The organism is uncultured Marinobacter sp. (assembly GCF_947259545.1).
Classification (GTDB): Bacteria; Pseudomonadota; Gammaproteobacteria; order Pseudomonadales; family Oleiphilaceae; genus Marinobacter.
In genome coordinates this window covers 1-115,343 of the sequence record NZ_CAMYMK010000006.1, presented here as the reverse complement: position 1 = coordinate 115,343, position 115,343 = coordinate 1, and the positions used below count along the sequence as shown (strand labels likewise).

Sequence of the window (115,343 nt, the reverse complement as noted above, 5' to 3'; positions counted from 1 at the left end):
CCAGTTCTTCCTGATACTGGAACAACAGATAACCCAGCATATGGAACAGGATCAGCGTAAAGGTGCTGTTCAGGAAGCCGGCCAGGGGCTGGGAGAACCACAGGGGGAAGTGGTTGACCGCAAAGTCCTGGGCGGCGCCGGAAGCCAGGGTCAGCAGTATCAGGTAGCCGTAGAGCAGGAAGTAGGGGGTGCCGATACGGGAGATCAGTACCGCCAGGTTCATCGGATTCACGGCCGCGCCGACGGAATGCTCCATGGCGAGTACCATGATGCTGGCGGGCAGGGCGAGGACAACAAACGCCAGCACCAACAGCATCAGTAGCGGCCCGCCGATCATCGCGGCCGCGCCCACCAGCCCGCCCATCAGGGCAAAAACCAGCAATTGCAGGATGACAATGTCAAAGCCGCTGCCGGTAAAGGCGACCGCCAGAGGCGGAGGCTTCATATGGCCTTCGGCGGTGTGGTTGATGACGGCATAGGTGTATTTCAGCAGAGCCACGGCCAGTAGCAGGGTGACGATGATCCCCACAATGTTGGGCGTGGTCAGCAGTGGTACCAGGGTGCAGATGGCGATGACCAGCAAGGGATCGGTATGGAACGGGTAACGGAAAAACGCCCCGAGCCGATTCCAGAACGGCACCGCCTCCGTTGCCGCACCAAGGTAGCGCATGACTCGGCTACAGTGTGGGCAAAGGGCCTGGCGTTTGCGGCTATCGGCATCTGGCATACAGCGGCTACAGTAATGAATCTGGCACTCGCCGCAGTGCCATTTGGCAGGGTCGCCCGGGTGGTAATGACAATCGTGTTTCACAATCAACCTGGTTCTGGTCCATCAGAGGATCGGGGCCTAATAATGACAGAAGCCTGGCCGTCGCCACAATGGACCGGGTCGACAATTGTTCGCTTTTGAGCCCGTGGCATTCATCGGAGTGATCACGAGCATTCATGCAACAGTGGTTGAAGTCTCGCCAATCGCTGCAATAGTTATAGGTGACTTCTCATACAGGCGCATTTACCCCAATCTATTCAAAACCAGTTGGAGTACATTGGGGTAAAGGCGCCTGTATAGCCTTCCGAAATGTTCGGATAACGACGAAAAAGGAGGCATCTCATGTCGACTGACAGTCCTGGTAAAGACAGCCTGAAAACCTTTTCCAGCCTCAAGGCTGGCGGTAAAACCTTCCATTATTACAGCCTGCCCAAGGCAGCGGACACGCTCGGGGATCTCAACCGTTTACCTTTTTCCCTGAAAGTATTGCTGGAGAACCTGCTGCGCAACGAAGACGACACCACGGTGGATCGAAGTCACATCGATGCCATGGTGCAGTGGATGAAGGATCGCAAATCCGACACCGAGATCCAGTTCCGCCCGGCGCGGGTACTGATGCAGGACTTCACCGGTGTGCCGGGGGTGGTGGATCTCGCCGCCATGCGTGAGGCGGTGAAAGTGGCGGGTAAGGATCCGGCGATGATCAACCCGTTGTCGCCGGTGGATCTGGTCATCGACCACTCGGTCATGGTGGACAACTTCGGTGATGCGTCTTCCTTCAAGGACAACGTCACCATTGAGATGGAGCGCAATCAGGAGCGGTACGAGTTCCTGCGCTGGGGCCAGCAGGCCTTCGACAATTTCCGTGTGGTACCGCCGGGAACCGGCATTTGTCACCAGGTTAACCTGGAGTATCTCGGCAAGACCGTGTGGCAAAAGGATCAGGATGGCAAGACCATCGCCTACCCGGACACCCTGGTGGGCACCGACTCCCACACCACCATGATCAACGGCCTGGGGATTCTCGGCTGGGGTGTCGGGGGTATCGAAGCCGAAGCCGCGATGCTGGGGCAGCCAGTGTCCATGCTGATTCCGGAAGTGGTGGGCTTCAAGGTCACCGGTAAATTGCGGGAAGGCATCACCGCCACGGACCTGGTGCTGACGGTCACCGAGATGCTGCGTAAGAAAGGCGTTGTCGGCAAGTTCGTCGAGTTTTACGGGGATGGCCTGAAGGACATGCCCGTGGCCGACCGGGCGACCATTGCCAACATGGCGCCGGAGTACGGTGCCACCTGTGGTTTCTTCCCGGTGGACGAGCAGACCATCAAATACATGCGTCTGACCGGTCGGGAGGAAGAGCAGCTCGAACTGGTGGAAGCCTACGCCAAGGCGCAGGGGCTGTGGCGCGAACCAGGGCACGAGCCGGTGTATACCGATACTCTGGAGCTGGATATGGGCGAAGTCGAGGCTAGCCTTGCAGGCCCCAAACGGCCTCAGGATCGGGTCGCCCTGAAGAACATGAAGGCGTCCTTTGAGCTGTTGATGGAAACCGCAGAGGGGACCGGCAGTCGCGAGGCCAATCTCGAATCCGAGGGCGGGCAGACCGCCGTGGGTATCGAGGACAGCTACGAGCACCACGCCAGTCAGCCGATGGAAATGAACGGCGAGAAAACCCGTCTGGACCCGGGCGCCGTGGTGATTGCGGCCATCACATCCTGCACTAACACCTCCAATCCCAGCGTGATGATGGCCGCCGGCCTGATTGCCCAGAAGGCGGTAGCGCGGGGTCTGAAAACCAAACCCTGGGTGAAGACCTCTCTGGCGCCGGGCTCCAAGGTAGTAACCGATTACCTGAGAGTCGGTGGCTTCCAGGACGATCTGGACAAGCTGGGCTTCAATCTGGTGGGTTATGGCTGCACCACCTGTATCGGCAACTCCGGTCCGCTGCCGGAGGCGGTTGAGAAAGCGATTGACGATGGCGACCTGACGGTGGCCTCGGTTCTGTCCGGTAACCGCAACTTCGAGGGGCGTGTGCATCCGCTGGTAAAAACCAACTGGCTGGCTTCACCGCCGTTGGTGGTGGCCTATGCCCTTGCGGGAAATGTCCGGCTGGACCTCTTCAATGACCCCCTGGGTACCGACAAGGATGGCAAACCGGTGTACCTGAAAGATCTCTGGCCCAGCCAGCAGGAAATTGCTGAAGCGGTTGAGAAGGTGAAAACCGACATGTTCCACAAGGAATACGGGGAAGTCTTTGAAGGCGACGACACCTGGAAGGCCATCAAATTCCCGGAGAGCAAGGTGTATGAATGGTCCGACAAGTCCACGTACATTCAGCATCCGCCGTTCTTTGAGGGCATGGGACCGGAGCCGGACCCCATCGAGGACATAAAGGACGCCAACATCCTGGCCTTGCTGGGGGATTCCGTGACCACGGACCATATCTCCCCGGCCGGTTCCTTCAAGCCGGATACGCCAGCCGGCAAGTACCTGCAGGAGCACGGGGTTGACCCCCATGATTTCAACTCCTACGGCTCCCGCCGGGGTAACCACCAGGTCATGATGCGCGGCACCTTTGCCAATGTCCGCATCAAGAATGAGATGCTCGATGGGGTGGAAGGTGGTTACACCAAATTCGTTCCCACTGGCGAACAAATGGCCATCTACGACGCCGCCATGAAGTATCAGGAGCAGGGGACGCCGCTGGTGGTCATCGCCGGCAAGGAATACGGCACCGGCTCCAGTCGCGACTGGGCCGCCAAAGGCACCCGCCTGCTGGGTGTGAAAGCCGTGGTGGCGGAATCCTATGAACGGATTCACCGCTCCAACCTGATTGGTATGGGCGTTATGCCTCTGCAGTTCCCGGAAGGCGTGGATCGCAAGAGCCTGAAGCTCACCGGTGAGGAAACCATCAGCATTGATGGCTTGTCCGGTGACATCAAACCGGGCCAAAGCCTGAAAATGACGGTGAAATACAAGGATGGTTCAACAGAAAGTTGTGAGCTGAAATCCCGGATCGACACAGCGAACGAAGCGGTCTACTTCAAGCACGGGGGCATCCTGCACTATGTGGTGCGGGAGATGCTAAAGTCAGCTTAAAGACGTCGGCTTGACGGTGATGGTCCGGCAGCATTGTCTGCCGGGCTTCGCTCCTTTTCCGACTCACTCCGCATGTCTGCCTGCAACCTGGACCTCCAGCCAGAACGTGGCACCCTTGCCGGGTGTTGATTCGAAGGCGACCTGCCCCCCCATTCGTGTCATCAGCTCCCGTGTAATGGCCAGACCCAGTCCGGTTCCGCCTTTCGAGCGCCGGTCGGATGCATCAACCTGAGAGAATTTCTGGAATATCAGCTCCTGAAACTCTGGCGCAATGCCGTTGCCATGATCCTGAACGCAGATCCGCACTGTACGGTCAGTCTGCTTCGTGAACACCGTCACCTCGGAGTCTCTGTGAGAGAACTTGATGGCATTGGACAGCAGGTTGTCCAGTGCCTGGGCCAGTCGTCTTCGATCAACGTGAACCGGCACATCGGCCAGTTCATCCACTCGTAGGCTGACTGATTGCTCTTCGGCGAAACTTCCGATGTTTTCCACGCACTCCTGAACGATGTCAGGAATCCGGTGATCTTCCAGCTGGAAGATCATTTTGCCTGCAACCAGCTTCTCGATGTCGAGCAGGTCGTTGATCAGAAACGTGAGTTGCTGACTGTTACGGTACGCAATGCTGGCCAGGTTGGACGCTTTCTCCGGTAGTTTGCCTGCGGCGTTGTGCACCAGTAATCCCAGCGATCCGGAAATGGATGTCAGGGGTGTGCGCAATTCATGGCTGACCGTGGAGATGAACTCGTTTTTCATACGGTCGGCTTTTTTCTGCTCTGAAATGTCTTCGGCAATCAGCCAGATGACGGGGCGACGGTCGTATGTATCGAGAAGTTTCAGGCCATGCAGGACCACCGGTCTGAGCTCCCCTTCAGGTCCCGGCAGGTAGCCTTCCTGTCCGCTGAACTGAACCTTCCTGCTCAGTTTCTCCATGATCCCGAGGCCATTCGGAAGTCTGTTTCCGTTTTGGTCGTAAGCGATCTCGAAATAGTCGAGAGAGTCCGCATCGGTCCCGATAATTCGTTCGAAGCTTTTGTTGGCCCTCAGCAGCGTCCTGCGTCGGGCGTTGTACAGGCCGATACCGATAGGTGCGAGTTCAAACAGCCCCCAGAAGCGCTGCTGCATCTGTCGGTCCTTTAGCAGCAATTGGGTCAGCCAGAAGGTGACGCCAGTCACCAGGAGAATGAAGAAAATCAGCGTGCCGCGGATCAGCCAGGGAGATTCAGGATGATTCGGCCAGCCGGACCCGGGCTGGGCGAACAGTGTCCAGCTCGCGCCCGGCATATTCAGCGACGTTCGGACGGGATTCTCCCAGTTCGCCTCGGTCGTTCCGAAGAAGATGCCGGCGGTGTCTTCCGGATCTGCGGACACAGACAATGCCGCTGCGGCGCTTCTGGTGGCGGAAGCAAGGTTCACCGATTCGTAAAGGCTGGGAAGGTCGAGTATTACAGAGATCACGCCCCAGAACTCTCCGGATGCGGTCTCGAAAATCGGAATACGCGCCGCCAGTCCCTGTCCGCCCTGAACGAGGTTGATCGGTCCGCTGAATATTGCCCGTTCTGATTCCAGTAGCCTGTTGATCTGTTCCTCGGACAGGCTCTGCGAGGTCAAATCAAGACCGATTGCAGCCTGATTGCCTTCCAGAGGGTAGATGTGACGAATGACGAAATCCGGGGCCAGACCGATATTTCTCAGTTCGGGTGCGAGCCTGAAGATAACCGAAGCAAGCTCTCTGAAACGCGTTTCCCCGATTTGCGGGTTGACCGACACATTTGCCGCGAGCCCCCACACTGTCTGGACATTCTGTAAAATTCTGCTCTGGAGCTGAAGGCTCAAGTCGTCGATGCGGGCCTGCCATTGTTGTCGCACGTCCGAGCGGAACTTCTCGGTGCTGGCGGTATCGACAATGATGGCAACGGATACCATCAGCAGGATCACCCCCAGTCGGGCGATCCAGATCAGCGAATGAAAAAACCGGCGGTCGTGGGTTGTTGTCGTCATTTTTTTTCTGGTTGTTGGTCCAGGGGTAGTTCGAGCCAGAAGGTTGCGCCCTGTCCCTCGCTGGATTCAAAATCCACGCGGCCGCCCATCTGGACCATGATTTCTTTGGTAATCGCGAGCCCCAGTCCGGTGCCCCGTTTGCCCCGGGTGTCTGAACTGTCGGCCTGGGCGAACTTCTGGAATATACGGGGCCGGAAACTCTCTGGAACACCGGAACCCTGATCAATAACCCGGATGTGAAGGTGATCATGCCTGACCAGGGTTGTGACCCGCACCTGTGATTTTTCCGGAGAGAACTTGATGGCGTTCGAGAGCAGGTTGCCCAGAGCCTGGCCAAGCCGCTGGCGGTCGAAACTGGCGGCAAGGTCCGGGAGGTTGTTCTCAAAAGTCACCGTGACAGCGCGATCAACGGCGTATGTCTCAAGGCTCTCGATGCTCTCTTCAATCGCGGGGGAAACCGGCTGCCTCTCCAGGTCCATGGTCATCTGTCCGGAGACGAGCTTCTCCATGTCGAGCAGGTCGTCGATCAGGTGTTTCAGCTGATTGCTGTTCCTGAATGCGATCGAGATCATCCGGTGGAGTTGCTCGGGGAGCTCACCCAGGGAGCCACTGACCACCAGACCGAGTGACCCGGCGAGAGACGTTAAGGGTGTGCGAAGTTCATGGCTGACGGTGGAGATGAATTCGTTCTTCATCCGGTCCACTTTCTTGCGCTCGGAAATGTCCTCAACCAGGGACCAGAGCAGCGACTGACCGGACTTGCTCTCCACAAGGACGCCCTGCATCCTGACCGGGTAACGAGTGCCATCTCTCCGTATCACTTCCTGTTCAAAGGGACCAAAACGCCCCAATGTCTGAAGCTCACGAATGGCCTGATCCCGCAAGGGTGCGAATTCGCGGGGGGTATAATCCCAGTAATCGAGGTTGATGAATTCATCGCGTGTATAATCGGTATTTTCCACCAGTGCCTGATTGGCATCAATGGGACGACCGGTAACATAGTCACTCAGTGCAATGCCGATGGGTGACAGCTCGAACAGGGCCCTCAGCTGTTGTTCGCTTTCCTCCAGCGCCAGGGTGACCCGTTTCTTGTCGTCAATGTCGGCAATAAACCCGTGCCAGATGGTGCTGCCATCCGGCAGGCGCTCGGGGGTGGCGCGTCCTTCCACCCATTTCCATACCTGAGCCGAGTTTTTGACCCGATACTGATGGTTCCAGATCTGGAGCGTGCTTTCTGAGTGCCTGATGGATTCCGCCACCCGTGACCGGTCCTCGGGGTGGATGGCATCGAACACTGCGCTGGCATCCGATCTTGCGGATTCCGGGCTGACGTTGTACACGTGCCGGATGCCCTCGCTGGCGTAGGGAAACGAGGATCGGCCATCGGGAAACGCACGGTATTGATAAATCATGCCGGGAACGTTTTCGAGCAACTTCCTCAGGGTGTTCTCGTGGGAATGTTGCTGGAGGAGGCTGGCAATCCATCGGGCCATCAATACGACAAACATTCGGTCGGCCTCGGTGAAAGCGACCTCCCTCGGGCTGCCGGAGGAGAAGTTGAGCGTGCCGAACAGTCGGTTGTCCACCTCAATCGGGGCAGCGATGTAGCTTTCGAGTCCGAATTCTTTGTAGCAGAGGTGGTGCTGAAACTCCGATTGGCCCATATGGTTAATGGCAAGGTTCTCTCCCTGCCCAAGCAACAGCGCGCAGTAGGTCTTTTCTACCGGAAAGGCGGTGCCGGATTGCAGGCCGGATTCGGCGGGGGCGTGAAACCATCGGACGGTATAGACGTGGCTGGTTATTTCGCTGACGATACCGACGTCGAGTGACAGGTGCTGTTTGCCGAGTTCCAGGGCCCTGTTAATTCTCTGATCCAGGGTCCCCGGAGTTTCAACCGCCAGTTCGTTGAGAATGGCGAGCGCCGTGTTCTGCCTTTCCAGGCTTTGCATGACCTCCGAGGCAGGCGCCTGCGGAGAACCCTCTGGCACTCCCTTCGCGGATCTACTCATCCTTGGGCCTCCGTCTGTGTTGACTCTGTGACCGGTGTCTCGGGCGTCGGTAATTCGATCCAGAAATGAGCGCCATTGTCGTTGTAATAGCCCACGCTGCCGTTCATTAACTTCGCCAGCTCATAACAGATCGCCAGCCCGAGACCGGTCCCTTTAATGGACCGTGTGGTGCCGGTTTCTGCCTGGGCGAAGCGCTTGAACACTTCCCCTGAAAAGGTCTCCGGAACCCCCGGGCCCTGATCACTGACGGTGATTCTGACCCGTGAGGAAGCGGTTTTCCCGGCGCTGACTGACACGCTCCCGTCTACCGGCGAGAACTTGATGGCATTGCTGATGTAGTTATCCAGAACCTGGCGCAGGCGATGGCTGTCCGCTAGGCAGGTCAGGTCCTCCGCCACCTTGCAGGTGAGCGTGACCCCGTTGTCTGCGGCCATGGTGGCATTGTCCCCAATCGCTTCCGACACGACAGGCGCGAGTCGGGTAGCACAGATCTCGGTTTTCATGCTGCCTTCGGACAACTTGTTGAGGTCCAGCAGGTCGGAAATCAGTAACTGCAGGCGCTCCCCGTTTCTGAGCGCAAGGTTGGCCATCTTCTGCGTGTTTTCATCGAGCCTGCCGGTGGCACCGGAGGCGATGAGGCGCAGAGCGCCGTTCATCGAGGTCAGAGGCGTCCGTAGCTCATGACTGACAGAAGACATGAAATGATCTTTCATGTTGGCCAGTGCTTCCCGTTCTGCCAGTAACTGATTGAAAGCCCTGGCTAGGTTCCTGACCTCCGCGGTTCCGACCTCCCGGAGTCGGAATGCGGAATCCGGTTGTGCTGACATTCGCTGAACGCGGGCGGTCATCCGGTCCAGTGGCGACATGGTTCCCCGCGCCAGGATATAGCTGATGATCGCCAGAATCAGTGCGACCAACAGGGCGATGATGGCGAAGCGTGAGAAGGATTCACGGGCCGGAACCGTTGCCCGGCCATAGGGGACCGCCCGCACAAACATCCAGCCCAGTCTCTGCAGATGATGAGCGGCATAGATGAGAAGTTCACCCTGATCGTCGATCACCTGGCCAAAAGTGATGCCGGACAGGGCTGCGTCGATGAGGTTATCTTCGCCGGGGTTTGGCAGCGGCAGAATGTCCTGGGAGCCGCTGCCGGAATCCACCTGGAGGAAGTTCTCGGTATCAATGATGCGTTGCGTCACGCCTGCGGAAACGCCGTTGCGGGAGTTCAGTTCCGGCAGCAGGGATGTTTCGGTCAGATCCAGGGTCCCGCCGGCAAAGCCGAGCAGGTCTCCCTTATCGGATAATATGGGCGCAAGAAATGATAACAGTGGCTTACCGGTGACCCTGCCGACAATCGGCTTGCTGACAAGCGGCTGACGTGTTTCAAGTGCTCTCCTGAAATGGGCGCGATCCAGATAGCTGGTGCCAATTCTGCCTTCAACCGGGATGTTCTCGGCAATGGCTCGGGCCTGGTCATCGAAAACCAGAAGGCTGGCAGGAAACAGTTCCCGCAGCTTTGACTGGCGCTTGAGTGCCGCCTGCAGCTTCGGGGCCGGTGGTAGGCTATCGCCATCGGGCAATTGGGAAGCAAAGGCGGTCAGCGCATTGAGCCGGAGTTCGATCTTCTGGTCGACGCGTTCGGCCATACGGGTAGTTTCCAGGGCCTGGCGCTGGGTGAGAAGATCTTCAAAGTCATCCACCAGAGCCTGATAGGCTATGCTGACAATCACAAGCACCGTAACCAGGCTGCTACCCAGAATTATCAGGGCAACACGGCTGCCAAGAGAGAGGGAACCTGTGAGTTTCAATAGGGACATCGCTGAGTAGGCCATGATCTTGTTATATGTCGTCAAGACTAGCTGAAATTGCCGTAGAATATCAGGCATAGTTCAGTGCTTATTGTCGGGGTTTGGAATGGCGAAGGATTCATCGGCGGAGATTGCAGTAAAGCTTGATAGCTTGCGCCAGAGTTTTCGGCAGAAAGCCGTCAGGGATATGAACCAGCTTGAAGAATTCCTCTCACGTATAGCCGACAAGGAGGCCAGCAAAGAGGAGCGCAGAGCCGTCGTAAAGACAACGTACCACCTGTTGCATCGGCTGGCCGGCTCAGCCGGCACCTTCGGCCTGGGGGCGTTGGGCTCGGAGGCGCGACAACTGGAGCAATCCCTGAAGCCACTGATTGAACCTGGTCCAGGCGTCGCAGCGGGAACCGGCCGGACACTTGCTCTGGAAGAAGTCCTGACGCCAGAGTTTTTCAGCCGCGCCCGTCAATTGCGAACATTTCTGGAACAGGCGGACAACAAGTCTCGTGAGAGTGTCGATGTCGCGCCCGCGGAACCCGTTTTGGCGCCTTCGGAAGCCGCCATCACGGTTTTTCTTTGCGACCTGCCGAATCCTGTCAGTGTGTTTCTGGAACATTCCCTGACAAACCATGGCTTCACGGTCGACAGGGTGGATGTGTCGGAGCTGTTGAACCTGAGCGGTGAGGTGTGTGCCGGGTCACTGGCCGTGATTACCAGTGAAGAGGCGGTTGCCAGTATCGCCAGCGCACTCCAACTTCTCAAAAGGCAGTATGGCATTAACTCCCCGCCGCTGATCTGCACTGGTAACCATAACGACTTTGATAGCCGGTATACCCTGGCGGAAATGGGCGCTGATGCGCTGTTTTCGGAGCCTTTGGATGTGCCCTTACTGGCGGAGCGGATCGAGCGTCTGATTGACGAGCGAAGCAAGGCTGTTCCCGGCAAGGTGTTGATTCTGGATGACGACGAAGACCTGGCGAAACACTATCAGTTGGTACTTCAGGGAGCCGGGTTTGATGTGCACGTCATCAGCGATCCCGAGAAGGTCATTATGGCGCTTGCTGAATGTCGTCCGGATATCATGCTCCTGGACGTTCGGATGGGACGCTACTCCGGAGTCACCGTTGCGAAGCTGATTCGCTTCGAGCCGGAATGGCTAGGTCTGCCGATTATCTACCTGTCCTCGGAAAAAGACTGGACGGTTCAGCTTGATGCGCTGGCCCAGGGCGGGGATGAGTTCATGACCAAGCCTGTTTCCGATGATTACCTTGTCCGTGCGGTTCAGGTGCGGTGTTATCGGGCCAGACAGCTCAATCAGCTGGTTATTCGTGACAGCCTGACCGGCTTGTTGAAGCATTCTGTCATCAAGCAGGAAATTGAGAGGGAGCATGCCCGCTGTCTGCGTATGGGGCATGTCTCGACCGTGGCTATGATCGACCTGGATCATTTTAAACGGGTCAATGACCGTTATGGTCATGGTACCGGTGATCATGTCATAAAGGCGCTTGCGAATCTTCTCAGACACCGTTTGCGTTCAACTGACTTAATCGGACGATATGGGGGAGAGGAGTTTGTCGTGGTATTGCCCAATTGCACCGCCAATACGGCAATTGATGTCCTGGGCAAGATTGGTGACGGCTTCTCGGAGATCCAGTTTGCAACCAATGAGGGGGACATTTCGGTGACATTGAGTGGCGGGGTTGCAGAGCTCAGTGCGTTCAAGACAGCGAGTGACGCGTTGAATGCTGCCGATGAGGCATTGTATTGGCGGAAAAAGGCAGGCCGTGACGGAATCACCGCCTGGCATCCGCACCCATGACACATGGTCGATACCCATGAAGATACTGATTCTCGAAGATGACAGGCCGTTGGCAGACCTGCTGGAGACGATCGTTGCCGGTCTTTTCCCGTCCGCCAGCATTTCCGTTCTGGATAATGTCAGTGTGGCCACGGAACAGTGGTTGAAACAGGGAGCGGATCTGATCCTTCTGGACTGGAATCTGCCGGATGGTTCCGGACTTGATCTGGTCAAAACGGTCCGCAAAGAGGATGACAGTACGCCCCTGATCATGATTTCGGGCCGTTCTGACCGGGATTCCGTCGTGGCAGCGGCTCATTACGGTATCAACGGCTACATCACCAAACCTTTCAGTGTCGAGTTGGTCCGCCAGAGGTTGGCGGTACTGATCAGCCCGGAAGCGATTGCCCGGGACGCCGAACCTGACCTCGACCGGCTACTGGAAGCCTCCGTCGATGCTGTAATCCAGCTTCCTACTTCGATTGATACTGCGTCCGTGCTGGAGTTGATGGAACGAAAACAGGCACTTTCACCAGTAGAACTCGTTGAGCTTTGGTCGAGTGAAGTGGCACTGGTGACCCGCATCCTGGATGTGGCCAACAGTGCCTCTTTTCAGAAAAGCGGTCAGCCTGTTGGCAATATCCGCAGCGCGATTGGCACCATTGGCGTGGACATGGCTTTGCAACATGCGCTGGCCCTGTCGCTGGATGTGTCCAGCCACTTACAGGAACAACGGCTGGCCACCAGGGCAAAAAGTTTCATTGAGATGGTTGAAAAAGTGGCCAGTGAAGCTCGTCAGCTAGCCGGTCATCTGCGCTTGGACCCGTCCGAGTTTCACAGCGCAGGGTTGCTCAGTCGGATTGGTGAACTGGCAGTTTTAAAGGTCATGCAGCAATACGTTGACGGTGGTGGAACGCTCACGGATGAACAGATTGAAAGCGGGCTGAAGACGTGGGCGCAGGCATACGGCAATCGGCTGAAAGTGCAGTGGCGTCTGCCGATTCAGTTGCGCAACCTGGTAGGTGCTGTCCACATGCTGACCAGGGACACAACCAGCGAATCGGCGCTGGTTATGCGTACCGCCGCTCTGCGGGCGCGAGGCGAGCAGAACTCCCCTGAGTGTCAAAGATTGGAAAGGCGGCTGGGGTTGGATCACGATGAGTAAGCGCGAGGCTGTACTACAGAAAATTCTGTATGTCGAAGACGAAGAGGATATTCGTGCAGTGGCGGAACTGGCCCTGGAGTCCGTGGGTGGTTTTACCCTCAAGAGCTGCGCTTCGGGGCAGCAGGCCCTTCGCGAAGGGCCGGACTTTAGTCCCGACCTCATCCTGCTGGATGTCATGATGCCGGGAATGGACGGTCCGTCAACGTTTGAGGCCCTGATGTCGATCCCTGCCCTGGCGGATACCCCCGTCATTTTCATGACGGCAAAAGTTCAGAGTGACGAGGTGGCCTACTACAAAAAGCTGGGAGCGGTTGATGTCATTCCCAAGCCGTTTGACCCCATGGGGCTTGCGGACCAGATACGTGGTATTTGGGCAAATATTGGGGATTGAATCACATGCAGATCCTGACGTGAGGGTGCTGCCTGAAGAGCCAATTTCCGGTAAGCTGGTAGACTCTTCTGTCAATCTGGCACTTTCTGGAGATGCACCATGCCTGCCGATCTTTCCCGGGACGAACTGCTTACCAAACTGAACCTGGAAACCTCCCTGATAAACTGGCATGACCTGCAAACCTACTACGCTCGAGGGCATGTGGTCCGCGTTGGTCCCGATCTGGACTTGCTGGATGTTGCCGCGGAACTCGCCGCCGACAACAAGGAGCGCTTTGAGCGGTGGATGAAAGAGGACCGGATAGGGGACGTGCCGCCTAATATGGCGCAGGCCTGGTATGATCGTAACGCCGAACTCTGGGCCGTTGTTGTAGCGCCCTGGGTGTTGGTTCAGGACCGGTCCGGCAATGATCTCCACTGACGGGCCTGGGTGGGTAGCGTGAAGCTCCACTATTTTCATGGTCGCGGCCCCTTGAGGGCACTGGTGATGGTTCGTGACGGGCGGCGGGTAGAACTGTTTCTGAAGCCCGTGGGGGAAGAGATCTGGGCACTGGTGGCTCTGAGCGGCTCGCAATCCGGTCAGCCGGAAAAACACCGTTGTCAGGGACCATATCGCAGTATTGGCCAGGCCGAAGCGGTGCTTCGCGCCGTAGCCGGTGCGCTGCTGGAAAACGATTATATACCACGGCCAGAGGATCATGTGGTCTGGTCGGTTCCGGCTCAGCGTCTCGCCCGCACCATTCGCACCGACAGGGCGGCCAGAGACGGCAGCTGCCTCTTTGATCCCGATCAGTACGAACCTATCGGCTGAACCTCTCCATTTCTTCTATTTTGAGGACGTCATGTTAACCGGTGCATTGCTGATTCTTGCCCCGTTGTTTCTGGGGTTTGCCCTGGCCCTGGGAAACCGCCGGTTAATGACCGCGATTCACTACACCGTGGAAGGCCTGGTGTACTTCATCCTTGCGCTGCTGGGCCTTGGTCTTGGGCAGATGGAGGGTCTTGCCCAGCAACTGGGCAATATGGCCATTCAGGTGGCGGCACTGGTGGTCGTGCTGTTGCTGGCGAACCTGGCAGGATTGTGGTTCTTTCACCGCTGGCAACCGATGGACGTGGTTACCAACGGAAATTCATCCCGACCAGGCTATCGGCGCCTCTTCCTGGCAGGCCTTAAGCCGCTGGCTGCCGTTGCCGCTGGCATGCTAGCGGGGTATTTTGTCTTGCCCGACCTGCCAATGGCGGAAGACCTGGCGACCTGGTCACTGATGTTGCTGTTGTTCCTGATCGGGCTTCAGTTGCGCAATGCTGGACTATCGCTGCGTAAGTTGCTGTTGAATCGCCAGGGACTGGGTATCTCCCTTGCCATGGCCGGCAGTTCACTGATTGCGGGTCTGGCCCTAGTGCCCTGGATAGATCTGGCCTGGCATGACGCCCTGGCGTTGGCCTCCGGCTTCGGTTGGTATTCGCTGTCGGGCATTGTTATCGGCGAGGCTCTGGGGCCGGCCTGGGGCGGGGTGGCTTTCCTCAACGACGTGATCCGGGAAATCATCGCGCTGGCCATTATTCCGTTGCTGATTGTCCGTCGTCCCGCCATGGCGATTGGCTACGGTGGCGCCACCGCCATGGATTTCACCCTTCCGGTCATACGCAGTAGTGGTGGGCTGACCTGTGTGCCGGTGGCAATTGCCTCCGGTTTCGTATTGTCATTCCTGTCGCCGGTGCTGATGGGCGTGTTTCTCTCACTGGGGTAATGGGGGCGTGGATTTTACCCATTGGCCGGTGAGGCGCCTGACGGCACTCAGTATATCCAGTATTTGCCCCGAGTTTTCTATGGACAGACCCTGTCGTACCGCCATCGTCAGTATGTCGGATTTCAGCGCCTGGTAGCGGGTTTCGAGAGGAACAAGAATGTCAACTTGGCTGCTGTCATCCGCTATCAGCTGTCGAATGTGCTCAATATAGCTATCGAGATCTTCCGTGAGCCGGGCGTTCTGTAACTGCATCGTTGCAATCTTCAGTTCGACAATATTGGGCGCCAGTCGGGTGGCCTCATCCAAATAGCGGCACCGCCGCACGCATCGCGTCAGTTCCTCCACCAGGGGCGGTGACATGGATTCACCGCGCAAGCGCATTATATAGTCGTAGATTGCCAGATTAAGCCGGTTGATGGCCTCGGTTTTTGGTTCAAGTTGGGCTGCCTGCAAGCCTTCACGATCCAGCGCTGCGCGGACGACGCCGTAAACCAGTTCCCGCAGACGATGGATTTCGGCGTTTACCGCCGCTACCGCCAGATCTGGCGTGGATGTCAGGGTATCGTCCAGATGCCGGGGGTGAGCACTGTCTTCCTCAGCGCTGCGGAAAAATCGTCCCAGCAGACGAGTCATTTGTGGCACAAAGGGCAGAACAATGACCGCGCCCAGCACATTGAACAGGGTGTGGAACAGAGCCAGAGACACGGCGGCGTTAGCTTCAAGGTTCAGGAGGTCTGCCAGGACGGCCACAAACCACAGCATGATGGGCAGGATCATCATGGCAATCAGCGCGGTCACGCCATTGAACAGGATGTGCCCGACTGCCAGCCGCCTGGCATTGGCGGTAGCCTTGATAACGGATAGGGCGGCGGTTGAGGTGGTGCCCAGGTTGGCGCCGATGACTGCGGCCGCGGCGTCATCCAGTGACAATAACTGGCTTGCAGCGGCGGTCAGGACGACCGCCAGTGCCGCACTGGAGGATTGGGTCAGTACGGTGGCAATGAACCCGATGCCCACAAAAATCAGCCAATGATAGTCATTGGCCAGTAATGCGCCGTTCCCCAGGCTATCGGTAAAGCCACCCAGTGCGTCCTTCAGTAAAGATAAGCCCAGGAAAAACAGCGCAAACCCCGTCAGTGCCTGGCCCAGGGAGCGTATTTTGTGTTGTGACGACGTGAGCTTGATCGCCACGCCGACGGCAAGGACCGGTAAGGCAAACGCCTCAATCCTGAAGCCAAAACCCACCAGGCTGACCAGCCAGCCGGTCATGGTTGTGCCAACATTGGCACCAAAGATCACGCCCAGTGCCTGACCAAGGTTGAGCAGGCCAGCGTTGACGAACCCGATAGTGGCCACCGTCACCGCGCTGGATGACTGAACAATGCCGGTGATGAGCAGCCCCGCACCCAGGCCACGTAACGGTGTGCGTGTCCAATGGCCCAGCAAATGCCGGAGCTGCTGACCGGCAAACCCCTTCAGACCATCGGTCATCATCTGCATGGCCAGCAGAAAGAGTGCCAGCCCACCAAGCGCAGTGAACATCAGTTCCATGGCCACTCAGCTCCTTTGGGTGGGCGTAGCCGCAGTGTCAGGCAGCCCGCGTCAGCTCGGGAAAGAATGTCCTCAGGCTGTTCTGATAAGTGTGGGCAAGTACTTCCGACAGGGGTAATTCCTTCACCTCGGCGATTTTTTCGGCCACAAACGGAATGTAACACGGCGCATTCTCACGTCCGCGGTAGGGCACGGGGGTCAGGAACGGCGCATCGGTCTCCAGTAGGATCTGCTCAATGGGCGCCATACGCACGATGTCCCGTACATTTTCCGCTTTGTTGAAGGTGGTGATGCCATTGAATCCCAGGCACCAGCCCTGATCCAGAGCATAGCGGGCAAGTCCCGGGCCGGAGGTGAAGCTGTGAATCACACCGCGACGGGTCAGGGTGTCCTCGAATTCACCAAGTATGGCAATGGTGTCATCGTCTGCTTCGCGGCTGTGAATAACCACGGGGCGGTCAGTATCACAGGCGATCTGGAGCTGACGCCGGAACACCTGTCGCTGAACCTCCCGGTCGGCGTTGTCATAGAAGTAATCCAGCCCGATTTCCCCTATGGCAACGATCTTGTCGTCGCCGGCGTGGGTCCGGATTTCAGCTTCCGCCGCATCGGTGTAGCTTTCTGCTTCATGGGGATGAATGCCCTGTGTGCCATACACCCAGGGTGCAATCTGACTGAGCTCCCGGACTCGGGCGAGGTTGTCCGGTGACACGGCAATGGTGATCACTTTCTCGATATTGACCCGCCGTGCCTGCTCCAGAATCTCCTCCAGCGGGTGATCCTTCAGGTAATCCAGGTGGCAGTGTGTTTCGATGATCGGATGATCAAATACGGGAATCTCGCGACGTTTTTTACTCATTGCCAGGTACTACACTCCATCGCAACCAGAAATTTGGCTGCTATTCTGAAAGTTTGATCAGGTAAGTTTACCAGCTTGTGCGATTGTTGACCTGTATAGCATTGATAGGCTGTTACCCGGAGTATCTTGATGACACGATCGGCGTTTGCCCGTTCCTTCCTGTTTGACCCGGCGACCCCCCGTTTTCGGGATTACCCGACTCTACAGGAGGATGACGCTTCACTGCCCGGGCTGGAAGCCAGTCTGGAGAAAATCGGCGAGTACCAGCGCCGCTTGTGGGCGAACCAGGCCAGGGCCCTACTGTTGGTTGTGCATGGGCCGGATACCAGTGGCAAGGATAGCCTGATTCGCACCCTGGCCACCTACGCGGACCCTGCCGGATTTCATGCCTGGTCGTTCAGCCGGCCCCGGGGTGCTGACGCACGTCACGATTTTCTCTGGCGGGTCACGCCGCTACTGCCTGCGTTCGGTGAAATGGTGGCGTTTAATCGCAGTCACCACGAGGCGGTGATTGCCGAGCGGGTTTGGCCGGTTCATCAGCCTGCAAGCTATAACTGGACCAACCGGTACCGATCCATCCGCAATTTCGAGAGCCATCTGGTGGACGAGGGCACCACACTGATCAAGATCTGGCTGAACCTGTCTGAGGATGAACATCGTGAGCGTCTGCTCAAGCGGCTCGACAAGCCCCGCAAGCGCTGGAAGTTCGATCGGTCCGATATTGAGGGTTGGGAGAAGCGTCACCAGTATGAGGCGTATGCTGAAGAGGCCCTGGCGGCGACCCACACGGAGGACGCACCCTGGTTTATCGTGCCCGGGGATCGAAAACCCCAGGCCCGCGCAATAGTGGCAGCACTACTGGCGGAGCTGTTACAGAAGCTCGCACCGGAGTATCCGCAGGAAGACAAGGGCGTGCTTGAAGAGTACCGACGCCTGTTGGCGAGGAATGGCGTGGAATAAACAAAACGGAGAGGCCGCATGCATATTGTTGTTGTCGGTGGCGGTGTAGTGGGTATGACCACCGCCCATGAACTGAATCGCAGGGGCCATCAGGTCACCGTGTTGGAGCGCCACGGAATTGCCGGAAATGAAACCAGCAAGGGCAACGCTGCCCAGCGCTCCTACGGTGTGGTCTATCCCTGGGCGGATCCCGCTATGGTGTTCAAGGCGCTGCCCTGGCTGTTCAAACAGGACGGCCCCCTGAAATTGCGGGTGCCACCCTCTGTGGAGGCACTCAAGTTCATGTTCGCCACCCTGCGCTATGCCTGGTCTCCGGGACTGTTCGGTCTGAACCGGCGTGCGATGTTACGGTTGGGCATGCATAGCCGGGAACGTTTTCTCACCCTTGAGAAAGAGCTGGATCTGGCATTCGACGGTGGCCACCAGGGTTTGCTCCACTTGGCCAGCACACCGGACGCCATGGAAGGTTATCGGGCCACGCACGACCTGCTGAGTGAGCTGGGGATTCCCTCCCGTCTGCTGACCCCGGATCAGGTCCGGGATGCGGAGCCGGGGATGATTGGGGACGGCCCGCTGTATGGCGCCCTGAGCTACGACTCTGACGGCACAGGTGATAGCCATCTGTTCTCCCGGGAACTGGCGAAAGCGTGTGAGGCAAACGGTGTGACGATCCGCTACAACGTGGAGGCGGAAGATCTGATTGCCGGCGATCACAGGGTCAGGGCCATTACCCTGCGCAGAGAGGGCGGGCTACTGGAAACCCTTGAGGCTGACGCTTTCGTGATCTGTGCCGGCTGTTGGTCCAATCATCTGGTGAAACCTCTGGGACTCGACCTGCCGATATACCCGGTCAAGGGCTACAGCCTCACTGTGCCCTTGAAAGACCCGGATCGCGCGCCAGCTTCCACGATCCATGATGATAACTTCAAAGTCGTCTCCACCCGCCTGGGTGATCGTTTGCGGGCTACCGGATTCCTGGAATTGACGGATTTCAACCGAGATATCCCCGAGGCCAGACTGGCGACGATTCGCAAATCCGTGGAATCCCGTTTTCCGGGATGTGCCGACCTGAATGCCGCCGAAAGCTGGACCGGCTTCCGCCCCATGACTCCGGATGGCCCAGCCATCATCGGTCGGGGTCCCAGAAAGAACCTGTACCTGAATACTGGTCATGGCACCTTCGGCTGGACTCTGTCAGCCGGCAGTGCCGATGTGATTGCTCAGGTCATTGAGGGAGAGGAGCCGGCAGTTTGTCTTGATGCATTCCGGCCTGGACGATTCGCGGAGTGATCAGTCAGTGCGGCTCTTCTTCGCAGCGACTGCGCGCTCTATGTTGCCGCACAAGGTATGAACGAATCCGATATCCCGGTCAGTAAGCAATGGCAACCGCTGGAAAACCCAATGGGACAATTTCCCCTCGGCCGGCGTGTCCAGGGTCGGCAATAACGTCTCCAGCCGCTGCCTGAGGGCGCCAAGCCGGGCGGTGCTGGACTCCGATTCTTTTTCGGATGTGGTGGAGACGGAAAGCCCGGACATTTCCCAGGCATACAGCATCACCGACTGGGCAAGGTTCAGGGAGGGATAGGCTACCTTCATGGGGATGCCGGTCAGCAGATCACACAACGCCAGTTCCTCATTGGACAGCCCCCGATCCTCCCGGCCGAACACCAGAGCTGCCGTGGCCACCGAGGAGCCCTTGCTGGCCAGCACCGCCCGCAACCGCGAGGGCTCGTGCCAGTCCTGACGCTGGTGCCGGGGTTTGGCGGATGTACCCATCAGCAGGTCTACGGAGTTTCTTACCGCCGCCAGATCAGGGAAAATGCGCGCATTATCCAGAATATGATCGCTGCCATGGGCCAGCCAGTGGGCTTCCGGGCGGGTGTGCAGGTCGGAGTTGACCAGCCAGAGCTCGCCAAAGCCCATGGTGCACAGGGCACGGGCAGCCGCTCCGACATTTTCGGGAACCTTGGGTTCAACAAGTACAAAGGCCAGTTGCATGACAATACCTCCGGCGGCGAGTTTACACGACCCGGCAGAAAGTGTTTACAAGCACTGGCAGCAACTCAACCAGTGGCTGTCAGCGCATCAGGCACTGTGGCGAACGGCGCCGTTTACTGATCCGCGGCCTGACTGGACGGTGCAGTACCCTGAGCTTGCCCGTTATATCGAAGGGCTCAGTGACCGTGCCTGTAAGCTCTTTGACGAGCACCCGGAACGGCTGGCGGAGCGGCTGAGCGAATTCCTGCCATCGCTCGGCGAAAGACAATCGCTGGTGACGCTGCCGCCAATGACCGATCAGCAGGAAATTGTGGCGGCCAGCACCCTGCCGGAAACCCGTGCCACCGATATGCCCGGGCGCAAGCGTCTGCAGGCCGGTGCGTTCGCCGCCGCCGTCCAGCCCCTGGCTCACCCGGTGCTCGACTGGTGCTGCGGAAAGGGGCATCTTGCCCGAACACTTGCGGCACAAAGCCCCGCGCCAGTCACAGGGTTGGAGTGGAATGACGCACTGGTGATGGATGGCAACCGTCTGGTTCGCCGCTTCAATGACGATGTTACCCTGCATCGCCAGGATGTGATGGCCCCGGACCTCACCCTGTCTGAGAGCGTTCACGGTGTGGCGCTTCACGCCTGCGGGGATTTGCACCGACGGTTGATTCGCAAGGCTTCCGAACACAGCGCAGCCAGGGTGAGCTTCTCTCCGTGCTGTTATCACCTGACGGCCACGGCGGACTACCGACCGATGTCGGATCGCGCCAGGGCCTGCGGCGAGGCGCTGGCGCTGAACCGCAATGAATTGCGGCTGGCGGTTCAGGAAACGGTGACCGCGCCGGCGCGGGTGAGGGCGGAAACCGCGCGCATCAGCGGTTGGCGCCTGGGGTTTGATGGATTGCAGCGGGCTCTGCGCGGCGTGGATGATTACTTGCCAGTGCCCTCGCATCCGGCGCGGCTGGCGGGTGCGGATTTTGAGACCTTCTGTCGCTGGGCTGCGGAAAAGAGAGGGGTGGCATTGCCGGCAGGGATCGATTTTCACCATTGGCAGCGTTTTGGTGAGCGGCGATTATCGCAGGTGCGTCGCCACGACCTGGTACGCCACCTGTTTCGTCGGCCACTGGAACTCTGGATGGTGCTGGATTATGCGCTGTTTCTGGAAGAACAGGGGTATCAGGTCATGGTGGGGACTTTCTGTGACCGTGCGTTGACCCCCCGTAATATTCTGGTCGACGCCGTCAGGGCTTGCGGTACTCCACTTGCTCCACACAGCCATCCTTGAAGTACACGTAGGTCAGCTCGTACAACGCGCCATAGTATCGGGTGTGGTACACCCAGGTTTCCTGTGGTGTCGGGTAGGTTTCGGGCGGGCGTCCAAAGGCCCTCAGTACGTGGTCTTTGGTCATGCCTTTCACCACCTGGTTGCGGGTCAGGTAGGTGCGCAGATCGGTTGAATTGATGAAGCGGCAGGTGCTTTCATCCTGGGTACTGGAAGACTGTTGCCTGTCCTCCGTTTCCTCTGTGGTGTTCGGTTCTGGTGGCAGGTTGTCGGCAAAGTTGCCGCCAATGTGGTTGTCTCTGATGGTGATCGTTTCAGCATTGTCGCTGCAGGGCTGGTCGGAAAAGCTGGGGCCGGTATCGGTGTTACAGCGATAAATCTGAGCCTGAGTGGCTGTGGACAGCGCCAAGGATGCCAAGAACAGAAACCGGAAGGGGGTCATGGGACTTTCCTGAGTCAATAAAAAAGGCGCCCGAAGGCGCCTTTTTGAGGATAGCCGAGATTTCTATCAGCGGCTAACCTGGATGCGGGCTTCAACCCGACGGTTCTGGGCGCGGCCTGCCGGCGTATCGTTGCTGGCGACCGGCTCTGCTTCACCGTAACCCATGGCGCTTACGCGATCGGCATCAACACCCAGTGACTCTGTCAGACGGTTGGCGACGGCCTCCGCACGACGCTGGGACAGGTCGCGGTTGTAGCCGGCATCGCCGATGCTGTCAGAGTGACCGGCGATTTCCACGGTTGTTTCCGGGTACTCAGCCATGAAATCGGCAACCTTCTGGATTTCCGCGTCGTAGGTATCATCGATCTCGGCGCTGTTGTTAGGGAACTGAACGCGCAGATCGATGGTTTCCACGGTTTCAGTCACGCCTTCACAACCAGTGTCATCAACCTTGGCGCCGGCTGCAGTGCCCGGGCACTGGTCTTTGCTGTCGACCACGCCATCGTTGTCGCTGTCCAGTTCGCAGCCCTTCATGTTAACGCTGGCACCGGCCGGTGTGTTCGGACACTCGTCGCGGCTGTCTGCAACGCCGTCATTGTCACCGTCAAGCTCGCATCCGGCGCTGTCTACAGAGGCACCGGCCGGAGTGCCGGGGCACTGGTCACGGTTATCCGCTACGCCATCATTATCCGCATCCGCCGGTTTCGGGTCCGACGTGGTGCGGTTGAAGGCCAGGCTCAGGCCCAGGGATACCTGGGTATCGAATGTGCTTTCGTCGATGCCGTGGAATTCGCGCAGGTCACCGCGAATGGAGACCATATCGCTGATGTTGTAACGAATACCTGCGCCTACGTTAACGCGGGTTTCATCGTGGTCGGAACCTGCTGTCTGTACAGCCAGAACGTCATTACCAAAGTCTGCATGGCCCGCGCCCAGAGAAACGTATGGGTTCCACGCTTCATCCTGTCCGGCGAAGTAGTAAGTACCGTCGAGGCGAATTTCTTCAAAGTCAGACGAGCCATCCACGTACTTGCGATCGGCATCGGCACGGGAGAAAACCGCTTCAACCGCCCAGTTCGGGAGGAACCGGTACTCCAGGCCAGCGCCGAAGGTGCCGGTCTCGCTCAGATCGCGCTTGTCACCAAAATACTGATAGGCGGCAAACGGGTTAACGTAGATTGTCTGCTGATCTTCGGCCAGGGCCGGAGTGGCAATGGCTGCAGCCAGAGTGGCCACGGTAAGTGGGCGCATGATGTTCATGCAGAACCTCCTGTTCGGTTATCGTTAAAAGCGACTTTTGAGAGTTGCTTCAAGTGCCTTGACGCTAAAATTGCGTGACAGGTTTCAAAAAAACAAAAAAAACTACACGAAACGCATTGTACGCAAGACAGACCTTAAAGGACTCTGGCCAATCAGGCCACTACGGTAAAGTAAAGGTGCGCGCTTTTCTTGCTGAAGTTCAGGGTTTCGCCGGAGTCGAAGCGCACTTCGAACGAGCTGTCATCTTCCGATATGACCACACCCTCCCCGAATATTGCGTGACTCAGTCGATCGCGGGCCCACAGTGGTGCACCGCAGGCTTTGATATCCTGTTGCGAGCCTTCGAGTGTCACTGCCTCGCGGTCCGCATATCGATTGGCAACCTGGGTCAGTGGCGAGTTCGCCCGGAAGGCCTGGTCTCCGGCAGTCCTCTGGTCAAGCCAGGTGCCCAGCTCCGCAGACAGGGGAAAACACAGCTCAGGAATGAACCGGCTTGGGCCCAGGTCACCATCGAGGTGGGGCTGCGTGCTTGCTGGGCGAGTGATCAGGTGCAGCTGTTTCCGCGTCCGGGTCATGGCGACGTAAAGCAGCCTCCGTTCGCTCTCCATAAAGGCGCGGGGATCGTCCTCGGCACGGGGGCTATAGGGCAGGTATTTTTCCTGTAGCCCGGGGAGGATGACGGTTGGCCACTCCAGCCCCTTGGTGCGATGGATGGTGGATAACAGTACGCCGTGGCTGGCGGTTTCGCTGGCCTGTTTTTTCAGCGCTTTGAGGTGTTGCAGGGCTCCGGTGGCATCCACGTCGAGGCCCTTCAGGTAGTCCCGGAAGCCGTGAATGGTATCGATGCGTTCATCCGCGGCTTCGTGGGTCAGTGCGAGGCTGCGAATGCCCTCGTACAGGTCCGTGTGTTCGGCATAAACCGCAATCGCATTGGACACCGGCCCACCATAGCCTTGCAGACGGGCCAGTACCTCGCCCAACTTCCGCAGCTTTTTTGCCGCCATGGGCGCCAGTGCATCGAAGTCCAGGGCCAGCAGCCGTTCGTGCCACCCGGTGCCGAAACCGGACAGGAAGCTGGCGAGCTGCTCCAGTTCCGGTTCCTTCAGACCAACGTGGGGGAAACGCAGAAGTTGTCGCGCGACGGTCAGTCGGTCCTCTGGCGGCAGTTTTTCCAGCTTTCCGGCAATGACCGTCAGCAATGCGCCAACCGCCTGGATTTCACGGCTGAACAGGGCGCCCTTGCCAGCGTCGATGCGGTAAGGGATCTGCCTGGCCAACAGTTTCAGCTCAATGGGCACGCTCTGGCTCCAGACCCGGAACAGAATGGCGGTGTCTGCCCGCTGCTCCGCAGCTTGCTGCTGGAGGATTTCCAGCACGGTGTCGCTGTCACTGCCGGATTCGTGCAGGGCGATACCGGTGTCCGGTGTGGAGGGATGGGAGTGGCAGAGCACGTCCTTGCGACCGGTGTTGTGGCAGATCAGGTGGTTGGCCAGAAGCGCGACCTGATGGCCGTAACGGAAACTGTAGCTCAGGGTCTGTTCCAGCGGGCTTTCGAACTCATCACTGAAGCGTTTGAGGATGAACTCCGGCTTGGCGCCACGGAATTCATAGATGGTCTGATCCGGATCCCCGACCACGGTCACGCGGGCCCGTTCGCCGGCGACGTAACGCAGCAGCAGGTGCTGGATTTCGTTGGTGTCCTGGTATTCATCCACCAGAATCAGGTCCATCTTGTTGCCGACCAGGCGCTGCAACGGCGGGTTCTGGTGAATTGCCATCACTGGTTCATACAGCATGTCGGCGTAGCTTATCCGGCTCTGGCCTTTGCGCCACTGCTCGAAGCTGTGGAACAGGTCGATCAGGTAGCGATGCTTGTCGGAATAGCCCAGTTCCTCAAAGACCACGTCCACCGGTGACAGGGTGGTTTTCACCAGATCAATGAAGCTGGTGGCAGTTTCCACAAAGTCTTTCTTGTTGCGGCGAATGTCATCGGCCAGGTCTTCCGGTGCCAGTCGCCGGGTCAGTTGCCAGGCCTGATAACTGATTTCCTGCTCGCTCAGAATCTTGTCGGAAAACCCCGGCAGATAGCCTTCCCGCACAAACCGTTTGTAAAGTCGCAGCCCCATGGCGTGGTAGGTACGGATTTCCGGGGTTGCCAGACCCCGATTCCGGGTTACTTCCTGCAGCTTGCGTTCAAAGTCCGCCCGCGCGCTGCGGTTGAACATCAGCACCAGCATGCGATCGGGGTCGTGGCCCTGTTCCAACAGGTAGCGAATGCGCCAGGCCAGGGTAGAGGTCTTGCCACTGCCGGCCACGGCGGTAATCACCGAATGCTCGTAGCCTGCGGTGATGATGGCGCGCTGCTCGTCGGTGAGAAAATCCGGCAGTTCCATGGCATGGGGATTTTGGGGTTGGTTTGGCATGGGCGCTATTGTAGCGGGCGGCTAGTAGTACGGATACCAGTCCCGCATAATTGCAGGGATCGTTACGGGGCACAGTGAACGCCGCGATTGTTAACTTCCACAGCAAAAGACAAGCGTTATGCAGAACTACGAATCAATAAACGTGTTGGGCGAAAAGCTCGAAACCTGCAGCACCGATCCTGAAACCGGTTTTTACCGCGATGGCTGTTGTAACACCGGTCCGGATGATTTCGGATCCCACACGGTCTGTACCGTTGTCACTCAAGACTTTCTGGCATTCTCCAGATCCCGTGGTAACGATCTCAGCACGCCGGTACCCGCTTTCGGATTTCCCGGCCTGAAACCCGGTGATAACTGGTGCCTGTGTGCCGCCAGGTGGCAAGAGGCTTTCGAGGCGGGCGTTGCCCCGAGAGTCCGACTGCGAGCCACTCATCAGGCAGCGCTGGAGAACTGCAATCTGGCCGATCTCAAGTCCTGCGGGATTGATCTCAGTTAATGGGGCACAGGCAAGACACCCTGAAACCCGATGTCGCCTGCTGGCAGACTTTGCAGGCCCAGCTTGCGGTCAGGGGTGAGCGCCGCCTTGTGCTGGTGGAAGGGGAGCAGGCCAGCGCCATAAGCTGGCTACGACAATTGCTGCCAGTGTTGGCGATGCAATCGGGCGTCTGGACCGGTACGCGTGATGCCTCGCCGGATGAACGACTGGTTCCCGTGCCGCCGCAGCAGGCCCGGCAGTGGTTGGGGCGTGAGCTGGACGTGGTGGTCTGGGACGGCTGGCACGGTAACCCTCCGGACTGTCTGGCGGCTCTCGCCGGCACCTTGAAAGCGGGCGGGTTGTTGTTCTGGCTAATGCCGCCACTGGAGCAATGGGCCGGTTTTGACGATCCGGATTACCGGCGTACCGGCCTCGATGACGTCCAGCATCACCCGTTTGCCGCCAGAATGTCTGCGATCCTGGCCGCCTCACCGGAAGTCATCCGCGTAAACCCGGAGCTGGGGCACGGCCCCCGGTTACCTGGGCTTGATGATCCGGTGGCGCCTTTTGAGATCACCCGGACGCCGGATCAGCAACAGACCGTCGATGCGATTGTGCGCACCGGTCAGGGCCATCGCCGGCGTCCACTGGTGATAACGGCAGACCGTGGTCGGGGCAAATCTGCAGCACTGGGGATTGCTGCCATCAGGCTGCTGAAAGAGGGTAGAAAGCATGTGGTGGTCACCGCTCCCAGCGCTCAGGCGGTGGATACCCTGTTCCACCATGCACGCCTGGCGGCGGGAGACAGTCTCAGTGCCGATAGCTCCGATACGGCTCTGGTGCTGACGGATGGTCAACGTTTGAGCTTTCTGCCACCCGATCAGTTGCTGGCCCAGGCGCCTGAGGCCGAACTGGTGATGGTGGATGAAGCCGCAGCCCTGCCGGCACACCGTCTGACGCAGATCCTGACCGGCTGGCCCCGGGTGGTGTTCGCTACTACCGTTCATGGTTATGAGGGATCGGGTCGCGGGTTCGCCATCCGTTTTCGTCAGGTACTCAATGCCAGGACACCGCAATGGCGTGAGATAACGCTGAAAGCGCCTATCCGCTGGTCAACAACGGATCCGCTTGAGCCACTGATTGCCCGGCTGTTTCTACTGAACGCGGATGCCCCTCAACAGGTGCCCGCTGATGGAAAGGTGGTTATTGAGCCCTGGACCCCGGCCCAGGCCAGTGAGCAGGAGCTGTCGGAATCCTTTGGCCTGCTGGTGAATGCGCATTACCGGACGACACCTGCGGATCTTCGGCAGTGGCTGGATGATCCCGGTGTCATCAGCTGGCGGCTGATGATCAATGGCCAAATGTCTGGCGTGCTCTGGGCTGCCCGAGAGGGCAACCTGGCACCGGAATTGGCGGAACAGGTGATGCGGGGTGAACGACGTGTGCGCGGTCACCTGTTGCCACAGTCCCTGGCCAATCACAGCGGGTTTGCCGAGGCGGCGTCCCGATCCTGGCTGCGAGTGGTGCGTATCGCCGTCGGTGAGCAGTGCCGTCGTCAGGGGCTTGGCAAGCGCCTGGTAGACAGTGCCGTCGACTATGCCCGGGCAAACGGGTACGACGGACTGGGCACCAGTTTCGGCGGTAGTGAGGATCTGCTGCGATTCTGGCAGCGAGCGGGACTGAAGATGGTCCGTGTCGGTATGAAACGGGAAGCTGGCAGTGGGGAATACGCCATTCAGATGCTCCTTGGCAGTTCGCGCGGCGCCCGGGAACTCATCGAAAAGCTCAGACAGCGGTTGCTGGAACACTGGCCGACCCTGGTCCCTCTGTACTGGCGCGACCTGGAACCGGGGGTGTTGAGGTTGATGACGGCCGATCTTGCAAGGGATCTGCCACTGACGGTGGATGACCGACGGGATCTGCACAGCTTTGCCGCCGGGTACCGGGGGTATGACCTGATGGTGCCGGTACTGCGAAAAGTGAGCCTGGGGCAGAGCCTGTCCCGAACCCTGGCGGCCAGTGACGATGCGGATCTGTGGTGCCGGCGGGTGATTCAGGGGTGGTCCTGGCCCGAGCTTCAGCAGGCGGGTTTGTGTCGTGGACAGAAGGATGGTGAGGCCCGGTTACGCCAATTGACGGGCAAACTCCTGCAGCAGTCACGGAACTTGTGACCGGCTCGATTTAATTGCCCGCCAGAGCTGCCCAGAATACGGTCAATAATAACCAACAGAGACCACACCATGGCCAAGGAAGCCGGCACCGTTCATTCCGTATTCGTTCTGTTCTTAGTCTTCAGTCTGTTTGTTGCCGGCTGTGCCTCCGATCCCGAGGCGGGCATCAGTCCGGAATTGAGGGCGGCACTGGCGACGGATGACGGTGGTGAGACACCGTTGATGGTTGCCGCCGAGAACGGCAACCGTCGGCTGGTAGAGTTTTTCCTGTCCAACGGCGCACAAGTGAATGCCAGTGATGAGGACGGCTCTACGGCTGTGATCCGGGCTGCCAGGAATGGTCATCTGTCGGTGGTGAGGGTGTTGCTGGCGGCCGGTGCCAACGTCAACGTCAGTCAGGGCGGCCGTTCCTTGCTGATGCACGTTGTTGACAGTGGTGACATGCTCACGGCGGAAATGCTGCTGGCCGCAGGAGCTGATGTGAACTACCGGTCCGCTGACGGCGCGACCGCCCTGGATGTGGCCAGAGGCAACGGAAACCCTGACCTGGAGATGTTGCTGATCCAGGCGGGCGCCCGGCACTGATCCTGGCTCAGTCCAGTTGCATTGGATCGGTGGCATTATCCCTCGTCGGATGGAAGTGGGCGTCGATGACCTCTTCCGGTACGTCCTGCAAACTGTTGAATGACCACTTGGGCGAGTGGTCCTTATCCACCATCCGGGCCCTTATACCCTCCGGCAGGTCCGGACGACGGGTGCACTCGGTTGCCATCGCCAGTTCCATCCGGAACACGGCCTTGAGTGACATCTGTTGTGCGCGTTTGAGCTGGTTCCACACCAGCCACATGGACACCGGGCATCCGGTTTTCAGGTTATGGACAGCGCTTTCCCACCAGTCGCTGTTGATGTCGGCCGAGATCAGGCGGTCGACAATGGCGGGCAGATCATCGCCGGCGCCCAGCCTGGCGATTGCCTGTTCGTGATTCGCCAGTTCGCTGGGGCCCAGAGCTCTGTAATCCACTGCATTCAGCTGGTTGAGCAACCGGAACAGCCGGTTGTCGTCGACCGCGGCTTCGCCGGCCCAGCGCTCATTCTGCAGGCGTTCAACCAGAGATGTGCGTTCCTCGGGCAGGATGGCCATGTCCGCCAGCCCTACACGGATCGCATCGGAGGCATTCAACCGGCATCCTGTCAGCCCCATGAACAAGCCCAGGCGTCCGGGCAGGCGATTGAGGAACCAGCTGGCACCCACGTCGGGAAACAGGCCAATGGCCACTTCTGGCATGGCCAGAGTGACATCCGGTGTGATGAGTCGGTAACGGCAGGCGGCCAGCAGCCCAAGGCCGCCACCCATGACCACGCCGTGACCAATCCCCACCACCGGTTTCGGAAAACGGTGGATCGTGTAATCGAGACGGTATTCGTGTTGGAAGAATTCTGTTGCAAGGGCGGGATCACCGTTTCCGGTGATGGCGCCATGGAGGTTGCGGATATTGCCGCCGGCACAGAACGCCCGATCCCCCGCGCCCTGGAGAATCACCAGGGCGATCTGATCGTCACTTGCCCAACGATCAAGGGTCGCCTGCATATCGTCGATCATCTCGATGGAGAGAGCATTCAGGGTAGCGGGGGAATCCAGGGTGATCTGGCCGATACGGCCTTCGAGGCAGTCCAGTTCTTGCACCTGAATGGGCATGTTCGAGTCTCCGCCTGTAGGAACAGGTTGTTGCGTTATTGATGTACTTTGTCGGTTCTTGTCGCCCGGTTAAAGAGGACAAACGTCGAACCGGCAGGCTCCCCGCCTGTTCTCATTCACGCCTTGATATTACACATTTGAGGATGAATGTCGCTGTGCTATAAGTAAGGGCGAGTCTATGTCCGGCCACTGGTTGATGCCGGTTATCAAAACGATGAGAGGGTAGAGCCAATGCGTTTGAAACACTATACCATTGCCGGTCTGTTTGCACTCGGCACCGTCGTCCCTGCCGGGGTTATGGCTGCGGATGCAGAGGCCGGTAAGGCGAAAGCTGCGGTTTGCGCGGCCTGTCACGGCAAGGACGGCATCGCGTCTATTCCCGGTTATCCGAATCTGGCGGGGCAGAATGAGGCATATCTGAAGAGTGCCCTGAAGGCGTACAAGAACAAACAGCGGTCCGGGGGGCAGGCAGCAATTATGCAGGGCCAGGCAGCGGCTCTGAGCGACGAGGATATTGCTAATCTCGCGGCCTACTACTCCAGCCTGCCTGCGGGTGGTGGCAAGTAATTCCGGGTCTGGTCCGAACTGTGACGGGCGGGCGGCTCAGGCCGCCCGACTGACAATCCGATAACTGGGCTTGTAGGCGCTGGAACCGGGCAGCTTCATCCGGTCCTGGGCCACGAACTGTTCCAGCATGGCTTCCAGAGGCTGGATCAGGCTGGGGTCTCCGGCAATTTCAAATGGCCCCTTTTCCTGCACCTGCCTGATACCACTTTCTTTTACGTTCCCCGCGACAATGCCGCTGAAGGCCTTGCGCAAGTTGGCGGCGATCATGTGAACCGGCTGGTCCCGGTGAAGTTCCAGTGCCAGCATGTTGTCGTGGTTGGGCTCGAAAGGCAGCTGAAATACCGGGTCGATTTTCAGCATCCAGTTGAAATAATAAGCGTCCTGCATGGCCCGGCGGAAGGTTTCCACTTCCTTCATGCCCTTTTTCATGGTCTGTGCCACCCGGCTTGGGTCATCGATAATGATTTCGTACTTGCTGGCTGCCTCGTCCCCGAGAGCATTGCGGATGAACTTGTCGATCATCTCGAAATATTCGGCGTTCTCCTGTTGCCCGGTAAACACCACCGGGAAAGGCAGGTCGGCATTGTCCGGGTGCAGCAGGATCCCCAGCAGGTACAGAATTTCCTCGGCGGTGCCCACACCACCGGGGAAGACTATGACACCGTGGCCGGTGCGGACAAAGGCTTCCAGGCGTTTTTCAATATCCGGCATGATCACCAGTTCATTGACGATCGGGTTAGGCGCCTCGGCCCCGATAATGCCCGGTTCGGTCAGACCGATATAACGACCGTTTTTTACCCGCTGCTTGGCATGACCAATGGTGGCGCCTTTCATCGGACCTTTCATGGCGCCCGGACCACACCCGGTGCAGATACTCAACGCACGCAATCCCAGCTGATGTCCCACTTCCTTGCTGTACTGGTATTCCTGTTGATTAATGGAGTGGCCACCCCAGCACACCACCAGGTCAGGTTGACGACCGGCCTGAAGAACCCGCGCATTGCGCAGGATGTGAAAGATCAGGTTGGTGATGTCTTCCGGGTCATCCCTGCGAAAGCCGGAAGCCGACTGCGGAATCGAATAGGAATAGATAATGTCCCGCAACACCGAGAACAGGTGCTCGCGGATGGCTCGTAACATGGCGCCGTCCACGAACGCGTGGGCCGGTGCATTCACCAGTTCAAGCTTCAGCCCCCGGGGCTGGGGAACCAGCCGGACGTCGAAATCAGCGTGTGCTTCCATCAGTGACTTACAGTCATCGGTTTCAACGCCGGTGTTGAGCACCGCCAGGGCACACTGACGGAACAGTCGGTAGAGACCACCCTCACTCTTGTCTTTCAGTCGATTGACTTCATGGTTGGAAAGAATTTCAAGGCTGCCCTCGGGTGACACCAGGGCATTGATGGTCGGTTCTGTCATGAACAGTGTGGCTCCTGAACATTGTGCGGCGTGGGCATCATGATAGGCCCCGCAGTTCGCTGATTATGGTGTAACGGCAATGCCTGATTTTGAGGCGTCCGTCAAAACCGTTAGACTAGGCCCATTCTTTCCAATACGCCACCCGACAAAATTCCGATTTATGAAACTCCTGATTCGTCCTGCGGCGGAAGTCGCCATTAAAAGCAAGCCTGTACGTCGCCAGCAAATGCGGCACCTTCGCCAGAACATCCGCAAGGTACTGTCCCGCCAGGACAGTGACATCCAGGTGGACGGCAGTTGGGATCGTGTGACCGTGGACGTCCCTGATGGTCGGGGACTGTCGAGCGTGGTGATTGACGAATTGATGCGCATTCCGGGTATCTCCACGATTCAGGAAATTGCCGTGTTTCCATTTGTCAGTATGGACGATGTGGCAGAAAAAGCGGTAGAAGCGTTTTCCGAGCGAATCAAAGGCAAGACGTTTGCGGTCCGGGTGCGGCGTCATGGCGAGCATGGCTTCCGCTCAATTGATCTTGAGCGCCATGTGGGCGGCGCCCTGATGCAGGCCTCCAGTCCGTTGGGTGTGAATCTGAAAGCTCCCCAGGTAGAGGTTCGCATCGAGATTCAGGACAATTATTACCATATTGCCCATCGCAAGCATCGGGGCCTGGGTGGTTATCCGCTGGGCAGCGTGGAGACCGTGATGACGTTGGTTTCCGGTGGATTCGACTCGTCCGTGGCGGCGTACCTGATGATGCGTCGGGGGCTTCGCAGCCACTTCCTGTTCTTTAACCTGGGTGGCACGGCCCATGAGGTGGGCGTTCGGCAGGTCACGCATTACATCTGGGAGCGGTACGGTTCGTCCCACGGTGCCAAGTTCATTTCCGTGCCCTTCGATGGGGTTATCGGGGAGATCATGCGGTCGGTTAATCACCGGCATTGGGGGGTGGTGTTGAAGCGCCAGATGCTGAAGGCGGCCTCCGCTATCGCCCGGGAGAGTAATGCCGTGGGGCTGGTGACCGGTGACGCGGTTGCCCAGGTATCCAGCCAGACCCTGACTAACCTGAATGTGGTGGATCGTGCCAGTGACGAAGTGGTGTTGAGACCGCTGATCTCGATGGATAAGGAAACCATTATCCAGATTGCCAAGGACATCGGCACGGAGCCCTACGCCCGGACCATGCCGGAATACTGCGGCGTGATCTCCCAGAAGCCGGCCACCCGCGCCAAGTTGCATCGGGTTGAGGAAGACGAAGCTGAAATGGATGCGACGGTTCTGCAGCAGGCGATCGACAGCCGTGAAGAAACGCCGGTTGCCCGATTGCTGGAAACCACAACCACGCCGGAAGAGGTGGAACTGGTGCATACCCCGGACGTCAACGATGTCATCATCGATGTTCGCCATCCGTCCGAGGGCGAGCAGTCACCTCTGAAGATGACCAACAACGAAGTGCTACAGATTCCTTTCTATGAGCTGAATCAGCAGATCGAGTCGCTGCCCCAGGGCAAACAGTACCTGCTGTACTGTGACCGTGGCACCATGAGTCGCATGCATGCCGGCCACCTGCGGGCTGAGGGGCATACCAACATCAAGGTGTACGCCCCCGCGTCATGATTTATCCTTCAATGCCATGGAAGAACTGCTGAACGTTAGCGCTCAGGGTATCCAGATCATAACCACCTTCCTGCACCACCAGGGTGGGGAGGCCGGTCTGACGGATGTGAGTCCCGATCCGCGAAAAACCTTCGGATGAGACGGACACCTTGGCCTGCGGGTCGTCCTTGTAGATATCAAAGCCCAGCGTCAGTATCAGTGCGTCCGGCTGGAACAGGCGGATGGCGGTCAGCGCCTCGTCCAGTTTCTTGAAGAAATCCTCTTCCGAGGAGCCATGAGGCATCGGCATGTTAATATTGTAGCCGTAGCCTTCACCTTCCCCCCGCTCGTTCTCGAACCCGCTGACCACTGGGTAGAAGTTGGTCGGGTCACCGTGTATCGAGATGTAGAGCACATCGCTGCGGTGGTAGAAAATTTCCTGGATCCCCTGGCCATGGTGCATGTCGGTATCAAGTATCACCAGGCGCGGATAACGTTTTTTCATGTGCTCAGCGGCGATGGCGGCGTTGTTGAGATAACAGAAACCACCGGCGGCATCCCTACGGGCATGATGGCCCGGTGGACGGCATACCGCATAAGAGACATGCTCTCCCGCGATCAGGGCGTCGGCCGCGCCCAGCGCGGTTTGAGCCGACCAATAGGCGGCATCCCAGGTATTGGCGCCGATCGGACAGCTGCCATCCGCCAGATAGCAGGCCGCCTCGGCAAGAATGCCCTTCATGGCGTTGGGTGAACGCACAAAGATATTGGACATCACCTCCTCGCCCCAGTCCTCGGGAATCTCCATCCAACGGCGGTGAGCGGACTCCAGGAACCTCAGGTAGCCGAGATCGTGAACCCGGGAAATCGGGCCAGCACCCTGATCCGCCGGCTGCAGCACCGGAACACCCATTGCCTTCAGCCCTTCCAGCATCCGGCCGGTGCGGTCGGGCACTTCCTGAGGCTGGCGCATCTGACCGCGGGTAAAGTATGTCTTGGGTATATGATGGTCCTGAGCAGGGTGGAAAAATGCTTTCATTTGCCGGCCTCCTGAATGGGTCACTCTCCGAGTATAGGCGCAGAAATGACGGGGTCAAAACACCTTCGTCTTACTTTACAGCCCGTGTTTCTGCATCCACTATGAGAGTCATGCTGCCGTGATGCAAACACCAACGGAACCCTGCTTTTCGACCGTTAATCATTGAATGAGAGGAGCCGAGATGATCGAGTCACCCCTGCTTGAAAAGTTGACTGGCTATATCGGCGGTCGCTGGTCTGATTCTGCCGAAGGTCACACGTTTGACGTCTACAATCCCGCGACAGGCAAAGTCATTGCCAGCCTTCCTTCCATGCCGGAGTCAGACGTGGTGGCAGCGGTGGATGCGGGTAAGTCGGCGCTTCGGCTGACCAGCCCCTATACCCTGGAAACCCGCCGCCGGTGGCTGGAGGGCATCCGCGACGCGCTGAGAGAAAACAAGGAAGAAGTGGGTCGCATTCTGTGCATGGAACACGGCAAGCCCCTGAAAGAAGCGCAGGGCGAAGTGGACTATGCAGCCGGATTCTTTGATTACTGCTCCAAGCACATCCAGGCCCTGGACGCCCACACCCTGACGGAAAAGCCCAAGGACTGTACCTGGACCGTCCATTACCGTCCCATCGGTGTGGCCGGCCTGATCACACCCTGGAACTTCCCCATCGGCATGATTGCCAAGAAACTCTCTGCCGCGCTGGCTGCCGGCTGCCCGTCAGTCATCAAACCGGCCAGTGAAACCCCGCTGACGATGATTGCCCTGTTCAGCCTGATGGACAAGCACGTCGACTTGCCGGATGGCATGGTCAACCTGGTGATGGGCAAAGCCAGCGTGATCGGCAAAGTCCTGTGCGAAAGCCCGGACGTACCCATGCTCAGCTTCACCGGTTCCACCGAAGTGGGCCGCAAACTGGTGGTGGATACCGCGGATCAGGTCAAGAAACTGGCCCTGGAGCTGGGCGGCAACGCACCGTTCATCGTATTCGACGATGCAGACCTGGATGCCGCCGCCGACAACCTGATCGCCAACAAATTCCGCGGTGGCGGCCAGACCTGTGTGTGCGCCAACCGCATCTTCATTCACGAGAAAGTCGCTGAAGCCTTCGGGGAAAAACTGGCGGACCGGGTCAACAAAATGACCGTGGGCGACGGCCTGACCGAAGACGTGGACCTCGGCCCGCTGATCAACAAGGCCGGCTTCGACAAGGTCAAACGCCACCTTGAGGACGCCCTCGAGAAAGGCGCCGGTCTCGTGGCCGGCAAGAAACCGGCGGACCTCGGCGAAGGCCACCTGTTCTTCCCGCCGACCGTGATAACCGACGTGAACCGGGACATGTGCTGCTACCGGGAAGAAACCTTCGGCCCACTGGTACCCATGGCACTGTTCCGCACCGAAGAGGAAGTCATCGAAGCGGGTAACGACACCGAGTTCGGCCTGGCTTCTTATGTATTCACCAACGACGCCGAACGCGCCCAGCGGGTAGCCGCCGGCCTGCGCTTCGGTCATGTGGGTTGGAACACTGGCACGGGCCCGACCCCCGAAGCGCCGTTCGGCGGTATGAAAGCGTCCGGAATCGGACGCGAAGGTGGTCTGGAAGGTCTGTTCGAATTTGTAGAAGCCCAGACAGTCCCAAGAGGCTTCTGAAGGAAAAGCCTTCTCCCAAACACGAGAAGCGCGAGGGCGGGCCCCTGTCCGGGACTATGTGTGGCCAAGGATGGCCACACCTAAGCGCACATGGATGTGCTCGTAGCGTGTCCCGGACAGGGGCCCGCCCTCGTGCGACCCACCAAAAGAAAGAGGGCTATCCCAAGGCCCCCGGCAAACGCGTTATTCTCCTGTTATAATCCGATACCTGTTCATTTAACCAGTAGCGACCGAATCTCTATGGATGTCTCCCACATTATCGACGCCCTCAATGACGCCCAACGCGAGGCCGTGACCGCCCAGAACGACCACCTGCTGGTGCTGGCCGGTGCCGGTAGTGGTAAAACCCGGGTGCTGGTACACCGGATTGCGTGGCTGATGCAGGTGGACCGGGTACCGCCAACCGGGATTCTGGCGGTAACGTTCACCAACAAGGCCGCCAAGGAGATGCGTTACCGTATCGAGCAGATGATGGACATCCCCGCCCGTGGCCTGTGGTTCGGTACCTTCCACGGTATTGCCCACCGACTGTTGCGCTCGCACTGGCAGGATGCCGGGTTGCCGGAGAATTTCCAGGTGCTGGACAGCGACGACCAACTGCGGCTGGTCAAGCGGGTGATGCGGGAGCTGCAGATTGATGAGAGCCGCTGGCCACCGAAACAGGCCCAGTGGTTTATCAACAGTCACAAGGATGAGGGCCTGCGGGCGGATCATATTCAGGAGAATCCGGGGGATCATTTCACCTCCACCATGCTGACCGTGTACCGCCAGTACGAAAAACTGTGCCAGCAAAGTGGCCTGGTGGATTTCGGCGAATTGCTGCTGCGCTCCCACGAACTTTGGCTGCATCGTCCGGAGCTGCTGGCCCACTACCAGAACCGGTTCCAGCACATTCTGGTGGACGAGTTCCAGGACACCAACACGATCCAGTATGCCTGGTTGCAGGTGTTGGCCAGTAACCGCGTGCCGTTGACCATTGTCGGGGACGACGATCAGTCCATCTACGGCTGGCGGGGTGCAAAAATCGAGAACATCCAGCAGTATCAGCGGGATTTTCCCAATGCCCGACTGGTGCGGCTGGAGCAGAACTACCGGTCCACGCAACTGATCCTCAAGGCCGCCAACGCGGTGATTGCCAACAACCAGGGGCGCCTGGGCAAGGAGTTGTGGACCGACGGGCCGGATGGTGAACCGATCAGCCTGTACGCGGCGTTCAACGAACAGGACGAAGCCAACTACATCGCCGACACCATTTCCGGCTGGGTACAGGACGGCAACCTGCGCAGCGAATCGGCCATTCTCTATCGCTCCAACGCCCAGTCCCGGGTGCTGGAAGAAGCGCTGATGCGTCAGGGCATTCCCTACCGGGTCTACGGCGGTTTGCGATTCTATGACCGTCAGGAAATCCGTAACGCCCTGGCGTACTTGCGTCTGGTGCACTACCGCCGCGATGACGCCGCCTTCGAGCGTGTGGTGAACGTGCCAGCGCGGGGTATTGGGGCGAAAAGTCTGGCGGAACTGCGGGAAGTGGCCACGGGCCAGAGCATATCCCTGTGGGAGGCTGCCGAACGCCTGTTAGAGGCGGGATTGATGAAGGGGCGCGCCAAAACAGGTCTGCAATCGTTTATGACCATCATCAACGACCTGTCGGAGATGGTGGATGACGCTTCTCTACATGGCTTGATGAAGCAGACCATCGAAGCCAGCGGGCTGAAAGACTACCACGCCAGTGAAAAGGGCGAGAAAGGCCAGGCCCGGGTGGAAAACCTGGAAGAACTGGTCAACGCCCTGTCGGACTTTGAAGTGGAGGATGGCGTCGATCCGCTGGCGGAGTTCATCGCCCAGGCGGCACTGGATGCCGGGGAATCCCAGGCGGAGTCCCACGAAGACAGTGTCCAGCTGATGACGCTCCACTCCGCCAAGGGGCTGGAGTTCCCGCTGGTGTTCCTGGCCGGGGTGGAAGAGGGGCTTTTCCCCCACAGTATGTCCCTGGAAGAGCCGGGACGGATGGAGGAAGAGCGTCGGCTGGCGTATGTTGGCATCACTCGCGCCATGAAAAAGCTGGTGCTTACTTACGCGGAATCCCGCCGCCTCTACGGGCAGGAGAAGTTTCACGCGTTGTCACGGTTTGTGCGGGAGATTCCGGGGGATTGCATCCAGGAAGTGCGGCTGCGTAACACCGTAACCCGCCCGGCGATGCTGGCGCGGCCCAATGAGAGCATGTTCAGTCAGGATTCCGCCGCGCAATCCGGTTTCAGCCTGGGGCAGCGGGTGCGTCATCCGAAGTTCGGTGAGGGGATCGTGATGAACAGTGAAGGCACCGGTCATCACACCCGGGTGCAGGTGAATTTTGATGAAGGGGCCAAGTGGCTGGTTTTGGCTTATGCCCCCCTGGAAGCCTGTTGAGCGAGGAACCTGCCGCGATTACCGGTTGGCGTCATTGGCAGGTGGAGTTGCCGGCCGATCATCGGGAAGGTCAAAACCGTTGTCTCTCATGATCTGACGGGCCCGGTCGCTGTCCATGAAGGCGGAAAACTGCCAGGCCAACTCATTGTCCGCAGCGCGCCGGGTGATGATGTATCCCTGTTCCAGCGGTTGGTGCTGGGAGTCCGGAATCAGCCAGTAACTGCCGGAGGATGCAAGCCTGGGGCTCAACGCAAGGGAGAGCGCCAGAATGCCGAACTGGGCGTTGCCCGTTTCCACAAATTGGGCCGCCTGGGAAACATTGCTGCCAAGAATCAGCTTGTCCTGAACCTGTGACCATACACCGGCGGCTTCCAGGGCTTCGCTGGCGCGTGCTCCGTAGGGGGCATGCCGGGGGTTGGCGATCGCAACGCGCTGAATCTCTTCTGACGCCAGCTCCTTCAGTGTCATTGCGCTGGCGTCCCCGGTGGCACTCCATAGGACGATCCGCCCGACTCCGTAGGGCATAACCTCGGAAGCGGCCAGGCCCTGGCGGGCAAGCTGGCGTGGATAGCTAATGTCGGCGGAGAAGTAGAGATCGTAGGGTGCGCCCTGGGCGATCTGGGTGCTCAGTTTCCCGGACGAGCCGTACACCACGTTGATGGTATCGTCGGGGTGCTGGTCCCTGAACTGCTTGAGAATAGCCTCCATTGCGTACTGGAGATTCGATGCTGCGGCCACCATGAGTTTGTCCGCAAACGCGTCGGGGGCCCACGATAGTACGGCAATCAGCAAAGCAGTCAGGGGCGCTTTCACAATCAACCCTTCCTTCAGGACTGTTCCGGTACTTCGCGAATCCGGCCATGCTCGTCAATGGCGACATAGACGAACCGACCCTCCGTGACCTTGCGCGGGTGCTTGGCGGTACGATCCAGGGTCCAGACTTCAACCTCGATCTTCATAGAGCTGCGACCGATGTCCACCAGCTCGCAGTAGCAACCGACCTGGGAGCCGACCCTGAGTGGAGACAGAAATTCCATTCGGTCCATTGCAACGGTGGCGTTACGGCCCTGAGAGATCCTCCCGGCGATAGTGGCGGCGGCAATGTCCATTTGTTTGACCAGCCAGCCGGCGAAGACGTCGCCGTTGGCATTGGTGTCCGACGGTAGGGGAACAATCTGGAGAATTAGCTCGCCTTTGGGTGTGGGTTTGTCATCGTCGAGTGTTGTCATGGAGCCTGCCTGTTTGTATTGCTGAGTATTGTTTTACACGCATGTTAACGGCCTGTGGGCAGTCTGCAAGAGATTTCATGTCCCGTGATCTATATTTCATACGCTGTAACAAAGTTGTCACAGTTGGTGGCTAATCTGCACTCATCGGCAAAGCAAATCCGACGATAACGTCCAAATGATAATGGAGATTCAGCGTGATTAAACTGAAAACAGCTCTTGCATCCGTTGCCCTGGCGGGCAGCATTGCCGCCGTATCCACTCCGGCTATGGCGCGTGACACTATTAACATCGTGGGCTCCTCCACTGTTTACCCATTCGCCACTGTGGTTGCCGAGCGTTTCGGTCGTAACACGGACTTCCCGACTCCAAAGCTGGAGTCCACCGGTTCCGGCGGTGGCCTGAAGTTGTTCTGTGAAGGGGTAGGCACCCAGCACCCGGACATCACCAACGCTTCACGTCGTATCAAGAAGAGCGAGTTTGAGCGTTGCCAGGCCAATGGCGTGGAAGGCATCACCGAAGTTAAAATCGGTGCTGACGGCATCGTAATCGCCAATTCCAAAGATGCGGACCAGATGGACCTGACCCTGGAGCAGGTGTTCCTGGCCCTGGCCAAGGAAGTTCCGAACCCGGACGGCAGCGAAGAGCTGGTGGCCAACCCATACCAGAAGTGGAGTGATATCGATTCCAGTCTGCCGAACAGGGAAATCAGTGTGATGGGGCCCCCTCCGACTTCCGGTACCCGTGACGCGTTCGTTGAAATCGCAATGGAAGGCGGCTGCAAGCAGTACGACTGGATTGCCGCCATCAAGAAGCAGGACAAGTCTCAGTACAAGACCATCTGTCACAGTATGCGAGAGGACGGCCCGTTCGTCGAAGCCGGTGAGAATGACAACCTGATTGTCCAGCGTCTGGCACAGGATAAGGACACTCTGGGGATCTTCGGCTACAGTTTCCTGATGGAAAATGAAGGCCAGATCCAGGCGTCCATGATCAACGGTGTTGAGCCAACGCCTGACACGATTGCGGATGAAGAGTATCCGGTTGCCCGCTCTTTGTTCTTCTACGTTAAAAATGCCCACGTGGGTGTGGTTCCGGGTATCCAGGAGTACCTTGCTGAATTCACCAGCGAAGGCGCCTGGGGTGATAACGGCTATCTGGTCGATGTAGGCCTGATTCCGAACCCGCGTGGTGTGCGTATGAAAACTGCCAAGGCAGCGAAGAATCTGAAGCCATTGACTGGCGACGAGCTGTAAGGTTCAGTCAGAAGCAGTCAGGGATGACAATAAAGGAATGCGGGCCCGTTGGTCCGCGTTCCTTTATTGCGTTCAGATGAATATTTTTTGCCAGCATGCTGGCAAAATAAATGCCCTAGCTAACTAAATGCCATCAATACAGAGACTGTTATGCAGACGGCCAATCTCTTGCCCCTGATTCTGGTACTCGCTGTGGCTGCCTATGGACTCGCGTTCATGCGATCCCGGGCAGTTGCAGCACCGCTTGGCGGTATCCGGAATCTCAAGGCGCTTCCGTTTTATTACGCTGCCCGTGCCGCCCTGTGGTGCGCGATCCCTGCCCTGATTGTGCTGGCCGCCTGGGCCGGTTTTGAAGGCAAGGTCATTCAGGGCATGGTTATTTCGTCATTGCCCCAGGATGTGTGGCCCGAATCCCCCGGCCAGGCCAGCCTGGTGCTTTCCCAGATCAGCAATGTCGCCGCGGGTAAGCTGAATCCTGAGTTCGTGCCAGAGCACATTGCCGGCGCCGCTGGGCTCCTGGAGAATCTTCGGGCACAGAGTGGCACGTTCAAGACCATTCTGGTATTGCTGATTGCCGCTCTGGGCGCAGCCTTCGCCTGGACTCGCGTGGCACCCCATATCAATGCCCGGGAGAGTGTCGAGCGCACGTTGCGGCGCATTTTCTTCGTGTGTGCGGCGGTTGCTGTATTGACCACTGTGGGCATCGTTTTCTCGGTGATTTTTGAAACCGTCCGATTCTTCGGCAAAGTCCCCATTACCGAGTTTCTGTTTGGCACCTCGTGGAGCCCCCAGACTGCCTTGCGGGCGGATCAGGTTGGTGCTGAAGGTGCCTTTGGCATCATTCCATTGTTCACCGGCACCTTGCTGATATCTGCGATTGCCCTGCTGGTTGCCGTCCCGATCGGATTGCTGTCGGCCATCTACCTGTCCGAGTATGCCAGCAAGCGGGTGCGTTCAACCGTCAAGCCGTTGCTGGAAATGCTGGCTGGCGTACCCACCGTGGTTTATGGTTTTTTCGCCGCATTAACCGTGGCGCCCTTTATCCGCGACATGGCGGAGCTCGTCGGACTGGAAGCGTCTTCCCAGAGTGCGCTTGCCGCGGGTCTGGTCATGGGCATCATGATTATCCCGTTTGTCTCTTCGCTGTCGGACGACGTGATCAACGCCGTTCCCCAAACGTTGCGGGATGGCTCGCTTGCCCTGGGAGCGACCCAGTCGGAAACCATGAAGAACGTGATATTTCCAGCGGCACTGCCGGGCATCATCGGCGGCATCCTGCTGGCGGCCTCGCGGGCGATCGGTGAGACCATGATCGTGGTGATGGCGGCCGGACTGGCGGCCAACCTGACTGCCAATCCTCTGGATTCGGTAACGACAGTGACGGTCCAGATTGCCACGCTGCTTGTTGGTGATCAGGAATTCGACAGTGCCAAGACGCTGTCCGCATTCGCACTGGGTATGATGCTGTTCATCGTCACCCTGCTGCTGAATGTAGTCGCACTCAAGATCGTACGTAAATATAGGGAACAGTATGACTGATCAACGTTCTCAGGCGGAGATTGTCCGCCAGTCCCTGAAGCGCCGGTACCGCAAGGAGCGTCGGTTCCGTCTGTATGGCATTGTGGCGATTTTCATCGCCCTGGCATCACTGTTCATCCTGTTTGCCGACATTATTGGCAAGGGCCATACCGGGTTTGTGAAAACCACCATCACCCTGGACGTGACGCTGGATTCGGAAACCATGTACCTGGACGATCCCACGGATCAAGACCAGATCGCCATGGCCGACTTCGTGGCACCCATTATTGCGGCCCTTCAGGACCATTTTCCGGATGCTGAGGGCAGAGCGGCCAGGCGTGAGCTGGGCCGGCTGGTGGGCAGCTACGCTGCCAGCGACATCCGTGACCTGATCGAGGCGAATCCGGACCTGCTCAACACCACGCAGACCATGGAGTTTCTGGCCCACGATACGGTGTCGGTGTATGTGAAGCACGCCGATGATCCGAGCTACAGCATCCGTCTCTCGGAGCAACAGCAGGCGTGGGTGGATGAGCTGCTGGAAAAAGACGTCATCGATACCAGCTTCAATGACGTGCTGTTCAGCCGTGGCGACTCCAGGGAACCGGGTAACGCCGGCATTCTGGGCGCCATTGTCGGTTCCCTGTTCACCATGCTGGTCACTCTGGCCATTTCCTTTCCGGTGGGCATCGCGGCAGCGATCTACCTGGAGGAGTTTGCCCCGCAGAACAAGATTACCGATTTCATTGAGGTCAATATCAACAACCTGGCGGCTGTGCCCTCAATCATCTTTGGTCTGCTAGGTCTGGCGGTGTTTATAGGGCTGTTTGGCATGCCGCGCTCGGTTCCCGTCGTGGGCGGCCTGGTGCTGGCATTGATGACGCTGCCAACCATCATCATTTCCAGCCGGGCCGCCATCAAGAGCGTACCGCCGTCGATTAGGGAAGCGGCCGAGGGGATTGGAGCGTCAAAGATGCAGGTGGTACTGCATCATGTGGTACCGCTGGCGATGCCTGGCATGCTGACCGGTTCCATCATCGGTATGGCGCAGGCACTGGGTGAAACAGCCCCGCTGCTGCTAATTGGCATGGTGGCCTTCATTGTCGATGTGCCGGACGGGTTCTTCAGTTCCGCCACGGTACTGCCGGTACAGATTTACCTTTGGGCCAGCAGTTCTGAGCAGGGCTTTGTCGAGCTGGCATCCGCCGGCATTATGGTATTACTTGCCTTTATGATCAGTATGAACGCATTGGCCATCTGGCTCCGTAAGCGTCTTGAGCGCCGGTGGTAAAGGAGAGAATTATGAGTGTAAATGAAACGATTTCCAGTGCAGCGGAGCAGCGTGAAGCTTCAGTGCCGGTCCAAGACGTGGCGGTGGAGAAAAAACGGGAAGACATGCCCGTCCAGGAGGGTAAAACCGTAGGTCTTCCCTATGCCGACGACCCCAAGTTCAAGCTGCGCAACGTTGAGGTGTTCTATGGCGACGATCGTGCCATCAAAGACATCAGCCTGGACATTGCCCGTAACGAAGTTATCTCCTTTATCGGACCGTCGGGTTGTGGCAAGTCTACGTTCCTGCGTTGCCTGAACCGGATGAACGACAGCATTGATATCTGCCGGGTCAAAGGCCAGCTGATGCTGGACGACGAGGACATCTACCACTCCAAGCGCGATGTGGTGGAGCTGCGTGCCCGGGTGGGCATGGTGTTCCAGAAGCCGAACCCGTTCCCCAAGTCCATCTACGACAACGTGGCCTACGGCCCGCGAATTCATGGTCTGGCCAATCGCAAGTCGGATCTCGACGAAATCGTCGAAAACAGCCTGCGTAAGGCGGGGCTATGGGACGAGGTCAAAGATCGTCTGGACGCCACCGCAACTGGCATGTCCGGCGGTCAGCAGCAACGCCTGTGCATCGCTCGTGCGATCGCGGTGAGCCCGGAAGTGATCCTGATGGACGAGCCCTGCTCCGCACTGGACCCGATCGCGACGGCCAAAGTGGAAGAGCTGATCTCAGAAATGTCGGAAAGCTATACCATTGTGATCGTGACCCACTCCATGCAACAGGCGGCCCGGGTGTCCCATCGCACCGCGTATTTCCATCTGGGACACCTTGTGGAAGTGAATGAGACGAGCAAGGTTTTCACGTCACCGGAACACGAGTTGACTGAATCCTACATCACCGGCCGTTTCGGTTAACCCGGTCATTGCTGAACACTGGAGAACAGAGTTATGCCAAACACAAAGGACGACGTATACGGCGATCACATATCGCACAAGTTCAACGACGAACTGATGGAGCTGAAGACCGAGTTTCTGACAATGGGCGGTATGGTGGAAGCCCAGGTGGAAAGGGCGATCCAGGCCCTGGTGGATAATGATGGGAGCCTGGCGGACGAAGTGCGCGCCGGTGACAAGAAAGTCGACCAGATGGAAATGGACATCGACGAGGAAGCGACCCTGATCATTGCCCGCCGTCAGCCAACGGCCCGGGATCTGCGTCTGGTCATTTCGGTGATCAAGATGGTGGCCGACCTGGAGCGGGTGGGTGATGAGGCAAAGAAAATTGCCAAGTTCGCCATCAAACTCAACGAAGAAGGCCAGGCCCCCCGCGGCTACGTGGAAGTTCGCCACATCGGTAACCACGTGCTGGCTATGCTGCACGATGCCCTGGACGCCTTTGCCCGCCTCGATTCCGAGCAGGCCTTGCGAATCATGAAGGAAGACAAGCGGGTTGATGAGGAATACCAGGCGGCTGCCCGGACTCTGCTGACGTTCATGATGGAAGATACCCGCAATATCTCACGCTGCATGTCGGTCATGTGGGTGCTGCGAGCTCTGGAGCGGGTGGGTGATCACGCCTGCAACATTGCCGAAAACGTGATTTTCATGGTCAAGGGCGAGGATGTTCGCCATACGCCGGTGGAAGAAGCCGAGAAGGTCGTCGGTCGCTGAATTGATAACAGGCATGCTGGTTTGGGTGGGAAGGCCGCTGTGCGGTGTGGCTTTCCCGGACACGCTCGAGCCGTCCTGGGCGCTTAGCTTTGGCCATCCATGGCCAAAGATAGTCCGGGAAAGCCACACCGCACACCGGCCAATCAGACCTGTGAGTTAGCTCGACCGACGATCACTGAACTCTCATGGACGGCATTGACGTATTGGCACCAAAGTTGGAGCAAGCGGGTCGGTCCTTCTGTCCGGGACTATCTTTCGCCATGGATGGCGAAAGCTAAGCGCGCATGGATGCCTTGAGCGTGTCCCGGACAGAAGGACCGCCCCGCTTGCCTCCACCAAAGGCCCAAAAAAATCAGGCCTGCTTCATCTTGTCAGTGTACGGAGGCCAACCAAGTGGCTTGCCGGCCAGCACATGCAGGTGAATGTGGAACACGGATTGCCCGGCTTTTTCGCCGCAGTTCATCACCACTCGATAACCGTCCTCCGCCACCCCTTTTTCCCTGGCAACCTGCGCCGCCACCAGATACAGATGCCCGACCAGCTCGCGGTCGGCTTCGGTGATGTCATTGATTGTGGCGATGGGTTTCTTCGGAATCACCAGGAAATGCACTGGCGCCTGTGGATTGATGTCACTGAACGCCAGACTGATGTCGTCCTCGTAGAGAATGTCTGCTGGGATTTCCCGGTTGATGATTTTGGTGAAAATCGTCTCTGACATGATGGCTCCTTGGTTGTTCTAGCGTACCGGTTTCAGGGCAGGTGAAGCCCAGGTAGCCGGGAAGTAATCTGTTTTACCACTGCCGGAAGCTCATCGTCGATCCCCATGGCGTAGCGGGCAACCTGATTGCGGGCAAAGGGCAGGGCGCGGGCGGCGCCGAGGCCGAGGTTGCGCAACAGGTGAACCGGCGGGATGCGGTTGCTGAACAGGTGGTAGAAGGCATCCATGGCCAGCATCATCCTGCGGTTGGCGGGGCGCCGTTGCTGCTCATAGCGTGCAAGCCATTGTGGATCGGCGAGATCGCAGCCGGCGCGCCGGGCTTCGCGGATCAGGGACTGCAGGCAGGCGGCGTCCTGGAAGCCGAGATTGACGCCCTGTCCGGCCAATGGATTGATGGTGTGTGCGGCGTCGCCGACAAGGACCACCCGTCCGTTGCTGTAATGTTTGGCGTGTTGCCGGGCGATCGGGAAGCTGGCCCGGGCATCTATGTGGGTCAGTGGTGGCAGGTCGTCAGGGAATGCTTGCTGGATCTCCAGCCTCAGTGATTCGGTACCCAGCGCTTTCAGGCGGGCCAGTTCCTCCGGGGCGTCATACCAGACCAGTGAGGCCCAGCTTTCTCCCGGGTGTTGATCGCCAGCACTGTGCAGGGGCAGGAACGCCCTCGGGCCCGAAGGATGGAATGCCTGCCAGGTGATGTCATCCACCGGCCCCAGATAACGCACCGAGACCACCATGGCCTGCTGGGCATACTGGTCTCGGGTAACGCCAATGCCTGCCATGTCCCGTATCCGTGACTGGGCGCCATCGGCGCCGATCACCAGCTCGCAGGCCAGTTCGCTGCCATCTTCCAGGGTGACGGTTGCCTGGTCGTTGCCATTATCCACGGCGGTTACGCCGTTGCCGGAGAGAACAGTCACGGAAGGTTGCTCTTCCGCACACTGCCACAATGCCTGTTGGGTGATCCGATTCTCAACAATGTGGCCCAGATGCGTGGCCGAGAGGCTGGCAGCGTCGAAGACGACCTCTCCCAGTTTGCGGGGGATCAGTTTGCTCAGGGGGTGTTGTGCCTGGTCCCAGACGGCAAGACGGCGGTATGCCGTGGTGCGCATGGCTGATATCCGTGGCCAGGCGCCGAGTTGTTGCAGATAGCGCTCACTGCCGGCGCTGAGGGCGGAAACGCGAATATCGGGCGGGGCGCTGGCGTCGAAGCACGGCGTGCCGGCCTTGTCGACCAGGGCTACGCGAAAACCACTCTGGCCCAGGCCCGTGGCCAGGGCGGCGCCCACCATGCCGGCACCGGCAACAACAATGTCAAAAGCTTGAGTCATAACGGGTTCCTGTCTGAAGCTTCCAGTTTACGCGAAGGAAGATTTCAGACAAGCGACCCGACGTCGTCCACCCCTGTTGCTCAATACCCGGCAGCCCTTGATACCCGGGTCCGTTGAACGTGTTCCGGGCGGCGACGGCTTTTGGCCAGCCAGGCCGGTTTCTGTGCGCCTGGTTTCATGAACCCCTGGTTGAGCACCATGGGTTGAACCAGTTCCAGAAAATCCGTGGTTTTCATGTGCACGGATTCTGAGTGACTGCCAGCGGCGAAGGCCAGCTCCTGCTGTTCCGTCAGGGCCTCGGCGCAATAGACCGACATTCCGAACAGGTTGCCAAACGGTGGCATGGCTCCGACTTCGCAATCGGGAAACCGGTCCTTGAATTCCTGCTCATCAGCGAGATCAACAAAGTCTGTATCGAGGATGCCCGAGAGGCGGTCCCAGCGAATGCGCCAGGTGGCAGGCATGACCAGCATGGCCATTTTGCCATCGAGTTCGATGATAACGGTTTTAACAACCCGGTCACCGGCAATTTTTACATGGTGGGCCAATTCCTGCGCAGTGAACGCGGGAGGGTGGGACAGGCACATGTATTCCACGTTTGCCTGATCAAGGAACTCCTTCAACTGCTGTACCGGCATAGTGACAACCTCCTACCAGCAATGACAGCGAACTGGGGCCGGTGCTTGTGCTATGCCTGGCCCCGGTGGCCTGGTGCCGCTCCGCCTGGGAATTCGGCACCATTACCGTCAGCTTAGTTGAGGCTGAACAGATTGCGAGTAACCGGATGTATCCGTGGGACGCCTGTCCCGTTTTTTTACTCGTGTTTGTAGAGGTGCACATCGCGCTGAGGGAAGGGGATAGAGATGCCTTCTGCGTCAAACGCTTTCTTAACCTTTTCCTGCATGTCCCAGTAATATGGCCAGAGGTCGTCGGTGGCCACCCAGGCACGGAACATGATGTTGACGGAATTGTCGCCCAGGCCGGCTACGCAGATTCTCGGCGGCGGATCCATCAGCGAGCGCTCATCTTCCTCGAACAGGCGCTTGCAGACAGCCTTGGCCTTGTCGATGTCATCGTCATAGGCAATGCCATACGTCATGTCACAGCGGCGCTTGTCGTAAATGCTGACATTCACCAGGGTCGCATTGGACAGGCTGCCGTTGGGGATGACGACCCGGCGGTTGTCGAAGGTGTTAACGATGGTGTAGAGGATGCTGATCTCGTCGACCGCCCCGAGGAAGCCCTGAGCCTCAATGGTGTCACCCACCTTGAACGGCTTGAAGATCAGGATCAGCACACCGCCGGCAAAGTTACCCAGGCTGCCTTGCAGGGCCAGGCCAATGGCCAGGCCGGCAGCACCCAGGACGGCAATGAATGAGGTGGTGGCAATGCCGACCATGGAGGCGACGGAAATCAGCAGCAGGATCTTGAGGATGGTGCCGATCAGGCCGCACAGGAACTTGTTCAGTGTCGGGTCTTTCTGGCTCAATTTGTGATCGAGGACAGCAACAAATCTCTTGATCAGCCAGAGCCCGACAATCAGGGTAACGATGGCGAGCACTAATTTTGGGGCATAGCTCATGATCAGGCTGATACCCTGGTCGACAATCTCAGAGGCTTTTCCGTCTGCACCAAACAGATCTTCCATCAGGCGACTCCTTGTTCTTCGTTAGTTCTTCAGGTGAGTGTTCAGGTTTTCCCTACGAAAACGTTTAGCGATTGGCCCAGTCAATAATGGTAGCCGGACTACCCTGGACCACTATTCGCCCCTTCTTCTGACTCAATTGATAGTCGTACATCGGGTCGTAATAGTCTTCCAATAATGCCTGTATCCAGCGGTCGTGACCACCCAGGTCGCCATTATCCTGCTGTCGGTCCAGTGCCTCCGTCATCAGCGTTCGCAGATGTTGGTGTCGCTCCCCACCCAGGCGTTTTCGGATTCGGTCCAGGGCGCTCAGCAGGTAATCATGGAAGTTCAGCCAGCCGGCTTCCCCACCGTCCCGGGCAGTATAGTCGGCGAGCATGTTTTCAACATAGTCTTCCCGAATGATTGCTATCCGCTCGGACATCGGTTGTTCCAGCACCATCAGAGGCGCCTCTGACATCCGCTGCCGGAGGCTTTCCGGAAGCGCACAGCGTCCCACAAGCCGGCTTTCATCCTCCAGGTAAATCGGGCCACCAAGATGGTGGGTGGCCTTGAGCATGGCAACCGCCAGACGGTTCTCGAAGTCGATCTGGGATGGCTGGGGCGTTACCTGGCGCCCGAAGCTGGAACCGCGATGGTTGGCCAGACCTTCCAGGTCCACGGGGTTGGGCAATTGCTGCAACACCCGGGTCTTGCCGGTTCCGGTCCGGCCGCTGAGGATTCGAAATTCGGAGGAGGTAATCAGGGACTCAAGGCTGTCGATCAGAAAGCGGCGCAGTGCTTTATAGCCGCCTTTGACCAACGGGTAGTCGATGCCCGCTTCCTTGATCCATTGCTGGGTCAGCCGCGACCGCAACCCGCCCCGGAAACAGAACAGGTAGCCCTCGGGGTGGCTGGCAATGAAGCGCTTCCAGGCTTCAATGCGCTGGGCCTTGATGTCGCCGGCTACCAGTTGATGGCCCAGCTCAATGGCCTTGTCCTGCCCCTTTTCCTTGTAGCAGATTCCGACCCGGTGGCGTTCCTCATCGTTCATCAGCGGGGCATTTTCCGCACTGGGGAAACTGCCCTTGCTGAACTCCGTCGGGGCGCGGACGTCCATCATCGGGGTGTCGTTCAGGAACAGGGAAAGGTAATCGTCGGTATCGGGTCTGGAGGCCATTTCAGCGTCTGGGTTATGGGAAAAGTGTCGCAGCAGTATAACGAAGACCGTGTTTTTTTGCTCGCTTACGGGTAGGGCTGCCGACGGACGCAGGCTACAATACCGTGCTTTCATAACCAGCGATCCCGGAGTAGTGATGAACGAGGAAGTGCTCAATCACCACCTTCAGAAGACCCTCAGTCGTGGGCGGGTTGCGGTTACCCGACCGGCCGGGTGTCCGCAAATCGCCCTCTACCTGTTCGACCCGTCGGTGCTGGATGGACCGCTGAGTCATGATGAGGCGCAAGCCGTGGTGGCGGAGCCCGCCTACTGGTCCTTTTGCTGGGCGAGTGGGCAGGTCCTGGCTGGCTGGATCCTGGAGAATCCACACCGGGTGGCGGGCAAGCGGGTACTGGATTTTGGTTCCGGCTCTGGTGTGGTGGCCATTGCCGCGGCAATGGCGGGCGCGGCAGAAGCCATTGCTTGCGATATAGACCCGGCGGCGCTGGATGCCGCTGCTGCCAATGCGCAGCTAAACAATGTCTCGGTGACTTTGTGTGGGGATTGGCACCAGCGGCCCGAGCAACTTGACCTGGTGACCGCCGCAGACGTGCTCTATGATCCCGAGAATAAACCCTTGTTGGAGGCGTTTCACAACGCGGCTCCCCAAGTATTGCTTGCGGATTCACGGGTCAAGAATCTGGGGGACGAGCGGTATCAACGTCAAACGGTCATCGAGGGGCGGACCTGGCCGGATCTTAACGAGTTTGAGGAATTCAATCAGGTCAGGATTTATCTGGTGGACGGGGTGTCGGGACTATAGAAAAAGAAAGGGCAACCCTCAGGCTGCCCTTTTTCGGAACAGGTCGTCGCGTCCTTGCGAATTTTGCAACGGCCGTGTTGCTTTATCCTTGATCCACTCCGTGGTGCCGGCATCCTAGCCAGCGATCCAGATAATTATCCTTTAAGCGAGGCGTCCGTGTATCCCTGCCTCTCCCTGCATCCAGTTGCCGGGGTGCGTCCTGTGCGTCTTCCTTTTCCCTGTCATCCCTGACGAATTCACTATAGCAATCCTGGTCTGACAAGCGTGTGACACATGCAGGCCTTTCCAGTGTCAGTTTTGTGACGCATCCAGTTAGTGCTTGTAAAACATGGGGTTAAATAAGCTGACGGTTCCCCTGGTCGAAGTGCCTACGCCACGTTGCCGCAGATGCTTACGGCTTTGTAGGAAATATCGCACACCTGCTCTGGGGGAAATCTCACATCCGGCTTCCGGAGCCATTGGGGATGTCGGTTTTGCGCTTTACTCCGGGCCAGGGTAGCAGTCCAATCGCAACACCTGCGGCGTCTGCTGCCAGATCCGCCAGGGAAAACTCGCGGTATGGCAGCTGCGACTGAATGACCTCAATCGCAAGGCCAAACAATACCAGGGCAGGAGCGACGAGCCAGATGGTTGATATGCGTGGCCACCCCAATCGCGCGAGAATCGCCAGCTCCGTGAAAGCAATGAGGTGGTTGACCTTGTCATTCGGGGACGAAGGCATGGGGTACGGGGTGCTCGTGGTCGCCAGGTAAAGGATGGCGATGACGGATATAAACAGGGCCAGTTGCCACAGAGGACGGCAATCGAGAATCTGTTCAAGGCGACCTTTCTTTATGTCCATCGTTGGAATCCGGGACCTCATCGGGCTGTGGTGAGTGTGGCAACATGGTATGCTTTGCGCCCCGTCACTGTCATTGAAGCGGAGGTAATGCCACCTATGTTGAAGGGAAACTTTTTTCGTGGCCTGGGCTACCTCGGTGAAGGTTTCAGGCTGATTCGCCAGCCTGGCCTGCGCTTGTTCGTCATTATTCCCTTGGTTATCAACATCCTGCTGTTCGGTTTGCTGTTCTATTTTCTCGCTGAACTGTTTGCCGCCATGATTGCGGCCGCCATGGGCTGGTTGCCTGATTGGGCCTGGCTGCAGAGCCTGGACTGGTTGTTCTGGATACTGTACGGCGTTGTGATCCTGCTGATGCTGGCCTATGGGTTTGTCATTCTGGCGAACCTGATCGGGTCGCCCTTCTATGGCTATCTGGCGGAACTGACGGAAAAGCATCTCACCGGCCAGGAAGTCAGCACGGACGATGGCTGGAGCCAGATCATCCGCGATATTCCCCGCGCCCTGTGGCGTGAAGTGCAGAAAATCCTCTACTACCTGCCGCGGGCCATCGGCCTGTTGATTATCGGGCTGATTCCGGTGGTGAATCTGGTGGCTGCGGTGCTGTGGTTCCTCTTTAACAGCTGGATGATGGCGCTGCAGTATGTGGATTACCCGGCGGACAATCACAAGGTCAGCTTTCCCGCGTTGCGCAAGCTGTTGGGCGATACTCGCCTGTCTGCCTTTGGTTTTGGTTTGCCGGTGGCGCTGGCTGCCATGGTGCCAGTGTTAAACCTGGTCGTGGTGCCGGCGGCAGTGTGTGGCGCGGCGGCGTACTGGGTGCGTGAGAGCGGTGCAGACTACAAACAATTGAAGTAATGACCCTGACGGAAACAACGACTTTACAGACACCCTGAATTGAAACGCGACGGAGGTTTCTTGGACGCATCGGATTTTGTCATCGGCCAGCGCTGGGTCAGCCACAGCGACACCGGTCTCGGGCTTGGAATTGTCACCGACATCTCGGGACGTCGGGTCACCCTCGGGTTCCCGGCAGCCGACGAAGAGCGCACCTACGCTATTGATAACGCCCCCCTGTCCCGCATCATTTACCAGATCGGTGAAGAGATCGAGACCTTTGATGGCGACCGCTATATCGTGCAGGCGGTGGAGGATCTGGGTGGCGTTCTGATGTACCACGCGGACGATGGTGAAACAATCCAGCAGATCTCCGAAGTCAAGCTGAGCAGCTCGGTGAACTTCTCCGCACCGCACCAGCGCCTGTTTGCCGGTCAGTTTGACCGCAACGGTGCCTTCCGGCTTCGCGTTGCAACGCTACAGCACCAGGAGCGTCTGCGGGCATCCGCCGCCCAGGGCCTGATTGGGGCACGCACCCAGCACCTGCCTCACCAGATCTACATTGCCCATGAGGTTGCCAGCCGTCATGCCCCCAGGGTGCTGCTGGCCGATGAAGTGGGCCTTGGCAAAACCATTGAAGCGGGTCTGATTCTCCACTACCAGCTGCATACTGGTCGCGCAAAGCGGGCGTTGATCGTGGTGCCGGATTCGCTGATTCACCAGTGGTTGGTGGAAATGTTGCGGCGTTTCAACCTGCGCTTCTCCATCATCGACCAGGGTCGGTACGATGCACTGGCTGACAGTGAGGACGACGTCGACGCGCTGGTAAACAAGGTGTTCGGCGACGCGTTTTCGGTCAATCCGTTTGAAAGCGATCAACTGGTGCTGTGTAGTCTCGACTTCCTGATGTCCAGCCCGCAGGCCCAGAAGGATGCCGTGGCGGCCGGCTGGGACCTGATGGTGGTGGACGAGGCTCACCATCTGGCCTGGAGTCCGGAGCAGGTGAGCCCGGAATACCAGTTGGTGGAGGATTTGTCGGCGGCCAGCCGGGGGCTGTTGCTGCTGACTGCGACACCGGAGCAGGTGGGCGTGGCCAGCCACTTTGCCCGCCTGCGGCTACTGGACCCCGCGCGTTTCCACGATCTGGAGACCTTCCGGGAGGAAGAGCAGCAGTACGAGGCCATCAATGAGGTCGTGCGTCGCTTGCAGGATAACGGTGACAGCCTGAAGCCGGAGGATCGGGCTGAGCTGAAGAACTGGTTGGGTGACGAACTGACCGTGCTGGAAAAGGCGCCCGACCCGCAACAGGCCATCATTGATGCTCTGCTGGATCGGCACGGCACCGGTCGCGTGCTGTTCCGCAACACCCGCGCCGCCATTCAGGGCTTTCCGGAGCGGCGTGCCCTGCCGGTACCCCTGCCGTGTCCCGACAGTTATCAATTCCAACGGTTTGGTCTCGAAAATCTGGCGCCGGAACGGGCGCTGGACGAAGAGCAGTGGCTTGCGGAAGACCCACGGGTGGCCTGGCTGGAGAAAACCCTGGCCAGCCTGAAACCGGCCAAAGTGGTGGTTATCTGCGCTCACGCCAGCACGGCCATGGCTCTGGAGCATTATCTACAGCTGCGCGCCGGTATCCGCAGTGCGGCTTTCCACGAACACCTGAGCCTGATCGAGCGGGACCGGGCGGCGGCCTATTTTTCCGACACCGAGCAGGGTGCCCAGGCGTTGATCTGCTCAGAAATTGGCAGCGAGGGGCGCAACTTCCAGTTTGCCCACCACCTGGTATTGTTCGACCTGCCGGCCAACCCCGACCTGCTGGAGCAGCGTATCGGCCGGCTTGACCGGATCGGCCAGTCCGACACCATCGATGTTCATATTCCCTATCTGGAAGGCACGGTTCAGGAAGCCCAGTTCCGTTGGTTCCATGAGGGGCTCGATGCGTTCAGAGAGAGTTGTTCCGTTGGTGTGGCGGTCCAGGACAAGGTGCAGAGCGATTGGCAGCGTGTGGTGGATGGTGAGTTGTCAGAGCTGGATGCCATGCTGACTGATTCCCGGGCGGAAGCCGACCGTCTGCGCACCCTGCTGCAGAATGGCCGTGACGCACTGATCGAGATGAATTCCTGTCGCCGCGATGTGGCGACCGACCTTATCGAAAAGATCGAAGAGGAAGAGGGATCCGCCGAAGTGCGGGACTACATGGTGGACGCGTTCGATATCCTCGGCGTGGATATGGAAGATCATTCCGAGCACGCCGATGTGCTCAAGCCCGGAGAGCAGTACCATGCGGGGCATGTGTCTGAATTGCCTGAGGACGGTCTGACGGTCACCTGGAGCCGCCAGCAGGCACTTGAGCGCGAAGACATGGCGTTCATGAGCTGGGAGCACCCGCTGGTGACCGGCGTGATGGATTCGGTGACCAGTTCCGGTCTCGGTAAGGCCGCGCTCGCCAGTCTCTCGGTCAAGGCTCTGCCGGCAGGTACGTTGTTGCTGGAAGCATTGTTCACGGTGCACTGTCCGGCGCCGGAGTCATTGCAGTTGTCACGCTACCTGCCGGTGTCGCCGCTGCGGATGCTGGTGGACGTCAATGGTCGCGATTTATCTGCCGCTTTGCCCCATGATCGCCTGAACGATCTCTGTTCCAATATCCGCCGCCGTACTGCGCAGGCCATCGTTCCGCAGATCCGGCCACAGGTGGAGACCATGGTTGGTCATGTCGAGGCGCTGGCGGACCCTCACCTGGAACCGATGCGTGAGAAAGCGCTGGCACAGCTGAGCCGCGTGTTTGAGCCAGAAATCCGGCGACTTGAGGCGCTGAAGAAAGTGAATCCGGCGATCCGTGACGAAGAGATCGGGTTTTTCCAGGATCAGTTCGAGGCGGCGAAATCGGCACTAACGCAGGCCAGCCTGTCCCTGGAAGGCATCCGGGTGATTGTAACTGCCTGATCATGATGTGATTACTGGCCAGAAATCATCTGATCGGTTACCTTGAACGTAACGAAATGTAGTCTTCGATATTCAATCCATGAATGACAGAGAGACCTTATGATGACTTTCATTCTGTTCGTGATCGCGGTGGCCGGTCTGTTGACCGTGATGCGCCGGGAGTCCGGTGCCAAGCCGGCCATTGGTGTAATGGTAGTAGTGGGGTTGGTATCCCTGATCTTCGCGTCGGGAACCCTCGCTTTGATTCTGTTCATCGGCGCTGGCGTTACTGCCGCAGCCGGGTTGTCAGGGTTTCGCAAGAGCTGGCTGACACCGCGCATTTTCGCCATGTTCAAGAAAGTGGCACCGAAAGTCTCCGAAACCGAGAAGGTTGCTCTCGAAGCTGGCACCGTGGGCTGGGATGGAGAACTGTTCACCGGTCAGCCGGACTGGCACAACCTGTTGATCAATCGCAACACCGGGCTGAGCGACGAAGAGCAGGCATTCGTGGATAACCAGTGCACCCAGGCGATCTCCATGTGCAACGCCTGGGATGTAGGGGTCGAGCGTGCCGATCTGCCGAAAGAGCTGTGGGACTTCCTGAAGAAAGAGAAATTCTTCGGCATGATTATTCCCAAGGAGTACGGCGGCCTGCATTTCTCGGCCAAGGCCCAGACTGCGGTGCTGCAGAAACTGGCGGCCAACGAGATGCTGATGGTATCCGTCGGTGTCCCCAATTCCCTCGGCCCGGGCGAGTTGCTGGTCAAGTATGGTACCGAGGAACAGAAGAACCATTACCTGCCGCGTCTGGCGGACGGCCGAGAGATCCCCTGTTTCGGTCTGACCGGTCCCCGTGCCGGTTCGGATGCCACGTCCCTGCCGGACACCGGCATTGTCTGCAAGCAGGAAGTTGACGGTAAGGAAGTGCTGGGCATCCGGCTCAATTTCGAGAAACGCTGGATTACCCTGGCGCCAATCGCCACCGTGGTCGGCCTGGCGTTCCGCATGTTCGACCCGGATGGATTGCTGGGCGAGCAGGAAGATTACGGCATCACCTGTGCGTTGATCCCCCGTGACACCAAAGGCATGGAAATCGGTCGCCGTCATTGCCCGATTGGCCATCCGTTCCTGAATGGCCCGATCAAGGGCAAGGATGTTTTCATTCCGCTGGATTACATTATCGGTGGTCAGGAAATGGCCGGTCAGGGCTGGCGTATGCTGGTTGAATGCCTGTCCGTCGGCCGTTGTATCACCCTGCCTTCCGGAGCGGCCGGTGCTGCGGCCTATGCCGTGGGCACGGCAGGTGGTTTCACCCGGATTCGCCGTCAGTTCAATACCCCGGTGGCGGATATGGAAGGGGTTCAGGAACCCCTGGCGCGGATTGCCTCCAAGACCTACATTGCCCAGGCGGCGGTAAATCACACCGCCAACATGATCGACAAGGGCGAGAAGCCTGCGGTTCCATCGGCAATCCTCAAATACCACCTGACCGAGTTCCAGCGCAGTGTGCTGACCGATGCCATGGACGTTCACGGCGGCAAGACGGTTACCCTTGGACCCCGCAACTACCTCGGCATTGGCTTCAGTGGCGCAGCGGTGTCCATCACCGTGGAAGGCGCCAACATCATGACCCGCAGTCTGATGATCTTCGGTCAGGGCGCTATTCGCTGCCATCCCTATGTACTCAAGGAGCTGGCTGCCAAGGACAACGACGACATCGATGCATTCGATGATGCCTTCTTCGGGCACGCCGGCCTGATCTTTGGCAACGCTGCCCGCGCTTTCACCCAGGCTCTGGGAATAGGGCGTGCGGACGTACCGTTCGACAGCGCCAGCCGCAAGTACGCGCAGGCCGTTGCCCGCTTCAGTGCAGCCTTTGGCTTGTGTGGTGATGCGGCCATGACCACCCTGGGCAGTGAGCTGAAAATGCGCGAGCTGATCTCCGCGCGACTCGGTGACATGCTTTCCAACCTGTATCTGGCGTCCATGGTGCTGAAGAACTGGCACGAGACCCAGCCGGTCGAGGGGGAGAAAGAGGTGATGGAGTACAGCCTGGCTCTGTTGCTCCACCGCACGGAAAACGCATTGGACGAATTCCTGCAGAACCTGCCAAACCGCCCGGTTGCAGCGGCCCTGCGCGCCGTCACCATGCCACTTGGTCGGCACTGGGATGCGCCCCATGACGACCTGGCCCGTAGCCTGGCCCGTGCAATGTCCACTGATACCCCGATCCGCAGCAAACTGATTGCCAGCACCTGGACCACTGATGGTGAGGGTAAGGTGGAAAATCCCCTGGCTAGCTACAATGGCCTTTTGAAGGATTACGACAAGGCCGAACAGCTGTACCGTAAGGTCACCAAAGCCTACGCCAAGGGTGAGTTGCCAATGACCGCGCTACACCCGGAAGAACGCTTCGAAGCGGCTCTGGAGGCTGGTGTTTACACCAAGGAAGAGGCGGAATTCATGCGGCAGTACGAAGCAGTGGTGCTGGAAATGCTCACTGTGGACGACTTCCCGTTCGACGAGTTTGCCCGTAACAAGGACACCGTGATTGATCATAATCCTGCATGACCGGGCAGTGATCTGATATGTGGTTGTCCTTTGTCGCTGTGAGTGTTGGCGCCGTCATCGGCGCCAACGTCCGATGGGCTCTGGGCTTGTGGCTGAATTCCAGCTATCACGCCATCCCCATAGGCACCCTGGTGGCCAACCTGGCCGGGGGCTGGCTGATTGGCCTGTTGATTGGTTTCTTCATGCACGGCAGCGCACTGGCCCCGGAATGGCGGCTGTTCGCCATCACCGGCCTGTGTGGCGCACTGACCACATTCTCCACATTTTCACTGGAAATGTTTGCCGCTATCCAGGAGGGCAAATGGAGCATGGCCATTGCCGGCGTTTTGGCCCACGTGATTGGTTCCATCCTCATGACGGCACTGGGAATTTACATGTTCGGCCTGCTGCGAGGCTGATGGGTATCTTTACCTACAGAAATTATTGAAAATACTCTTGGCAATCCGCTGATTCCGGAGTAGAGTATTTTGCGTAGGAAAGATTCAGCAAAGCATTTCATGAATAAGACGTACCTCCGCAGTTAGTAGTGACCGTCCTGTTTTTGATTCCGCGAGTTCTGTTTTTCCGTGAAACGCTGACCCCGCACCACGAAGGTGTTGGGCAGCAGATAATATGATTGATTTCAGGAAGTTTAAGTATGTCTACTACTACCGGTACTGTTAAGTTCTTCAACGAAGCAAAAGGCTTTGGCTTTATCACTCGTGAAGGCGGCCCGGACGTTTTTGTTCACTACAGCGCTATTCAGGGCAGCGGTTTCAAAACCCTGGCAGAAGGCCAGCAGGTTGAGTTTACCGTTACCCAGGGCCAGAAAGGTCCTCAGGCGGAGAACGTTGTTGCTCTTTAATCCTCCACGGATTAAGCAATAACCGCCAAAAAGGCAGCTTCGGCTGCCTTTTTTTATGTCTTTGGCCCCTCCTGATTTTTGAGATTTCAGTCTCCCTGTGTAATCTTTACGCTCCTGTTGCCCAATATTGCTTGGCATTGTCGAGATGTTCAGGAACCCCTTCTATGCTGCGATTCCTCAAAGCCACCTGGATTCTGTTCTGGGCTGCCCTGCTGACCCTGCTGTTGTTCTTCCCGATTGTCATTGCTGCCTTGCTGGGCAAGCGTGGTGATGCTGCTTTCCATGGCACCCAGGTTTTTGCCTGGATCATCCTCAAGGTAACCGGTATCCGCCTGGTGGTGACCGGTAGGGAGAACATCGTGCCGGGACAGCGCTACGTTATTCTCAGCAACCACGCGTCCTACTTGGATCCGCCGGCACTGGTGTTGGCGTTGGGACTGCAGTATCGCTGGGTCATCAAGAAAGAACTGAGGAAAGTGCCGCTGTTCGGACTGGCGCTGGAAACCTCAAGAAACCTGTTCATTGACCGTTCAAAAGGCAGCGATGCCCTGGAGAGTATCAAGCGCGGTGTTGCCCAGTTGCCGGATGGCACCGGAATACTGCTGTTCCCGGAAGGTACGCGTTCCCTGGATGGTCACTTGCTGCCGTTCAAGAAAGGTGGTTTCGTCATCGCCAGGGACGGGAAGTTGCCGATTCTACCGGTGACAATCCGGGGTTCTCACGATCGCCTGCCCAAGGGTACAGCGGCTTTCAGTCCTGGTGCTATTGAGATCATTATCCATCCGCCGGTCACTGCCAGTGACAAGTCAGTAGACGGGCTGATGGAGGAAGTGAAGGGCACCATTGCCGGTGCCCTGTAACGCGACTCTTCCCGTGTCCGCTTATTCCGCAAAAATATCGTTGTAGAATCGCAGAGTGCCGTCCCAGGAACGCTTAGCGGCGGCTTTGTCATAGCCGACCGGCATGCCGAATTCCTTGCCAATCCTGTCAGCTTCCGGGTTGGTAAAGGAATGCATGACACCCGGGAATGACACCAGGGTCAGGTCCACTTCGGCATCCTGCATTTCCCTGACCAGCCCCGCAACCTGATCAGACGGCACCATCTGGTCAGCACCGCCGGTGTAGACCTGCACGCGTGCGTTCACCTTGCCGGCCTCGGCTTTGATGGGGCTACCGAGAGCGCCGTGGTAGCTCACCACACCATCCAGGTCCACGCCCATGCGTGCCATGTTCAGTACCACGGCGCCACCGAAACAATATCCCTGGGCGGCGATCCGGTCGCCATCGACGCTGTCATGAGCCTGCAATAGCTCCATCGCCGCCATGAAGCGGGATTTGATATTGTCGATATCACTGGTGGCTTCCTGCATGAACTGCTTGGCATCGTCGGGATGGTCAGCGACTTTCCCTGAGCCATACATATCCAGTGCGAAGGCGGTGTAACCGGCTTGCGCGAGCTTTTCAGCCTGGTCGCGGGCAAATTCGTTATGGCCCCACCATTCATGGACGACGAGTACGCCGGGGCGTTGGCCTTCTACATCATCATCCCAGGCGAGATAACCGGTGAACGTGTCCCCATTGACGGTGTATTCGACGGTTTCTGTCTGCATGTCGGCGCTTACCTGTGTGCTGGTCAGTGACAATGCGAAAGTGGCGGCAGAAAGGGCGGTTGTGATCGTCTTCACGGGTGTTCCTCCTCCTTGTTGGTTTGATTACGTCTTCCGATACCTGACCTTTTTACTACACTTTGCATCAGGAAACACTGTTAGCCGCTGGCCGTAGAGGTATGACTGATGAAGATAGGCGTCCCCAGGGAAGTAAAGAACCACGAATACCGTGTGGGCATGACCCCGGCGGCTGTGCGGGAGCTGACCTCCCATAACCATGAGGTGTTCGTGGAAACCGGTGCGGGTGCCGCCATCGGGTTTTCTGACGGGCTATACCGCGATGCCGGCGCACAGATCCTCGAGGATGGGCCTGCGGTGTTTGCCGCTGCCAGCATGATCGTCAAGGTCAAGGAACCCCAGGCCGATGAGCGGGCATTGCTGACCGCAGACCACACCCTGTTCACCTACCTGCACCTGGCGCCGGACAAGGCGCAGACGGACGATCTGATGCGTTCCGGAGCCACCTGTATCGCCTATGAAACTGTCACCGACAGCCATGGCCGTCTACCATTGCTTGCACCCATGTCGGAGGTTGCCGGGCGGATGTCGATCCAGGCCGGTGCCCATTGCCTGGAGAAAAATCTGGGTGGGCGAGGCATATTGCTCGGTGGTGTGCCCGGCGTTGCGCCGGCCCGGGTCACGGTTATTGGTGGTGGTACCGTGGGCCAGAATGCCGTGGCCATGGCCATCGGGCTGGGTGCCCAGGTGACGGTCCTGGATCGAAACATGGACGTGCTGCGGGAACTGGATCACTTGTACGGGAACCGGATCAGCACCTTGTTTTCCACTGCTGAAACCCTGGAGCACTCGGTCATCGAGGCGGATCTTGTTATCGGCGGGGTGTTGATTCCCGGTGCCTCGGCACCAAAACTGGTGACCCGTGATATGGTCTCCCGCATGGCGGAGGGCAGTGTGATTGTGGATGTGGCGATTGATCAGGGTGGTTGCACCGAAACCTCGAAGCCGACCACCCATGATGCCCCCACCTATGTTGTCGATGGCGTGGTACATTACTGTGTGGCCAATATGCCCGGGGCGGTTGCGCGTACGTCAACACTGGCGTTAAACAATGTCACCCTGCCTTTCATTGCGGCGTTGGCCAACAGGGGGCCGGAACAGGCGCTGAGAGAGGACGTTCATCTGCTGCACGGCCTGAATGTATACCAGGGAAAGATCACCCACGGTGAGGTGGCACAGGCAACCGGCCATACCTTTGCGGATCCTGCCTCCCTGCTGGGGACTTAACCCGCTTGAGACTGGAGAACACATGAAACTGATTGGTTCGACGACATCCCCCTACGTTCGCCGTATTCGCATATTGCTGGATGAGGAGCCCCACGATTTCATCAATCTCAACATCTATGGTGAGGGGCGTGACGAACTTCGTCGTAACAATCCGGCCCTGAAGATTCCCATGTTGGTGGACGGCGACCAGGAGATTTACGATTCCCGTGTTATTGCCCGCTACCTGAGTGCCAAACAGTGTCTGGACCCGCTGACCTGGAATCAGGAGAATCAGCTCACCCTGATTGACGCTGCCAATGATTCCGCAGTGACATTGCTGCTGTCCGAGCGCTCGGGCCTTGATACCCATGCGGATGTCATGTTTTTCAACCTGCAGCGTGAGCGCATCATGACAACGTTGAGAACGTTGGCGGCAATGGTCAGTGATGGCCAGTTCGAACGATGGAATTACCCGGCAATCTGTCTGTACTGCCTGGTGGATTGGTTGGATTTCCGGGATCTGGTGAGCTTCGACGGCGTCGAAAGTCTGCTGTCCTTCCGGGATCGCCATATGGATGAGCATTGGGTGGCGAAAACCGATCCCCGTAATAGTTGATTGTCACTGGAGCTTTTTGCCGTTCTGATCTAGCTTTTAAGGTGAAGCGTATTTCATAGCGTCAATAAAAAGAATTGGAGGACGGCAATGCTCCTGTCTCACGCGTTTGGTCTTTTCACCCATCCTGATGACGAGTGGATTTCCATACGGAAAGAACACGCGCCACCTCGCCGTCTTTATGTCGCCTATGTGCTGGTCCTGGCGGCGATTGCGCCAATATGCGCTTACATTTCAACTGCCCACTTTGGCTGGACCGTGGGTAATGACCGCCTGATTAAACTGACGGAAATCAGTGCCCTGCAGCTCAGTATCCTGACATACTTCGCTATGCTGGTGGGTGTGTTTGCGCTGGGCTACGCCATCAACTGGATGGCCAAAACCTACGGGGCCGTGGAAGAACATGTGCCTTCCAATGGTATTGCCCTGGCATCCTACTCCTGCACACCTTTGTTCCTGGCGGGTTTTGCCCTGTTGTACCCGGTGCCCTGGTTCAACGCCATCGTATTTCTCGTTGCTGCCTGTTATGGCGCCTGGCTAATGTTTGACGGGCTGCCCATTGTGATGGGTATCGAGAAAGAGCGTGCGGTGATGTACGGCGGTGCGCTGCTTACGGTGGCACTGGTCATTCTGGTATCTACCCGTGTCGGGTCGGTCCTGCTCTGGAATTTCGGGTTTGGCCCGGTCTTCACTCATTGAGCAACTGTTAAGACGCAAGTACGGTTAAAAAGGGAGCTTTGGCTCCCTTTTTCGTCAGTATCGATTCGGGTCAGGATTCCCCGCCATCAATCTTGATCTGAAACAATCCGGGCAGTGCCCTGATCTGATTTAAATAGAGACTGGCAATCTCAAGGGAGCTGGTCCATGTCGCTGATATCCCGCCAACCACCACCTGCCGAAGCGAATTCTTTGACTCCAGATCAACATTGGCATTCGATGGATGTCAGTGGTGTCAGGTATGAGTTAAGCGCTTCCTTACCGTTGAGCGAGTCTGAAGTGAGGGAGCGCCAGGCCGAGTATGGCCTGAACCGACTACCAGAGGGTGCCCGGCGCGGTCCCCTCGCGAGGCTGGGGCGTCAGCTCAGGAATTTCCTGATATATGTCCTGCTGGTTGCGGCCATCATGACAGCCATCCTCGGACACTGGGTCGATACTGCGGTCATCCTGGCAGTGGTTGTGATCCAGGCCTTGGTTGGGTTTATTCAGGAGGGGAGGGCTGAACAGGCGCTGAGTGCAATCCGTCACATGCTGGCACCAAAGGCCCTGGTGTTGCGGGACGATGGCCAACATCGCATTGCCGCGGCTGAACTGGTTCCCGGTGACACTGTGTTGCTGGAATCCGGTGACCGGGTGCCGGCGGATTTGCGCCTGGAACAGTGTCATAGCCTGAAAATTGATGAGGCCATTCTCACCGGTGAATCTCAGCCGGTGGACAAATCTCCCGAATCAGTGCCCGAGGATGCGGTGCTCGGCGATCAATACAGCATTGCCTTCTCTGGCACCATGGTAGTAACCGGGACCGGACGCGGCGTGGTGGTCCGTACCGGGCTGGCCAGTGAAATTGGCCGAATCTCGGGATTACTGCGGACCACGGTTTCACTGAAAACGCCCTTGCTTGAACAGATTGACCGGTTTGCCCGTTACCTGTCGATGATCATTATTCTGGCCGGTATTGCGATATTCTTTGGCGGCCTGTATTTCAGTGAATTGCCTTTTGCCGAGCTGTTCATGGCCGTGGTGGGCCTCACCGTAGCCTCTATCCCGGAGGGGCTGCCGGCGATTCTGACCATTACCCTGGCCATTGGGGTGCGTCGCATGGCGGTTCGTCACGCAGTAGTGCGCCGAATGCCGGTGATCGAAACCCTGGGGGCGGTGTCGGTGATCTGCTCCGACAAGACCGGAACCCTGACCCGCAACGAGATGATGGTGACATCGGTGGTGGTGGACGGACAACATCTGGAAGTCACCGGGGAAGGGTATGACCTTGAGGGTGGGGTCGGCAGTAGCACATCCTCCCCGGCGCTGTTGGAGCTCGCCCGGGCGGCCGCACTCTGCAATGATGCCCATCTTCGTCATAGTGAAGCGGGTGTCACCGTAGCCGGTGATCCGATGGAGGGCGCACTGAAAGTCTTCGCCCACAAAGCCGAATTTGATCTGGAACAGAGCGATCAGGATTGGCCGAGGCTGGATGAGATTCCCTTCGATACACAATACCGCTTCATGGCCACACTCAATCACGACCACCATGGCCATACTCTTGCCTATGTGAAGGGAGCTCCGGAACGCATTCTGGAGATGTGCGGCTGCCGGGTGACGGCGGATGGCGGCATTGGCGAATTGAATCGTGAGGCCTGGGAAGACACCATCGCCGAGCTGGCATCCGAAGGCCTGCGGGTGCTTGCGTTGGCGCGGAAGACGGTGCCATCCGGGAAGTCCTCGCTGGCAGTGGAGGAGGTTGAGGCGGGTCTTGAGCTGTTGGGCCTGGTTGGGCTTCTCGATCCGCCCCGGCACGAAGCCGTTCAGGCCATCAGCGACTGTCATGACGCCGGTATACGGGTCAAGATGATCACCGGCGACCACGCCATGACCGCCGGCGCGATTGCGGCAAAACTGGGACTGAAAAATACCGACAGGGTAATAACCGGCAAGGAGCTGGACACTCTTGGCGATGATCAGTTGACGGCACTGGCCGGGGAAGTGGACGTGTTTGCGCGGACCAGTCCGGAGCACAAATTACGGCTGGTAACGGCGCTTCAGGCGCTTCACGGTGTGGTGGCCATGACCGGGGACGGCGTCAACGATGCCCCGGCACTGAAGCGGGCCGATGTTGGTATCGCGATGGGAGTTAAGGGCTCGGAAGCCGCCCGGGAGGCATCGGCCATGGTGCTACTGGATGACAATTTCGCCAGTATTGCTGCTGCAGTGCGGGAAGGCAGAACCGTCTACTCTAATCTGAAAAAGGGCATCGCGTTTATCTTGCCGATCAACGGTGGTGAATCCGTCAGTCTGATCACCGCACTGCTGCTGGGGCTGACATTGCCCATCACTGCCTTGCAGATTCTGTGGGTCAACATGGTCAGTTCAGTGGTTCTGGCCATGACGCTGGCGTTCGAGCCGGCCGAGCCGGATGTCATGAAGCGGGCCCCAAGGCGGCGGGATGAGTCGTTGCTCGAGGGATTCGTACTTTGGCGGGTAGGATTTGTGTCTTTGCTGTTCCTGGTCGGTATCTTCGCTGCTTGGAGCTGGGCGATGCAGCGCTTTGACGATGAGAACACCGCCCGGACACTGGCTGTCAACACGCTGGTAGCCATGGAAGTGTTCTACCTGTTTGCCGTGCGTTACCTGGATACGCCCTCCATCACCTTCCGCGGTGTGCTGGGTACGCCGATTGTGCTGCTGGCGGTAGCCGCAGTGGTCGTGCTCCAGCTGGGTTTTACCTACCTGCCATTGTTTCACGATACGTTTGGCAGCGCGCCTCTGGGCATCGACTCGCTGTTGTTTGCTGCCGGAGCCGGCGTCACCGTGCTCATTGTTCTGGAGCTGGAAACGGCTTTGCGGAAGAAGCTGAGGTACCACCGGAGGCCAGCGCCTAGCCCCGGCCACCCGTAATCACAGAGGGGTCGCCCCGGCCTTCCACGGCGGCGAGTTCGGCACTGGAGAGCCACTCGCCCGGAGGGCGCTCCATGACACTGGCGCAGGCCGCCAGGGCATGGGCCCAGGAACACCGGTTGGCAAACAGCATGCCGGCCTCGTTCAGGGTGCCGCCATGGTTGATGTAGCCCAGCGCCCTGGATTGCCGTGGTTCGGGAAACAGCGGATGCAGGTGGCCACGGAATACCTCTGGACGCATGTGGGTCAACGCCACCCGGCGGTGCAGCCGGAACGGAAACAGCCGCTCACGCTCAAACTCGGAAAGGCATGCCGCCGCCTCGTGGACGTCACGTGGCTGACGGAAGCGAGCCGGCTCCTGCAGATAGACCAGTCGGAAGGGGGTGCCGGTATCCCGCAGCCTTTCGCAGGCATGGATCAGTTCTGAAAGTTGGTAGGCACCGTTGGCAATCAGTAACACCGGTTCTCCGTTGGAGGTGTCCTCGTCCACCACCAGTGCGCCATTGCGGGCCAGCGCCTGCGCCTCCGTTTCGTTGAACACGCAGGGGCGCTCACGCTTTGGTACCACCATGCAGGTCAGGGTGCCCCGGCCCTGATAAATGCCGGGCAACACCGCCAACGCACTGTTGTAGTCGGCGGGAAAGACCACCCGCGACACGTCGTTCATTTCCGACAGCAAGGCTTCACAGAAGGTGGTGTCCTGGTGGGACTGCTCGTTCTTGCCGTTTTCCCAGGTATGGGATGTGGCAATCACCGGAAAGCCCAACCAACGGGCGGGGCGGCCCACTTCCCGCTGGTGACGGGAAAAAATCAGTTCCTGGCGAATGGCGCCCAGCATTTTCACGCAGAAGGCTTCATAGCTGGCTACCAGATTCAGCCCCGCCTTATTACCCAGACAGGCAGACACCACGGCCTCTTCGTTGAGTGCAGTAATCACCTTTCCATGCACCGATTCTTCATTGCTCTCGGGATCGTTCACCCGGTGTTTTAGTTGGGCCAGGATGCCATTGAGGCGATTGCTGGCGAGCTCATCCGGATTGCCCACCCGTGCCCGAAGGTCGGGGTTGGCGGTTACCAGGGCGATAAAGAAATCGTCGACGGCCTGCATCGGCGAGCATGTCCCACTGACCTGGGGGATCTCCGGCATGACCGGTTCCGGCGGATTGCGCATTGCCAGGGCATGATCCCGTTCCAATGGGCGTTGCTGATCGGCATGCTCGTTGAGTTGGTGTATACATCCGGCCAGCTCATCCGGCGCCACCCACAGCCGGTCGGCGTGAGTCTGGAAAAGTTTCCGCGCCTTGGTATCCATCCGCGGATTGCCGGGCAGGGGAAGGTTGTGAGCGGCGTTACTGCCGGCGCCGTAGAAACCAAAGCCCTTGAGGGTCTCGGCAATGCCGAAGGGAACCTTAACCGGATAGGGTTGCTCGCCATTGGCGGCCTGCCTGCCGTTCTCAGTCAGTGTTTTCTCCATTTCATACAGCACACAGACAAAGGCGGCGGGGTCGCGGCCATCAAAACGCACCGGTGCGAAGCCCCGGTCGGACAGGTGCTCTTCAAATCGTTCCAGGCCCGCCTGTGTGCCCAGTTCGGTTCTTTGTTCAATCCGCCGTCCATTGGCAATCATGATGGGCAACACCGTGCCGCAGTCTTCAGCCCGCCACCAGCGGGGTATCCAGTCACTGCCCCGTTGCTCCTCGGCGGCGCCGTCTGACAGGAACGCTACCAGGGATTCGCCGGGTAGTGGCATGTGAGCGTATTGCAGTTCAGCGAACCCGAGGTACCCGCCTTCAATAATACCGCCGGCGGTGTGGGCGTTTACGTGGCTGCCCAGCGGTGTTGCCATGCCGCCATCCGGCCGTTGGCGGTAACTGTAAAAATCCGATGCCAGCACGGACAGCCCCTCAGGGCCCTGGTACCGGTCCAGTTGTTCCGGATGCAGGTTGCCCGTCAGCACGTTGAGGGCATCAATGGCGGCAACGCAATGCCCCTGGCCCATGAGCCAACTGCGGGTCTCCCCGGTCAGATTGTTCAGTGCCAGGTAGGCGGCATAGGCGGGTACCATATTCAGGGCACCGCCGGTGTGGCCCTCCGGATGCTTTTTGAAATCCCGCGCCTTCAGGGGCTGGCCGGTGATATTTACCCGGTTCGCGTAGGTCATGTGGGCGACCAGCCATAACCCCGCACTGGTCAGGCGATCCAGCGCACACAGCTTGCGGAAAACGGTCGCGGTGTCAGGCTGCTGCCCGTCGGCGACCAGTTGGTCCGCCATGGCTTTGACACTGGTACAGGTGGTCGGGGAATGCTGTATGGCTCCATAACCGTGCCGCCAGAGTTCAAAGTCCGGGCAACCGGATGTGGGAGCAGCAGACCTCAGGTGGCTGAGTGTTGGCATGGCGGGCCTCCATGGCGCGAGTATATGAAGGGATTGTAAAAGATGTGCTGCGGACGGCCTTTGACGCAGGTCATCCGGGGGTGATTCCGGGGTGGGATGAGGCCTGGTCGTTTGGCATGTCAGTCTGTTCGCTATAAGATAGCCCCACGGATGACATGCTGACATGGAAGACAAGGATTCAGGGAATGAGTAAAAGTATCGTTTTGCTGGGTGATCCCGGAACAGATCATCAGGGCTTTCCACCCACTCCGGTTATTGCCGGCTCCCCCAATGTGCTGGTTGATGGCAAACCGGTTGCGCGGGTGGGTGATCCCCTCGCCATTCACTCCAAGCCCAAGCACCCACCCCATCCAAGAGCCATTGCAGCTGGCTCGGGGACTGTGCTGATCAATGGTATTCCGGCGGCCGTTACCGGCAGCGCGGTATCCTGTGGTGGTGTCACCATCGGCAGCGGTAGCGTGATCATTGGAAGCTGACGTCGTTGGTTCCGCACGATCAATGCCTGTATCCGGCTAACGCCAGGTTCATTGCGATTCAACCAGCGCCATCTCACGCTCGGTATAATGGCTGACCATATCCGCCAGTCCCCCGGCCAGTTCATCAAACGTGATGGGCGGTGCGGGATCACACAGGTGGCGCACCACGGAATAGATGCCGCCATTGATCATGATGTAGCTCATGGTCGGGATGTTGCGGATTTTCAGGGTCTCCGGGTGGTGCATCAGGTACTGGGTGACCAGTTCCGACAGGGTCTTTTGCAGCGGTTCCACATGTTGTTCGAAGTCCAGAGCCATGGCGTAGCGTGCGCACTTGAGATAGCGCTCGTTGTTGGCCTGGAGGAAATCCCGAAAGTGTCCGAGTAGATCCAGCACCGCTTCCTTAATCGGTTTCCGAACAATGGTCGGGATCAGTGGCTGGATCATGGCAATGGTATCGGCCACGAACCGCTCGCTCATCACCTGGAAGATCTCTTCCTTGTTCTCGAAGTACTCATACAGAGAGCCCACGCCAACCCCAGCAATATCAGCAATTTGCCGGGTTGTTGTGGCGGCCGGTCCGCGCTCCGCCATGGCAATAAAGCCCGCTTCGACAATGGCGTCCACGGTGGCTTTGGCGCGTTGCTGAACAGGTTTTCTGGCCATAAATTTTCCGAATTGAAACCGAACAAGCGTTCGCTTTATTGTGGGTGAATCATTCACTGACAGTCAAAGTGTAGGTATTCCATGTTTGGAAGTCGTTTGCCCAATAAACCCAGCCGTGGCGCCGCTGCGGTCGTAACCGGCGCCGGTAGTGGTATTGGCCGTGCATTCGCGCTGGAAATTGCTCGCCGGGGCGGTTCTGTCCTGTGCTCGGACATCAACCTGGCCACTGCCGAGGAAACCGTGGCACTGGTCGAAGAGCTGGGTGGTCAGGCCTGGGCGTTCAAATGCGACGTCAGCAAGCTCAATCAGGTCGAAGCACTGGCCGAGGAGGCCGAGCGGGTGCTGCCCGGGCCGGTCAGTCTGGTGATCAATAACGCCGGTGTCGGTGTCGGCGGCAAACCCGTGGGTGAGGCACCGATGGCTGACTGGAAATGGACCCTGGGGATTAACCTGTGGGGCGTCATTCACGGCTGCCATGTCTTTACGCCGAAGCTGAAGCAGCTGGGGTACGGCGGCATCATCAATGTCGCGTCCACCGCCAGCTTCTCCGCGGCTCCGCTGATGGGGGCCTACAACGTCACCAAGGCGGGCGCGCTGGCGCTGACCGAAACCATGGCGGTCGAACTGGCCGGCTCCGGCGTTTCGGTGACGGCACTGTGTCCGACCCTGGTGAAAACCAATATCAAGGCCAACGGTCGTATTGTCGGAGAGTCGTCGAAGCTGTTTGACCGTCTGATGGACCGTTTCGGTATGTCGCCGGAGCGTGTCGTGAACGATGCCCTGAATGCCCTGGACCGTGGCGATCTCTACGTTATGCCGCAATTCGATGCCCGCATGATCTGGCGTGCCAAGCGTCTGGTTCCGCGAAGCTATGCCCGGGGTATCGGACTGATTAACCGGTTTGGTGTCAGCCGGCTGCACTGAACATTCTGGCCGCAAGGAGTATGCATCATGGCGATGATTGACCTGGATAAAATGCTCGTGAAGGTAAAGAGCACCCAGTGGGCCCTGTCGGATATCGACTGGGATGCACCGGGAGCGGATCTGATCACGGAAGAACAGTGGCCAAAACTCAAGGAGTTCATGACCGACCTGATGTGGATCGAGCATGTCGGTGCCCGGGCATTTGCGGCCATGGCCAAGAAAGCCCCGACGGAGACCCTGCGTGAAATTTACACCTATTTTCACGCCGAGGAGCAGCGCCACGCCAACGTCGAAATGGCGCTGATGAAGCGTTGGGGCATGCTCGATGGTGACGAGTTGCCAGAGCCGAATATCAACCTGCGACTGGTGATCGAGTGGCTGGATCGCCACAGCGATGAGGTGCCGGTGTACGTGCTGGGCACTGTGGTGCCGATGCTGGAAATTGCCCTTGATGGTGCACTCTGCAAATTCCTGCTCGATACCGTGGACGATCCGGTCTGCCACCAGGCGTTTGAAAAGATCAACGATGACGAGTCCCGTCACCTTGGCGTTGGCTTTTCAGTGATGGAAATGCAGGGGCACGGCGCCACTTATATCAAAACGGTCGAAATGGCGGCGCAAATCGCGAACCCGCGGGTGATCCTGGGGATTGCATCCTACTTCCCGTTGCTCAACAAGATGCGTGACAACGTGGTGGCGATGGGGTTGTCGGAAGAGAAGCTGTACGCCTGCATGGAGAAGTTCGAGAAAATCGGCGGTCGTACCAAGGAAGGCCGCAGCAATCCCTGGTTCCAGATCATCAAGTTCCATAGCCGTTGGATGGTGGATCGGAATAATAAGTTCTACCACGTGCCGGTTGACGCACTGGTGAAAGCGACCAGTTACATCCCCCGCAAGCTATTGCCGGCGGTACCGACCTGGGTCAAAGAGCTGACCTACGAACAGACTGCCTGATCCGGCCCGGATGAAGACGCGTGGCGCCCGGCTGATGGAGCGCCACGTGCCCTATTTGTTTGTGAGAACATGATATGACCAATGCGACCCCTTCCCGAAAGCCCAGGACCGCAGCGAAAAAGACGCCGGCAAAAAGCGTGAAAAAGCATAAACCGGCGACCGTGCTTATTGTTGGCGCCGGATTTGCCGGTCTGGGTACTGCCATCCGATTGCAGCAGGCCGGAATCAGGGACATCGTGATTCTGGAGCGGGCCGGGGAAGTAGGCGGGACCTGGCGCGATAACAACTATCCGGGCGCAGCCTGTGATATCCCGTCCAATCTTTACTCCTATTCTTTCGATCAGAACCCGGATTGGTCCCGCAGCTTCTCCGGCAGTGAGGAAATCCTGCGCTACATCAAGGCGATGGTGAAACGCTTCGGTCTGGAGAAGTACATTCGCTTTAACCGGAATGTGAGCGATCTGGCCTTTGATGAGGATCAGGGGCTTTGGCACGCGACAACCGACAGCGGTGAGATCTTCAGCGGGCGAGCGGCGGTCATGGCCCAGGGGCCACTGTCCAACGCCAGCTTCCCGGATATTTCGGGCATCGAAAAGTATCAGGGCCACAAGGTGCACAGTGCCGCCTGGGATCATGAATACGATTTCCGCGGTAAGAAGGTCGGGGTGATTGGCACGGGTGCCAGCGCCATCCAGATCATTCCGGAACTGGTCAAAGACGCCAGCAAGCTGACCGTCTTCCAGCGTACGCCGGCGTGGGTGGTGCCGCGTCCGGATTTCGACACGCCGGACTGGCAAAAGACCCTGTTCCGCAAGGTGCCAGCGAGCCAGTCCGCCCTGCGCAAAGGTCTGTACCTGGCGCACGAATCCATGGCCCTGGCGGTGATCTGGAATTCGCCGATGACCCGATTGGCGGAGCGCCTGGGTCGCTGGCACCTGAAGCGACAGGTCAAGGATCGCTGGCTACGTCGGCAGCTGACGCCGGATTACCGTATAGGCTGCAAGCGCATCCTGGTGTCGAACGACTATTACCCGGCCCTGCAGCAGCCTAACTGTAAACTGATCACCTGGCCGATCACGCGGATGTCCGCGAACGGCATCCTGACTGCGGAAGGCATTGAGCACCAGTTTGACTGTATCGTCTTTGCCACCGGCTTTGACGTTGGCCACTCCGGTACGCCGTTCCCGGTTCGCGGTGCGGGTGGCCGTAAACTGGACGAGGACTGGAAACGTGGTGCCCAGGCTTATAAGAGCATCAGCGTGGCGGGCTATCCGAACCTGTTCCTGACCTTCGGCCCCAACTCTGGTCCGGGCCACAACTCGGCGCTGGTGTACATGGAGTCCCAGATTGACTACATCGTCAAAGGCGTGCAGACGATTCTGGACAAGAATCTGAAGGCGTTGTCCGTGCGCGGCAAGGCTCAGGACGAGTACAACGCGAGAATTCAGAAGAGGCTGGCGAAGACCAACTGGAACTCCGGCTGCAAGAGCTGGTACCTCACCGAAGATGGCGTGAATGCGACCATGTACCCGGGGTTTGCCTCCCAGTATGCGCGGCAGATGGCGTCTCTTGAGCTGAAAGATTATGAGCTGATCCCGGCGTGATAGCGTTGTTGTGAGGCGGTTTTTCTGACAATCTGAATCAACTGAGCCCTGTCGGCGGACCCTGGTGGTCGGACAGGGCGTTTTCGTTTGTTTGGATACCAGCAAGGAGACGTCGATGACCGAGGACAAGCGCCGTCGTTACTCCGCCCCGGTGGTGGATGGGCTCGGCAAGTCTGCCAGCCGTGCCATGTTGCGGGCCGTGGGCTTTACCGATGATGACTTTCGCAAACCCCAGGTGGGTATTGCGTCTACCTGGAGCAACCTGACTCCGTGCAATATGCACATCAACCGCCTGGCGGAAGAGTCGGCGGCCGGTGCTGACGATGCCGGTGGCAAGGCTTTGATCTTCAACACCATTACCGTGTCTGACGGCATTGCCAATGGCACCGAGGGCATGAAGTACTCGCTGGTATCCCGGGAAGTTATCGCCGATTCCATCGAAACCGCCGCCGGTTGTGAGGGCTTCGACGGTCTGGTGGCCATCGGTGGCTGTGACAAGAACATGCCGGGCTGCATCATGGGCCTGGCGCGGCTGAACCGCCCGTCGGTCTTTGTCTATGGCGGCACCATCATGCCCGGGGAAAACCACACTGACATTATCTCGGTGTTCGAGGCGGTGGGGGCCCATGCCCGCGGCGATCTGGATCTGATCGAGGTGAAGCAAATCGAGGAAACCGCGATCCCCGGCCCAGGCTCCTGCGGTGGCATGTACACCGCCAACACCATGGCATCGGCCATTGAAGCCATGGGCATGAGCCTGCCGGGCAGTTCCGCGCAGAACGCGGTATCCGATTCCAAGGCGGAGGACTGTCGTGCCGCTGGGGCAGCAGTGCTGAATCTGCTGGATAAGGACATCAAACCCTCGGACGTCATGACCCGGGAGGCGTTCGAGAACGCCATCACCGTGGTGATTGCCCTGGGCGGCTCCACCAACGCGGTTCTGCACCTGCTGGCCATGGCCAGTACCGTGGGAGTTGAGCTGTCGCTGGACGATTTTGTCGAGATTGGCAAGCGGGTACCGGTACTGGCGGATCTGCGCCCCAGTGGTCATTACATGATGTCCGAGCTGGTGGCCATTGGCGGAATCCAGCCATTGATGAAGATGCTGCTGGAGCGGGGGCTGCTACACGGTGACTGCCTCACGGTGACCGGTCAGACCCTGGGGGAAAACCTGGCGGACGTGGCACCGTACCCGGAAGGGCAGGACATCATTCATGCCTTCGACAATCCCATCAAGGCTGACAGTCACCTGCGGATTCTGTTCGGCAATCTGGCACCGACCGGTTCGGTAGCCAAGATTACCGGAAAGGAAGGCACCCACTTTACCGGTCGCGCGCGGGTGTTCCATTCTGAGGAAGAGGCCCAGGAGCGGATTCTCGATGGCACGGTGGTGGCCGGTGATGTGCTGGTGATCCGTTACGAGGGCCCCAAAGGTGGCCCCGGTATGCGTGAGATGCTCAGCCCCACCTCGGCGATCATGGGCAAGGGCCTGGGCAGCGATGTGGCACTGATTACCGATGGCCGCTTTTCTGGTGGCAGCCACGGCTTTGTGGTCGGCCATATTACCCCTGAGGCGGCAGAGGGCGGCCCGATTGCCCTGGTGCAAGATGGTGACACCATTACCATTGATGCGGTAACCAACCGCATTGAACTGGATATATCAGAGGCGGAGATGGAGAAGCGGCGCAAAGCCTGGAAAGCACCGGAACCCCGCTTTACCCGTGGTGTGCTGGCAAAGTATGCCCGAACCGTCAGTTCGGCCTCTCTTGGAGCCGTTACCGATCTGCCCTGAACCGTTCCGGGCGCCCCCAGTAGTATCCCTGGCCATGGAGGCCGGGGAACTGCTGAAGCCAGACTGCGATAGCTTCATCTTCCACGCCTTCCACCACCACGTCCAGATCCAGAGCCTGGCCCAGTTCCAGGGCAGCGCGAAAGATGCGTTGACGGGCGGGGTGATCCAGAATGTCTTCCAGAAAGCTGCGATCAATCTTGAGTTCGTCCAGGTCAAAACTGGCCAGCGTGCCCAGGGAAGAGTGGCCCGTGCCGAAATCATCCAGAGCGATGCGGAAGCCCCTCTGACTGAGGGTGTGAATCATTGCCCGAGCCGCATCGGGGTCGGCCATCATGGCAGTTTCGGTGATTTCCAGAATGAGATCCCCGGGCTGCATTCTGTGGCGTGCAATAATGTCCATTGCCTCCTGGTCAAACCTCGGATGAGCCAGGTCTTTGGCCGAGATATTGACGGCGACCGCGATGTTACTGCCGTACCGTGAAGTCAGTCGCCGGTAGTCACTGCAGGCCTGATGGATAACCCACAGCGTCACGGGATGAATCATCCCCACCTGCTCTGCCAGCGGAATCCAGTGGTCTGGCGGGACCTTGCCAAATTCGGGATGGTGCCAGCGGATCAGGGCCTCCACGGAACTGGTCCTCTCGTCACGAATACCCACCTTGGGCTGGTACTCCAGCCACATGGAGCCATTAGTCAGGGCGTCCTCAACATCCAGCATCAGCATTTGCTGGCGGTACTGCCACTCCGCGATGGACGGGTCGTATTCGCACAGTGGCTGATCACCGCTGAGGGAGGCGAAACCTGCCGATGACAGGATGCCTGCGGCATCGGGGCCATGTTCAGGGGCATGGGCAATTCCCACCCTCGGACTCCATGAGAAGGCAAAGCGCCCTTCGCGGAAGTGTGTTCCAAGCCATGCAGTGAGTTCGTTCATGAGGTGTTGATCGGCGTCACAATCATCATATCGATAGAAAGCGAAGGCGTGATTGATGGTGTCAATGCTGGCCAGGGCGTGGCCATTGATCCTTACCAGGCGGGATTCGAAGACGCGCTCAAGAAAGCGGCTCATGCGACGCAGGTAGGTTTTCAGCAGTTCTTCGGCAGCGCGGTAACCCAGGGTCTGTTCGATTTCATTGAATCGTTGCAGGCGCACCAGACACAAGGTGTAGGGAACCTTGTGGCCATTGAGGGTCTCCAGGGACTCTTCGAGTATCGCGCGGTTGGGTTTGCCAGTCACCCGATGGGTCTTGAGCAGGTGATCGTAATCTTTCTCTATTTTGGCCCTGAGCTGCCCCTCCTGGCGAGCGCGAACGTCAGCGCTGAGACGTTTTTTCCGCTCCTCAAGCAATAATCGTCCCACACCACTGGTCAGCACCAGAGAGGCAATGGCAGCACCGAGGAAAAAGGCGGAATCGGAAAGGCTGTTGACGGGGAGCCACCCGATGGTGCGCATGGATGATACGGTGGCGCCGCTGAGAATTGCCAGGATAGACAGTCCGTAATAGCGGGCGTAGATATGGTGTCGGAATTGACGTGCCACCACCGCAAGGATAAATACTCCGGTCAGGGTTGCCAGCACCAGCAGCGAGCCCTGTCCGGGCAGGGGCAGGCCCAGGGGCGTCACTATTGCCAGGGCGAGGGCGGCCAGGCTGATGCCGTTAAGTATGGATGTGATTGGTCGGGAGATCGACAGAAAGTGGGGCGTAAACTGACACAGGGCAATCAGACACAGTGGCAGGGACACGCTGAGCAGAGCGTTGAACTGGGGCCAGTCGGGCCACAGGAACCAGAGTCCGAAACCGTCCATGACCAGCTGACTGTGCATCACACCGATCATCAGTACACTTAACCATGCCAGCCCGGGCCGACGCAGCATGATGACGATACTGATGTTGAACAGCAGGGCAAAGGCCAACAGACCCCCAATGAACGCCTTCCAGGCCAGGGTAAAGGCCGTGTGTCCCAGGATGGTTCCCGGTTTGTGAACCGATATTGGCAGCAGGGTTGGACCGGAATTCTCAACCTCGAAAAAGAAGGTGGTTGCGCCGGGTTCCAGGGTGACGGACCAGATCCATTGTGGCAGGTCATACAGACGGTTGCTGAATGGCAGGGTATCGCCCATCTGGGGGAGGCGTTCCAACGCACCTTTCGGGCTGATCATGGCTGGCGTGATGCTGTCCAGCGATGGCGCTGCTACCACAAGAAGCTTGCGGACTGGCTGATGTTCCGGGTTATTCAGTGTGAAGCGGAAAATGGCCGGTTGGTCCAGGTAGCCAAGACCCGTGTGGTTTTCCGGTGTTGAGGTCCAGGTGATGGCGGACGATTCTGGTGTCGCCAGAATGGCGTCCAGTGATTGCAGAGTGAATTCCGTTGGGATTTGATCAGTATGATCGGCTGCCTTTAACTCCGGGATATCGTGACTTACATTAACACTGTCACCGGTGGACAGGATTGAGGTGACGGTCAGTCCGTACGCCAGACCGAAAACGAGAAGGCTGAGGGGCAACCAGCGCCGGATCAGTCTGGGTATATACTGCCATGCATGGACAGGAAAGCCGTCAGGGTCAGTGTTCGGGGTCGCCGATGGGGCCATTCAGGGGGTGATCCTGCTGGTCAGTTTAAAGTGCCACGGTAGTCGTTACACGGTGATAACAAATGTAAATAATGTGTAACGCAATGAATTAAAAGCAATTTTACTCTATTTTATGGTGTTTTGCATTTGCCGTTTAAAACGGATGAGTGAAAAATGTGACGTCGGGCACGCAAGAAGCTGATTTTGCGACTGTGGATGAGTGGTAATCCTGACAGCGGGTTCAGGGGGTCCCTGAGGGGAATTCGCTGGTATAGTAGACGGCACTGTATTCACCATTGAAGAGATTTGCCCGAGGTAGATTGATGTATCGACGCGTCCTGTCTGGCCTGATGAGCCTGATGTTCATTTTTGCCATCTCCCAAGCCCATGCCCATAAGCAAAAGGCGGAGACGCTGCAGTTGGCTTCTGTAAATGCGGCTGCGGCCTACGCCGGCAGCAATGAGCTGGTTGTTGACAAGCATGCCGACAGGATCGTACCGATCGCGTCCATCACCAAACTGATGACAGCCCTGGTGGTGATGGAGTCCGGAGAGCCCCTGAACGAATGGCTGGAATTCAGGGAGCGCCACATACCCGCTGCAGCTAACGCTTACACCCGTATTCGGGTGGGCTCCGAGATGCGTCGTGCGAATATGTTGCGTATCGCCTTGATGTCATCGGAGAACTTTGCAGCCTATACACTGGCGCGCCACCATCCCGGAGGCTATGACGCGTTTGTCCGGGCGATGAATGAGAAAGCCATGGAGCTGGGCATGACCCGCACGAGCTTTGTGGATCCAACCGGGTTGTCGGTGGATAACACGTCAACCGCAGCGGATCTGATCAAGCTGGTGAATGCTGCCGCAAAACACCCGCAGATCGGGGATTATTCCACCACTCGGTACTACACCGGGCAGTTCCGCAAGCCTCGTTACAGCCTGTCGTTTGGCAACACCAATGTCCTGGTGCATCGGGATAGCTGGGGGGTCGGTCTGAGTAAAACCGGCTATCTGTCGGAGGCCGGGCGTTGCCTGGTGATGGTGTCCAATATGAACGGGAAACAGATGGTGACGGTGTTGCTCGATTCACTGGGCACCCGCTCTCCAATGGGGGATGCGGGCCGCATTCGACGCTGGCTGGACACGGGGGCTCCCGGACAGGTAGCTACCGCGGCCAGGGCTTACGAACAGGAAAAAAACGCGGCTTATACCGCCGATCGGCAGCGTAATACAGCGTCAGGTGAGCAATCGACTGCGGGCGTGAATTGATACCGGATAACGGGGATAAGCGGGGATTCTGGCAGTGATCGAGATAGTGACAACCGGTGGTACCATCGACAAGGTGTATTTTGATGCCAACAGTGAGTTTGAGGTTGGTGACTCCCTGTTGCCGGAGTTGCTTAGTGAATCCAATATCCACGACGGCTACCAGATCACCGGGTTGATGCGGAAGGACAGCCTGGAAATAAGCGAGGATGACCGGGAACGGATCCGTCAGACGGTGGCGTCATCGGAATGCGACCAGATCCTGATCACCCATGGTACCGATACCATGGCAGAAACCGCCCAGGCGTTGACGACAATTACCGATAAAACCATTGTTCTTCTGGGGGCTATGCAGCCGGCCAGGATGCGTCGCAGCGATGCGGTATTCAATCTGGGATTTGCCTGGGCAGCGGTCCAGATCTTACCCGCCGGTGTTTACATTGCGATGAATGGTGAGGTATTTGCGGCCGGGGCGGTGCGCAAGAACCTGAAAGCTCAGCGTTTCGAGCGAATCTGAGCCTTTCAGGCGATGGAATCGATTTCTGCCTCGGTCAGTTCCCGGAACGCCCCTGGCGCAAGGGTGCTGTCCAGCTCGATGGTGCCAATGCGTGATCGGTGCAAAGCCGAAACGCGGTTACCGGTCGCGGCCAGCATCCGTTTGACCTGATGGTAACGACCTTCCGCGATGGTGAGCTCAATCTCGTAGTCATTCAGCCAACGGACCTCGGCCGGTTTTGTTGGTTTGGGGTCGTTCCTGAGTTCGATGCCATCCCGCAGTTGTTGGAGCGCGCCTTCTGTGACCGGATCGCAGAGGGTGACGCGATAGGTCTTGGGGCACTTCACCCGGGGTGATGTCACGCGGTGTGACCACTGGCCATCCGACGTCAACAACAACAGTCCGGTAGTATCCGCATCCAGGCGACCGGCGATATGCAGGCCGTGCCGCAGGCTGGTGGGCAACAGGTCCAATGCCGTGGGGTGGTCGCTGTCGGTCGTCGCGCTGACGACGCCTTCCGGCTTGTTGAGCATCAGGTAACGCTCCCCGGGCAAGGTCAGCAGGTGATCATCGAGGGCAACCCGGGCATCGGTGCTGATATGGGTGGATACCTGACGGCACGCCCGCCCGTTCACGATCACCCGCCCCCGGGTAATGGCCCGTTTGGCTTCCTTGCGCGACAGGGGGGTGGTGCTGGCAATGAACTGATCCAGTCGCATGATTACGAGCAGCCTTCCCCCGGGGGTGGCAATTTCAGGCTCGCCAGGCACAGAACCGGTGCTGCACCGGTCAGCCTGGCCCACATCGCCCCCAGCAACTCGGGCCTCAGGGCAGGACCGGTGTGACGATAACTGGCACCGGGCTCCAGGCCATTGCCATTGTCCTGCGCGAGGACAAAGGTAAACGGATGGGCACCGGGCACGCCCAGTCGCACATCGGTGGCCAGCAGCAAGTTGTCGAGTTGTTCGTAATGGAGAAACCCTTCGGTAAACCATTCCAGTCGCTGGCCTTCTTCCAGGGCCCGTGCCTGTTCAGCCAGTGTCCGGGACCGGGGAAAGGTCTCCAGGGTCAGTGGCGCGTCGCCGTCCAGGAAGCCGGTGACGATTTCTACCCGGCGGTGGTCACTGATCGCAGTGACGCGCCAGAGAAGGGTATTGAACGGCATTGGCTGGACCATGCGTGGCGCATCGTCCAGTCCTGCCTTTGCCAGCGCCGGCTCCACCCGGCTGGAAATCATCTGTTGCGCCACCAGCGTCCACCCCAGATAGAGTGTGGAAACGCCAAGGCCCACCACCAGACTGCGGGGCATCGCCGGTTTCACCAGAAAAAAACCGATAGCCACCAGCAGGGGCAGGGTATACAGCGGGTCGATAATAAAAATACTGTGCAGGGCGATCGGTGGCCCCAATGGCCAGAAAATCTGGGTGCCATAAGTGGTGAACACGTCCAGCAGGGGGTGTGTGACCAGTATCAATCCGGTCAGTAGCAGCCAGCGTCGGTAACTGATCACTGGTTTCCAGCGCCAAAGCCCCCATGCCAGCATGACGGCGAGCGGTATCAGGACAAACAGCGAGTGGCTGAACCCCCGGTGCTGGGTGAAATTGGCTACGGCGGTGCCGTAATCGATAACCACGTCCAGGTCGGGCAGGGTGCCCAGAACGGCTCCCGTTACCAGTATTGAGCGCCCCAGTGCCTTACCGGCCACCGCTCCTGCGAGGGTGGCTCCCAGGGCAGCTTGCGTTATCGAGTCCATGAGCTCACACCCGCATCATCAGACATCAAGGTCGAGTCGCGAAAAGACCGGTTCTCCCGGGTAGCCATCGGCAACCATGTCCTGGCTGGCCTGAAACTGGCGGATGGCGGAACGCGTAGCCGGCCCCAGGATGCCGTCGGGTTCGCCGCTGTCGAAACCGTTGTCATTCAGCGCCTGCTGCAGGGCCAGGATGTCCGCTCTGGACAGGTTCGGCTGGTCTTCCGGTGGCGGGTTCTGCAAGGCGCCGGCACCGGCGATCCGATCCGCAAGGTGGCCCACGGAAATGGCATAGAACTCTGAGCGGTTCCAGCCCATGATCACGCGGAAGTTTTTGTAGGCAAGAAAGGCCGGCCCCCGATGGCCGGATGGCACCACCAGCGCAGCCTTGATCGGTTCGTTGGCCAGAGGTTTGCCAAAAGCGTCGGTAACCCCGAGTTCATTCCATTCGTCCAGTGTCAGCCGACGGCCATCGGCCAGTTCATAATTAAAGCTGTCCGGCAGGATCACTTCCCGTCCCCAGCGATAGTCCCCGTCCCAGCCCAGGTCCTGAAGAAAATGGCCGGCGGACATCATGGCGTCCGGCAGGCTGTTCCACAGGTCGCGCTTGCCGTCGCCATCGGCATCCACCGCATGCTTCAGGAACACCGTTGGCATGAACTGGACGTGGCCCATGGCACCGGCCCAGGAACCTTCCATCTGTTCGGCGGGGATGGCGCCTTCATCAATAATCTGAAGGGCCGCCGTGAGCTGTTCAGTGAAAAAGCGGCTCCGCCTTGGATCGCAGGCCAGGGTCGCCAGTGAGCTGGGTACCGACATTTTTCCGAAGTAGGTACCAAAGTTGGTCTCCAGGCCCCAGAACGCCAGCAGATAGGGGGCTGGCACACCGGTTTCCCGGGTGACATCGGCCAGCAGTTCCCGGTGCTCCTGCAACAGGGTCCGCCCCTTGCTGATCCGGTCGTCGTTGACCCGGCGGTTCAGGTAATCCGCAAAGGTGGTGGTGAACTCCGGCTGCCGGCGATCCAGTTCGATCACCCGGTCCAGGTGCTCCACCTGCGCGAGTACCGTACTGGCGGTTGTTTCCGTAACACCGGCGTCAATGGCATGGGCCTTGAGGCGGCTGAGGCATGCCTGAAAATCGTCGGTGGCGTCGGTATTGGAGGATGCCGGTAGTGAAAAAACGGCAAGAATGCCGGTCACTGAAAGGCAACGGAGAATCCTTTTGCCGGGGGTAGTCCCTGATTGTTTCTTAAGCACGCAAAACCTCGGTGTGAAAAGCGGTTGGTGAGGTGTCCGATAAGTATCAGCCGGCCCATGTTAGCCTTTTTTTTACCAACAGAAATACCGGTTTGGGCCTCTAAGGGTGACAATTCTTTAACTCGCCAGTTCCTTTGCAGGTGAATTGTGGTGTTTTTGTAGCATGGAGGTTCTTCGCTGCCTGCTTTGTTCTATAGTTTGGTCGTACATTCCCTGTGGTTGGTCGCGAAGAAGGTCGGGAAACATGGCAACGCTGAAGGCGCTGGTCGTTGATGACGCCAGCTTTGTGCGGGATCTGGTGAAACGAACAGTACGCCAGCGTTTCCCCGTTATTGAAACAACCGAAGCCCAGAACGGTCGCCGGGCCCAGTCACTGATGTCCCGTACCGTGTTTGACCTGATCCTCTGCGATTGGGAAATGCCGGAAATGTCGGGTCTGGAGCTCCTGCAATGGATGCGACAGCAACCCCAGTACGAGAAAGTACCCTTTATCATGATCACCAGTCGTGGCGATAAGGATCATGTGGTTGAAGCGGTCAGAGAGGGTGTGTCGGAGTACCTTGGCAAGCCGTTCAGCCCCGATGGGCTCAGCAAGAAGATTATCAAGGTGATGGGCCGCAAGCTGAAGGACGTGATGGACCGGAGTGGCAAGTCCATGGAGGGGCCGGCCGATGCCTTCAAGGAATCCGCCGCCCTGCTGACCCAGAAGCGCGAGGCGGCACCGGCAACCGCGGTGCCGGACGTCCGACCGGCGGCCTCGCCATTGCTTAAGGCGGGGGGCGGAGGTGTCGAGAAACCATCGGCTTCACGGGGCGCTATGAGTGTGGCGTCGGTCCGGTTCGCCGACCATACCCTGAAATCGGTGGTCAAGGACATTAACCTGACCGAGGTCAGGGTCATCGCCAGGCGTGACCAGCAATTCCCGGGCATTCTTGACCAGGCGGTCGTGGATATCGAGATTGCAGAGGGTCAGATGGCCAGGCTGAATGGCTATGTCCATCAGTTGCAGGCGGTCGACAAGCGGCAGGATACGGACTTTGTCAGCGTCACCATCCGCTTCGTTGATGAGGACCCGAAAAAAATGGAAGAGCTGTCCCGCTTTATTGCCCGTTTCCGGGCCGGCAGCCGCTGATCAGGACACCTTCTCGGGCACCCGCTCCACCAGCCTCTCCCTTGGGAAATGGCAGATAAATTCGCTGCCTTCGCCCATCCGGCTGCGAATTTCCAGGTTTCCATCGTGGTTCAGCAGGACATGTTTGACGATGGCCAGGCCCAGGCCGGTACCGCCGGTTTCCTTGTGGCGGCTAGGGTCAGCGCGGTAGAAGCGTTCCGTCAGGCGGGGAATGTGTACCGGATCGATTCCAATACCGGTATCCCGGACCGACAGATGGGCACCTTCGCGGTTCGCGCTCCAGGTGATGGTGATATGACCTTTCGCCGGTGTGTACTTCACAGCATTGAACACCAGATTGGAGAAGGCGCTGCGCAGCTGGCTTTCATCGCCTTTCAGCAGCCGTTGATCGGTGATGTCGACGCTGATGTCATGCTGTTTATCCCCGCTGAGGGCACTGGCGTCGTGGCAGATCTGTCGGAGCAGGGCTTCGACATCGGTCACGGTGTCATTGAGGGTTTGCTCCCCGGTTTCAATTTTTGACAGCAGTATCAGGTCGGTAATCAGGGCTTCCATACGCGAGGACTGCTGCGCCATGGTGTTGATGGCTCGCTGCCACTTGGGAGGAAGCTCGTTGGCACTGTCCACCAGGGTTTCGAGGTACCCGCTGATCACAGTCAGGGGCGTTCGCATTTCGTGGGATACGTTGCCCACGAAATCGCGCCGCATCTGTTCCAGCTGGTAAAGCCGGGTGACGTCTTTGGCGACGATCAGGCGGTCATCATCTCCGAACAGGCTGATCTGTATCTGCAGGCGGATGTGCGGTTTGGCCGGTGAATGGATCTCCAGGGACTCCCGGTAATCCCGGGCATCAAAATAGGCCTTGAACGCCGGTGTGCGTATCAGGTTATGAATATACTGGCCCCGGTCAGTGTTGCGACGGAATCCCAGCAGGTATTCGGCAGAGCCATTCCACCATTCCATGGTGCCACTGGCGTCGGTCATGATGACACCGTCACGCATGGCATTGGTGGATTCCTGCACCCGGTTGATCCGGGCTCTCAGCTGGTCTTGCAAGCGCAGGTGGTTCTGGTGCAGTTTGTGGACACTGTCAAAAATGTCACCCCACAAGCCCACACTCTGGGGTGCCTCGCTGGTGCCTCCGGGATTGCCAAGCCACCGAAAAAGTCTTTTGGCCTGAACCAGCGTCCACCAAAGATAGCCGATCAGGCCGGCGGTTAATCCGTATATCGGGTAACCAAAGAACGCTCCGGCAGCGGTGCAGACGATCAGGAACCCAATGATCAGGCGCAGATGTCGTGACCAGTTGTGTTGCATGCGGCAGCCTTAAGGTTGAAGTGGCACCAGGTGCCCGCCGGTTATGCGGCCCGGGTGGAAAAGCGGTAGCCGGCGCCACGGACAGTTTGAATCAAATGGTCATATTGGTCGCCCAGAGCCTTGCGCAGGCGGCGAATGTGCACGTCGACCGTGCGTTCTTCCACATAGACGTTACCACCCCAGACCTGATCCAGTAATTGTGAGCGAGTATATACCCGTTCCTGGTGGGTCATGAAAAATTGCAGTAACCGGTATTCGGTGGGGCCCATGGTGAGGGCGCCCGCTTCCGTGGACACGCGGTGGCCGATGGGGTCGAGGGTCAGGCCTTCCACTTCGATCGGGTCGTCGACGCCGGGTGGTGTGGTACGGCGCAGTACGGCTTTGAGGCGGGCGACCAGTTCCCGTGGTGAGAAGGGTTTGGTGATGTAGTCGTCGGCACCGACTTCCAGACCCTGGATCTTGTTATCTTCCTCGACCTTGGCGGTCAACATGATGATGGGAATGTCGGCGGTGGCCTCTTCTTTTTTGAGGCGTCGGGCCAGTTCCACGCCGCTGGTGCCGGGGAGCATCCAGTCGAGCAGGATGAGATCGGGTTGTTTGTCGACGATCAGGGCATGCGCTTCGAGGGCGTCCGATGCCTCCAGATAGTCGTAGTCCGCCATTTCGAGGGCCACGGCGATCATTTCGCGGATCGGGGCTTCGTCATCGACGATCAGGACAGTTTTTCCAGTCATGAGCATTAACCTGTATCAGACCTAGTATTGTTGCTGCTTCATTACAACGTCCCAGTGTTACAAGTATATGACACAAACTGTTTTGGCATGGGAGTCTGTGCCGGAGTGGGCCGGGCCTCCACAAACACGCCGTGAACCCATCCATGGGGGCTCCGCATTGCCATCCATGGCAATGCAGGGTTTGTGAAGCCCCGCCCCAATCCAGCACGTAGACCGTGTGCGGGCCTTCCGAGATTTATCGTACGAGCAGGTCAATCACCAGCCCGGTAAACACCGCAAAGCCCGCCCAGTTGTTGTTCAGGAAGGCCTTGAAGCAGCCCTCCCGCTCGCGGAACCGGGCCAGGTACTGTTGATAGCCGAACAGGCCTGCCATGGCCACTACGCCCAGGTAATAGATAATGCCCAGCTCCGCCTGACCGCCGACCATCACCAGGATGATCACCACCAGCGCCTGGAGGAAGCCGATGATGGCGCGGTCGGCGTCGCCGAAGAGGATGGCGGTGGATTTGATGCCGATTTTCAGGTCGTCGTCACGGTCGACCATGGCGTAGAGGGTGTCGTAGGCCACGGTCCAGAGGACGTTGGCGGTGAACAGCAGCCAGGTCAGCTGGGTGATTTCGTTGGCCTGTGCCGCCCAGGCCATGGGGATGGCCCAGGAGAAAGCGGCGCCCAGGAATAGCTGGGGCAGATGGGTGTAGCGCTTCATGAAGGGGTAAATGAAGGCGAGTACCACGCCGCCGAAGGAGAAGTACAGGGTCAGCGGGTTAGTGAACAGCACGACCATGAGAAAAGCCACCAGGGAGAGACCGAGGAACAGGGCAACGGCTTCCCAGGCATCAATGCGACCGGAGGTCAGGGGTCGGTCTTTGGTGCGCTTGACGTGGCGGTCAACCTTGCGGTCGGCGAAATCGTTGATGGCACAGCCGGCGGCGCGCATGAGGAATACGCCCAGGGTAAAAATGATGAGGTTGCCGATATCGGGGGCTCCCTCTGCTGCCAGCCACAGGGCCCAGTAGGTGGGCCAGAGCAGGAGCAGGCTGCCGATGGGGCGGTCCAGGCGCAGCAGCTTGGCGTAATCGGCCAGACGGCTCTGGATATGGTCAGGCATGGTATTCAGCAGCATAGGGCGTGTCCGGGTTGTGATTTGCTGGCTTGGGTCTGTGCGGGGATTATAGCCAGCGGTGGCCGGGGGATTAAAGGCCGGTTTCAGCCGCAGAAGCGTGGCAGGAAGTATTCGCCCACCAGCAGGGCCTTGTCGCCGCTGTAGAACCGGGAGCGTCGTGCAACCGGCGGTTGTGCCGGATGGCGGGTGTGGCAGATGCCGGTTTCGAACGGGCCTCGTTGCCACAGGGGATTGCTGAACAGCCAGGCGCCAAGGGGTTTGCGACCAAGATGGCGGAGGCATCGGCCAGAGCCGGCGAGGGTTGCCAGGGGGATGATGGTGCGAGCCAGGACCCAGGGCTCTCCATCGCCGCACAGACAGACTTCCCGGACCCAGGCGTACTGGCGTTCCGGAATGTTCAGGGTGCAGGCCTCCTCCCGGGTTGGCAGGGCAAAACCTTCGCGGGTGACGTCCACGTGGAAGGAGTGGGCGCAGCGTACCTGCAGTTCCCGCGTCAGTGATCCTTCCACCTGCAGCCAGTAACGGGCCGGCCCATGCACTGTGGGGTTGCGCAGCCCGGCAGCGGCCAGCGACCGGTACCAGTCTGTGGGGGGGATGGTCAGGGCATCTGCCTGGTAATTAAAGCCCTTTAACGGCATAAATCCCGGGGGCGTTGCGCCAGTAACCTTTGTAGTCCATGCCATACCCGAACAGGAAACGGTCTTCCACTTCCAGCCCGGTAAAGTCGGCTTTCAGGTCCGGGCGGGCCTTGCGATCGTGTTGCTTGTCGACCAGAACGGCCGTCAGCACTTCCTTGGCGCCGTGGGCCAGGCAGTAATCAGCAATGGCGCACAGGGTGGTGCCCTCATCCAGAATGTCGTCCACGATCAGCACCGTGCGGTCCTGCATGTCCGCGTCCGGGCTCAACTTCCACTCGAGGATGCCGCCAGTCGTCTCCTGCCGATAGCGGGTGGCATGAAGGTATTCCGCCTGGACAGGAAACTTCAGCAACGGCAGCAGTTGTCCGGTCAGTATGAGGCCTCCGTTCATCACACAGAACAGCAGTGGATTGCTGTCTTTGAGACGGTCAGTGATGGTGTCTGCCAGGGCGCGGATGGCATCCTGTACCTGCTGTTCACTGACCAGGCAATCGGCTTCGCTCATTACCTGGTTCATTTCGGCGACGGTATCGGGCATAGCGGTCGGATCCTGTCGTAAAACGGGCGATTATACCGGAGGAGGAGGGCGGAAGGGAGGGGCAACGCCATTGCATCGTGATGGGTATTTGTTGCTATTGGCAGAAAAACCGCCGACTCACTGTCCTGAGTGGCATTGGTCAATTGTGGAGGGGTGGGTATGATGGTGGCCCGATATGAGTAATAGGCAGTTGCTACAAAAACTTGCGTGCATGATTGTCTGACAATTATCATTGCACCCTGACAAAAATTGCGGAGAGAGATTATGAAAAAGTGGCAGTGTGTGGTGTGTGGCCTGATCTATGACGAGGCAGAAGGCTGGCCGGAAGACGGTATCGAGCCGGGAACCAAGTGGGAAGACGTGCCGGAAGACTGGGTGTGCCCGGATTGCGGTGTTGGCAAGGAAGACTTTGAAATGATCGAGATTGGTTAACGCCAGCACTCATATTACAGGTTCAATTTAAACGGAGAACAGGAATGACTACAGAAGCCCCTATCGTTATCGTGGGTACCGGTCTGTCGGGTTACTCACTGGCCAGGGAAATCCGTAAGCAGGACAAGGAAATCCCCATTGTCATGGTGACGGCCGACGACGGCTTCAGTTATTCCAAGCCGATGCTGTCTACCGGATTTACCAAGGGCAAGGAAGCCGACGAGCTGGCCCAGGCCACGTCCGAGGCAATGATCGAGCAGCTCAACCTTGACCTGCGGACCTACACCACGGTGACCGGCATTGACACCGAGGCCCATGAGTTGGTGACTGGTGACGACCGCATCCAGTACAGCAAACTGGTGCTGGCCTGGGGGGCGGATGTGATCAGGCTCTCGATCGACGGTGACGGTCAGGAGCACGTGTTTTCCATCAACGACCTGATGGATTACCGGGCATTCCGCAAAGCGCTGGCTGGCAAGAAGCGTGTGGCCATCATGGGGGCCGGCCTGATTGGCTGCGAGTTTGCCAATGACTTGCGCAATGGTGGCTACGAGGTGGATGTCATTGCACCTTCGGACACATTGATGCCGGGTCTGCTGCCAAAACCGGCGGCCGAGGCGGTCAAATCCGCCCTGACGGATCTCGGGGCACGCTTCCATCTGGAAACCGTTGTCGATCGGATTGATCGTGAGGGTGATGGTGTGACATTGGCACTGGCCAATGGCGAAACCCTCCAGGCGGATCTGGTCATCTCTGCTGTTGGCCTGCGTCCGAGGACCGGTCTGGCAGAAGCTGCGGGTCTTGAGGTCAATCGGGGTATCATGGTGAATCGGGCCCTGGAAACATCGGCTCCGGACGTTTTCGCCCTGGGCGACTGCGCAGAAGTGGACGGCCATGTGCTGCTGTATGTCCTGCCTCTGATGGCTTGTTCGCGGGCGTTGGCAAAGACCCTGACCAGCGAGCGCACGGAAGTGGCCTATGGCACCATGCCGGTGATGATCAAGACGCCCTGCTGCCCTACCTCTGTCTGCCCGCCGCCATCCGATGCCGAGGGTGAATGGGAGCTGGAGCAGGATGGCAATAACGTGAAGGCCCTGTACAAGGCCGCGGATGGCACCGTACTGGGTTTTGCTGTCACGGGCAGTTACGCCGTGGAGAAGCAGGCTCTGTCCAAGGAAGTGCCGCCGATTCACGAATAAGCCTGTTGCGAAAATGGCTCGCTTGGGGTAGAAATCCATTCGTGAGCTAACGAATCAACAGGAGTAGGCATGCTTGAAGTAACCAGAAAGCTGGTGGATCTTCTGGATCTATCGCCAATCGGGGACGATCATTTCCAGGGTGACAGTGAAGACCTTGGTTTCCCCAATGTGTTTGGCGGCCAGGTGCTGGGGCAGGGGTTGATGGCAGCCAGTCGCACGGTTGAAGGCCGGCTCCCCCATTCCCTTCATGCCTACTTCCTGCGCCCCGGTAATCACAGCATGCCGATCGACTACGAGGTCCAACGTGTACGGGACGGTGGCAGTTTTTCGGTACGGCGGGTGATTGCCCGTCAGGGCGGCAAGGAAATCCTGACCGGTTCGGTATCCTTCCAGGTGGCGGAGGAAGGCTTTGAGCATCAGCTCGACATGCCTGAGGCGCCGGATCCGGACACCCTGAAATCGGAGCAGGAATACGGTGAAATGCTGGCCCCCCACGTCCCGGAGCGTTTTCGGGATAGCCTGACCCGTGACAGACCGATCGAGATCCGGCCAGTGGACCCGGTCAATCCGTTCAAGCCGGAACCCCGCCCGCCCCACAAGCAAAGCTGGTTCAAGACCCAGGGTCACCTGCCGGATGACCCGGTGCTGCATCGTTGTCTGTTGACCTATGCCTCGGATTTCGCTTTCCTGGGGACTTCCCTGAATCCCCATGGCGTTACCTTCATGAGCAAGAACATGCAGGTGGCGAGCCTTGACCATGCCATCTGGTTCCATCGGGACTTCCGCATGGATGAGTGGTTGCTGTACGACAAGGACAGCCCCAGCGCTTCGGCTGGTCGCGGATTCAACCGTGGCAACTTCTTTAACCAGAAGGGTGGGCTGGTGGCCTCTACCACCCAGGAGGCGTTGATTCGCAAGCGCTCCCGCTAACGCCTCGTACTAGCTTGATGAGCTAACCCGACGGGGCACCGGTGTCAGCCAAGCTTGCGGCTGGTAGCGGGCAGCGCGTGGCCAGTGGTTAGCCATTCAAGCATTTCATCGATGGGTAGCGGTGGTGTCAGCCAGTAACCCTGGATCATGTCGCAACCCATGGATTCCAGAAGTTCCGCAGTGCCTTCGTCCTCAACACCTTCCGCGACCACCTTGTAGCCCAGCGAGTGGCACATATCGATGGTGGTCTGCACAATGACGCGGTCACCGGGATGGGTGGCGATGTCGGTAATCAGGGAGCGGTCGATCTTGATCTCACTGGCCGGCAGCTGCTTGATATAGGATAACGAAGAATACCCCGAGCCAAAATCGTCAATCGACACCGGGAATCCGGCCGAGTGCAGGGAATTCAGGGCTTTCAGGGAGTTCGCCGGATCCTGCATCATGGACGTTTCGGTTACCTCGAGCGTGAGGGCGCCACGGTGGTTGTGGTAGCTGTTCATCAGCTGTTGCACAAACGTCGGGAAATCCGGCTCTCTCAGGTTGTTCGGGGAAATGTTAACCGAAATATCCAGTGGCCAGCCCAGTTCCAGCAGCTGACTCCTCAGTTCCAGGGACTGTTCCAGTACCCAACGTGTCAGGGGCTTGATCAGTCCGGTTTGTTCGGCGAGGGCCACCACTTCATCTGCACCTATCGGTAATTGCCGACATGGCCAGCGTATCAATGCTTCCAGTCCAATGACGGCATGGGTTGCCAGGCACAGCTTGGGTTGCAGGTGAAGTGTCAGTTTGTTTTTCTGCAGGGCCAGCCTCAGTTCAGATGCCAGCGTCAGCCGGTCCGCGCTGTAGGAGTCCCGGGTGGACTGGTAGTAAGCCAGGCCGCGATCGCGGGCTTCATTGGAATCCTGTGCAATGTGGGCGCGACGTATCAGGGAGTTGGTGTCCCGGGCATGTTCGGGGTAGAGGGCCGTGCCGATCTGTGGGTCCAGGGGGAGCTGCATGCCCAGGTACTCAATCGGCTCCCGCAGTTCCTCCAGGCCCTGGATAATGGCCCGTGGTGCCGTGCTGAGGAGGGTGACGTCCACGACGAATCCGAACGTGCCGGTTTCCAGTGAGGCCAGGTAGACAGAGCGCTGGGCGGTTGTTTCTATGGCCTGTACTCCGGGTACTTCCTGCACAATGCTGTGATAACGGGTCGCTGCCAGTTCAAGCAGGCGATCGGTATTGCGATGACCAAGGGTTTTGGTGATGGCCTGAAGGTTGTTCATGTGAATCACCGCGATGGCGTACTGGTGATCCGGAATGCGGGTGATGAGGTCGTTGATGGCCATCTCAAAACTGGTGCGGTTGGGCAGGCTGGTTAACGGGTCATGGAGTGCCAGGTTCATCAATCGCAGTTCCGCCGAGCGTCGTGCGGCCATCGCCCTGAGCTCTGCCTCCCGGGCGTGGAGCTTGTCTTCCCGTTCGTTGTAGAGCCGTTTTGCCAGGGCGATGGTTAACAGAATGGCCTCAAGGGCCGAGCCTACCTGCATGCCGTAAGTCGTTAGCCAATTGGTCGGCAACAGACCGTATTTGTTGGACGCGGTCAACATGGTGCCAATGATCAGCAGCCCCCAGGCAAAGGTGTAGTAGCCGGCCTGGGGGTTGCGTTTCATCCACTGTACGGGGCCGATGATAAAAAGCAGCAGGAAGCCAGACAGCGCCAGGGCCACCGATGATTTTATGGAGGTATTGAACTCCAGTATGAAGGTGCCGAGGATAGCCAGCAGGCTCAGCCCACTGATGAACTGCAGCAGCAGATCGGTTCTGGGTGCAGTATTGCGAAGACGCAGGAACGAGCGTGCAAACAACATCGCGAACAGCACTGCCATTGGCACGGCGATCAGCATGGTCTGATTGTGCAGCCAGGGATTGTCTGGCCAGAAGACCTGATACGTCACCCCTCGAAGGGTGGCCATCAGAAACAGATAGCTGAAGGTGGACAGCACGTAGAACAGGTAGGTGGCTTCCCGCAGGGTCAGGAAAATAAAAAGGTTAAAGAAAATGGTGGTGACCAGAACGCCGTAATAAAGGCTGTGCAGTCGATCCTCGGTGGTGAGGGCGTCGAATAGTGCATTCTGCTCCCAGAGCTTGACCGGTACCTGGTGTGCGCCACTGGTCCGGACGGAGAGCAGTATTTCGTAATCGACTCCGGGTTCCGTGGTATAGGGGATCAGGAAGCTCGGGTGGGAGAGTGGTCGTTCCGAGAACGGCAGGTGGTCCCCGGTTTTCACCGTTCGGACGATCTGCCCGTTAGCCAGCAGGTAAAAGTCGACGTAGTCCAGTTGAGGGTAGCTGATCTCCAGCACCTGATTGCCGGGTTCGCTGCTCAGGGACATGCGATACCAGTAATTGTCGGTCACGTAGCCGAAATTCGGCGTATCTTCCGCCAGTGATTGCCAGTCCGGACGGTCGAGGAGATCCATCAGAGCGTCGCCCTCGACCGCCGGAGCCTTCAGATAGGCAATGGATGGTTGCGGTAGCGGGGAAGATGCCGATGGGGCTGCCTGGGCAGCGGCAGCCATGATGATCGACGCGCCCACAAGGGCGAATAGCAGAACAATAGGACGCACAAAATACCAAGTTTGTTATGTTTGTTTGCTGCAGTATGGCGTCAGCCCGGCCTTCGCTCAAGACCGGAAACGGGGAAATCCGGTGAGCTTCAGGTTCAGGCCGCTGAACTACAGGGTAGTGATCCAGTCTCTTGTCCAGGGCAGGGCTTCCAGTTCCGGCTCCGTTGTTTCCAGCGCATCTATCCGCAAGGTATCACCCACTTTCCTTGCTGCGGTTTCGTACAGCGCCTCTTCCAGTAATTCTCCAGCGCCGCAGAAAGTGTCTCCGTAGGAGCTGTCACCCAGCACGATAACGCCGAAGGGACGCCCCGGTTGTTGGGGGAGTTGCTCCCGCAGAGCCAGATAAAAAGGCAGCAGGTTGGGGGGCACCTCACCCTGACCGGTGGTCGAAGTACAGACCAGCAAGGCATCGTTGTTGCCGGTGATATCGTCGAGTGCCGGGTTCTCCAGGACAGTCACCGTATGGCCCGCGGGCTCTAGTTCCTTTTTGATTGCCCTTGCGGTCATCAGGGCCCCGCCGTAGACGCTGCCGACCAGAATTCGTATTGCTGTCATGATTCAACCTGTTCATCACTTTGGCGCACGATCATAGCGACTGGCTGGCGTCGTCTCAAGGTCAGGCGGGTGAGCTGGCTTCGTTATCCGCCTGGTGAGGCCGTACCCGTGGTGCGATCTGGTTCCGGCCTGCATCTTTTGCGCTGTAAAGATGAATGTCCGCCTGTTTCAGCAGTTCATCCACAGAACCCGCCTTGGCGATCGAGCAAACCCCGGCGCTGATCGAGACAGGAAGCCGTTGTCCCCGGAACATGAATTCGGTTCTGACGACCTCGACTCGCAGGCGCTCGGCCAGGGCGAGCGCCTGCAACAGCGATGTATCAGGCAGCAGCAACAGGAATTCCTCGCCGCCCCAGCGGGCAGCAATATCGGACTGGCGGATGATCCGGCGCATGAGTGCGGAGAACGTCTTCAGTGTTTCGTCTCCGGCATGGTGGCCATAACGGTCGTTAATGCCTTTGAACAGATCCAGATCGATCAGGGCAATGGAAAAATGATGCCCCGACCGTTCGTAGCGGGAAAACTCGGCGTCCAGTCGGTGTTGCATCTCCCGGCGGTTGGCGAGGCCGGTCAGCTCATCGGTGCGTGCGGCGTGCTCATGGGCCCGGGCCAGCGCCACCAGCTCGTTTCTCGCTTTCAGGCGGCTGGCCTCAAGCACAAAACAGAGTATCGATTCGAAGGTCAGCGTGGAAAAGAAGCGGATCTTGAAATCCGTGGTGTATTCGGCGGTGACCATGGGCAGTTCGGGGAAGCGAAAAACCACGATAGCGACCAGGTAGAAAACGGACAGAATGACCGTCCCTGTTTTCAGGCTGGTCAGGTAGAACAGCAGGGGCGGAAAGACATAGAACCATAGAGGGCCGGTATTGCTCTCACCGCCTGAGGCAATGAGGTAGGAAAACAGCACGCCGACCGTGGTGATCAGCCCGGTTTTTTGTAGTGTCCGGTTGCCGGTATGGGCAAACCACAGCATGTTTGCCACTAGGGGAGCGGCAAACGCCCACAAGATTGTGGCGTGATAGTAGTGGCTGGCGAACCAGGCTTTGGTGCCGATGCCGGCGAGGAACACAATGGCCATGAGGGACAGCCAGGTCAGGATCCGGGATATTCGGAGTTCCTCGGTCTCCTCAACGCCCTGTTGGCTGGAAGTGGTCAGGTCGTTCATTTAGGCCTTGATTGCTATTTTTGTATTTTTGATACCTGTTACGGGCGATTATGGGCGAAGTTAGCGGGAATTGGCACCACTTCCCCTGACTTTTCACAATGCTTGCCATTATCGCCTTATGTTTCAATTTCATGGCAAAAAATTTATAGTTGCGGCGCAGTGTAGACTACCTACGGACGGAGTACTCTGCTGGCCGGGATGGCACGATACGTTGCAATTCATTCAGCATCCACGAGACCTGTTTTGCTATGGCCCCGAAAACCGGATTTCTTGACACACTCCTGACCAGTCCATCCACTGAGCGATATCGGGTTGGTTTCAGCTTACTATTTTTGCTCGGTATCTGGCTGGTGGTCGGGCAGCTGAGCAGCGGTATGCCCAACAGCATGCTGCTGATGGCGGCTGCTGTTATTGGTGGCTATATGGCGATCAATATCGGCGCTAACGACGTCGCCAATAACGTGGGGCCGGCGGTCGGTTCCGGTGCCCTGTCTCTGGGTGGCGCGGTGTTGATTGCTGCCATTTTTGAGGCGGGTGGCGCCATCATCGCCGGTGGTGATGTGGTGTCAACCATCAAGGGCGGAATCATTGCCGCTGATCGTCTGGACGACGTTAACGCCTTCGTCTGGCTGATGACGGCGGCGCTGCTGGCGGGGGCGCTCTGGCTGAACCTGGCCACCTGGATGGGGGCTCCGGTGTCCACCACGCACTCCATCGTCGGTGGCGTACTGGGTGCCGGGATCGCCGCTGGCGGCTGGGGTATCGCCGATTGGGCCGTCATGTCCAAGATCGTCGCCAGCTGGGTGATATCCCCGGTGATGGGCGGGGTGCTGGCTGCCCTGTTCCTCTTTGCCATCAAGAAGTCTGTTCTCTATCGCCAGAACCTGATTCCAGCCGCCCGCACTTTCGTGCCCTGGCTGGTTGCCATCATGGCCTGGGCCTTTGGCACCTACCTGATGGTCAAGGGCGTCAAAAAGATTATCAAGGTGGATTTTCTCGAGGCCTCCCTGGTCGGTCTGGCGGTGGCCATTGTCGTGTTTGTCATCATGCGGATAGCTGTTGGTCGTCGCGCAGCGACCATGGAAAACAGCTCGGCTGGCGTGAATACCCTGTTTACCTGGCCGCTGATTTTTGCCGCTGCGCTGTTGAGTTTCGCTCACGGGGCTAACGACGTGGCCAATGCCATCGGCCCTCTCGCCGCGATCAACGACGCCCTGTCAGCGGGGGCAGTGGTTACTGCAGCCTCGATACCGTTGTGGGTCATGCTGGTGGGTGCGCTGGGGCTGTCGGTCGGCCTGATGCTGTTTGGTCCGCGCCTGATCAAGACCGTAGGCAGCGAGATCACCGAGCTGGACAAGACCCGCGCCTTCTGTATCGCACTGTCCGCCGCGCTCACCGTCATTATTGCCTCCCAGCTGGGGCTGCCGGTCAGCTCCACTCACATTGCCATCGGTGGTGTGTTCGGCGTCGGCTTCCTGCGGGAGTACCTGAAATCCAATTACGCCACCCAGCTTCACAAGATCATGGAACACCATGATGAAGCCGAGCAGGAGCGCCTGCGTCCGTTCCTGGATGATTTCCGCAATGCCTCGGTGGAAGAGATGGAGAACCTGCTCAAGCAGGCCAAGAAGAAAAAGCAGGTGCCGCTATCCAAGAGCGAGCGCAAGCGCCTGAAGAAGATCTACCGCGAGGAAATGGTCAAGCGCTCCCATCTGACCCGTATCGTGGCCGCCTGGATCATCACCGTGCCCGCATCTGCACTGATGGCAGCCACGCTGTTCTTCACCCTGCGCGGCTTGTTGATGTAATACCTGCCCCTGCCCGCTTCAACAACGAAGCGGGCAGGATCATCTCCCCCGGGCTGGTTGCAGCCAGCCGAATTAGCCATACTATCTATAGGTTGAGGGGTGTCCCCTGAACGTCAAACTATCCGGGAGTAAATGATGAGTTCGTCTGCCGAAAGCCGTCAGGCCCGCATGATTGATGAGCTGCGAGTGTTCATCAAGAAGGTACTGAGCGATCCGACCATTGCGGTCAAATCTGTGGAAATTGCCCGCAAGCACCGCAATGAGCCGAAGGCCAATGAGGTGATTGCCAGGGAAATCAGCGCCAACACCACGATCCGTATCCCCGAGAACTGGAGCGAGGCGGATCACATGTTCCTGGATATCCTGCACGAAGTGCTGGATGACGAAGAGGCGCTGTATTAAAAGCTAGACGGCATACCTTGAGCGAGGGCCGGGGAGGCTGGTCCAAAACCCTGCGGAGCCATGGATGGCGGAGCGGAGCGTACAGGGACGTATTCACAGCGTGTTTTGGACAAGCCTCCCCGGCCCTCGCGGTGTCTGACCCAAAAGAACATCAGGCTTGCCGCACGCCTGGCTGATGCTGTTTGAGTACCGCATTAGCCATCTGATGCAGAATGTTGATCTCGTCCTGAATATCTTCCTCAGTAATCGCCAGTTCCCGTTGTTCCGCCAGAATATCTTCCAGGATTTCCCGGGTGGTTAAGGGGTTGGCGAGAACCACCCGGAACACGATACACGGATAGTGGAAGTAGCGGGCCGGCTCCAGCCGGGTCCGCGAGACAAACGCCTTGCCCCGTTCCCGCTGGGTTTTCTGGATGAACTTGGTGATGCGGTTCAGGCAGGCATTCAGCTTTTCCGTCTGTAATTCATCCGCCAGCGCCAGTGCCTGCTGCACGTCCTCCGGGCAGTAGCGATAAGTCAGGATGTTCAGTTCCGGTTTGGTGACCAGCTCGAAATCCGGTTGGGCGTTGATCAGGTCGGCAAAGGTCTGTGCCTTGTCGATGCCCTGGTCGATGAGGATCTCGTAGCCTTCCCGGGCGAGGATTTTCAGGCCCGAATGGATCAGCATGGACATGCCCGGGCGCGAGCCTTCCAGCGTGGTGCTGCCCAGGTCCCGTGAGCCCTTACGGATGATGTACTGGGCGTGGTGTTCAACGGCACTGGCCAGGCTCGGGTCGCGGAATACCACCAGGCCTACGCCCATGGGGACGTAGAGCTGTTTGTGCGCATCGAAGGTGACGGAATCGGCCTGTTCGATGCCGCGCAGAAGAGAACGATAGGTGCGGGAGAACAATGTAGGCCCGCCCCAGGCAGCGTCCACGTGGAAGTGGGCGCCGAATTCCCGGGCGATGTCGGCCATGGCGTCCAGCGGGTCGACGTTACCGGTTTCGGTGGTGCCTGCGATGCCGCAGATCGCCATGATCTTGATCTTCTGTTTCTGCAGCTCCAGGCACTTGTCCCGCAGGGCGTCGGTCTGGATGCGGTTATCGTCGTCGGTGTCCACCGGAATCAGGAAGTCGCGGCCCAGGCCAAGCACGTCGGCGGCTTTGCGCAGCGAATAATGGCCACGGCGGGAAACCAGGATCGCCGCACCTTCGTAGCCATAGTAGCGCAGGGCCCGGAACAGGCCTTCCTGATGGATGCCACGGAAGCTGCCCTCGGCTGGGAAGGCGCGGTTGCGGGCCACCCACAGGGCCGTCAGGTTGGCGACGGTACCGCCGGAACACATGGCGCCGAGGGCAAAGCGTGGGTTGTGCATCCACTTGCGGTAGAAGGCGCCGTCCTGTTCGTAGACCAGGCGGTGAATCATCCCCAGAACCTGGCGCTCCATGGGGGTAAACGCCTTGGAGGTTTCGGTCTTCACCAGGTTCTGGTTCAGGGCAATCATGATCTTTGACAGCGGCAGCATGAAGTAGGGCAGTGCCGAGGTCATGTGTCCGATGAAGCTGGGGGACGCGGTATGAACGGAGTTCGCCACCAGCTTGTCCAGCAGGAACTGGGCCTGCTCGGAGACAAACACGGGCTTTTCCGGGATGGCGTAGTCCGAGAAGTCTTTCTCGACCTCGGACAGGTCCCGTTCCACGGCCACAATGTGTTCCTGCAGGAAGCCTGCAAGGTTCCGGGATATGTTCTGGTCGATCCGACTCAGGGTGGATTCCGGTGCCTCTGGCACCGTGAATACACGGTACATCGCCTCGACCGAGGCCTGGGCGGATTTTTTCTTTCCGGTCATACGCGCGCCACACACTGTCAAACGGTGGTCATCCGCCGGCCGGTTCCGGATGCCTGGCGGATACAGCCGGAGTTTTCACTCCGACATTGGAAATACGTCTTGCCCGATGTCACCCGGGCGCTCTGGCTTCCCTTATGGCCGTTGAGCCTTTGACTCTGACTGACGCTTATTAAAGGGAGCGTAGTATACGGCCTGGTGAAATCTTGTGCCACACAGGGCAGGATACGTGCGTCAGAGAATCTCCCGGTGTACGTCCAGTATGGCAGCATCTATCCGCTCCTGGATGGCTTTTTCAATCTGGTCCAGGCGCTGGGTGATTTGCTGGGTTGAGCTGCCAAGGGACGCAATGGTCCAGGTAGCGCAATCGAGGGCGTCCTGGTCGGCGGTTTCGGCGACCGCCAGATCTGGCTCCCTGCCCCACACGGCTTTCAGGGCGGTAAAGACTTTGCGTTTGGCCTTGAGGTCTTCGCAGCCATAGAGCTGGAAGTGCAGGGTGAGTACGCCCACGTGAGGGGTGATCACCGGTGTCGGGCCAGATTGATTGAGCAGTTTTCTCAGAGCTTCGGACATAGTCTTTGGGTGCTGGAACCTCCGGGGGCGCGCTTTCCAAAACACGCTGTGAATACATCCCTGTACGCTCCGCTCCGCCATCCATGGCTCCGCAGGGTTTTGGAAAGCGCGCCCCCGAAGGTTCTCAAGCCTCTCGGGTGGCGTCAGGTTCGGTCAGGCTTTGGATTGCCCTGATCATTTGAACTTTAGCCTACTACAGGCGTTGCCCGTTTGATAATGGCAGCGGCGTCGGTGCCCGAGGGCAGGTTGCCGTAGTTGAGGCCGCCGCCGGATTGCAGGCGCGAGGCGCAGAAGGCATCGGCTACCGCCGGGTCGGATCCACGCAGAAGCAGGCTGGCCTGCATGGCCAGGGCCAGGCGGTCGACCAGGTTGCGGGCGCGGTACTGGAAGTCGCTGATGTCCTTGAAGTCGATCTGCAGTTGGGCGACGAAGCGATCGAAGCGGGCGTCGGTGCCTTTGGCTTCGGCGACTTCCTGGAAGAACGCGTCGAGGGTGTCCGGTTCTTTCTGCAAAGCCCGCAGGGTGTCGAGGCACTGGACGTTGCCGCTGCCTTCCCAGATGGCGTTAACCGGTGACTCCCGCAGCAGCCGGGGCATGATGCAGTCTTCCATGACGCCGCTGCCGCCGATGCATTCCATGGCTTCGTAGGCGTGGTTCGGGGTGCGTTTGCAGATCCAGTATTTGCCGACCGGTGTGGCAAGTCGTGCCAGCAGGCGCTCGTGTTCCTGATGCTGGTTGTCCAGTGAGCGGGCGATGCGCATGGTGTAGGCCATGGCGGCTTCGCTTTCCAGGGCCAGGTCAGCCAGTACGTTCTGCATCAGCGGTTGTTCGCTGAGGCGCTGGCCGAAGGCGCTGCGGTGGCGGCAGTGGTGTGTTGCCTGTGCCAGGGCCTGGCGCATGCCGGCGGAGCTGCCGATCATGCAGTCGAAGCGGGTCATGGCCACCATTTCGATGATGGTGGGCACGCCGCGGCCTTCTTCGCCAACCATCCACGCCAGGGCACCACGCAGTTCCGCTTCGCTGGAGGCATTGGCGACGTTGCCCATCTTGTTCTTGAGGCGCTGGATCTGCCAGGGGTTCTTGGTGCCATCCGGACGCCAGCGTGGCATCAGGAAGCAGGACAGTCCGCTGGTTGTCTGGGCGAGTACCAGGAAGGCATCGCACATGGGAGCGGAGACAAACCATTTGTGGCCGACCAGTTCGTAGGCCTGTCCCGGGCCTTCGGTGCCGATCGGGTAGGCGCGGGTGCTGTTGGCGCGGACATCGCTGCCGCCCTGTTTCTCGGTCATCGCCATGCCGATGGTCACTGACTGTTTCTGGCCATCGGGCAGGTTGCGGGGATCGTATTGGTTGGCGAGGATGCGGTCTTCCCAGAGGGCTGCCAGTTCCGGCTGCTTGCGGATGGAGGGAATGGCCGCAAAGGTCATGGTGATGGGGCAGCAGTGTGCCGCTTCCACCTGGGAATGCATGTAATATTTGGCCGCCCGCGCAACATGGGCGCCCTTGCCGGGGTGAGTCCAGGGGCTGCTGTGCAGGCCGTGTTCCATGGCAATGGACATCAGCTGGTGATAAGCCGGGTGGAAATCCACCTGGTCAATACGGTGGCCAAAGCGGTCATGGGTGTTAAATAGCGGCTTGTTTTCGTTGGCCCGAAAGCCCAGTTCAATGGTTTCCCGGCTGCCGGCCAGCGCGCCAAAGGCCTGTAGGTCGTCAGCGGCTGCGCTGCCACCTTCGCGATCCACCGCTTCCCTGAGCGCGGTGTCCTGGTCGAACAGGTTGTAGTCCTCCAGGGCGGGGGGCTGATTGACCACGTCATGGGTCACGGCCAGATAGCGATCTTCCGGTCCGGTTGCGTCAGTGGTGGTTGGTGCAGGCTGACGGGCGTTCATATTACCTCCTGGTACCGGTCAGCCCCTGTATGCAAAAACGTAGGATGGAGTTGACCAGTGGCTCGTAGTTGTCGTTTCTCGGTTCGGCCCGGCTATTGATCTGGGCTGGAGACAAGGGTCCGACCAGGCTTTCGGCGATAGCACCTACCAGGCATGTACTGCTCTGGCGTGCGTCCTGTTCGGGAATGCATCCCTCTTCCATGCCTTCGCTGATGGCCTGTTCGAACAGCTCGGCGTAGGCCTGCCGGTAGGCCAGCCGCTCTTCCTCCACTTTCGGGTCGACCGGTTCTGCAATCAGTGACCATGCCATCACCGGTCCTCGCAATGCGCGCTCGGCAAACTGGCGCAAGGCTGCCTCAAGCCGCACAGTGGCATCCCCGTGGGAGGCCAGTGCCTCCGCAACCTTGTCGACCTCCCTTTGGGTTGCCAGTCGGAAAATTTCCGCAAACAGGTCTTCTTTCGACTCGAAATGGCGGTAGATTGTTCCTGTTGCAACGCCTGCCATGGCGGCAATGGTTGTGACTCTGGCGCTGCGAAAGCCATTTTCCGCCACGCATTGGTAGGCGCAACTGACAATGCGCTGGCGAGCCTCCGCTTTACGTTTGCGCATTTTTTCCGTTTCCCGGTAGGCCATGCTGGCTCCTATCAAACAAGTGAATCATTATTCAGTTCTTGTGTCAACCAATCGGACGTCGGTTGTATTTTATCTTTATATTTAAAATCAATAGATTAAATAGATTTACAAAAAGTTACAAAAAAACCTTTGCCTGTAAATGGCGCCGCCTGGAAAAGAGGATTATAAAGACGCCAAGGCACACCGATTGGTCGGTTTTTGCCGAGGTGGAGCGGCCCGCCCAAGCCGGGTCAGGTGCGCTCGTAGTTTTGTTTTCGTTGATGGAGATAAAGGCAATGAGTGAATTCGACGAAAGCAACGTGGAGCAATCCGCAGGCTGGAACAGCGACACTGAGGATAACCACTCTGTTGCTGGTCGTGCCCGGGTGCGTGCACAGTTACAGGCAGATATTGAGGCCTTCCTGAGCCAGGGTGGGCAAATCCAGGAAGTGGACACATCGTTCCGCTCCGACCCTCCCCGCAAGGTGGATGTCGGATTCAATAACCGATCTTTCTGATAGTCAGGATCCACAGCCAAAGGCTGTGGGTCTGTTTTTGAACGCTGTCTCAGCGTGCTTTCTGTCATTGCTCTATTCTGGGTCCTTTCACTGGTAGCCGTGCTTGTAAATGGCTGATCCATAACTCCAATAAGAACCCGTACATTATGAAAGTTCTCTCCTGGCTGGCAACGGCTTTGCTATTGATCATAGCAGCCATGGTCATATTTGCGTTTGCATTTCCCCGGTCCGGAACTGATCCAGGAGCCGCCCAACCAATCAGTCATAAGCAGGCTGATCGCTCGCCCGGGGCTTCCGGTTCAGACAGTATCGGAAGGCCTTCACGGTGGGTTGGTCAGTCGGATGCGGCAGTGCTTCCCGATACGCTGCCGGTTTCGCTGAGTGGTACTTCCGTTCCCTCCGGCTGGGCCAGGGTCGACAGCAATGGCAATCTGATCCCAACCCCATCGTTGCGTCAATTGTTTGAATACTACCTGTCGGCCATGGGGGAGGAGTCGCTGCAGCGCTTGGTTGCGCGCATTGAGCAAGAGTTGGAGAGGCTGGGTCAGCCGGCCCGCTCGGACGCCTTGCATATCCTGGGTAATTATCTGGATTATAAGCTCGCACTGGGCGATCTCGAGGCCTCTTATGGCCGCGACCCGGTGGATAACCTGAGAGAGACTGAACGTCGTATGCAGGAGATTCAGGGGCTACGACGGACCTGGCTGGACGCCGATACCGCGCAGGCATTCTTTGCCCGGGAGGAGGCGTTGGACCGTTTCCAGTTGGAACAGCGTCGCATTGCCGACGATGACACTTTGACTGAAGAGCAACGCGCTCAGGCCCTGGCGGATGCTGAGCGGGCGTTACCTGCCCCGTTGCGCCGGGCCCGTGAGGATACACGGAGATTTGCGGAGTATGAGCAGGTGCGAAAGGACCTTGCTGATAATCCCGAGGCTCTGGAAGCGTGGCGCGAAGAAGCCTTTGGTGCCGAACTGTCGCAGCAGCTGGCAAAAGTGGAAGCGCGGCAGAAGGCCTGGGATCAGCGCTGGCAGGCATACCGTGAAGAGCGTCAGGCGCTGGAGCGTGCTGGCCTTGCGGCACCCGAGAGACAGGTTGCCATTGAAGCCTTGCGGGATCGATATTTCACCGGCCCGGACCGAATACGGGCCAGGGCCCTGGACTCCCTGCAGTAACCTTTTTGTCACACCGCGCCGGTAAGCTCCTGCAATCCATGTAAAAAGGGCCCGAACGGAGCCTGCCCCCGATCAGAGCGGGCGTGTATGATGAGATGACGGATCGACGGGATTGTCCGGTCGGTGTGTGATTTGTGTCCTACTCGCCACCCAGGAGGTGCTTCGTGCGTTCAACAAGTCGTGTATTCCCTGCTACTCGCCTACGCCGTAATCGGGCTGATGATTTTTCCCGGCGTCTGGTGCGAGAGCATCAACTCAGTGTTGATAACCTGATTTACCCGGTGTTTGTGTTGGAAGGTGAAGGAAAGAGGGAGTCGGTTCCGTCCATGCCGGGAGTTGAACGCCTGAGTATCGATTTACTGGTGGAGCAGGCGGCCGAGCTGGTTGAACTGGGTATTCCCGCCGTTGCCCTGTTCCCGGTCGTTCCTGCAGAGCAAAAGAACACCTCGGGATCAGGTGCCTGGAACTCCGATGGTCTCGCTCAGCGAGCGGTTCGGGCACTGAAAAAGGCGCATCCCGGGTTGGGAGTGATCACCGATGTGGCGCTGGACCCGTTCACCAGCCATGGGCAGGACGGTATCGTTGATAACGATGGGTACGTGCTTAACGACGTGACCATTGAAGCGCTGGTCAATCAGGCATTGTCCCATGCTGATGCGGGGGCAGACATTGTGGCGCCCTCGGATATGATGGACGGTCGCGTAGCGGCAATCCGCGATGCACTGGAGTCGGCGGGTTATGTAAAAACGCGAATTCTGGCGTATTCTGCCAAGTACGCCTCTGCTTATTACGGTCCGTTCCGGGATGCTGTCGGGTCGGCGACCAATCTTGGCAAGAGCGACAAGGCGACCTATCAGATGGATCCGGCCAACAGCGACGAGGCACTGCAGGAAGTCTCGATGGATCTGGCGGAAGGCGCAGACATGGTGATGATCAAGCCGGGTATGCCTTACCTGGATATTGTCCATCGCGTCAAACACGAACTGCAGGTGCCGACCTTTGTGTATCAGGTCAGCGGTGAGTACGCCATGCATATGGCGGCCGCCGAAAATGGCTGGCTGGATGGTGATGCGGTTATGATGGAAAGCCTGACGGCCATGCGTCGCGCAGGTGCCGACGCCATCCTGACGTATTTTGCGGTCAGGGCCGCGCGCCTGCTGAGGCATTCCGGCACAGAAGGCTAAGGGAATAATGTCAGGTTCCGGTCAATCAGGCGATTGCCGGAACCACTTAAACTGGAATCAGTGAGTCATGAGCAGTGAATCTGTCAGAGAACTGAATGCGGAGGAAGAACAGAGTGTTCCTGCGCCCGTCGAAGTACCGCATGCCGGCCAGGAAGTGGACCTGGGGGCCAGTGAGAACTTCTTTAACCGGGAGCTAAGCCAGCTGCAGTTCAATTACCGGGTGCTCAAACAGGCCCTGGACACCACTCACCCGCTGATCAATCGCCTGATTTATTGCTGCATTTTCAGCAGCAACATGGACGAATTCTTCGAAATCCGGGTTGCCGGCCTTCGCCAGCAGATGAAATACGGTCGGGAAACCATTGGTTCCGATGGCATGATGCCCGAACAGGCTCTGGCTGAAATCAGCCGTGTGGCTCATGAATATATTCGCGAACAGTACGACATCCTCAACAACGTGCTGATTCCGGAGATGGAGCAGGAGAATATCCATTTTGTCCGCCGCCGGGAGTGGACCGCGGCCCAGGCGGAATGGGTGCGCCGCTATTTTGAGGAAGAGATCCTGCCGGTGGTGAGCCCGATAGGCCTGGACCCTTCACACCCGTTCCCGCGCCTGGTCAACAAGAGCCTGAACTTCATTGTGGAACTGGACGGAAAGGATGCCTTTGGTCGCGAAACCGGCATGGCAATCGTGCCGGCACCGCGCTCCCTGCCAAGGCTGGTGCGGCTGCCTGACGATGTCTGTGAGGGCGGCGATAACCTGGTGTTCCTGTCCTCGATGATCCACGCCCATGCCGATGAGCTGTTCCCGGGCATGGAGGTCAAGGGGTGTTATCAGTTCCGCCTGACCCGCAACGCCGACCTGGAGCTGGAGGACGACCTGGAAGACCTCGCTTCGGCATTGCGTGGTGAACTGCTCAGTCGCCGCTTTGGTGATGGCGTGCGCCTGGAGGTGGCTGATAACTGCCCGGAAGAGCTCGTCCACTTCCTGTTGCAGGAGTTCAAGCTCACCGAGCGTGACCTCTATCAGGTTAATGGTCCGGTCAATCTGACTCGCCTGATGGCGGTCGGGGGGCTTGTGGACAGACAGGATCTGACCTATTCCGGATTTTCGCCGTCCATTCCGCGACAGATTCGCAGCAAGGAATCCATGTTCGACGCCATTCGCAAGCGTCCGATCCTGCTGCTGCACCCCTATCATAATTTCAGCCCGGTGATTGACCTGTTGCGGCAGGCGGCCAAGGATCCTCAGGTACTGGCCATCCGTCAGACCCTGTACCGCACCGGCGCCGACTCTGAAATCGTTGAAGCGCTGGCGGATGCTGCCCGGCGCGGCAAGGAAGTCACTGCGGTGATCGAATTGCGTGCCCGTTTCAGTGAAGCGGAAAACCTGGAGCTGGCCAGCCGTCTGCAGGAAGCCGGGGTGATCGTGGTTTACGGGGTGGTGGGCTATAAAACCCACACCAAGATGATCCTGATCGTGCGCCGGGAAGAGGGACGGCTCCGGCGCTATGTCCATTTGGGGACCGGCAACTACCACGCTGGCAATGCCCGTCTGTACACGGACTACAGCTTCATGACCTGTGATGAATCCATTGGTGATGACGTCAATAAGCTGTTCCAGCAGCTGACGGGTATGGGCAAGGCGCTGAAGATCAAGAAACTGTTCCACGCCCCGTTTACCCTCCATAGCAGCTTGCTGAGCCTGATTGACCGGGAGGCAGGATTTGGCCAGAACGGGAGGATCATCTTCAAGCTCAATGCCCTCACCGAGCCCCAAATGATCAAGGCGTTGTACCGGGCATCCCAGGCCGGTGTCAAAATCGACCTGATCATTCGGGGTATCTGTTGCCTGCGGCCGGAAGTGCCCGGGCTGTCGGAGAATATCCGGGTACGATCCATTATTGGCCGTTTCCTGGAGCACACCCGAGTCTATTACTTCGGTAATAACGGTCGTCCGGACGTTTATTGCTCCAGCGCGGATGGTATGGAGCGCAATCTGTTGAGTCGCGTGGAGACGGCGTTTCCCATCGAGGACCCCAGCCTGGTTGCCCGGGTCCGAGAAGATCTGGATACCTATCTGGCAGATAACTGTCAGGCCTGGGTCTTGCAGCCGGACGGCAGTTACCTACAGAATCAACCGGCGGAAGGGGAAGATCGACTGGCATCCCAGCTGGTGTTGCTGGAGCGTCTGACCGGACAATAATAAGCAGTTTGTTGCGGAGAAAAAATTGAAAAAGACATGGATGATTTTGGGTGGGGGTTTACTGTTGGTTGGCGCTGTAGCTCCCTGGGGCGTGGGCTGGGTGACCGAGCAGCAGTGGCAGGACGTGACCACGGAAGTCAATGCGGCACAGCCTTTTGTCCGGCTGGAGACCCGGGATTACCGTCGTGGTTATCTCAGCGCCCGTTTCGAGGGCACGTTGACACTTGAAGATCCCGCCAGTGAAGACGTTCACCAGATAGAGTATGAGGCGAGAGTTTCTCATGGGGTAACCGGCAGCTTGCTGGACTTTGCTCCGCTCTCCGGCCTGCCTGAGGAAGCCGCAGACCTGTTCCCGGATGAAAAACCGAGACTGACCCTGGAAACCCGCTTATGGGGAGCTGCCATTGCCGAGTTGACGGTGCCAGCACTATCGGTCACTCATGACGAGACCGGGGAAACCCTGAACATCTCCGGCGGGTTTGCCCGGGTCGATATCAATGGCGGCGGTTCCGCGGCCGATATTGTTATGGTGTGGCCGGGGATGGTGCTCGACACTCCGGATCTGCAGGTCCGCCTGCGGGACTTCCAGCTTGAGCAGACGCTGCAGCATCTGCGCGGCGAGGTCTGGACCGGCGAGGGGGAGGCAGGCCTTCAGTCCGTGGAGCTGATATCCGGGAGTCAGGCTCCACTGCGGATGGAAGGCTTCAGGATGACCAGCGAGACCTGGCCAACGGACAATGATCGCAGTGTCAATTCTGAAGCCGTGGCAACCCTGGAGGCGGTGACCTCAGACGGTGAGAGCTTCGGGCCCCAGCGGCTGGAGTTTGTTATGAACGGTCTGCATGTGGACAGCTGGAGTGAGCTGACCAGTGCGATGACAGACCTGCAGGTGGCCGCCCTGGATAACCAGGCCGGCTCACCGGCTGCCTTTGAGCAACAGCTGGACAGTATGAACCGACTCAGTGGCGCGCTGTTGGATCTGGCGGCGGAAGGATTCAGTTTCGGCTTTCCGGATATCAGCCTGGTGACCCCGGAAGGGGAGGTTAACGGAGAGCTCATGGTTGGGCATCCGACCCTGTCGGATCAGGAGCGCTCGCAGATGTTGATGGTGATGCAGCGGCTGACCGGGCACATGGAATTGAGCCTGCCCCTGGCCCTTGCGGAGAATCATCCGGACCTGATGATGCAACTGGCGCCCTTGATCAAGGAAGGGATGATGACCCGGAACGGTGATCGCCTGTCCATGTCTGCGCAGCTGAAGGATCTGTCGGTCAATGTGAACGGAACGGTGATACCGCTTCCGCCTCTATTCTGAGGCGGAAGCCCGTCGGCTATCCTCTGCGCCATCCATCTCAGGATTGCTTGAACTTTTCCTTCAAAGCCGCTTCAACGGCGGGATCGACGAACTCTGAGACGTCCCCGCCGAGGGATGCAATCTCACGGATCAGGGTGGAAGAGATATAGGACAGATGGTTCGCCGGAGTCAGGAACACGCTCTCCACCTCCGGTGCCAGACGGCGATTCATATCAGCCAGCTGGAATTCGTACTCAAAGTCAGACACCGCGCGCAGGCCCCTGAGGATCACCGTTGCGTTCTGTTCCCGGACAAAGTCCGCCAGCAGGTTGCTGAAGCCGGTGACACTGACGTTGGGGATGTGAGCGGTGGCTTTCCTGACCAGTTCGCAGCGCTCCTCCAGATCCAGCAGTGGCTGCTTCTTCGGGTTGTAGGCAATCGCAACAACGATTTCGTCGAACATGCGACCGGCCCGTTCAATCAGGTCGGTGTGGCCGTTGGTGATAGGGTCAAAGGTGCCCGGGTAGATAACTTTAGGCATGCACTGCTCCTTGGTTCAGAAGCCCATAGGATACCCGGGCGTTCACTGCTTTGTCAGCCTTTGAGCTTACCGGCCAGCCGGGTGCTGTTCCTGGCCGCCAGGGCATACACCGACAGTTGGGGGTTGGCGCCGATGCTGGTAGGGAAGATTGACGCATCATGGATGCTCAGGTTGCTGACGTGGTGATGTTCACCGAAACCGTTAACCACGGACTGTTGCGGGTCTTCCCCCATGCCGCAGCCACCCATCTGGTGGGCGGTGAACAGCCTCACGCGATGCAGCTCCATGGGCAGCTCGTCGATAGCGGCCCTGGCCTCTGACCAGCTGTTGAGCCAGGGGGAATCCAGGTGCATCAGGCGGACTCGTTCGGCGCCGGCGGCAAACTGGATTTCTGCCATGGTATGGAAGGCCCGGCGCAAGCCGTCCCAGAGGTAGTCTGTCACCGGATAGTCGAGCACCGGGCTGCCGTCGTCCCGCAGACTGACGGTTCCACCAGGGCTGTCCGGATGGAAGCCATCCCTCAGCAGAGCAATCACGGACTGCATCCAGGGTAATAGCTTGAGGTTGTCCCGTTGTTCTGCACCGTGGCCGGGTACCACGCCGCTGGACATCGCCGGGTGCAGCGGTGGGACTTCCAGTTTATAGCCGGCCGGGCCATCAACGCCCTCGCGGAAGTTGAATTCGTCCGAGTAAATCGACTGGGGGGCGCCGTAAAACGGATCGACTTGCTCCGGCATTTGCGCCACAGTGGCGTTGACCGGATGAATGAACGAGCGCTTGCCGATGCGATTGTGGGGGTCGGGAATGTCTGAACGCAGCAACAGTCCGGGGGATCCAATGGCGCTGGCGGCCACCACAAAATGCCGGGCTTTCAGGTGGACCTTCACACCAGAGGGCGTCACGGAATCAGCGGACATGGCCGAGGCCACCAGGTGATCGATCCGGTCCTGTTTCATGACCAGCTTGTCGGCGCGCAGACCATGGAATAACCGGGCATCGTTGTCCAGTGCGCCCGGAATGGTTGTAGTCAGGGCGCCCTGCTTGGCATTGGTGGGGCAGCCAACGCCGCAGTACCCCAGATTCCAGCAACCCTTGACGTTGCGGGGGATCACGTTCCAGGAATGCCCCAGCTTTTCACAGCCCTGGCGCAGTATGTCGTTATTAAGATTGGGGTCAGTCAGCCAGGGGGAGACGGTATGCCGCTCTTCGCGACCATCGAACCAGGGTTTCATTGCCTCCGGCCTCAGATTCTCAAGGCCGAAGTTGTCCGCCCAGTAGTTCAGGGTGGGCTCCGGGGTACGGAAGCTGGAGGTCCAGTTGACGGTGGTTGATCCACCGACACAGCGCCCCTGGAGGATGGCAATGGCCCCGTCTTTGGTGACCCGGCTCATGCCCTCCTGATACAGCGAGGCATAGGCGGTCAGTTCGTCCATCTTGAAATCTTTCTGATAGTACAGCCGCCCCTCCTCAACAAGGATAACGGACAGTCCGGCGCGGGCCAGGATTTCGGCGGTGGTGCCACCACCGGCGCCGGTGCCGATGATCACGACGTCTGCTTCGTGGGTCTGGTGGTCTGTCAGGGTGCTGGCGTCTGTGACTTTCCAGCCGGCCTCAAGGCCCTTGGCAATTCGATCGGTTAACGACATGGAAATCTCCGGTAATCAGCGAGCGACAGGGTCAGGCGTTGTTGAACTGGGGCAGGGACTTCATGGCCCATTCCGGCGGCCCGGGGTAGCCCGACAGGTGCCAGTGCTCGGGGTGGCCATAAAACGCCACATTGCTGATTTTGGTCAGGGCGATGTAGCCATTGTTGAACAGGCCAATACCGCTGGTGCGCCAGCGTTCCAGAAAGGCGTCTGCCTCTGACGTGGTGACATTGGGCCAGCTGGACCAGACGCGGGCAACCGTAATCCGCGTCAGGCCGAAGTTGAGCAGATCGAACAGTTTGCGCAGTTCCTTCTGATTGGCCGGGCCGAACTGGACGATGCCCTGATCAATCCGTTCGATGGTGCCGGCAATCGCCTGTCGCCTTTGCTTCGGCTCTTCGGTTAATGCCGGCCCGACAATGGCTGGCAGCAGGGCCCGGAACAGTTCGATGTCATCACGGGTCAGGAACTGGAATTGATAGCCATCATCGACCGGGGTATCGGCCGCATCCAGGCGACCCGCCGGTGTGGTTGCGCAGCCACTGAGGCCTGCGGTGACACTGACGGTGCCGAGAAACAGCGTGCCGCCCACACCGGCACGCAGAAAGCTGCGTCGGTCCATGGCGGACAGGGTTTCCTGGTCGTGTGGTGGGTGGGACATGCTGGGACCCTCTTATTGTTTTCGTTGGCAAAGGTCATGCCGGGTCGGCGAGTCCGCCGGCCCGGATGTGGATCAGCGAATAAACAGCTTGTAGATCATCTTGTGCGCCGTAGTGCCGTGCGGGGCGTAGACGTATTTGCCGCTGTTGAATTTCTGTTTGCTGAAGATAGCCCGGTGATGGGACAGGGTCAGGAAGCCTTCCTTGCCGTGGTAGTGCCCCATGCCGGAATCACCAATGCCACCGAATGGCAGGTCGTCCTGGGCAACGTGCATCAGGGCGTCATTAATGCACATGCCGCCGGAGTGGGTGTTGTCCACCATTTGTTGCTGCATGGAGCGATCGTAGCCAAAGAAATACAGTGCCAGCGGGCGCGGGCGATCGTTGATGTAGTGGATCGCCTCCTCCAGACCGCCGTAGCCGACGATGGGCAGAATCGGTCCGAAAATCTCATCCTGCATGACCTTCATTTCCGGCGTGGTCTTCAGGACCAGGGTCAGGGGGATCTTGCGGGTGCCGTCCTTCAGGTTTTCACGGGACGGGTTGAGCTCGACGATCTCAGCGCCTTTCTCCCGGGCGTCATCCAGATACCCCTGCAGCCGTTCGTACTGTCGCTCATTGATGATGGCGGTGTAGTCGTCGTTATCCCGCAGGCTGGGGTACATTTCGGCAAAGCGCGCACGGAATTCGTCGACAAAGGCCTGGACCCGATCTGCGGGACAGAGTACGTAATCCGGCGCCACACAGGTCTGGCCGGCATTGAAGGCCTTGCCGAACGCAATGCGCTGGGCCGCATCCTCCATGGGAACATCGGAGGAGACAACTGCAGGGGACTTGCCACCCAGCTCCAGGGTAACCGGCGTCAGGTTCTCCGACGCGGCCCGCATCACCAGCTTGCCCACGGAGGTAGAGCCGGTGAACAGCAGGTGGTCAAAGGGGCGGCTGGAGAAATCCGCGGCGACATCCGCCTCACCGGTGATCACCGATACCAGGTCCGCGGGGAATGTGGCCTCAATGATCTCCTTGAACAATGCCGAGGTGTGCGGGGTGAATTCCGACATCTTGATCATGGTGCGGTTCCCTGCTGCCAGCGAGGCAACCAGTGGCCCGACGGCCAGATACAGCGGGTAGTTCCAGGGCACTATAACGCCGACCACGCCCTTGGGCTGGTAGTGCACCTTGTTGCTGGCGGGTTGGAACAGCACGGAGACATGGCGTTTCGAGGGCTTCATCCAGCCGCCGAGGTTTTTCAGGGTGTAATTGATGCCCTGGATGGACGGCATGATTTCTGCGATCAGCGATTCGTCCTTCGAGCGGCAACTGAAATCCCGGTCAATGGCGTCAGTCAGCTTGTCCTGATTGCTCAGTAGCGCCCGCTTCAGTCGCTTCAGGTTTTCCTGGCGCTCGGTCAGTGAGGGCATCGAGTTGTTACGGAATGCCTTTTTCTGATCCTCGAATACGCGATGTGTGTGCTGGATCTGCTTCTTGCTTTCGGTGAGCTCGACGACGCTGGCTCCCATGGTACTCTCCCCTCGGGCTGCCGGATGCATGCCGGGCGCCCTATTGTTGTAGATATGGTGGCGAAAGATTGCTCAATTTGCGCTTGAAGGTATTATTAGAGTATATACTCTAGGTAGTCAAGGAAAGCCGAATGGCGGATCAGGCCATCCGCCGGTCACACAACAACAAAGCTTGCTGAACCTATGAAAACCAGAGACAAGATCCTGTTATCCAGCCTGGAGTTGTTCAACGAGAGGGGGGAGCGAAACGTCACCACCAATCACATCGCCGCCCATCTGGCCATTTCCCCGGGTAATCTCTATTACCATTTCCGCAACAAGTCGGACATCATTTACGAGATCTTCCTGGAATACGAAAAGCTGGTGGATTACTACCTGGATATTCCAGAGGACCGGCCGCTGACCCTGGACGATATGATGTTTTACCTGGAGTCGGTATTTGATGGCCTCTGGAGCTATCGGTTTTTTCATCGTGACCTGGAGCACCTGCTGGATGGTGACCGGCGCTTACGTCAGGACTACCGGGAATTTACCGATCGTTGCCTGGATGCCATCAGCCGGATCTTCGAAAAGATGGCGGACGCAGGCATTATCGAGCCCCAATCCGACGAGTTGCGCTCGGCCATGTCGCTGAACGTCTGGCTGGTCATCACCAACTGGATGGCGTTCCTGAAGACAGCTCATGCCTGCGAGGAGTCAGTCAACCTCACGTTGACGGAGCTCAAGCAGGGGATCTATCAGGTGCTGACCCTGGAAATTCCCTATCTCACAGCGGCCTATCGGGAGAGAGTTCTGGCACTGAGAGAGAAGTACCGGCCACAACTGCCGGAAACCCGTGAGGTTGATTTGTCGGTTGGAGCTGCGAGGTGGAATACGGTTTGATTATTTTTTAATCGATTCGGGAACTTTCGGAATAGCCCCGTGTCCTATATTTGACGTTGGGGATCCGGACATCCCTGGCGTTACCCTGAGTGAGTTCTCAGGTTTTAGCACGTCGCAAACCCTGACGTTTCACCGGCCTGTCTGATGGCAGGCCGGTTTTTTATGGGTCCCGTCTCACCCCATCATCTCTTCCGGAATATCGTCGCTGTCAGCTTCCAGCCATGCGGTCAGCGCGTCACGACATTCATCAACTCCGCGCTTTGACGTTGCCGAGAACATGATCAGGTGCTCGACGCACTGGAATTCTTTCAGTTTTCCGGCGATGCCCAGCATGGCTGTCTTGGCCTGCCCGAATTTCAGTTTGTCGGCCTTGGTGGCCAAAATCATCAGCGGCAGGTTGTTATGTTCGCACCATTCCACCATCATCTGGTCGAAATCGGTCAGCGGGTGGCGAATATCCATGACCAGTACCAGGCCCCTCAGGCAGCGGCGATCATTGAGATAGTGACCCAGGTGTTTTTGCCAGTCGTCCTTCATATCCCGGGAGACTTTGGCATAGCCGTAGCCGGGCAGGTCCACCAGGCGGCAGTTTTCGCGATTCAGTGTGAAAAAATTGATCAGGCGGGTGCGGCCGGGCGTCTTACTGGTGCGTGCCAGTTTGCCGTTGGCGGTAATGGAATTGATCGCGCTGGATTTGCCGGCGTTGGAGCGGCCCGCAAACGCGACTTCCGCACCGGAGTCCAGTGGGCACTCTTCCAGCCGCGAGGCGCTGATCAGGAATCGGGCGCTGTTATATGAGATCGATTTTTGAGTCAGATCAGATGACACGGTGGTTGGGCTTCCTATTGGATTTCAGTTATCAGGGATTAATGTATAATGCTACACCAATTCCGGGCAGCACGCTGAGCGATGCTGCTGAACAGCCCCGGTTTTGTGCCTTTCTGGGCCAGTGCCTGCCGGCTGCATAACGAAGAATACTTTGGATGAGAGAAGCGGAGCGAGCATGAAAAAACTGATCGCAGGAGTTGTTCTCGGTGTTGGCCTCACAGCGATGGCACACGGGGCTGGAGATCCTGAAGCAGGCAAGGAAAACGCAGCCGTCTGTGCCGGCTGCCATGGTCAAGGGGGCGCCAAGCCGGTGATGGCGGTGTACCCGAAGCTGTCCGGGCTGGGTGAGAAATACCTGTACAAGCAGTTGTCGGCCATCAAGAGTGGTGATCGTCAAATTGCAGAGATGACCGGGCTGCTGGACAATATGTCCGACAAGGATCTGCAGGATCTGGCTGCCTACTTCGATGACCAGAGTATGGTGGTCAATCAGGCCGATCCGGAGCTTATTGAGCAGGGTCAGGCGTTGTATCGTGGTGGTAACCTGGCGTCTGGCGTGCCGGCCTGTTCCGGTTGTCACAACCCGCAGGGTCTGGGCAACGAGCCCGCAGGCTATCCGCGCCTTGGTGGGCAGCAGGCTGCGTATATAGAGAAGCAGCTGAAAGCTTACCGGGACGGCGAGCGTAATGGTACTGCAAACGCCTCCATCATGATGGACGTTGCTGCCAAGCTGACCGATTCGGAAATTGAGGCAGTGGCCAACTATATTTCCGGCCTGAACTGATTCGTCTTCCGGGCGCATAAAAAGCCGGTTTCCACGTCCTGGAAGCCGGTTTTTTTATTTCCGCCGATCAGGGGGTGGTCAGGCATTTCCAAAACGGAGAAGCGTGGCTTCTTTGAATGTTTTGGAAATGCCTGACCACCCCCTGATCGGCGGAAATAAAAAAACCGGCTTCCAGGACGTGGAAACCG

General features: G+C 58.5%; 98 protein-coding genes (1 of these 98 running past the window's edge). 53 read left to right on the top strand and 45 right to left on the bottom strand.

What is annotated here, in order from left to right:
- Window positions 1–811, bottom strand: the 5' portion of a protein-coding gene (locus Q0Y21_RS07645) for a hypothetical protein (protein WP_297793345.1). 644 nt of this gene lie to the left of the window's left edge; 811 of the gene's 1,455 nt are visible here — the first part of the coding sequence; the start codon lies at window positions 809–811; the stop codon falls past the left edge of the window.
- A 300-nt stretch (window positions 812–1,111) separates the two neighbouring features.
- Here Q0Y21_RS07645 and acnA point away from each other — a divergent pair, with 300 nt between their 5' ends.
- Window positions 1,112–3,868 carry an aconitate hydratase AcnA gene (gene acnA, locus Q0Y21_RS07640; RefSeq protein ID WP_297793342.1) on the top strand — a complete coding sequence of 919 codons (2,757 nt, stop codon included), beginning with the start codon at window positions 1,112–1,114 and terminating at the stop codon, window positions 3,866–3,868.
- Between the two features lie 63 nt (window positions 3,869–3,931).
- On the opposite strand, the gene Q0Y21_RS07635 is transcribed toward acnA, so the two are convergent.
- Genes Q0Y21_RS07635 through Q0Y21_RS07625 form a run of 3 tightly spaced genes read right to left on the bottom strand, consistent with a single transcriptional unit; the run spans window position 3,932 to window position 9,731 of the window.
- On the bottom strand, window positions 3,932–5,869 hold the full coding sequence (locus Q0Y21_RS07635) for an ATP-binding protein (RefSeq protein ID WP_297793339.1): 1,938 nt from the start codon (window positions 5,867–5,869) through the stop codon (window positions 3,932–3,934).
- Window positions 5,866–7,878 (bottom strand): ATP-binding protein, encoded by a 2,013-nt coding sequence (locus tag Q0Y21_RS07630; RefSeq protein ID WP_297793337.1) that lies wholly within the window; start codon window positions 7,876–7,878, stop codon window positions 5,866–5,868. The genes Q0Y21_RS07635 and Q0Y21_RS07630 overlap by 4 nt, the downstream gene beginning before the upstream one ends.
- Window positions 7,875–9,731 (bottom strand): ATP-binding protein, encoded by a 1,857-nt coding sequence (locus Q0Y21_RS07625; RefSeq protein ID WP_297793334.1) that lies wholly within the window; start codon window positions 9,729–9,731, stop codon window positions 7,875–7,877. Before Q0Y21_RS07625 ends, Q0Y21_RS07630 begins: the two co-directional genes overlap by 4 nt.
- 61 nt (window positions 9,732–9,792) lie before the next feature.
- On the opposite strand from Q0Y21_RS07625, the gene Q0Y21_RS07620 reads away from it, so the two are divergent.
- From Q0Y21_RS07620 to Q0Y21_RS07595, 6 genes are all read left to right on the top strand, one after another.
- A complete protein-coding gene (locus Q0Y21_RS07620; RefSeq protein WP_297793331.1) occupies window positions 9,793–11,499 on the top strand; it encodes a diguanylate cyclase in 1,707 nt (568 codons plus the stop codon).
- Window positions 11,500–11,515: 16 nt separating this feature from the next.
- Entirely contained in the window at window positions 11,516–12,643 is a 1,128-nt protein-coding gene (locus Q0Y21_RS07615) for a response regulator (RefSeq protein WP_297793328.1), read from the top strand.
- Window positions 12,636–13,034, top strand: a complete 399-nt coding sequence (locus Q0Y21_RS07610) for a response regulator (protein ID WP_297793326.1) — start codon at window positions 12,636–12,638, stop codon at window positions 13,032–13,034. Before Q0Y21_RS07615 ends, Q0Y21_RS07610 begins: the two co-directional genes overlap by 8 nt.
- A 99-nt stretch (window positions 13,035–13,133) precedes the next feature.
- Window positions 13,134–13,454 carry a DUF2288 domain-containing protein gene (locus Q0Y21_RS07605; RefSeq protein ID WP_297793323.1) on the top strand — a complete coding sequence of 107 codons (321 nt, stop codon included), beginning with the start codon at window positions 13,134–13,136 and terminating at the stop codon, window positions 13,452–13,454.
- 18 nt (window positions 13,455–13,472) lie between these two features.
- The gene (locus Q0Y21_RS07600) at window positions 13,473–13,844 is read left to right on the top strand and encodes a hypothetical protein (protein WP_297793320.1); all 372 of its coding nucleotides are present in this window, start codon (window positions 13,473–13,475) and stop codon (window positions 13,842–13,844) included.
- A gap of 31 nt (window positions 13,845–13,875) precedes the next feature.
- Window positions 13,876–14,784, top strand: a complete 909-nt coding sequence (locus Q0Y21_RS07595) for a LysO family transporter (RefSeq protein WP_297793317.1) — start codon at window positions 13,876–13,878, stop codon at window positions 14,782–14,784.
- Here Q0Y21_RS07595 and Q0Y21_RS07590 read toward each other — a convergent pair.
- Window positions 14,773–16,335, bottom strand: coding sequence for a Na/Pi cotransporter family protein (locus Q0Y21_RS07590; RefSeq protein ID WP_297793314.1), 1,563 nt, complete (start codon window positions 16,333–16,335; stop codon window positions 14,773–14,775). The genes Q0Y21_RS07595 and Q0Y21_RS07590 overlap by 12 nt on opposite strands.
- Window positions 16,336–16,372: 37 nt before the next feature.
- Window positions 16,373–17,194 carry a TatD family hydrolase gene (locus Q0Y21_RS07585; RefSeq protein ID WP_297793312.1) on the bottom strand — a complete coding sequence of 274 codons (822 nt, stop codon included), beginning with the start codon at window positions 17,192–17,194 and terminating at the stop codon, window positions 16,373–16,375.
- Between the two features lie 129 nt (window positions 17,195–17,323).
- Between Q0Y21_RS07585 and Q0Y21_RS07580 the strand changes: the two genes are divergently transcribed.
- Both Q0Y21_RS07580 and Q0Y21_RS07575 read left to right on the top strand, forming a co-directional pair.
- Window positions 17,324–18,154, top strand: a complete 831-nt coding sequence (locus Q0Y21_RS07580) for a polyphosphate kinase (RefSeq protein WP_297793310.1) — start codon at window positions 17,324–17,326, stop codon at window positions 18,152–18,154.
- An 18-nt stretch (window positions 18,155–18,172) separates the two neighbouring features.
- Window positions 18,173–19,444: a D-amino acid dehydrogenase gene (locus tag Q0Y21_RS07575; protein ID WP_297793308.1), complete on the top strand. Its 1,272-nt coding sequence runs from the start codon at window positions 18,173–18,175 to the stop codon at window positions 19,442–19,444.
- On the opposite strand, the gene Q0Y21_RS07570 is transcribed toward Q0Y21_RS07575, so the two are convergent.
- Window positions 19,445–20,152: a tRNA/rRNA methyltransferase gene (locus Q0Y21_RS07570; protein WP_297793307.1), complete on the bottom strand. Its 708-nt coding sequence runs from the start codon at window positions 20,150–20,152 to the stop codon at window positions 19,445–19,447.
- On the opposite strand from Q0Y21_RS07570, the gene Q0Y21_RS07565 reads away from it, so the two are divergent.
- Complete coding sequence (locus tag Q0Y21_RS07565; protein ID WP_297793305.1) at window positions 20,151–21,425, top strand: methyltransferase; 1,275 nt, start codon at window positions 20,151–20,153, stop codon at window positions 21,423–21,425. The two genes, Q0Y21_RS07570 and Q0Y21_RS07565, sit on opposite strands and share 2 nt — an antisense overlap.
- On the opposite strand, the gene Q0Y21_RS07560 is transcribed toward Q0Y21_RS07565, so the two are convergent.
- From Q0Y21_RS07560 to Q0Y21_RS07550, 3 genes are all read right to left on the bottom strand, one after another.
- Complete coding sequence (locus tag Q0Y21_RS07560; protein WP_297793303.1) at window positions 21,382–21,864, bottom strand: hypothetical protein; 483 nt, start codon at window positions 21,862–21,864, stop codon at window positions 21,382–21,384. The genes Q0Y21_RS07565 and Q0Y21_RS07560 overlap by 44 nt on opposite strands.
- Before the next feature lie 66 nt (window positions 21,865–21,930).
- Window positions 21,931–23,124 (bottom strand): OmpA family protein, encoded by a 1,194-nt coding sequence (locus Q0Y21_RS07555; protein ID WP_297793301.1) that lies wholly within the window; start codon window positions 23,122–23,124, stop codon window positions 21,931–21,933.
- A 152-nt stretch (window positions 23,125–23,276) separates the two neighbouring features.
- The gene (locus Q0Y21_RS07550) at window positions 23,277–25,547 is read right to left on the bottom strand and encodes an ATP-dependent helicase (RefSeq protein WP_297793299.1); all 2,271 of its coding nucleotides are present in this window, start codon (window positions 25,545–25,547) and stop codon (window positions 23,277–23,279) included.
- Window positions 25,548–25,665: 118 nt separating this feature from the next.
- Between Q0Y21_RS07550 and Q0Y21_RS07545 the strand changes: the two genes are divergently transcribed.
- From Q0Y21_RS07545 to Q0Y21_RS07535, 3 genes are all read left to right on the top strand, one after another.
- Window positions 25,666–26,043, top strand: a complete 378-nt coding sequence (locus Q0Y21_RS07545; RefSeq protein ID WP_297793297.1) for a DUF2237 domain-containing protein — start codon at window positions 25,666–25,668, stop codon at window positions 26,041–26,043.
- Entirely contained in the window at window positions 26,043–28,193 is a 2,151-nt protein-coding gene (locus tag Q0Y21_RS07540) for a GNAT family N-acetyltransferase (RefSeq protein ID WP_297793295.1), read from the top strand. Before Q0Y21_RS07545 ends, Q0Y21_RS07540 begins: the two co-directional genes overlap by 1 nt.
- 69 nt (window positions 28,194–28,262) lie before the next feature.
- The gene (locus Q0Y21_RS07535) at window positions 28,263–28,778 is read left to right on the top strand and encodes an ankyrin repeat domain-containing protein (protein WP_297793294.1); all 516 of its coding nucleotides are present in this window, start codon (window positions 28,263–28,265) and stop codon (window positions 28,776–28,778) included.
- Window positions 28,779–28,785: 7 nt separating this feature from the next.
- On the opposite strand, the gene Q0Y21_RS07530 is transcribed toward Q0Y21_RS07535, so the two are convergent.
- The gene (locus Q0Y21_RS07530) at window positions 28,786–29,889 is read right to left on the bottom strand and encodes an enoyl-CoA hydratase/isomerase family protein (RefSeq protein WP_297793292.1); all 1,104 of its coding nucleotides are present in this window, start codon (window positions 29,887–29,889) and stop codon (window positions 28,786–28,788) included.
- Window positions 29,890–30,120: 231 nt separating this feature from the next.
- Here Q0Y21_RS07530 and Q0Y21_RS07525 point away from each other — a divergent pair, with 231 nt between their 5' ends.
- Complete coding sequence (locus Q0Y21_RS07525; protein WP_297793291.1) at window positions 30,121–30,456, top strand: cytochrome c; 336 nt, start codon at window positions 30,121–30,123, stop codon at window positions 30,454–30,456.
- Window positions 30,457–30,492: 36 nt separating this feature from the next.
- On the opposite strand, the gene ppnN is transcribed toward Q0Y21_RS07525, so the two are convergent.
- Window positions 30,493–31,875: a nucleotide 5'-monophosphate nucleosidase PpnN gene (gene ppnN / locus Q0Y21_RS07520; protein ID WP_297793289.1), complete on the bottom strand. Its 1,383-nt coding sequence runs from the start codon at window positions 31,873–31,875 to the stop codon at window positions 30,493–30,495.
- A 160-nt stretch (window positions 31,876–32,035) separates the two neighbouring features.
- On the opposite strand from ppnN, the gene thiI reads away from it, so the two are divergent.
- Window positions 32,036–33,490, top strand: a complete 1,455-nt coding sequence (gene thiI, locus Q0Y21_RS07515; RefSeq protein ID WP_297793287.1) for a tRNA uracil 4-sulfurtransferase ThiI — start codon at window positions 32,036–32,038, stop codon at window positions 33,488–33,490.
- Between the two features lies 1 nt (window position 33,491).
- Here the strand turns inward: thiI and Q0Y21_RS07510 are convergent, their stop codons facing one another.
- Complete coding sequence (locus tag Q0Y21_RS07510; protein WP_297793286.1) at window positions 33,492–34,508, bottom strand: histone deacetylase family protein; 1,017 nt, start codon at window positions 34,506–34,508, stop codon at window positions 33,492–33,494.
- Window positions 34,509–34,689: 181 nt separating this feature from the next.
- Here Q0Y21_RS07510 and Q0Y21_RS07505 point away from each other — a divergent pair, with 181 nt between their 5' ends.
- Both Q0Y21_RS07505 and uvrD read left to right on the top strand, forming a co-directional pair.
- Window positions 34,690–36,144 (top strand): NAD-dependent succinate-semialdehyde dehydrogenase, encoded by a 1,455-nt coding sequence (locus Q0Y21_RS07505; protein WP_297793284.1) that lies wholly within the window; start codon window positions 34,690–34,692, stop codon window positions 36,142–36,144.
- A 240-nt stretch (window positions 36,145–36,384) separates the two neighbouring features.
- A complete protein-coding gene (gene uvrD, locus Q0Y21_RS07500) occupies window positions 36,385–38,550 on the top strand; it encodes a DNA helicase II (protein ID WP_297793282.1) in 2,166 nt (721 codons plus the stop codon).
- Window positions 38,551–38,568: 18 nt separating this feature from the next.
- Here the strand turns inward: uvrD and modA are convergent, their stop codons facing one another.
- Together modA and Q0Y21_RS07490 are read right to left on the bottom strand one after the other, a co-directional pair.
- Complete coding sequence (gene modA / locus Q0Y21_RS07495) at window positions 38,569–39,363, bottom strand: molybdate ABC transporter substrate-binding protein (RefSeq protein WP_297793280.1); 795 nt, start codon at window positions 39,361–39,363, stop codon at window positions 38,569–38,571.
- Window positions 39,364–39,377: 14 nt separating this feature from the next.
- Entirely contained in the window at window positions 39,378–39,779 is a 402-nt protein-coding gene (locus tag Q0Y21_RS07490) for an acyl-CoA thioesterase (protein WP_012137173.1), read from the bottom strand.
- A gap of 194 nt (window positions 39,780–39,973) precedes the next feature.
- On the opposite strand from Q0Y21_RS07490, the gene Q0Y21_RS07485 reads away from it, so the two are divergent.
- The 5 genes from Q0Y21_RS07485 to phoU all read left to right on the top strand — a co-directional run bounded on the left by Q0Y21_RS07485 (window position 39,974) and on the right by phoU (window position 45,502).
- Window positions 39,974–41,032 (top strand): substrate-binding domain-containing protein, encoded by a 1,059-nt coding sequence (locus Q0Y21_RS07485; RefSeq protein WP_297793277.1) that lies wholly within the window; start codon window positions 39,974–39,976, stop codon window positions 41,030–41,032.
- A gap of 150 nt (window positions 41,033–41,182) precedes the next feature.
- On the top strand, window positions 41,183–42,571 hold the full coding sequence (pstC, locus tag Q0Y21_RS07480) for a phosphate ABC transporter permease subunit PstC (RefSeq protein WP_297793275.1): 1,389 nt from the start codon (window positions 41,183–41,185) through the stop codon (window positions 42,569–42,571).
- Window positions 42,564–43,841 (top strand): phosphate ABC transporter permease PstA, encoded by a 1,278-nt coding sequence (gene pstA, locus Q0Y21_RS07475; RefSeq protein WP_297793273.1) that lies wholly within the window; start codon window positions 42,564–42,566, stop codon window positions 43,839–43,841. The genes pstC and pstA overlap by 8 nt, the downstream gene beginning before the upstream one ends.
- 8 nt (window positions 43,842–43,849) lie before the next feature.
- Entirely contained in the window at window positions 43,850–44,746 is an 897-nt protein-coding gene (pstB, locus tag Q0Y21_RS07470) for a phosphate ABC transporter ATP-binding protein PstB (RefSeq protein WP_297793418.1), read from the top strand.
- A 33-nt stretch (window positions 44,747–44,779) separates the two neighbouring features.
- Window positions 44,780–45,502 (top strand): phosphate signaling complex protein PhoU, encoded by a 723-nt coding sequence (phoU, locus tag Q0Y21_RS07465; protein ID WP_297793272.1) that lies wholly within the window; start codon window positions 44,780–44,782, stop codon window positions 45,500–45,502.
- A 352-nt stretch (window positions 45,503–45,854) separates the two neighbouring features.
- On the opposite strand, the gene Q0Y21_RS07460 is transcribed toward phoU, so the two are convergent.
- From Q0Y21_RS07460 to mnmH, 5 genes are all read right to left on the bottom strand, one after another.
- Window positions 45,855–46,220 (bottom strand): histidine triad nucleotide-binding protein, encoded by a 366-nt coding sequence (locus Q0Y21_RS07460; RefSeq protein ID WP_297793270.1) that lies wholly within the window; start codon window positions 46,218–46,220, stop codon window positions 45,855–45,857.
- 32 nt (window positions 46,221–46,252) lie between these two features.
- A complete protein-coding gene (locus Q0Y21_RS07455; protein WP_297793268.1) occupies window positions 46,253–47,548 on the bottom strand; it encodes an FAD-dependent monooxygenase in 1,296 nt (431 codons plus the stop codon).
- An 80-nt stretch (window positions 47,549–47,628) separates the two neighbouring features.
- Window positions 47,629–48,186 carry an aminoacyl-tRNA deacylase gene (locus tag Q0Y21_RS07450; protein WP_297793266.1) on the bottom strand — a complete coding sequence of 186 codons (558 nt, stop codon included), beginning with the start codon at window positions 48,184–48,186 and terminating at the stop codon, window positions 47,629–47,631.
- Window positions 48,187–48,362: 176 nt separating this feature from the next.
- Window positions 48,363–49,196: a mechanosensitive ion channel domain-containing protein gene (locus tag Q0Y21_RS07445; RefSeq protein ID WP_297793264.1), complete on the bottom strand. Its 834-nt coding sequence runs from the start codon at window positions 49,194–49,196 to the stop codon at window positions 48,363–48,365.
- A 64-nt stretch (window positions 49,197–49,260) separates the two neighbouring features.
- A complete protein-coding gene (gene mnmH / locus Q0Y21_RS07440; RefSeq protein ID WP_297793263.1) occupies window positions 49,261–50,352 on the bottom strand; it encodes a tRNA 2-selenouridine(34) synthase MnmH in 1,092 nt (363 codons plus the stop codon).
- Between the two features lie 136 nt (window positions 50,353–50,488).
- Between mnmH and Q0Y21_RS07435 the strand changes: the two genes are divergently transcribed.
- Window positions 50,489–51,154 (top strand): 50S ribosomal protein L11 methyltransferase, encoded by a 666-nt coding sequence (locus Q0Y21_RS07435; RefSeq protein ID WP_297793262.1) that lies wholly within the window; start codon window positions 50,489–50,491, stop codon window positions 51,152–51,154.
- Window positions 51,155–51,590: 436 nt separating this feature from the next.
- Here Q0Y21_RS07435 and Q0Y21_RS07430 read toward each other — a convergent pair whose 3' ends face one another.
- Window positions 51,591–51,995 (bottom strand): VanZ family protein, encoded by a 405-nt coding sequence (locus Q0Y21_RS07430; RefSeq protein ID WP_297793261.1) that lies wholly within the window; start codon window positions 51,993–51,995, stop codon window positions 51,591–51,593.
- Between the two features lie 96 nt (window positions 51,996–52,091).
- Between Q0Y21_RS07430 and cysZ the strand changes: the two genes are divergently transcribed.
- From cysZ to Q0Y21_RS07400, 6 genes are all read left to right on the top strand, one after another.
- The gene (gene cysZ, locus Q0Y21_RS07425; protein ID WP_297793259.1) at window positions 52,092–52,850 is read left to right on the top strand and encodes a sulfate transporter CysZ; all 759 of its coding nucleotides are present in this window, start codon (window positions 52,092–52,094) and stop codon (window positions 52,848–52,850) included.
- Window positions 52,851–52,910: 60 nt separating this feature from the next.
- Window positions 52,911–55,772 (top strand): RNA polymerase-associated protein RapA, encoded by a 2,862-nt coding sequence (gene rapA / locus Q0Y21_RS07420; protein ID WP_297793256.1) that lies wholly within the window; start codon window positions 52,911–52,913, stop codon window positions 55,770–55,772.
- Between the two features lie 102 nt (window positions 55,773–55,874).
- On the top strand, window positions 55,875–58,322 hold the full coding sequence (locus tag Q0Y21_RS07415) for an acyl-CoA dehydrogenase (RefSeq protein WP_297793415.1): 2,448 nt from the start codon (window positions 55,875–55,877) through the stop codon (window positions 58,320–58,322).
- Between the two features lie 17 nt (window positions 58,323–58,339).
- Entirely contained in the window at window positions 58,340–58,720 is a 381-nt protein-coding gene (crcB, locus tag Q0Y21_RS07410) for a fluoride efflux transporter CrcB (RefSeq protein WP_297793253.1), read from the top strand.
- Window positions 58,721–58,959: 239 nt separating this feature from the next.
- Window positions 58,960–59,166: a cold-shock protein gene (locus Q0Y21_RS07405; RefSeq protein WP_008172950.1), complete on the top strand. Its 207-nt coding sequence runs from the start codon at window positions 58,960–58,962 to the stop codon at window positions 59,164–59,166.
- 164 nt (window positions 59,167–59,330) lie between these two features.
- Complete coding sequence (locus Q0Y21_RS07400; RefSeq protein WP_297793250.1) at window positions 59,331–60,026, top strand: lysophospholipid acyltransferase family protein; 696 nt, start codon at window positions 59,331–59,333, stop codon at window positions 60,024–60,026.
- A 21-nt stretch (window positions 60,027–60,047) separates the two neighbouring features.
- Here Q0Y21_RS07400 and Q0Y21_RS07395 read toward each other — a convergent pair whose 3' ends face one another.
- A complete protein-coding gene (locus tag Q0Y21_RS07395) occupies window positions 60,048–60,851 on the bottom strand; it encodes a dienelactone hydrolase family protein (RefSeq protein ID WP_297793247.1) in 804 nt (267 codons plus the stop codon).
- A 108-nt stretch (window positions 60,852–60,959) separates the two neighbouring features.
- Between Q0Y21_RS07395 and ald the strand changes: the two genes are divergently transcribed.
- The 4 genes from ald (at window position 60,960) to Q0Y21_RS07375 (ending at window position 66,279) form a co-directional block, all read left to right on the top strand.
- The gene (gene ald / locus Q0Y21_RS07390) at window positions 60,960–62,078 is read left to right on the top strand and encodes an alanine dehydrogenase (RefSeq protein ID WP_297793245.1); all 1,119 of its coding nucleotides are present in this window, start codon (window positions 60,960–60,962) and stop codon (window positions 62,076–62,078) included.
- A 22-nt stretch (window positions 62,079–62,100) separates the two neighbouring features.
- A complete protein-coding gene (locus Q0Y21_RS07385; protein WP_297793242.1) occupies window positions 62,101–62,673 on the top strand; it encodes a glutathione S-transferase N-terminal domain-containing protein in 573 nt (190 codons plus the stop codon).
- An 87-nt stretch (window positions 62,674–62,760) separates the two neighbouring features.
- Entirely contained in the window at window positions 62,761–63,369 is a 609-nt protein-coding gene (locus Q0Y21_RS07380; RefSeq protein ID WP_297793239.1) for a Yip1 family protein, read from the top strand.
- Between the two features lie 165 nt (window positions 63,370–63,534).
- Window positions 63,535–66,279: an HAD-IC family P-type ATPase gene (locus Q0Y21_RS07375; protein ID WP_297793236.1), complete on the top strand. Its 2,745-nt coding sequence runs from the start codon at window positions 63,535–63,537 to the stop codon at window positions 66,277–66,279.
- Here the strand turns inward: Q0Y21_RS07375 and Q0Y21_RS07370 are convergent.
- Window positions 66,260–68,674 (bottom strand): xylulose 5-phosphate 3-epimerase, encoded by a 2,415-nt coding sequence (locus tag Q0Y21_RS07370; RefSeq protein ID WP_297793233.1) that lies wholly within the window; start codon window positions 68,672–68,674, stop codon window positions 66,260–66,262. The two genes, Q0Y21_RS07375 and Q0Y21_RS07370, sit on opposite strands and share 20 nt — an antisense overlap.
- Before the next feature lie 185 nt (window positions 68,675–68,859).
- Here Q0Y21_RS07370 and Q0Y21_RS07365 point away from each other — a divergent pair, with 185 nt between their 5' ends.
- Window positions 68,860–69,150 (top strand): type VI secretion system PAAR protein, encoded by a 291-nt coding sequence (locus Q0Y21_RS07365; protein WP_297793230.1) that lies wholly within the window; start codon window positions 68,860–68,862, stop codon window positions 69,148–69,150.
- Window positions 69,151–69,198: 48 nt separating this feature from the next.
- On the opposite strand, the gene Q0Y21_RS07360 is transcribed toward Q0Y21_RS07365, so the two are convergent.
- Window positions 69,199–69,816: a TetR/AcrR family transcriptional regulator gene (locus Q0Y21_RS07360; protein ID WP_297793227.1), complete on the bottom strand. Its 618-nt coding sequence runs from the start codon at window positions 69,814–69,816 to the stop codon at window positions 69,199–69,201.
- Between the two features lie 96 nt (window positions 69,817–69,912).
- Between Q0Y21_RS07360 and Q0Y21_RS07355 the strand changes: the two genes are divergently transcribed.
- The 4 genes from Q0Y21_RS07355 to ilvD all read left to right on the top strand — a co-directional run bounded on the left by Q0Y21_RS07355 (window position 69,913) and on the right by ilvD (window position 75,090).
- Window positions 69,913–70,740, top strand: a complete 828-nt coding sequence (locus Q0Y21_RS07355) for an SDR family NAD(P)-dependent oxidoreductase (RefSeq protein WP_297793224.1) — start codon at window positions 69,913–69,915, stop codon at window positions 70,738–70,740.
- Between the two features lie 27 nt (window positions 70,741–70,767).
- Window positions 70,768–71,694, top strand: coding sequence for a ferritin-like domain-containing protein (locus Q0Y21_RS07350; RefSeq protein ID WP_297793221.1), 927 nt, complete (start codon window positions 70,768–70,770; stop codon window positions 71,692–71,694).
- A 137-nt stretch (window positions 71,695–71,831) separates the two neighbouring features.
- The gene (locus tag Q0Y21_RS07345; protein ID WP_297793218.1) at window positions 71,832–73,298 is read left to right on the top strand and encodes an NAD(P)/FAD-dependent oxidoreductase; all 1,467 of its coding nucleotides are present in this window, start codon (window positions 71,832–71,834) and stop codon (window positions 73,296–73,298) included.
- Window positions 73,299–73,413: 115 nt separating this feature from the next.
- Window positions 73,414–75,090 (top strand): dihydroxy-acid dehydratase, encoded by a 1,677-nt coding sequence (gene ilvD / locus Q0Y21_RS07340; RefSeq protein WP_297793216.1) that lies wholly within the window; start codon window positions 73,414–73,416, stop codon window positions 75,088–75,090.
- Here ilvD and Q0Y21_RS07335 read toward each other — a convergent pair.
- On the bottom strand, window positions 75,074–77,683 hold the full coding sequence (locus Q0Y21_RS07335) for an EAL domain-containing protein (protein ID WP_297793213.1): 2,610 nt from the start codon (window positions 77,681–77,683) through the stop codon (window positions 75,074–75,076). The two genes, ilvD and Q0Y21_RS07335, sit on opposite strands and share 17 nt — an antisense overlap.
- 302 nt (window positions 77,684–77,985) lie before the next feature.
- On the opposite strand from Q0Y21_RS07335, the gene pbpG reads away from it, so the two are divergent.
- The gene (gene pbpG, locus Q0Y21_RS07330) at window positions 77,986–78,930 is read left to right on the top strand and encodes a D-alanyl-D-alanine endopeptidase (RefSeq protein WP_297793210.1); all 945 of its coding nucleotides are present in this window, start codon (window positions 77,986–77,988) and stop codon (window positions 78,928–78,930) included.
- A gap of 34 nt (window positions 78,931–78,964) precedes the next feature.
- Entirely contained in the window at window positions 78,965–79,444 is a 480-nt protein-coding gene (locus tag Q0Y21_RS07325; RefSeq protein WP_297793208.1) for an asparaginase domain-containing protein, read from the top strand.
- A 5-nt stretch (window positions 79,445–79,449) separates the two neighbouring features.
- Here Q0Y21_RS07325 and Q0Y21_RS07320 read toward each other — a convergent pair whose 3' ends face one another.
- Genes Q0Y21_RS07320 through Q0Y21_RS07310 form a run of 3 tightly spaced genes read right to left on the bottom strand, consistent with a single transcriptional unit; the run spans window position 79,450 to window position 82,364 of the window.
- On the bottom strand, window positions 79,450–80,142 hold the full coding sequence (locus Q0Y21_RS07320) for a pseudouridine synthase (RefSeq protein ID WP_297793205.1): 693 nt from the start codon (window positions 80,140–80,142) through the stop codon (window positions 79,450–79,452).
- Window positions 80,143–80,144: 2 nt separating this feature from the next.
- Complete coding sequence (locus tag Q0Y21_RS07315) at window positions 80,145–81,176, bottom strand: metal-dependent hydrolase (RefSeq protein WP_297793202.1); 1,032 nt, start codon at window positions 81,174–81,176, stop codon at window positions 80,145–80,147.
- A gap of 18 nt (window positions 81,177–81,194) precedes the next feature.
- Window positions 81,195–82,364, bottom strand: a complete 1,170-nt coding sequence (locus Q0Y21_RS07310) for a lytic murein transglycosylase (RefSeq protein WP_297793413.1) — start codon at window positions 82,362–82,364, stop codon at window positions 81,195–81,197.
- A 310-nt stretch (window positions 82,365–82,674) separates the two neighbouring features.
- Between Q0Y21_RS07310 and Q0Y21_RS07305 the strand changes: the two genes are divergently transcribed.
- Complete coding sequence (locus Q0Y21_RS07305; RefSeq protein WP_297793199.1) at window positions 82,675–83,562, top strand: response regulator; 888 nt, start codon at window positions 82,675–82,677, stop codon at window positions 83,560–83,562.
- Here the strand turns inward: Q0Y21_RS07305 and phoR are convergent, their stop codons facing one another.
- From phoR to Q0Y21_RS07280, 5 genes are all read right to left on the bottom strand, one after another.
- Complete coding sequence (phoR, locus tag Q0Y21_RS07300; RefSeq protein ID WP_297793196.1) at window positions 83,563–84,879, bottom strand: phosphate regulon sensor histidine kinase PhoR; 1,317 nt, start codon at window positions 84,877–84,879, stop codon at window positions 83,563–83,565.
- Window positions 84,880–84,920: 41 nt separating this feature from the next.
- Window positions 84,921–85,613: a phosphate regulon transcriptional regulator PhoB gene (phoB, locus tag Q0Y21_RS07295; protein WP_297793194.1), complete on the bottom strand. Its 693-nt coding sequence runs from the start codon at window positions 85,611–85,613 to the stop codon at window positions 84,921–84,923.
- Window positions 85,614–85,848: 235 nt separating this feature from the next.
- Window positions 85,849–86,736: a 4-hydroxybenzoate octaprenyltransferase gene (ubiA, locus tag Q0Y21_RS07290; RefSeq protein WP_297793192.1), complete on the bottom strand. Its 888-nt coding sequence runs from the start codon at window positions 86,734–86,736 to the stop codon at window positions 85,849–85,851.
- An 83-nt stretch (window positions 86,737–86,819) separates the two neighbouring features.
- Window positions 86,820–87,374, bottom strand: a complete 555-nt coding sequence (locus Q0Y21_RS07285; RefSeq protein WP_297793410.1) for a chorismate lyase — start codon at window positions 87,372–87,374, stop codon at window positions 86,820–86,822.
- Window positions 87,355–87,912: a hypoxanthine-guanine phosphoribosyltransferase gene (locus Q0Y21_RS07280; protein WP_297793189.1), complete on the bottom strand. Its 558-nt coding sequence runs from the start codon at window positions 87,910–87,912 to the stop codon at window positions 87,355–87,357. Before Q0Y21_RS07280 ends, Q0Y21_RS07285 begins: the two co-directional genes overlap by 20 nt.
- Before the next feature lie 264 nt (window positions 87,913–88,176).
- Here Q0Y21_RS07280 and Q0Y21_RS07275 point away from each other — a divergent pair, with 264 nt between their 5' ends.
- From Q0Y21_RS07275 to Q0Y21_RS07265, 3 genes are all read left to right on the top strand, one after another.
- Complete coding sequence (locus Q0Y21_RS07275) at window positions 88,177–88,344, top strand: rubredoxin (protein ID WP_008173532.1); 168 nt, start codon at window positions 88,177–88,179, stop codon at window positions 88,342–88,344.
- A 44-nt stretch (window positions 88,345–88,388) separates the two neighbouring features.
- Complete coding sequence (locus tag Q0Y21_RS07270) at window positions 88,389–89,543, top strand: FAD-dependent oxidoreductase (protein WP_297793186.1); 1,155 nt, start codon at window positions 88,389–88,391, stop codon at window positions 89,541–89,543.
- Window positions 89,544–89,612: 69 nt separating this feature from the next.
- Window positions 89,613–90,473 (top strand): acyl-CoA thioesterase II, encoded by an 861-nt coding sequence (locus Q0Y21_RS07265; RefSeq protein WP_297793183.1) that lies wholly within the window; start codon window positions 89,613–89,615, stop codon window positions 90,471–90,473.
- 44 nt (window positions 90,474–90,517) lie between these two features.
- Here Q0Y21_RS07265 and Q0Y21_RS07260 read toward each other — a convergent pair whose 3' ends face one another.
- The 3 genes from Q0Y21_RS07260 to Q0Y21_RS07250 form a co-directional block, all read right to left on the bottom strand.
- Window positions 90,518–93,085 (bottom strand): EAL domain-containing protein, encoded by a 2,568-nt coding sequence (locus Q0Y21_RS07260; protein WP_297793181.1) that lies wholly within the window; start codon window positions 93,083–93,085, stop codon window positions 90,518–90,520.
- Window positions 93,086–93,193: 108 nt separating this feature from the next.
- Entirely contained in the window at window positions 93,194–93,640 is a 447-nt protein-coding gene (locus Q0Y21_RS07255; protein WP_297793179.1) for a flavodoxin, read from the bottom strand.
- Window positions 93,641–93,701: 61 nt separating this feature from the next.
- Window positions 93,702–94,805, bottom strand: a complete 1,104-nt coding sequence (locus Q0Y21_RS07250; RefSeq protein ID WP_297793176.1) for a GGDEF domain-containing protein — start codon at window positions 94,803–94,805, stop codon at window positions 93,702–93,704.
- Window positions 94,806–95,053: 248 nt separating this feature from the next.
- Here Q0Y21_RS07250 and Q0Y21_RS07245 point away from each other — a divergent pair, with 248 nt between their 5' ends.
- Both Q0Y21_RS07245 and Q0Y21_RS07240 read left to right on the top strand, forming a co-directional pair.
- Window positions 95,054–96,613: an inorganic phosphate transporter gene (locus Q0Y21_RS07245; RefSeq protein WP_366517661.1), complete on the top strand. Its 1,560-nt coding sequence runs from the start codon at window positions 95,054–95,056 to the stop codon at window positions 96,611–96,613.
- 135 nt (window positions 96,614–96,748) lie between these two features.
- Entirely contained in the window at window positions 96,749–97,015 is a 267-nt protein-coding gene (locus Q0Y21_RS07240; protein ID WP_012137124.1) for a hypothetical protein, read from the top strand.
- A 151-nt stretch (window positions 97,016–97,166) separates the two neighbouring features.
- Here the strand turns inward: Q0Y21_RS07240 and panP are convergent, their stop codons facing one another.
- From panP to Q0Y21_RS07220, 4 genes are all read right to left on the bottom strand, one after another.
- A complete protein-coding gene (gene panP, locus Q0Y21_RS07235) occupies window positions 97,167–98,846 on the bottom strand; it encodes a pyridoxal-dependent aspartate 1-decarboxylase PanP (RefSeq protein WP_297793167.1) in 1,680 nt (559 codons plus the stop codon).
- Between the two features lie 231 nt (window positions 98,847–99,077).
- A complete protein-coding gene (locus tag Q0Y21_RS07230; RefSeq protein WP_297793164.1) occupies window positions 99,078–99,416 on the bottom strand; it encodes a DUF503 domain-containing protein in 339 nt (112 codons plus the stop codon).
- A gap of 185 nt (window positions 99,417–99,601) precedes the next feature.
- Window positions 99,602–101,305 (bottom strand): isovaleryl-CoA dehydrogenase, encoded by a 1,704-nt coding sequence (locus Q0Y21_RS07225; protein ID WP_297793162.1) that lies wholly within the window; start codon window positions 101,303–101,305, stop codon window positions 99,602–99,604.
- A 1-nt stretch (window position 101,306) separates the two neighbouring features.
- A complete protein-coding gene (locus Q0Y21_RS07220) occupies window positions 101,307–101,939 on the bottom strand; it encodes a TetR/AcrR family transcriptional regulator (RefSeq protein WP_297793159.1) in 633 nt (210 codons plus the stop codon).
- Between the two features lie 275 nt (window positions 101,940–102,214).
- Between Q0Y21_RS07220 and Q0Y21_RS07215 the strand changes: the two genes are divergently transcribed.
- The 5 genes from Q0Y21_RS07215 (at window position 102,215) to Q0Y21_RS07195 (ending at window position 108,316) form a co-directional block, all read left to right on the top strand.
- A complete protein-coding gene (locus tag Q0Y21_RS07215; RefSeq protein WP_297793156.1) occupies window positions 102,215–102,436 on the top strand; it encodes a hypothetical protein in 222 nt (73 codons plus the stop codon).
- Window positions 102,437–102,786: 350 nt separating this feature from the next.
- Window positions 102,787–103,611 carry a lipase secretion chaperone gene (locus Q0Y21_RS07210; protein WP_297793153.1) on the top strand — a complete coding sequence of 275 codons (825 nt, stop codon included), beginning with the start codon at window positions 102,787–102,789 and terminating at the stop codon, window positions 103,609–103,611.
- 164 nt (window positions 103,612–103,775) lie between these two features.
- The gene (gene hemB, locus Q0Y21_RS07205) at window positions 103,776–104,795 is read left to right on the top strand and encodes a porphobilinogen synthase (protein WP_297793151.1); all 1,020 of its coding nucleotides are present in this window, start codon (window positions 103,776–103,778) and stop codon (window positions 104,793–104,795) included.
- A 67-nt stretch (window positions 104,796–104,862) separates the two neighbouring features.
- Window positions 104,863–107,001: a polyphosphate kinase 1 gene (gene ppk1, locus Q0Y21_RS07200; RefSeq protein WP_297793148.1), complete on the top strand. Its 2,139-nt coding sequence runs from the start codon at window positions 104,863–104,865 to the stop codon at window positions 106,999–107,001.
- A 25-nt stretch (window positions 107,002–107,026) separates the two neighbouring features.
- Complete coding sequence (locus tag Q0Y21_RS07195; RefSeq protein ID WP_297793145.1) at window positions 107,027–108,316, top strand: DUF945 family protein; 1,290 nt, start codon at window positions 107,027–107,029, stop codon at window positions 108,314–108,316.
- Window positions 108,317–108,353: 37 nt separating this feature from the next.
- On the opposite strand, the gene coaD is transcribed toward Q0Y21_RS07195, so the two are convergent.
- From coaD to Q0Y21_RS07175, 4 genes are all read right to left on the bottom strand, one after another.
- Complete coding sequence (gene coaD / locus Q0Y21_RS07190) at window positions 108,354–108,836, bottom strand: pantetheine-phosphate adenylyltransferase (RefSeq protein WP_297793141.1); 483 nt, start codon at window positions 108,834–108,836, stop codon at window positions 108,354–108,356.
- A 53-nt stretch (window positions 108,837–108,889) separates the two neighbouring features.
- Entirely contained in the window at window positions 108,890–110,482 is a 1,593-nt protein-coding gene (locus Q0Y21_RS07185) for a GMC family oxidoreductase (protein WP_297793138.1), read from the bottom strand.
- Between the two features lie 31 nt (window positions 110,483–110,513).
- A complete protein-coding gene (locus Q0Y21_RS07180; RefSeq protein ID WP_297793135.1) occupies window positions 110,514–111,143 on the bottom strand; it encodes a hypothetical protein in 630 nt (209 codons plus the stop codon).
- 72 nt (window positions 111,144–111,215) lie between these two features.
- Window positions 111,216–112,661, bottom strand: coding sequence for a coniferyl aldehyde dehydrogenase (locus Q0Y21_RS07175; RefSeq protein WP_297793132.1), 1,446 nt, complete (start codon window positions 112,659–112,661; stop codon window positions 111,216–111,218).
- A gap of 183 nt (window positions 112,662–112,844) precedes the next feature.
- Between Q0Y21_RS07175 and Q0Y21_RS07170 the strand changes: the two genes are divergently transcribed.
- Window positions 112,845–113,543, top strand: a complete 699-nt coding sequence (locus Q0Y21_RS07170; protein WP_297793128.1) for a TetR/AcrR family transcriptional regulator — start codon at window positions 112,845–112,847, stop codon at window positions 113,541–113,543.
- Window positions 113,544–113,717: 174 nt separating this feature from the next.
- On the opposite strand, the gene yihA is transcribed toward Q0Y21_RS07170, so the two are convergent.
- Window positions 113,718–114,371 (bottom strand): ribosome biogenesis GTP-binding protein YihA/YsxC, encoded by a 654-nt coding sequence (gene yihA / locus Q0Y21_RS07165; protein WP_297793126.1) that lies wholly within the window; start codon window positions 114,369–114,371, stop codon window positions 113,718–113,720.
- A 175-nt stretch (window positions 114,372–114,546) separates the two neighbouring features.
- Here yihA and Q0Y21_RS07160 point away from each other — a divergent pair, with 175 nt between their 5' ends.
- The gene (locus tag Q0Y21_RS07160) at window positions 114,547–115,155 is read left to right on the top strand and encodes a c-type cytochrome (protein WP_297793123.1); all 609 of its coding nucleotides are present in this window, start codon (window positions 114,547–114,549) and stop codon (window positions 115,153–115,155) included.
- The last annotated feature ends 188 nt before the right edge of the window (window positions 115,156–115,343 follow it).

Bases quoted from the DNA above. Each gene is read 5' to 3' on its own strand.
- acnA (WP_297793342.1), top strand. From the start codon at position 1,112: ATGTCGACTGACAGTCCTGGTAAAGACAGCCTGAAAACCTTTTCCAGC.
- Q0Y21_RS07635 (WP_297793339.1), bottom strand. From the start codon at position 5,869: ATGACGACAACAACCCACGACCGCCGGTTTTTTCATTCGCTGATCTGG.
- Q0Y21_RS07630 (WP_297793337.1), bottom strand. From the start codon at position 7,878: ATGAGTAGATCCGCGAAGGGAGTGCCAGAGGGTTCTCCGCAGGCGCCT.
- Q0Y21_RS07620 (WP_297793331.1), top strand. From the start codon at position 9,793: ATGGCGAAGGATTCATCGGCGGAGATTGCAGTAAAGCTTGATAGCTTG.
- Q0Y21_RS07615 (WP_297793328.1), top strand. From the start codon at position 11,516: ATGAAGATACTGATTCTCGAAGATGACAGGCCGTTGGCAGACCTGCTG.
- Q0Y21_RS07610 (WP_297793326.1), top strand. From the start codon at position 12,636: ATGAGTAAGCGCGAGGCTGTACTACAGAAAATTCTGTATGTCGAAGAC.
- Q0Y21_RS07605 (WP_297793323.1), top strand. From the start codon at position 13,134: ATGCCTGCCGATCTTTCCCGGGACGAACTGCTTACCAAACTGAACCTG.
- Q0Y21_RS07595 (WP_297793317.1), top strand. From the start codon at position 13,876: ATGTTAACCGGTGCATTGCTGATTCTTGCCCCGTTGTTTCTGGGGTTT.
- Q0Y21_RS07590 (WP_297793314.1), bottom strand. From the start codon at position 16,335: ATGGAACTGATGTTCACTGCGCTTGGTGGGCTGGCACTCTTTCTGCTG.
- Q0Y21_RS07585 (WP_297793312.1), bottom strand. From the start codon at position 17,194: ATGAGTAAAAAACGTCGCGAGATTCCCGTATTTGATCATCCGATCATC.
- Q0Y21_RS07580 (WP_297793310.1), top strand. From the start codon at position 17,324: ATGACACGATCGGCGTTTGCCCGTTCCTTCCTGTTTGACCCGGCGACC.
- Q0Y21_RS07575 (WP_297793308.1), top strand. From the start codon at position 18,173: ATGCATATTGTTGTTGTCGGTGGCGGTGTAGTGGGTATGACCACCGCC.
- Q0Y21_RS07565 (WP_297793305.1), top strand. From the start codon at position 20,151: ATGACAATACCTCCGGCGGCGAGTTTACACGACCCGGCAGAAAGTGTT.
- Q0Y21_RS07570 (WP_297793307.1), bottom strand. From the start codon at position 20,152: ATGCAACTGGCCTTTGTACTTGTTGAACCCAAGGTTCCCGAAAATGTC.
- Q0Y21_RS07560 (WP_297793303.1), bottom strand. From the start codon at position 21,864: ATGACCCCCTTCCGGTTTCTGTTCTTGGCATCCTTGGCGCTGTCCACA.
- Q0Y21_RS07555 (WP_297793301.1), bottom strand. From the start codon at position 23,124: ATGAACATCATGCGCCCACTTACCGTGGCCACTCTGGCTGCAGCCATT.
- Q0Y21_RS07550 (WP_297793299.1), bottom strand. From the start codon at position 25,547: ATGCCAAACCAACCCCAAAATCCCCATGCCATGGAACTGCCGGATTTT.
- Q0Y21_RS07545 (WP_297793297.1), top strand. From the start codon at position 25,666: ATGCAGAACTACGAATCAATAAACGTGTTGGGCGAAAAGCTCGAAACC.
- Q0Y21_RS07540 (WP_297793295.1), top strand. From the start codon at position 26,043: ATGGGGCACAGGCAAGACACCCTGAAACCCGATGTCGCCTGCTGGCAG.
- Q0Y21_RS07535 (WP_297793294.1), top strand. From the start codon at position 28,263: ATGGCCAAGGAAGCCGGCACCGTTCATTCCGTATTCGTTCTGTTCTTA.
- Q0Y21_RS07530 (WP_297793292.1), bottom strand. From the start codon at position 29,889: ATGCCCATTCAGGTGCAAGAACTGGACTGCCTCGAAGGCCGTATCGGC.
- Q0Y21_RS07525 (WP_297793291.1), top strand. From the start codon at position 30,121: ATGCGTTTGAAACACTATACCATTGCCGGTCTGTTTGCACTCGGCACC.
- ppnN (WP_297793289.1), bottom strand. From the start codon at position 31,875: ATGACAGAACCGACCATCAATGCCCTGGTGTCACCCGAGGGCAGCCTT.
- thiI (WP_297793287.1), top strand. From the start codon at position 32,036: ATGAAACTCCTGATTCGTCCTGCGGCGGAAGTCGCCATTAAAAGCAAG.
- Q0Y21_RS07510 (WP_297793286.1), bottom strand. From the start codon at position 34,508: ATGAAAGCATTTTTCCACCCTGCTCAGGACCATCATATACCCAAGACA.
- Q0Y21_RS07505 (WP_297793284.1), top strand. From the start codon at position 34,690: ATGATCGAGTCACCCCTGCTTGAAAAGTTGACTGGCTATATCGGCGGT.
- uvrD (WP_297793282.1), top strand. From the start codon at position 36,385: ATGGATGTCTCCCACATTATCGACGCCCTCAATGACGCCCAACGCGAG.
- Q0Y21_RS07490 (WP_012137173.1), bottom strand. From the start codon at position 39,779: ATGACAACACTCGACGATGACAAACCCACACCCAAAGGCGAGCTAATT.
- pstC (WP_297793275.1), top strand. From the start codon at position 41,183: ATGCAGACGGCCAATCTCTTGCCCCTGATTCTGGTACTCGCTGTGGCT.
- pstA (WP_297793273.1), top strand. From the start codon at position 42,564: ATGACTGATCAACGTTCTCAGGCGGAGATTGTCCGCCAGTCCCTGAAG.
- phoU (WP_297793272.1), top strand. From the start codon at position 44,780: ATGCCAAACACAAAGGACGACGTATACGGCGATCACATATCGCACAAG.
- Q0Y21_RS07460 (WP_297793270.1), bottom strand. From the start codon at position 46,220: ATGTCAGAGACGATTTTCACCAAAATCATCAACCGGGAAATCCCAGCA.
- Q0Y21_RS07455 (WP_297793268.1), bottom strand. From the start codon at position 47,548: ATGACTCAAGCTTTTGACATTGTTGTTGCCGGTGCCGGCATGGTGGGC.
- Q0Y21_RS07450 (WP_297793266.1), bottom strand. From the start codon at position 48,186: ATGCCGGTACAGCAGTTGAAGGAGTTCCTTGATCAGGCAAACGTGGAA.
- Q0Y21_RS07445 (WP_297793264.1), bottom strand. From the start codon at position 49,196: ATGGAAGATCTGTTTGGTGCAGACGGAAAAGCCTCTGAGATTGTCGAC.
- mnmH (WP_297793263.1), bottom strand. From the start codon at position 50,352: ATGGCCTCCAGACCCGATACCGACGATTACCTTTCCCTGTTCCTGAAC.
- Q0Y21_RS07435 (WP_297793262.1), top strand. From the start codon at position 50,489: ATGAACGAGGAAGTGCTCAATCACCACCTTCAGAAGACCCTCAGTCGT.
- Q0Y21_RS07430 (WP_297793261.1), bottom strand. From the start codon at position 51,995: ATGGACATAAAGAAAGGTCGCCTTGAACAGATTCTCGATTGCCGTCCT.
- cysZ (WP_297793259.1), top strand. From the start codon at position 52,092: ATGTTGAAGGGAAACTTTTTTCGTGGCCTGGGCTACCTCGGTGAAGGT.
- Q0Y21_RS07415 (WP_297793415.1), top strand. From the start codon at position 55,875: ATGACTTTCATTCTGTTCGTGATCGCGGTGGCCGGTCTGTTGACCGTG.
- crcB (WP_297793253.1), top strand. From the start codon at position 58,340: ATGTGGTTGTCCTTTGTCGCTGTGAGTGTTGGCGCCGTCATCGGCGCC.
- Q0Y21_RS07405 (WP_008172950.1), top strand. From the start codon at position 58,960: ATGTCTACTACTACCGGTACTGTTAAGTTCTTCAACGAAGCAAAAGGC.
- Q0Y21_RS07400 (WP_297793250.1), top strand. From the start codon at position 59,331: ATGCTGCGATTCCTCAAAGCCACCTGGATTCTGTTCTGGGCTGCCCTG.
- ald (WP_297793245.1), top strand. From the start codon at position 60,960: ATGAAGATAGGCGTCCCCAGGGAAGTAAAGAACCACGAATACCGTGTG.
- Q0Y21_RS07385 (WP_297793242.1), top strand. From the start codon at position 62,101: ATGAAACTGATTGGTTCGACGACATCCCCCTACGTTCGCCGTATTCGC.
- Q0Y21_RS07380 (WP_297793239.1), top strand. From the start codon at position 62,761: ATGCTCCTGTCTCACGCGTTTGGTCTTTTCACCCATCCTGATGACGAG.
- Q0Y21_RS07375 (WP_297793236.1), top strand. From the start codon at position 63,535: ATGTCGCTGATATCCCGCCAACCACCACCTGCCGAAGCGAATTCTTTG.
- Q0Y21_RS07370 (WP_297793233.1), bottom strand. From the start codon at position 68,674: ATGCCAACACTCAGCCACCTGAGGTCTGCTGCTCCCACATCCGGTTGC.
- Q0Y21_RS07365 (WP_297793230.1), top strand. From the start codon at position 68,860: ATGAGTAAAAGTATCGTTTTGCTGGGTGATCCCGGAACAGATCATCAG.
- Q0Y21_RS07360 (WP_297793227.1), bottom strand. From the start codon at position 69,816: ATGGCCAGAAAACCTGTTCAGCAACGCGCCAAAGCCACCGTGGACGCC.
- Q0Y21_RS07350 (WP_297793221.1), top strand. From the start codon at position 70,768: ATGGCGATGATTGACCTGGATAAAATGCTCGTGAAGGTAAAGAGCACC.
- ilvD (WP_297793216.1), top strand. From the start codon at position 73,414: ATGACCGAGGACAAGCGCCGTCGTTACTCCGCCCCGGTGGTGGATGGG.
- Q0Y21_RS07335 (WP_297793213.1), bottom strand. From the start codon at position 77,683: ATGGCCCCATCGGCGACCCCGAACACTGACCCTGACGGCTTTCCTGTC.
- pbpG (WP_297793210.1), top strand. From the start codon at position 77,986: ATGTATCGACGCGTCCTGTCTGGCCTGATGAGCCTGATGTTCATTTTT.
- Q0Y21_RS07320 (WP_297793205.1), bottom strand. From the start codon at position 80,142: ATGCGACTGGATCAGTTCATTGCCAGCACCACCCCCCTGTCGCGCAAG.
- Q0Y21_RS07315 (WP_297793202.1), bottom strand. From the start codon at position 81,176: ATGGACTCGATAACGCAAGCTGCCCTGGGAGCCACCCTCGCAGGAGCG.
- Q0Y21_RS07305 (WP_297793199.1), top strand. From the start codon at position 82,675: ATGGCAACGCTGAAGGCGCTGGTCGTTGATGACGCCAGCTTTGTGCGG.
- phoR (WP_297793196.1), bottom strand. From the start codon at position 84,879: ATGCAACACAACTGGTCACGACATCTGCGCCTGATCATTGGGTTCCTG.
- phoB (WP_297793194.1), bottom strand. From the start codon at position 85,613: ATGACTGGAAAAACTGTCCTGATCGTCGATGACGAAGCCCCGATCCGC.
- ubiA (WP_297793192.1), bottom strand. From the start codon at position 86,736: ATGCTGCTGAATACCATGCCTGACCATATCCAGAGCCGTCTGGCCGAT.
- Q0Y21_RS07285 (WP_297793410.1), bottom strand. From the start codon at position 87,374: ATGCCGTTAAAGGGCTTTAATTACCAGGCAGATGCCCTGACCATCCCC.
- Q0Y21_RS07280 (WP_297793189.1), bottom strand. From the start codon at position 87,912: ATGCCCGATACCGTCGCCGAAATGAACCAGGTAATGAGCGAAGCCGAT.
- Q0Y21_RS07275 (WP_008173532.1), top strand. From the start codon at position 88,177: ATGAAAAAGTGGCAGTGTGTGGTGTGTGGCCTGATCTATGACGAGGCA.
- Q0Y21_RS07270 (WP_297793186.1), top strand. From the start codon at position 88,389: ATGACTACAGAAGCCCCTATCGTTATCGTGGGTACCGGTCTGTCGGGT.
- Q0Y21_RS07265 (WP_297793183.1), top strand. From the start codon at position 89,613: ATGCTTGAAGTAACCAGAAAGCTGGTGGATCTTCTGGATCTATCGCCA.
- Q0Y21_RS07255 (WP_297793179.1), bottom strand. From the start codon at position 93,640: ATGACAGCAATACGAATTCTGGTCGGCAGCGTCTACGGCGGGGCCCTG.
- Q0Y21_RS07250 (WP_297793176.1), bottom strand. From the start codon at position 94,805: ATGAACGACCTGACCACTTCCAGCCAACAGGGCGTTGAGGAGACCGAG.
- Q0Y21_RS07245 (WP_366517661.1), top strand. From the start codon at position 95,054: ATGGCCCCGAAAACCGGATTTCTTGACACACTCCTGACCAGTCCATCC.
- Q0Y21_RS07240 (WP_012137124.1), top strand. From the start codon at position 96,749: ATGAGTTCGTCTGCCGAAAGCCGTCAGGCCCGCATGATTGATGAGCTG.
- panP (WP_297793167.1), bottom strand. From the start codon at position 98,846: ATGACCGGAAAGAAAAAATCCGCCCAGGCCTCGGTCGAGGCGATGTAC.
- Q0Y21_RS07230 (WP_297793164.1), bottom strand. From the start codon at position 99,416: ATGTCCGAAGCTCTGAGAAAACTGCTCAATCAATCTGGCCCGACACCG.
- Q0Y21_RS07225 (WP_297793162.1), bottom strand. From the start codon at position 101,305: ATGAACGCCCGTCAGCCTGCACCAACCACCACTGACGCAACCGGACCG.
- Q0Y21_RS07220 (WP_297793159.1), bottom strand. From the start codon at position 101,939: ATGGCCTACCGGGAAACGGAAAAAATGCGCAAACGTAAAGCGGAGGCT.
- Q0Y21_RS07215 (WP_297793156.1), top strand. From the start codon at position 102,215: ATGAGTGAATTCGACGAAAGCAACGTGGAGCAATCCGCAGGCTGGAAC.
- ppk1 (WP_297793148.1), top strand. From the start codon at position 104,863: ATGAGCAGTGAATCTGTCAGAGAACTGAATGCGGAGGAAGAACAGAGT.
- coaD (WP_297793141.1), bottom strand. From the start codon at position 108,836: ATGCCTAAAGTTATCTACCCGGGCACCTTTGACCCTATCACCAACGGC.
- Q0Y21_RS07185 (WP_297793138.1), bottom strand. From the start codon at position 110,482: ATGTCGTTAACCGATCGAATTGCCAAGGGCCTTGAGGCCGGCTGGAAA.
- Q0Y21_RS07180 (WP_297793135.1), bottom strand. From the start codon at position 111,143: ATGTCCCACCCACCACACGACCAGGAAACCCTGTCCGCCATGGACCGA.
- Q0Y21_RS07175 (WP_297793132.1), bottom strand. From the start codon at position 112,661: ATGGGAGCCAGCGTCGTCGAGCTCACCGAAAGCAAGAAGCAGATCCAG.
- Q0Y21_RS07170 (WP_297793128.1), top strand. From the start codon at position 112,845: ATGAAAACCAGAGACAAGATCCTGTTATCCAGCCTGGAGTTGTTCAAC.
- Q0Y21_RS07160 (WP_297793123.1), top strand. From the start codon at position 114,547: ATGAAAAAACTGATCGCAGGAGTTGTTCTCGGTGTTGGCCTCACAGCG.